Raw genomic sequence first — 113,325 nt, forward strand, 5'->3', positions numbered from 1 at the left:
CCCCCCAAATTTGTACGCGACGTTTACGATTTGGAACCATCCTGAATGTTACGCGAACCGAAGCGGACGAACCTGCGTCCGTATCGCACGGAGCAGTTTGGGTCAGGCTTTGAATATGAAGGTCGGTTGCCAATGGCGCTAAAGCAGATTGAGAAGGATCAGGTCCGCGCCGGCATGTGGATTCATGCCATCAAGGGCGTGTGGTTCTTCCACCCGTTCTGGCGTGGCAAGTTCCTTCTGGAGCATAGCGACGATGTGGACGCGCTGCGCTCTGCGCGGATTTCCGGCGTGATCATCGATACCGACAAGGGTCTCGACATCAAGGTCGACCCTCCCAAGGCCGCGAACCAGCCCGCTCCTCCGCCCGCCGCCGCACCCGCGCCCCAGCCTGCGCCGCCCCGCGCGACCTCGCGCAAAAGCGCCAAGCCACGGCTCGCCCCGATCGCACCGGCAGCGCGCCAGAAGCCCGCCGCGCCCGAAACCTGCTCCATGGCAGCCGAACTCGGCCGGGCGCGCAAGACCGTGAACCTTGCGCGTCGCCTGATGTCCCAGCTTCTGAAGCAGGTTCGCTCGGGCGATACCATCGATGCCGAAAAGCTCGGACCGCTGGTGGACGAAATCGCGGATTCGCTGTCGCGCAACAATTCCACGCTCACGTCGGTGCTGCGACTGAAGCGCAAGGACGAATACACCTACATGCATTCGGTGACCGTCTCGGCGCTGATGATCAACCTTGCCCGCGAACTGGATTTCTCCGAGGAAAAGGTGCGTGAGGCCGGCATGGCCGGCTTGCTGCACGATATCGGCAAGATGGCGATCGATGATTCGATCCTGAACAAGGCCGGACGCCTGACCGACGCCGAGTTCGCCTCGATGCGGGAGCATCCCGAACGCGGGCATTCCGTACGCAGTGTACTGCTGAGTGCATGGGAAAAAATGCTGTAAAATCAGTGCGCGAGATGCTGGGATTGCTCGGCGGCGGGTATGCCACTGAAGGCCATCCGGTCCCCGCAAATGACCGGATTTCCGCGACTTCTGACCCCAGTTTTGATATTGGCGATGGCCAGATGGTCCCCATGCAGCGAAAGCCCGGGCGCCGGGCACTGCTCGATGGCAACTTTGCGCGGCGCAAGCTGCCGCTGCGCGAGACGGAATACTGCATCTGGGATACCGAGTTGGCCGGCTTCGGCCTGCGCGTCAGGCCAAGCGGCAACTACTATTGGTTCGTGCGTCTCCGGCATCGTGGGAAGCATCGCCGGATCACTCTGGGCCGATCCGATGACCTGGCGGCCGAGCTTGCGCGGGCGCAGGCGCGGCGGCTGCTCGCCGAGGTGGCGCTGGATGGTTTGCCTAAGCGCACTGTGGTCAAGGCCACACCGATCATGTCAGACTTTGTCGACACCTATTGGGACGACCTATCTCGCGTGTGGAAAGCGTCGACGATCAGTCGCAACTTTCACGCTTGGAAAAACGTAATTGCGCCAGAGTTTGGACCAATGCGCGTTGCCGACATTATGCCCGCTGACGTTCACCGCTGGCGCGATAGTTTCGCGGGAAGTCGTGAGGGCCAGTTCAACCGCTCGGTGCCGGTATTGGCAGCCTTGCTCAAATACGCGGAGGCATTGCGACTCCGGCGCAGGGGCTCCAATCCCTGCCGGGGGATGCCGCGCTACAAGCGCGAACCCAAAGAGCGATACCTGTCGCCCGCTGAGTATCGCCGGATCGGTGCGGCTTTGCGTGAGGAGGAGGCATCCTATCCGGCGCAAGTGGCAATCGTGCGGTTGCTGCTGTTTACGGGCGCACGGCTTGGCGAGATATTGAACCTTCGCTGGGAATGGGTGCAGCCGCCGCGACTGTTGCTGCCGGACAGCAAGACAGGAGCCAAGACAATCTGGCTCAATTGCCAAGCGCTCGAAGTTCTGGAAGGCATCAACCGACGAGACGGCGTCGAACTTGTTTTCCCCAACAAGTCCGGCACGAAGCCAATCATTCTTGACAATTGGTGGCTTCCTTTCCGGCGTCGTTGCGCCTTGCCCGATGTCCGCATTCACGATCTGCGGCATAGCTTTGCATCCACCGCGATAATGGACAACGTGCCGCTTGCGACAATCGGCAAGCTGCTCGGGCACGTCCTGCCCGAAACGACCGCAAAATACGCGCACCTCTCCGATGACGTAATCGGCGATGCTGCTAATCGAATTGCGGGATCGCTGGCGCAGGCGATTGGCCTTCGCCCGTGACCGCTGCCAGCCTCAAGCGGATCGTCGAGGAGGCGCTCGCCGAGGTAGGAGCGAACGTCAATTTCCTTCTCGTGCCGAAGGGAAAGGCACGGTCCACGACCTGGCTCGGGATCGAGCACGGCTTCGGCATCCGTCATTACCCCAGCGGCCGCAATGTCTACATCGTGCAGACGAGGATGGCGGGGAGGCTGCGGACGGTCACCATTGGCCCGGCCTCGGTCCTGACCCGCCATCAGGCGCAGATGGTCGCGCGGCGCGTGATCGCTTACGCGCAAGTCGGCCGTGACCCGGCGACCGACCGCAAGCGTATCCGCTCCGCCCCACGGTTCGATGATTTTCTGGAGGAATACTGGTCCCGTTGGTCGCCGCAGTGGAAGGCATCGACCTTGGCTACGCACGACGGCTACCGCCGCCAGTATCTCGACAACGCCTTCAAGGGCGTGTTCATTGACGAACTGAACGAAGAGCATGTGACCAAATGGTTCGCCGACCTCAACAATCGTACTGGCCCCGGCGCGGCGAACCGCACGCTCGAAATCCTCAAGAACATGCTCAACAAGGCTGAGGTTTGGGGATACCGGCTCGAAAACACCAACCCCTGCCGGTCGGTCAGGCCGAACAAGCGCAGGCAATGCGAACGGTTTCTAACCGCGCAGGAACTGGCGCGGTTTGGCGACGTGCTTGCCGATTTACGGGCCAGCGACAATCTCACGATCCGCTCAGGATGCGCGGTTATCACGCTGCTCTTGCTGACTGGCTGCCGCTACCGTGAAATCCTCACCCTCCAATGGCAGGACGTGAAGGGTGGCCGTCTGCTCTTGCGCGACAGCAAGACCGGCCCGCGCACGGTCTGGCTCGGCTCGGCGGCGCGCGAAGTCATCGACAGCCTGCCTCGACATGCCAAGATTCCTTGGCTGTTCTGGAATTACCAATATCGCAGGCCGATGCGGTCCATCCAGCATTTGTGGGAGTCGATCCTGGGGCAGGCCGGGCTCGGTAAGCTGCGTATCCATGACCTGCGCCACACCTTTGCAAGCCATGCCGCGATGAGCAAGGAAACACTTCCCATGATCGGGCGGTTACTCGGTCATGCGAACCATCAATCGACCGCCCGCTATGCCCATCTCGATGACGAGCACTTGCTGGACGCAGCGCAGCAGGTCGGGGATGCGGTGGAGCGACTGATAGGGCGCTCCATTGAAATCTCCCATAACAAGTGATATCTCATAGGATATGCCAAGAGTCGTCCTCGATACAGACATCATCGTGACGGCGCTGAGGAGCGCGACTGGCGGTAGCAATGCAGTCCTACGCGAGGCCGCTCACGGGCGGCTTACTCCCCTGGTGACGCCTGCGCTGTTTCTCGAATACGAGGCGGTGCTGAAACGGCCCGAGCAGCGTCTCGCACATGGATTGGGGTTGCGTGACATCGACCACTTCCTTGCTGCACTGGCGAGCGGCTGTGAGGCGGTTGAGGTGAGTTTTCAATGGCGACCGCAGTTATCGGACCCAAATGACGAAATGGTTCTGGAAACGGCGGTCAATGGCCGTGCCGATGCTTTGATCACGCATAATGTGCGAGATTTCGCCAAAGGTGCAGCAAGGTTCGGATTGCGGGTTTTGCGACCCGGAGAATTGTTGAAGGAGTTACGATCATGAGCAAGGCATCCTACCCGCTCAAGCTCCCGGCATCGGTCAAGGAGGCCGCTGCCCGGCTTGCGAAGGAAGACGGCGTTTCGCTGAACCAGTGGATTGCGGTCGCTATCGCCCAGAAGATCGGCGTGGTAGAAACCGCGTCAGACTTCCTCAAGCGCCGTGCCGGCAAGGCGCGGCCCAACGACATGCTGGCGTTCCTTGATCGGGCGAAGCGGGAAACCCCACCGGTTGGAGATGAACTTTAATAGCTTGAAACTGTTCAATCATTGTCGTGCGGGATTCTGATGCGAGCGCCGCAGGCTTTGCAGTGGATCGCATCAGGATCGTGGCGCAGCAGCCCGCATTGCGGGCAAGGAAAACGAACCTTTGCGCCTCGCATGGTCACTTGCACGAGGCGGATGAACAGCGAAACACCGCCGATCATGATGATGATCGAGAGAACTTTCCCCCATGGCCCCGGCAGCACGACATCGCCGTAGCCCGTGGTCGATAGCGTGGTGACAGTGAAGTAGAGGGAATCCAGGTAGGAATTGATGTGGTTAGCACGCCCGGCGAAGCCGGCGTGCACCAGCGATGCGGCCACGAAAACAAAAATGACGAGGTTGGCCGCCGCACGGGCAGTGTCCTGAACATTGGTGTCAACCCAGCGTCCGCTTGCAACGACGCGCCAGAGGTTTTCACCTTGGACCAATGAGTAGATTCGCATGATCCTCAGAAAACCAAGATTGGCAGCGAAAACTGGAGCGACGAGTGATGCCAACACAGCAAAGTCGGCCCAGACAATTGGGCGGCGCAACCAACGTCTGACATCACCGAAAGCGAATGCCCGCAAGCCAAGGTCAATCGCGAGGATGGCCGCGATCGCATAGTCGAGAATAAAGAAAGCTGTGTCGCGTTCAATGAACGGCGCGACAATGAAGAACGCGATCAGTGCGACATCGAGGAGCAACATCCAGCTTTGGAATCGCAGCGCTGCCCCCGAGCCTCCAAAATACAGCTCATGCAGACGCGATTGCAAAGCCGGCTTCACAGTGGCTTGCCTTCGACGATGTCTGCCGCGGCATCGTTTGCAGAGGCATCTGACGCCGAAGCTTTGACGGCGTTCGCAGGCATCCCGCTTCGTCCCGTCGCCGCTTCGACTCCGGCTTGCCCTTCATGTCCGAAGTAGGAACGGATTCGCAGGTCGTGCTGAGGGAAGGGAATCTCGATGCCGTACTTGCGCAACGCATCGTCCAGTGCCCAGCAATAGGCTGCCATCATGCTGCCGGGACGCTTCACCGCCTCAAGCGATGGCCAGACCACAAGTTCGAACTCGAGCGCTGAGTGGCCAAATCCCGTAAGCCAAACCTGCGTCCTGCGATCATCGCTGTCCGGCAGAGTGAATGACACCGAACGCGCGGCCTCCAGGGCTGCCAGCTTCACGACATCCTTGTCGGTGCCATAAGCAACTCCAAAAGGAACATGAATGCGCCGGGACGCGCGGTCGCGTGTCCAGTTGGTCAGTTTGCCGCCCAGCAGTTCGGCGTTGGGCACAAGAACATCGACATGATCGGTGGTTCGCAGGGTCGTCGCCCTTGGGCCGATCGCGGCCACCGCGCCTGCGGTTCCATCATTCAGTTCGACGTAATCGCCCACCTCAATGCTACCATCGAACAGTAGGATCAGGCCGCAAACGAAATTCTTGACCACGTCCTGCAAGCCAAGGCCGATGCCGACGCCCAGGGCTCCGGCGAAAAGAGACAGAGCGGAAAGATCAACGCCGAGGGCCGAGATCGCAGCGGCAAGGGCAGCGAATACGATAATGTACCGAGCGACCTGCCCGGCTACGTAAAGCGTGGAGGCTCGCCCCTCTCCGAGCTTCCCCTGCGCGCGCACCGTCAATTGGCGGATGATCCAGATGGCGAAAGCAGCAACAGCCAGAATGGCTCCCGCGACGATGATCGACCGCAGGGAAATGCCCGTGTTGCCGAAATTCAGGATCGGCTCGGCGACCACTTTGTCCAATCCTTCCAAAATTCCGCCCTCCCGCCCAATACCCTTGGCACAGCGAATTCCGTGCAGCAACGAAAGCAAGGATCGGCAATCGCCAACGCATTAAAATTCCTGTCCCAAACTATGGCTATGCTTTGGCTGGTAACCTTGGGCAGACCCAACAGAAGCGCATTCCTGCCGGGTTCTCCTTGCCCGGAACGGCAAAGGCACTAAGCGTTGAAGTACCATGCCCGAATCCAGCAACGCCATCCTGATTTCCCTCATATTTCTGGGCGGCCTTGCCGGCTTCGCCAGCGATCGACTGCGACACGATCTTGTCGCGCTGTTAATGCTCGCAACCTGCTTGGTGCTGGGGTTGGTGCCGGCCACTCAGGCGTTCACCGGCTTCGCCGACCCGGTCGTCCTCACCGTGGCCGCAGTGATGATCGTAAGCGCGGCAATCTCGCGGTCCGGCATGCTTGCCCACGCGCTACGCCCGTTCCGTCGCTGGATGCGCGCGGAGATTGGCATCGCGATCGTCTATTCGGCTTTGTGCGGTATAGCGTCGGCATTCATGAACAACGTCGGCGCACTTGCCTTGCTGTTGCCCGCAGCCCTGGCGACCTGCCGGTCGGCACGAATATCGCCAAGCCGTATCCTCATGCCAATGGCCTTCGCTTCGTTGCTGGGCGGCCTGGTGACGCTGATCGGCACGCCGCCCAACGTCATTCTGGCCGAACTGCGTGGGGATTACGGTAAACCTGCATTCGGGATGTTCGATTTCGCCTACGTCGGATTGCCGCTCGCTCTTGCGGGCATGGTACTGACGATCCTGATGGTTCGGTTCCTACCGTCGCGCGCGTCCAGCGAAGGCGAGCCTCTCAAATTCAGGATAGCCGACTACCTTTTCGAACTCCGGGTACCCAAGAGTGCTTCCCGCTCGCTCACCGTCGAAAAGCTGGCCTCGATTGGTTCAGGGGAAGATCGCCTCGCAGTCCATGCAATTGATCGCGGAGGCATTCTGGTCACGGCCCCACGTCTGAGCCGTTCGCTGTTGCCGGGCGACATCATCCAAGTCGAAGGACGCGCGCCAGTCGTAGAGCAGGTGCTTGATCGTCTGGGGCTTGAACTCGCGTCCGACGCTGAAGACGATTTGCTTGAAGGCTCCTTCAGCGAATGTGTCGTGACCGACCACAGCAGTCTCATCCAATGCGACAACGCCGCTGCCTTACTCGCGCAAAACGGGGCCGCACTCGTCGCCGTTAGTCGCAGGGGGAAGAGTATCGCAGATGGCTTGTCCGCCTTGCGACTCCAGCCGGGCGACGTGGTGTTACTTCAGGTGCCGCTGGAGAGGGTTGCCGAACTTGTCCATGCCTTTGACCTGCTCCCGCTGGCCGAGCGGCAACTGAACCTGAGACTGGCGGCAAAGGACTGGTTGCCGGTGCTCGCATTGCTCGGCGCAATTGTTGCGGCATCGTCGGGCGTGTTCAATCTCGCCGTCGCGCTTATGCTGGCGGTGACGGTGCTTGGAGTCTTCGGGAGGCTGAAAGGGCAAGTCTATCACGACATTGATTGGCCAATCATAATCCTGCTCGCCGCCCTGATCCCGGTGGCTCAGGCGTTCTCGGAAAGCGGAGCGGGAAACACTATAGCCGGACTGATCAGCGCGTCCGGGCACGGACAGCCTGAATGGCTCATGGTCGCGGTAACTCTTGGCCTGACGATGGCCGTCACACCATTCCTGAACAACGCCGCTGCCGTGCTGATCATGGGGCCGATTGCGGCCCAGACGGGTATCGAGACCGGTGCCTCGGTCGATGCCATGCTCATGGCCGTTGCGATTGGCGCATCCTGCGATTTTCTGACACCTATCGGGCACCAGTCAAACACGCTTGTCTGGGGCCCAGGCGGCTATCGCTTTTCCGATTACGCCCGTGTTGGCACACCCCTTTCCGTGCTGGTGCTGGTGCTCGGCACGATCCTGATCACATCGGTATGGGGATAGCGGGCAATGCACCAATCGAACCTATCCCCATTCGACGTGGCAGCGGTGCTGATCCTTCTGGCAGCGGTGCTTGGCTATGCCAATCATCGGCTGCTGAGGCTTCCGTCAGCAGTGGGCATGACGCTCATGGGCGCTCTGGCCTCTCTCGCGATAATCGGCATCGGAGCGGCCTTTCCCTCTTGGGGGCTGGTGCCTCTGGTCGAGCGCTTCCTGACCGGGATCGACTTTCATGCAGCCTTGATGGAGGGCATGCTCTCGTTCCTGCTCTTCGCGGGGGCGCTCCATGTCGATTGGCTCGACATGCGCGCCAATCGCGCGCTGATCTTTGCCTTGGCGACATTCGGCGTCGTGCTTTCAACCGGCATTGTCGGGGTTGGGACATGGTGGATTGCCGGAGCCATGGGCTTGCAGGTTCCTCTGCCATGGGCGCTTGTCTTTGGAGCACTGATCAGTCCGACTGACCCGGTCGCGGTCATGGCTATCTTGAAGCGTGCAGCGGTCCCGCCATCCCTGCAAGCGACCGTCGCGGGCGAGAGCCTGTTCAACGACGGCGTGGGCGTCGTAATTTTCGCCATACTTCTAGCCGTAGCGACCGGGGCCGATGAATTCAGTTGGAGCCATGCTGCAAGCGATTTTGCCCGCGAGGCGTTGGGCGGGGTCGCCTTTGGCCTGGTGACAGGCTGGATTGCCTTCCGCTCGATGGAATCCATTGACGACTACAGTGTCGAGGTGATGATCAGCCTCGCGCTCGTCATGGCAGGATACAGCCTGGCCCATACCCTCCATGTCAGCGGACCGGTCGCCATGGCGGTTGCCGGGTTGTTCATCGGCAACGCTGGAGTGGCGCGCGCGATGAGCGACGTGACCCGCGACTATCTCATCAAGTTCTGGGAACTGATCGACGAGATTCTCAATGCCGTACTGTTCCTGCTGATTGGCCTGGAAGTGGTGCTGATCACCGGACAGCCGCGCCTGCTGCTGTTTGGCCTGGCGGCGATCCCTCTCGCGCTGTTTGCCCGTTGGCTGTCGGTTCGTATCCCACTCACCTTGCTGCGCAGCAGGATCGATTTAGGGGCGCTTGCCGTTCCTACGCTGGTCTGGGGCGGGCTTCGCGGCGGCATCTCGATCGCACTTGCGCTTTCTCTTCCCAATGGCCCCTACCGAACGTCGATTGTCGCGGCCACTTTCGTCATCGTGCTGTTCTCAGTGATCATCCAGGGTGGCAGTATCGGAGGCCTGATCGGACGGCTTGGGGAACGCAAGCAGAGCCGTGGGGAGGGTAATAAATGACACCACAACCTGTTGCGAATGGATCCCGTTGGGTAACATTCCGGGAAAATGCGGTGAGGTCTTTTGCCGCATTTCGCGCCCAGATCGACAAGACCGGTTTGTTCCCCGACCTCAAGGGGGATGCCGGCAAATCGCTCCGCCAGTCAGTGCGCGACGAAGGGCGCATTACCAAATCGTACATGCTGATGTGCGGGCTGTCAGCCGGCATTGCCGCACTCGGACTGCTGCAATCCTCAACGGCTGTCGTGATCGGGGCGATGCTGATTTCCCCGCTGATGGGGCCGATCGCCTCTATGGGATTTGGCTTTGCCTCGCTGGACGGGCACCAGATTCGGGATTCGGTCAAGGTTATCGCAATCGGTGCGGCTATCGGCATCCTTACCGGCGTTCTGCTCACTTGGCTCAGCCCAATCCGCAATGCGACACCCGAGATCATTGCCCGCACCGAGCCAACCTTGCTTGACCTTGCCGTAGCTGTCTTCTCCGGCATCGCCGGAGCCTATGCTACCGTCCAGCAGAAGGGAGCGACCGCGATCGGCGTCGCCATCGCAACCGCACTTATGCCGCCACTGGCGACCGTCGGTTATGGGCTTGGTGTGGCGAACATGAGTTTCGCTCTCGGTGCCTTCCTCCTGTTCCTGACCAACCTGGCGGCAATTGCCTTTTCGTTTGCCCTGATAGCCCGATTGAGCGGGGCTGCCCGACCTCTGGCCAACGTGGAGATCACACCGCGCTATGTCCTGGCAGGGATGGCAGCCTTTGCCGCCTTGGCCACACCACTTGGCGTGACGCTCTATCGTGTAACCGCCGAGGCAAAGGCGCAGTCTACAGTCCGGCGCCTGTTGACCGAGGAACTGAATCTCAAACCCGTAAACATTGCCCAGTTGCAGGTCAGGTGGCCCTTGCGCGGCGCACCCTCCGTGGACGCCGTTGTGATCGCGCCACAGTACACAAATGATGCAGAACGAAGGCTTCTGAGCAAGCTCGAAGCCGAGTGGGGGGAGCGGCCAAGCCTGAACCTGCAGCAGGTTGTTGCGGCAGACGTGCAAGCGCAAGCCCGCGCCATTGTCGACGCTGCCGTGGAAACATCTGCTGCCGGTATCGCCCGCGACGTGCCTCCTCTTGTTGCGATACGAGAAGCCGTCGGACTTCCAACCCAAGCACTCTGGGTCAACCGCTCCGAGCGAACCGTTCAACTGGTTCCATTTGCAGCCGAAGGCTGGCAACTCGGCGACTACCGAAAAGCCGAACAAGCAGCCGCCCAGGTGGCTGGGGGGTGGAATGTCCGGGTCATACCACCCGTTGAGCCAAGGCTTTTCGTCGCCATGCAATTAGAAGATGGCCGTCCTCAGCAAAGCCAGGGCTTGGATGACGCAGTTTGGGCAATCCAGCACTGGGGTGTGCAGGGGATTACGGTGGGTGGGTACTCGGATGGGAATGCGTCCGATAAGAACAAGGCAACTGCTCTCTCAATCGCCGAATTCGCCGTAGCGGAATTGGCGAAGGTTGGCATCCGAGCAAACGCGATGGTGTTGCCAACCGAGCAATCGCAGCGCGTTCGCGGGGAGAGCGCCGGGGTCGAATTCGAGGTCGTCAGAGCCCCACAACGGGAGGGGACAAAGCCATAAACGTGTCCAGCGTGGCGACATTCAATCCTGCCCCTACAGTGATGGCTATTTGGTCCCCAATCGAGAACATAAGGGCATCAATGGGGCAGCGGATGAGGGGGTCTGGTCAAAAATATTTCATGCTTGAATGCCGCATGAGGCGCCTTGTTCCGCAGAAAAGCTAGGCAAATCCTTTTGTCAATGAATGTCAGAGTCACCGGTCCACCCCGTGCAGTTGGAAACCGGCTTGACCGGCACACCGTACTGCGCAAGGACGATACGCTGTCGGCGCTGGTCATGGACGTGGCGCTGCATCATCACGAAAAGGTCGATGGTACCGGGTATCCCCACCGGCTGAGCGGCGACGAGATCACGCTGCTCTCGCGCATGGGCGCGGTGTGCGATGTCTATGACGCCGTCACGTCGGACCGCCCCTACAAGGCTCCTTGGACACCGGCCGAAGCGATCCACGAGATGCTGAGCTGGAACGGCCATTTCGACGAATATGTGCTGGCCGCGTTCGTGCGCTCGGTCGGCGTCTATCCAGTCGGCTCACTGGTGCGGATTCCCGGCGACCGGCTTGCGATCGTGATCGAAACGCACCGCAAGCACCCGGAACGCCCCACGGTGCGCGCTTTCGCCAGCACCACGCCCGGCGCGACAATCGAACCGGAAGACATCAACCTGGCCGAAACGCAGGACGACATTCTGAGCTTCGAACGGCCGGCCGACTGGGACCTTCACGATTGGGAAGAACGCTGGCCCGAACTTGCCGGCGCTTCGCTCAAGAACGTCAAGGGCGAGAGCCGGAAGCGATAAGGCGGCCCGCTGGCCGCTTCGCATCCGCACCGGTATCCTCGTTGAACGCCAGAGCGCCCACGTTATCCAGGGCGAAGCTGAAGTTTTCGACCACCTTGCGGAACACCGACGAATCAAGGCCGCCTCCGGTCACCACATCCCAAGACAGCACGACCGACTTGTCGGTGCCAATGGTCAGGGCGCCGAACCGATAGTCGCGCGCGAAGGCCGCCGCTTCCTGCGGCCCGAAAGGCTTGTCGGGCGTAAAACTGGCGCTGAACTGCAACGACTGGCAATTGTCGTGCATCTTCGCGTCGCAATCATAGAACAGCACGAACGTCTGCCATTTGCCGATGCGCGCGTTGATCAGCGGTTCGCCGGCGTCATCGGCGGTCAGATCGGCGCCATAGCCCAGCGAGCGCAGCGCGGCGACCACGCCATCCGGGCTGGTAGCCGTGACTTGCCGCGCAAGCGCGACGGGTTCGGTATCGAGATTCATGCTGGCATGGGCGGGCACCGAGGCCGCAAAGGCACTTCCCAAAGCCAGAAACGCGGCAATCCGGCGCGATTTCATTATGGCATCCTCTGATTTTTATATAATTTGAGAAGATGGTGACTGAAACCGCGCCTGACGGCAAGACCTTATCGGGGAGCAGACCCTACCAGCCGCAGTCCTTGCCGCGGTTCTGCTGCTCCAGCCAGCGCGAAAGCGGCGCGAAATAGCGCACCATCGAGGCGCCGCTCATCTCGCGGCTGCCGGTGAAGGCTTCCAGCGCATCGGGCCAGGGCTTGGATGCGCCCATCGTGAGCATCGCATTGAGCTTCTGGCCCACCGCCTTGTTGCCATAGAAGCTGCACCGGTGCAGCGGCCCCTTCCAGCCGGCCTGCTTGCACGCCGCCTCGAAGAACTGGAACTGCAACACCCGCGCCAGGAAATAGCGCGTATAGGGCACCACGGCGGGGATGTGATACTTCGCGCCCGGATCGAAGGCATCGGCGCTGCGCGGCGCGGGCGGCACGATGCCCTGATACTTCAGGCGCATGTCGTTCCAGGCCGTTTCATACTGCGCGGGCTTGATCGTGCCGTTGAACACGTTCCAGCGCCAGCGATCGATCAGCAGGCCGAAGGGCAGGAACGCCACCTTGTCCATCGCCTGGCGCAGCAGCAGGCCGGTGTCCTTTTCCGGCCCCGGCACCTTCGCGCGATCGAGCAGGCCGATCTGCACGAGATATTCGGGCGTGATCGAGAGCGCCACGAAATCGCCGATCGCTTCGTGGAAACCGTCGTTGGCGCCATTCAGGTAAAGCGGGTCCTGCCCGTTGTAGGCGCGCTGATAGTAGTTGTGACCAAGTTCATGGTGGATGACGCCGAAATCGTCGCCGTTCACCTTGATGCACATCTTGATGCGCAGATCGTCCTTGTTGTCCACGTCCCAGGCCGAAGCGTGGCACACCACCTCGCGATCACGCGGCTTCACGAACTGCGAACGCTGCCAGAAGGTTTCGGGCAATTGCGCCAGGCCCAGCGAGGAATAGAAGCCCTCGCCCGCCTTCACCATCTTGAGCGGATCGTAGCCCTTCGCTGCCAGCAGATCGGTGACGTCGTAGCCAAGATCCCCCGCCCCGGCGGGAGCGACGATATCATAGATGTTGCCCCATTCCTGCGCCCACATGTTGCCCAGCAGGTCGGCGCGGATCGGGCCGGTCCTGGGCTGCACGGCATCGCCGTACTTCTCGTTGAGCTTGGTGCGGACATAGCAGTGCAGCTGGCGGTAAAGCGGCTGGACCTCGCCCCAGATCTTCTCGGTCAGCGCCGCGAAGGCATCGGGGTCCATATCGTAGTTCGAGCGCCACAGCGCGCCGGTATCGGCAAAGCCAAGTTCGCGCGCGCCAGCGTTGGCGATATCGACCATGCGCACGTAGTCGGCCTTCATCGGCGTGCCGACCGTATCGTGCCAGCTTACCCACATTTCCTTGAGCTTCGCCGGATCGCGCGTGGTGCCCATCGCTTCCTCGATGTCGCTACCATTGACGGGCTCGCCATTCAGCGTGCCATGGCCCTTGCCGTAGATGCCCTGGACGCGGGCCTGCAGCGCGGCGAATTCCTCGGCCGCGCCGGGGGTGGTGGGCGCCGGCGTGGTGATCTGGGTGCGAATGACCAGCAGCTTGCGCGCAACGTCGGGCGCAAGGCCTGGCACCTTGGCGAGGATCGCCGCCTGCTTGGCCTGATCGACCTGAAGCTTCGTCAGCGCCGCGTTGCCAGCGGACGTAAGCTCGGCGGTATCGTAGGTTATGTTGGTCTGATAGACCCACTCGGTGCGGTTGGTGCGGATGGACTGGTCGAAATAGTCCTTTTCCGCCTGGGACAGCCACGTCTTCACCGTGGCGGGAGTGGCGGCAGCATCCTGCGCGCAAGCGGGCGCGGCAAGGCCCGTCACGGAAAGACCCGCGACGGCCAGCGCAAGAACGGAAGACAGCGATTTCATGGACGGGGACTCCCTGAGGACATTGCCAGCGCCGCGCGATGCGGGCGCTTGTCATGCCTCCGTGGTTAAGCCTCCGAACGCCGGGGTCAAGCCGGACTGGTAAGAAACGAAACGATCTCCGCCCCCATTTCGGGCACGGTCACACTGCTCATGTGCGTGCCGGGAATGGTCGCGCGGCGCGCGTCGGGCAGCGCGGCGGCCAGCCGGTCGGCCGAGCCGTTGTCGTTGTCCTTGTCGCCGCACAGCACCAGCACGGGCATGGTCACGCCGGCAAGATCCTCCGGCGCGGTATCCGCCATCGAGCCCAGCAGCAGCCGCGCGGCGACGCGATCGACGTTCATCGTCTTCATGAACTGCTGCGAGACATAGGCGGGATCGCCAGGCCGGATCGTGCCGAAGCGATCGATCACGTCGATAAAGAAATCGCGCCGGCCCTTCCATCCGGCAAGCCCTTCCAGCCCCATGCCCGCCAGCACCAGCCGGCGCGGGGAAAGTCCGCCCAGCACCGCCCGCGCCGAGGTTCGCGACCCCAGCGAGAACCCGCACAGGTCGAAATCGGTGAGCCCCAGATGCTCCACCAGCGCCATGGCATCGAGCGCGAGTACGTCCGCCGGATAGGAAGCCGGATCGTGGGGTGCGGCACTTTCACCATGCGCGCGCAGATCGGGCATCAGGCATTCGAACCCGGCGGCGACAAGCTGCGCGGCGGTGCCGAACTTGACCCAGTTGATCGCCGCCGAGGAGAACAGCCCGTGCAGCAGCACGACCGGCCTGCCCTTCCCCATCCGGTGCAGCGCGAGTTGCGCGCCGCCGTGGCCGGCAAAGAATTCGGTGGTCAGCTCGGTCATTCGGGAACCTCCAGTCCAGCGGCCTTCCAGCGGTCGGCCACGCTCGGCGTCTGGTCGCTGCGATGGCGGGGAAGCGCGCGCGTGTCCAGCCATGCCTCGTGCAGGCTTTCCGCGCCGGCGTGCGATACCGGCCGGAGGATCGAAGGATCGTCGAAACTGCCGACGGTGAGGTCCATCATGCCGGCGCCATCGAGGAAGGCAAAGCCCAGCGGCGTGCCGCAAGCCGAACAGAACGGGCGCCGCGCGATCGGGGACGAGGCATACCAGTCGGGCTCGCGCTCCCAGAGGATGGCATCGCGCGCAGCCTGCACGAAGGCCGCCGCCACCCCGCCGGTCGCCTTCTGGCACATGCGGCAATGGCAGAGATAAGCCTCGTCGCTACCGAGGCGCACGGCATAGCGGATGCGGCCGCACTGGCAGCCGCCGGTCATGGTGGTCAGCATGAGCGAGAGGATAGCGAAGGGGCAACGCTTAAACCAGAGTCACTCCCTACATTTAGCTATGGACGGGGGCGGCCTGCCTCGTGCCTTCCGCATCAAGGGGGGCTGGGAGATCGAGCGGCCTTTCGATGGAAATGACGCCCCGTGCCCAATCGGCAATCACGAACCTCGATTTGCCGTCCGGCTTCGCGAGTACCATCGATACGCCCACGCCCGCCACCGCCTGAGGCGCGTCCATTGCCGCAACGCCACGCGCAAGCGTGAAGAACTTAACATCCGAAAAGCGGCATCCCACCACATCGAACAACGGGCGCTCATCCGTTCCGCCATTGCGCGCAATTGCAATGTAGCCTTCCGCATCGGCGCCCTCCGCCTCAGACAGCAAGGTAAATCCGCTCAGGACGCGCTGATCGTCCTTGAATGGCCGGAAAACCTCGCCGGAGCGCATGTCCACCAGCCTCAACGCCCGGCGCCCTCCGCCTGGTACATCAAGATAATATAACGTGAGCGGCCTGTTTCCCGCATGCACCACCTCACCGATCAACCGCGTGTTGTCGACGGGCTGTGATATGGTGGATGACCCTGGAAGCTCCCTGCGTCGCACTAGGTCGGACGTCATCGGAACCAGCAGCAGCACGAGTCCCACGATCAGCAAAACGGCAATCGCTGCGAAGGCACTCGTTTTGAACGTCCTCAATTTGCGCATCAGCCGCCTTGAGAGCATCCACCGGGGTTTCTCGTCATCCACTAGGAACCAGCCCCTTCTGTTCCATGCGCCACACCGCAAGGTCGATGCGGTCCTGCCCGAAGAACGGTTCGCCGTCAAAGACCAGCGTTGGCACGCCCCAGTGCCCGGCGGCTTCCAGCGCTTCCTGGTTGGCGGCGAGTTCGGCGTCGAGCCGTTCCGCGTCGCTCGCGGCTTCGGCTTCGAGTTCGGCGAAGTCCAGCCCGGCGCGAGCGGCGGCGCCAGCAAGGTGATCGCCTTCGTGCCAGCCCTGCGTACCGCCCCAGATCAGGCGCGAGACTTCATCGGCGAAGGCCAGTGACTTGCCGCGCCGCGATGCCGCCTGCCCCATGCGAGTCAGGCGGAAGATATAGGGCTGCTCGTCCGCGATGCGCCGCGTGGCGATGTCCTGCACGATCGGATCGGGGCGCGGCGGAACGAAGGGAATGCCGTGGAACTGCGCCAGCCGCGCCACATCCACGAACAGATAGCGCAGCCAGCCGGGATGATTCCGTTCGAAGAAATCGGGCTGCCGGATCGCCAGCGGATAGACCGGGCGCAGATTGATGGCGAGATCGTACTCGTCCGTCAGCGCGCGATAGCGGCGCGTGGCCAGGTAGCTGTACGGGCTGCGGAAAGACCAGAAAACGTCGGCGGAAAGCGTCATGGCGCGGGTGCCCTCTCCCAAGGATCAGAGGCGATCCTAGGGAGAGGGTGGCTGTCGCGCAAATGTTATGACATCGAAAATGCCGAATCTTTCCCGCAATCGGGGAAGGATTGCCGGCTTACCCCTTCTTGAGGTGGCGGCGGCCCAGCAGTTCCGCGATCTGCACCGCGTTAAGCGCCGCGCCCTTGCGCAGGTTGTCCGACACGCACCACAGCGCCAGGCCGTTATCGACTGTGGAATCCTCGCGCACGCGCGACACGAACGTGGCGTAATCGCCCACGCATTCGATCGGCGTCACGTATCCGCCGTCCTCGCGCTTATCGACGAGCATGACGCCCGGCGCCTCACGCAGGATCGACTGGGCCTGTTCGGCGGAGATTTCTTCCTCGAACTCCAGGTGCACCGCTTCCGAGTGGCCGATGAACACCGGCACGCGGACGCAGGTGGCGACGACCTTGACCTTCGGATCGAGGATCTTCTTGGTTTCGGCGACCATCTTCCATTCTTCCTTGGTCGATCCATCGTCCAGGAACACGTCGATGTGCGGGATCACGTTGAACGCGATCTGCTTGGTGAACTTCTTCGGTTCCACGGGATCGCCGACGAAGATCGCGCGGCTCTGTTCGAACAGCTCGTCCATGCCTTCCTTGCCCGCGCCGGACACGGACTGGTAGGTCGAGACGACCACGCGCTTGATCTTCGCCGCATCATGCAGCGGCTTGAGCGCCACGACCATCTGCGCGGTCGAGCAATTGGGGTTCGCGATGATGTTGCGCCGGGTATAGCCGTCGATCGCATCGGGGTTCACTTCGGGCACGATCAGCGGCACGTCCGGGTCCATGCGGTAGAGCGACGAGTTGTCGATCACCACGCAGCCCTGCGAAGCGGCCTTGGGCGCATAGATCTTGGTCGGGCCGGAACCGGCGGCGAACAGCGCGATGTCCCAGCCGGTGAAATCGAAATGCTCGATGTTCTGGACCTTGAGCTTCTGCCCGGTCTCGCCGAACTCGATCTCGGTGCCCTGCGAACGCGGCGAGGCAACAGCGGCGATCTCGTCGATCGGAAACGCGCGCTCGGCAAGGATGTTGAGCATCTCGCGGCCCACGTTCCCCGTCGCGCCGACAACTACAACCCGGTAACCCATGTCACTTCCCTTCCAGTGCCGCGCATCGCATGACGCGGGCCGTCCATAGCGGCTGGTTCCGACCAGCCAAGCGAATTGGCCTTCCGGCCACCCAAATTCCTATTTCCCGGCCACGAGCGGCGCCGGTCCGACGCCGTTGCGATCGAGGAAACGGAAAACCGTCTCGTAGAGATGCTGGCTCACCTTCGGCCCGCTGATGCGGTGGGTATAACCGGGGTAGAGCATCATCTCGAAAGGCACCGCCTCCGCCTGCATCTTGGCGATGATCGCGGAGGAGTTCTCGAACACCACGTTGTCGTCCGCCATGCCGTGGATCAGCAGCAGCGGATCGCGGATGCGGCCGGTATCGGCCAGCGCGTTCGACGTGGCATAGACCTGCGGTTCGCGCTTCGGGTCGCCCAGGTAGCGTTCGGTATAGTGGGTGTCATAGAGTTCCCACTTGGTGACCGGAGCCACGGCGATGGCCGCCGCATAGGCGCCGGGGTCGGCCTGCAGCATCTTGATCGACATATAGCCGCCATAGGACCAGCCGAACGTGGCGATCCGCTTCGGGTCCACGAAATCCAGCGCCTTGAGGTAATTCGCCCCGGCAAGCTGGTCCTGCACCTCGACCGAGCCCATCGCGCGGTAGAGTGTGCTTTCGAACTTCACCCCGCGATTGGCCGAACCGCGGTTGTCGATCGCGAAATAGATATAGCCCTTGTCGACGATCGCCTGCGCCAGCGCGCCCTGCCAGCCCTTGTGCACCACCTGCGCGTGCGGGCCGCCATAATGGAAGGTGAAGACCGGATACTTGCGCCCAGGCTCCAACGGCGGCGTGATCATCATCCAGTGCAGCGGCGTACCATCGGCGGCCGGGATCGTGCCAAAGGTCGCCGGGCGATGGCTGGCGAGATAGGGCGCGTAAGGGTGCGATCCCTCCACGCGATTCTCCTCGATCCACGCGATCCGCTTGCCGGCGGCATCGGCCAGATAGGATTGCGGCGGCTGCGCGTCGGCATTGCGCGTGACCATCAGCGTCTGGCCGCGCTTGTCCATCGTCGCGGCGTTGTCGAAACCGGGATCGGTCAGGCGCACGATCTTCGACGGCGCCGCGAGATCGAGCGCATAGACCTGCTGCGCCAGCACGCCGTCCTTCGTACCGGTGAAGAACACGCGGCCGGCCTTCTGGTCCACGCCGACAAGGCCGGTCACCACCCAGTCGCCCTGCGTGAGCTGCTGCCACTGGCTGTCCGGATAATGGTCGGGCCGGAAGCGGTAGAGATGGCCGAAGCCATCGCGTTCGGACCACCAGATGAGGCTGCCGTCCGCCAGAAAGCGATAGCTGTCCGACAGGTTGATCCAGCTGCGTTCGGCGGCCTGTTCGCTGAACAGCACCCGCGCCTTGCCCGTGGCGGGATCGACCGCCAGCATGTCGAGCCGGGTCTGCGCGCGGTTTTCGCGCTGGACGTAGAGCGTCTTGCCGTCGGGTGCCCAGTCCACGCGAGCCAGGTAGATGTCCTTTTCAGCGCCCGGATCGCCCGCACCAAGGTCCACCGCGACGCGGCCGCTGCCGTCCGGCGCCATGATCCACAGCGAAACCTCGGCGTTGGGCGTGCCGGCGGCCGGATAGCGCTGGTCGAAGGTCTTGGTGCCCTCCGCGCCGATTGCCGCGCGGGTGACGACGCCCACCTTGGCCTCGTCGAACCGCTCGACCGCCAGGCGGCTTTCGTCGGGCGACCACCAGAAGCCCGCAAAGCGCGACATTTCTTCCTGCGCCACGAACTCAGCCTCGCCCCAGTGGACGGTCTCGGCGCTTTCCGTGGGCGTCACGGCCACCGGCGCACCCTGTCCCGCTACCGGACCGACCCACAGCCGGCGATCGCGCACATAGGCGATGCGATCGCCCTTCGGCCCCAGCTTGGGGTTGAGTTCGCCGCCCTGCGTTCCGGGAATGCGCTGGACGCTGCCGTCCAGTCCGGCCAGGAACAGATCGCCATCCAGCGGCACCAGCACGGCCTTGCCATCGGGCGCCCATTCGTAGCTGACGATGCCCTTCAGATCGCCGATCCGCTGCCGCTCGCGCTGCATCTTCTCGGCCTCGGACAGTTCCTTGCCTGACGACAGCTTGAGCGAATCCACCAGCATCCGCCACTTGCCCGTCTTCCGCTCGAAGCCCCACAGGTCATAGCGCTCACGATCGTCGGCACGGTTGCGCAGCAGCGTGAGGTACGCGCCATCGGGCGAGAGCTTGACCCCGCGCGGCGCCGGCCCGTTGAGCGAGGGGCTGGCGAAGACGCGCTCCAGCGTGAGCGCGGGCGCGGCCTGCGCGGTGGCGGTCACCGGCGGTTCTCCGGCGTGAGCAGAAGCGAGGGGCAGAAGGGCGCAGAGCGCCGAGGCGGCAAGGAGGTGTCGGAAGCGAAGCATGGCAAGGTCACGAACCTCTCTGGGAAAGGGCAGCGGATGAGGAGAACCGGCGGAACGGCGCGCAGACAGCAAAAAGGCGCCCTGGCGGTGGTGCCAGGACGCCTTTCTACACAATTTCCGTGTCTTGGGCGTTGGGCTTTCAGCCCTCCTGGCCGGTCTTGACGACCTTGCGCTCGGCAATACGCGCCGATTTGCCGGTGCGGCCACGAAGATAGTAGAGCTTCGCACGACGCACGACACCACGGCGCACCACGGTAATCGAATCAATGTTGGGCGAGTAGAGCGGGAACACGCGCTCCACGCCTTCGCCGAACGAAATCTTGCGCACGGTGAAGTTCGAGCCGAGGCCACGGTTCGAGCGCGCGATGCACACGCCTTCGTAAGCCTGGACGCGGGTGCGGTCGCCTTCAACGACTCGCACGCCCACGCGCACGGTATCGCCCGCGCGGAAATCCGGAATATCCTTCTTCGCCTTGAAATCGGCGATGGCTTCAGCTTCAAGCTGCTGAATCAGGTTCATTTTTCAATCGTCCTGCACTTCACGCTGCGCGCCAGAGGCAGACTGGACCCGAGCGCCGACGTGGCGCTCCCAAAGGTCCGGCCTGCGTGACCGGGTATCGTCTTCCGAACGGCGTTTCCGCCATTCCGCGATTTTCGCATGATCCCCCGATCGCAGCACTTCAGGGATCGTGCGCCCTTCCCATTCGACGGGTCGGGTATAGTGCGGGTATTCGAGGAGACCGTTCTCGAACGACTCCTCCTGCCCGCTTGAAGGCGCGCCCATTACGCCGGGAAGCAGCCGAATGCAAGCGTCGAGCAGCATAAGGGCGGCGCATTCGCCGCCGGACAGCACGATATCGCCCACCGAGACTTCCTCGACCTGCCGGCCCGCGAAGATGCGCTCGTCGAAACCCTCGAACCGGCCGCACAGCACGATCACGCCGGGACCGGCCGCCAGTTCTCGCACGCGCTCCTGCGTCAACGGCTTGCCGCGCGGTGTCATGGCAACGACCGGGCATCCGGGATGCGCCGCCAGCGCATGATCGACCGCCGCCGCCAACACGTCCACCCGCAGCACCATGCCGGCCCCGCCGCCAGCGGGCGTATCATCGACGGTCCGGTGCTTGTCGATCGCGAAATCGCGGATCTGCACGGCATCGAGCGCCCACGTCCCCTCGCGCAACGCCCGCCCCGCCAGACTGACGCCGAGCGGGCCGGGAAACATTTCAGGATAGAGCGTGAGGACAGTGGCGGCGAAGGTCATTCGGGCTTCTTGGCAGAGATCAGGGAACGGCACCCTCGAACGTGAACCGCAACGCCTGGATCGTTATCGGGCGCGTCGGCGCGAGGACGATCTGTCCGTTGACGCTCCCCTTGCCGCAAGTCCAGCGGAAAGTGCCGGTCATGCGGCCGGTCGGCGTAACCGGCGCGGCGGTGTCGCACGTGCCGGCCTGCGCTTTCAGTTCACCCAGCACTTTCGTCCAGTTTTCCGCGGTGCGGTCCATCGGGAAGTTCATCGCCACGCGCCCGTTCAGCGGCGCCACCGTGCCCGCCTGCCACACGGCTTGCGCCGCAGCGTAGAAGCTGGCGAGATCGGAAGAGACAGGCATTTCCGGGCGGTGGAGCAGGCCAGCCTTGTGCATCAGCATCGCCGCATCCCATGCCGGGCCGGTCGGGCCGGCGTAGGTGCGGTTGGTCAGCACGAAAATGCCGGTGCCGTATTCGGGCATCAGCATGACATGCGAGCCATAGCCCGGATAGCCGCCGCCATGGCTCATGGTGAGGCCCAGGTCGCAATCCTGCATCACGCGCCAGCCCATGCCATACGCGAGCGCCAGCGGGCAGGCGGTGGCACCGGTGCTGCCGGGGCGGGTGGCGATCGAGACGAAGTTCAGCCCCTGCGCCAGTTCGCGGATGGTCGCGCGGCGCACCGGCCCTGTTTCCGGCCCGTCGCGCGCCGGCCAGCCGGAGAGGAGGAAAGCGATCCACTTCGCATAGTCGTTGGAGCTGACCTGCAACCCGCCCATGGAATTGAACGCGCCGTCCTTCATCGTCGGCTCCTCGCTCCACGCGCCGTTTTCCCAGCGATAGCCGACAGCACGCCGCTCGATCGGCGAGGCGGGCGTGTCATAGCCGCTCGAAGTCATGCCCAGCGGGACAAGGAAAGTCTTCTCGACATAGCGGCGATAGGGCTGGTGCGTCACGTTGGCGACGATCCGGCGAGAATGGCATAGCCGAGGTTCGAATATTCGTGCCGCGCCTGCGGTTCGCGCGTGAAGGGCACGCCGGTTTTGAGCAGCGCGGTGAAATCCTCCTGGCTCAGCACCTGCTGGCGATCGCCCCAGGGATCGTCGGTGACGAAGCCAGCGACGTGCTGCAACAGATCGCGCACACGGATTTTCGGGGAATCGCTGGTGGGATAAGTCCAGCCGCGCATCTCGGGCACGTACTTTTCGGCCGGATCGTCCAGCGCGAGCAGGCCCTTGTCGCGCAGCGAGAGGATCGACAGCGCGGTGAAGGCCTTGGTCATCGAGGCGATGCGGAACAGGCTGTCGGGCGTGACGGGGCGGCGCGCGGCGAGATCCTGCACGCCTTCCCCCTTCACCAGTGCGAGATGGCCGCCCTGCACCACGCCATAGACGAGACCGGGCACATGGTTTTCCGCCATGAACGTGGTGAAGCCCGCTTCGATCTGCGGCGCGATGCTATCGAGCGTGGCGCTCTGGGGACTCGCGCTCTGGGCGTGAAGCGGTGACGCCGCGAGCACGACCGCCATCGCCGGAATCATCGTCATCGCCCGCATCGGAACCTCCCGCCCTGCCAATATTGCGCGCGGAACGTGCCTGATACGGGTGCGAATGCCCAGCGGGCGCATCAACCCTTTTGCGGATTGCGCGCGGGTGTTACCGGAAAGCCCGCGCCGGGCCGAGCACGGCCACGCGATAGCGGTACTTGCGAACGGCCAGATGCGCGGTCGCGGCGGCAAGGCCATAGGCCGCCAACCCCAGCAGGACGAGCGCGAGCGCCACGTCATCCTTACCCGCCATGAGCAGTACGATCGCCGCCAGCCAGATCACACCGGCAACCGGCAGGGCGGCATGGAGCGCGAGGCGCAGGTCGCCCCATTCAGGCCGGCGCACAACGAGCTTCTGCGCCAGCACCCGGCCGGCGATACCGAAAGGGATCAGGAACAGGATCAGCGCGAAGTCCATGGCGTCGATCATATACGGATCGCCACGGCGACGTTACCGAAACAACGGCCGGACCGGGCCGAAATCAGGCCTCGGCATAGGCGGAAGCGATCAGCATCCGCGTTTCGTTCCATTCCGGCACAGCTTCGGCGCGCATCGGCACCATGAAGCGCTTTCCATCGGGCCGGCGGATTTCCAGCACATCGCCCGCGCCGTAGTTTTCGACCGCGATGCATTCGCCCAGCGATTCGCCATCGGTGGAAACGGCTGCAAGGCCGATCAGGTCGGCGTGATAGTACTCGCCCTCCGCCAGCGACGGCAGGGCCGAGCGCGGCACGGTGAGCGCGGTGCCGCGCAGCCGTTCGGCGGCGGTCCGGTCGGTCACTTCGGCGAAGCGGGCGATCGCCCCGCCCTTGCCGTCATCGCGCAGCTTTTCCAGCGTCAGGCTGGAAGCGTTGAAGGCGCGGTAGCGCTTGAGCGCCACCACGCCTTCTCCGAACAGCTTGAGACGGACTTCGCCCGTCACTCCGTGCGCACCGGTCACGGCGGCCAGCGTAACGGGCTTGTCCGACAAGATCAGGCCTCGGTCGACTCTTCGGCAGCAGCCTCGGCAGCGGGCGCTTCTTCAGCCGGAGCTTCCTCGACGGGAGCCGGAGCAGCAGCTTCAGCGGCGGCGGCTTCAGCGGCCTCTGCGGCTTCACGCGCCTTCTCGGCCTTTTCCTCGGCGCGATCCTTGGCCTTCTGGCCCGGTTCACCCTTCTTGAGGTTGCTGGTCGCGGCGCGTTCCTTGATCCCGGCCTTGTCGAGCAGGCGGGCTACGCGATCGGTCGGCTGCGCGCCGACGCCCAGCCAGTAGCGCACGCGGTCTTCGACCAGACGGACGCGGTTGGCATCGTCCTTGGCCAGCAGCGGGTTATAGGTGCCGACCTGCTCGAGATAGGCGCCATCGCGCGGAGCGCGGCTGTTGGCGACGACGACCTTGTAATACGGGCGCTTCTTGGAACCACCACGCGACAGACGCAGAGAAACAGACATTACTTCAACCTTTCCTCGAAACTCTTTGAACGCAAATTTCCGAAATCATTTCTTCCGCAGCAGATCGCCGAGGTTGGCGGGCATGTTGCCCCAGCCCGGGCAGACCGCCGGCGCCCATCCCTCCGCCAAGACCGCCACCCAGGCCACCGAGCCCTCCCGGCCCGGCCTGCTGGTCCAGCCCAGGCATGGCGGCGCCAAGGCCACCCTTGCCGAACAGGGCGCCAAGCCCCTTGAGGCCGCCCATCTTCTTGATCTGCTTCATGGCCTTGGCCATTTCCATGTGCATCTTCAGGAGCTTGTTCACGTCCTGAACCTGTGTGCCCGAACCCTTGGCCACGCGGATCTTGCGCTTGGCGTTGAGCAGTTCGGGCCGCGTGCGCTCGGTCGGCGTCATCGAACCGATGATCGCGTCCATGCGCAGCAGCACCTTGTCGTCCATGCCCGATTGCGCCATCGCCTGCTTGGCCTTCTTCATGCCGGGCATCATGCCTGCCAGCGCGCCAAGCCCGCCCATGCGCTGCATCTGCTGCAGCTGGGTGCGCAGGTCGTTCATGTCGAACTGGCCCTTGGCCATGCGCGCGGCCAGCCGTTCGGCCTCGTCCGCCTGCACCGTCGCCGCCGCCTTTTCGACGATGGAGACGATATCGCCCATGCCCAGGATGCGGCCGGCAACGCGCTGCGGGTGGAACGGCTCGATCGCATCGAGCTTTTCGCCGGTGGCCGCGAACTTGATCGGCTTGCCGGTGACCGCGCGCATCGACAGCGCCGCGCCGCCGCGCGCATCACCGTCCATGCGGGTCAGCACCACGCCGGTCAGATCGACTTCGCCGGCAAAGCTCTGCGCCACGTTGACCGCGTCCTGCCCGGTCAGCGAGTCAACGACGAGCAGCGTTTCCTTCGGCGCGGAGACGGCGGCGACGGCCTTCATCTCGTCCATCAGCGCGGCATCGACGTGGAGGCGGCCGGCGGTATCGAGCAGGAGAACGTCCACCGCCTGCAGCTTCGCCGCGTGGAGCGCGCGCGTGGCGATGTCCACGGGCTGCTGGCCAACGATGATCGGCAGCGTGGCGACGCCGACCTGTTCGCCCAACACCTTGAGCTGTTCCTGGGCCGCCGGACGATTGACGTCGAGCGAGGCCATCAGGACCTTCTTGCCCTGCTTTTCCTTGAGCAGCTTGCCGATCTTGGCAGTGCTGGTGGTCTTGCCCGAACCCTGCAGGCCGACCATCATGATGACAACCGGCGGGGCCGCTACAAGATCGAGATCGGCGGTTTCCGATCCCAGCATCTCGACCAGCGCGTCGTTGACAATCTTGACGACCTGCTGGCCGGGCGTGACCGACTTCAGCACCGACTGGCCAACGGCCTCCTCGGTAACCTTGTCGACAAAACGGCGCACCACGGGCAGCGCAACGTCGGCTTCGAGCAGTGCGATGCGCACTTCGCGCATGGCCGCCCGGACATCGTCCTCCTTGAGCGCGCCGCGGCCACGCAGGCGATCGAACACGCCTCCAAGCCGGTCTGAAAGACTATCGAACACGCCGTATTCCCGTTGCCATGCCCCGCCGTCCGCCACATCGCCAACGCAAAACCGCGTAACGCGAAAAACGCCGGTGGGCGAAACCTCGCCGACCAGCGTGTGGCATCCTGTTGGAGCCGTTATTGAGCCGTACCAGCACCCTTCGAGGTGATGGGACGCGATGCCCTTAGCGCTGCCTGGACGAAAAGGCAAGCTGAACCGCCATCGCGGATGCCCTATGGCATTGCGCTAAGCCCGCGCGCGCCCTAGATCGCCCGCCATGCGCATACCCTTCCGCAAGATGCACGGCCTTGGCAACGATTTCGTGGTGATCGACGCGCGCGAGACTCCCCTCGCCATGTCGGACCGCCGCGCCGCCGCGCTGGCCGACCGGCGCACCGGCGTGGGCTGCGACCAGCTGATCGTGCTGGAACCCTCCGCCGTGGCCGACGTGCGGATGCGCATCTTCAACGCCGATGGCGGCGAAGTGGAAGCCTGCGGCAACGCCAGCCGCGCGGTGGGCCTGCTGCTCGGCGGCGAACGGCGGATCGAGACGCTGGCCGGCGTGATCCGCTCGGAAGCCGGCGCCGATGGCGTGGCGGTCGACATGGGCACGCCCCGCTTCGAGTGGAACCGCATCCCGCTCGCCTATGCCATGGACACCTTGACGATGCCGGTCGGCTGGGAAGACCTGACCGATCCCGTCGCGGTCAACGTCGGCAATCCCCACGTCATCTTCTTCGTGCCCGATGCCGATGCGGTGGACCTTGCCCGGCTTGGTCCGCTGATCGAGAACGACCCGCTGTTTCCCGAACGCGTCAACGTCAATGTCGCCAGCCTGATCGGCCCCGACAGCATCCGCCTGCGCGTGTGGGAACGCGGCGCCGGGCTGACCCGCGCCTGCGGCACCGGCGCCTGCGCCACCGCCGTCGCGGCGATCCGGCGGAAGCTGACAGGGCGGACGGTAGCGGTCGAGCTTCCCGGCGGCCCGCTGACGATCGCGTGGCCGGAGGGGGAACAGCCGGAAGGCGACTCGATCCTGATGACCGGCCCGGCCGCCACGAGCTTCGAAGGCAGCTTCGAGGATACGGACTTCCCCGCATGACCGAAACCGTCGCGTCGGCCGACGTGGTGACGCTGGGCTGCCGGCTCAATCTCGCCGAAAGCGAAAGCATCCGGGCGATGCTCGCGGATGCCGGAACGCCGACGGTCGTGGTCAACTCCTGTGCGGTGACGGCCGAAGCCGTGCGTCAGTCGCGCCGGGCGGTGCGCCGCCTGCGCCGCAGCCACCCGCAGGCACGGCTGGTGGTTACCGGCTGCGCCGCCACGATCCAGCCGGACAGCTTCTCCGCCATGCCCGAAGTGGATGCGGTGGTGCCCAACGCGGCCAAGGCCGATCCGCGTGTCTGGCACCCGAATGGGGAAGAAGCGCCCTCCCGGCAGCGGCAGAGCGAAGTCCATACCCGCGCCTTCGTGCCGGTGCAGACCGGCTGCGATCACGCCTGCACCTTCTGCATTATCCCGCAAGGGCGGGGCCCCAGCCTGTCCACCCCCGTTGACGATGTTCTGCGCGCGATCGAACGGCACCTGCTGCTGGGCGTCCACGAGATCGTGCTGACCGGGGTGGACGTGACCGGCTGGGGCGCGGAACTGCCCGATGCGCCGCGCCTGGGCGTGCTGGTGCGCGCGATCCTCGATGCCTTCCCCAGCCTGCCGCGCCTGCGCCTGTCCTCGCTCGACGGGGTGGAGATCGACGGCCTGCTGTTCGAGATCATCACCGGCGAAGCCCGCGTGATGCCGCACGTGCATCTCTCGCTGCAATCGGGCGATGACATGGTGCTCAAGCGGATGAAGCGCCGGCACAGCCGCGCACAGGCGGTCGCGCTGACGGACGCCCTGCGCGCTGCCCGTCCGGACATCGCCATCGGTGCGGATCTGATCGCCGGCTTTCCCACCGAGACCGAAGCGATGCACGCCGGCAACCTGGCCATCGTGCGCGATTGCGGCGTCGTCCACGGCCATGTCTTTCCCTACTCCCCCCGCCCCGATACGCCCGCCGCGCGGATGCCGCAGGTCGCCCCGGCCACGGTCCGGGCGCGGGCAGCCGAAATCCGCGCCGCCGTCGCGGCCGAACGCGCGCGCTGGCTCGCATCGCTGGTCGGCCTTCCGCGCGAAGTGCTTGCCGAACGCGACGGCACCGGGCATTCGCCCGAGTTCGCGCCCTATCGCCTGCCCGAAGGCACGGCCGCGGGCACCATCGTCACCCTGACGCCGACAAGGATCATCGAAGGAATGCTGGCATGAGCCCCGAGCCGGAGAACGGAAGCTGGAGCGACAGGCTTCTCGGCGGGTTTCGCAAGACTTCGGAACGCCTCACCGAGAACCTGACCGGCATTGTCGGCAAGACCCGGCTGGACGACGCGCAGCTCGACGAGATCGAGGATGCGCTGATCCTGTCCGACCTCGGCCCGCGCGCCGCCGCGCGCATCCGCGAACGGCTGGCGGACGAAAAGTTCGAACGCGGGATCGACGAAACCGCGCTGCGCGAAGCCGTGGCCGAGGAAATCGCCGCCATCCTGCGCCCGGTAGCGAAGCCGCTGGAGATCACCGCCTTCCCACGCCCACACGTCGTCCTCGTGATCGGCGTCAACGGATCGGGCAAGACCACCACGATCGCCAAGCTGGCGCATCTGTTCCAGGAACAGGACTATGGCGTGATGCTGGCGGCAGGCGACACGTTCCGCGCCGCCGCGATCGGCCAGCTCAAGGTCTGGGCGGACCGGCTGGGCGTGCCCGTGGTCACCGGCCCCGAGGGCGGCGATCCCGCCTCGATCGTGTTCGACGCGGTAAAGGCGGCGACCGATACGGGCATCGACGCGCTGATCGTCGACACCGCCGGACGGCTCCACAACAAGCGCGAACTGATGGACGAATTGGCCAAGGTCCGTCGCGTGCTCGGCCGCCTGAACCCCGCCGCGCCGCACGACGTGGTGCTGGTGCTCGATGCCACCAACGGCCAGAACGCGCTCCAGCAGATCGAGATCTTCAAGGAAGTGGCGGGCGTGACCGGCCTGATCATGACCAAGCTGGACGGCACCGCGCGCGGCGGCGTGCTGGTGGCGGCGGCGGAACAGTATGGCCTGCCGATCCATGCCATCGGCGTGGGCGAGAAGATCGACGATCTGCGCCCGTTCGACCCCGATCTGGTCGCCCGCGTCATCGCGGGCGTGTTCCGGTGAACGTCTTGCCTTTCCCCCTTCGTCATTGCGAGCGAAGCGAAGCAATCCAGAGTGCGGCACGAGAGGCCCTAGATTGCTTCGTCGCTACGCTCCTCGCAATGACGATCCAAAGCGTGATGCAGGTTTCCCATGTCTGACTCTCAACAGCCCGGCGCCAAGCCCAAGTCCTCGTGGATCAATCTGCTGGTCGATTACGGCCCGTTGCTGGTGTTCTTCCTCGCCTATCGGCATTTCAGCCCCAGGGAAGCCAACGCCGGGATCGGCACCGTTGTGGCCGTCACCAAGGGCACGGTCGCGTTTATGGTGGCGACGATCGTGGCGCTGATCGTGTCGAAGTGGCGGCTCGGCCGGATCTCGCCGATGCTGTGGCTGTCGACCGTGCTGATCCTGGGATTCGGCACGCTGACCGTGCTGCTGGGCGATCCGTTCTGGATTCAGATCAAGCCCACCGCGATCTACCTGCTGTTCGCGGGCGTGCTGTTCGCCGGCCTTATCCGGGGCAAGCCAATGCTGCGCACGCTGCTGCAAAGCGCGTTCGACGGGCTGGACGATGCCGGCTGGATGAAGCTTTCGCGCAACTGGGCGTTCTTCTTCCTGTTCCTGGCCGCGCTGAACGAAGTGTTGCGTCACACGCTCAGCTTCGATGGCTGGCTTCAGGCCAAGCTGTGGGGCGTGACCGCGCTGTCGTTCCTGTTCACCTTCGCGCAAATCCCCATGCTGCTGAAACACGGGTTGGGCGCGGAAGCGGCGGACGAGGTGGAACAGAACCCGCCACACGATTGAGCGCTTCAGTCCGTCAAGCCGCTTTGCCGCAAATGGCCGACGCCCTACCGCACGACAAAAACGTGTGACAAATTGCGCACACCCCCTAGAATGTTGTCAGCCCACCTCCGGCGATAACCGGGTAAACGGATCAAAGGGCGCAAACTGGGGGAAAGTTTCATGGCCAAGCTGTTTGGTAACCTGCATCTGGTGCTTGCGATCGGCCTTGTCGCGGCCATCGCCGTGATGCTGGGGTTCGGCGCGGAAGTGCCGGTCGATGTCAATTCCGTGTTCCGCTGGCTACACGTGTTCTTCGGCATTCTGTGGATCGGCCTGCTCTATTACCTGAACTTCGTGCAGGTGCCGACGATGCCGTCGATTCCGGCCGAACAGAAGGGCGCGATCACGGGCCACATCGCGCCGAAAGTGTTCTTCTTCTTCCGCTGGGCCGCGCTGCTGACGGTCGTTACCGGCCTGGTGATCGCCTACGTCACCGGCTACGTCCACCGCGCGCTGATCTTCCAGGGGCTCAACCTGCATGAAAACCTGATCGGCCTGGGCATGGACCTCGCGCTGATCATGGCGTTCAACGTGTGGTTCATCATCTGGCCCGCGCAAAAGAAGATCCTCGGCATCGTCGAAGCCAGCGCGGAGGAAAAGGCTGCCGCCGCACCGCGCGCCCTGATCGCCAGCCGCACGAACCTGCTGCTGTCGCTGCCGATGCTCTACTGCATGGTCAGCGCCAACCTCGGGTAACTCCGACGCTGACCGGAGCCATCCAGGCTTGCACGGGCGCGGCTTTCTCCGGAAAGTCGCGCCCGTTTCCGTTGGACGATACGTTCGTCAGGAACCCGAAGCGCCATCGCGCTTTGATGTGACGCGACAGAGAGGAGCTTTTTTGATGCGCAAACCCATCTTCACCACCCTGACCGCAGCGGCAGCCGCCATCGCGCTTTCCGCCTGCTCGGAAAAGACGCAGGACAACGCGCAGGAAGCCGCGACGTCAGCCGGGAACGATATCGCTGCTGCCGCCTCGGACATGAGTGCAACCGCCAGCGAGGGCGCGGAATCGGTCCGCAACGCGGCAGACGAAGCGATCAACAAGGCCGACGCCGCCGCCGACAAGGCCGGTGTCGAAGCGGACAAGGCTGGCGTGAAAGCAGCCGATGCGCTGAACAAGGCCGGCGACAAGGCCAAGGAAGAGGCCGCGAAGCTCAAAGCCAAGGCCGAAAACAGCAATTGATCGGTTTATCCTGACAAGCGTCTCCCGTCCGCGCGACGGGCGGGAGACCGTCAGATCTTGAGCTGGCTGCCCAGCTCCACCACGCGGTTTGTCGGCAGCCGGAAGAACTCCATCGCACTCGCCGCGTTGCGCAACATCCACGCGAACAGCTTTTCGCGCCAGATCGCCATGCCCGGCTTGTCCGACGCTATCAGCGTCTGGCGCGACAGGAAGAAGCTGGTCTTCATCATGTCGAACGGTTCGCCGCACATCGTCACGGTCTTGAGCGTGGCCGGCACGTCGGTTTCCTCCAGGAAGCCGAAGCGCAGGCTGACCCGGTAGAACCCGTTACCGAAATCCTTGCAGGCCGATCGCTCCACCTGATCCACGTAGGGCACGTCCTCGATCTGCACGGTCAGGATCACCACCCGCTCGTGCAGCACCTTGTTGTGCTTCATGTTGTGGAGCAGCGCCGAAGGCACGCCCGATGCGGTGGAGGCCATGAAGATCGCCGTGCCCGGCACCCGCGCCGCGCTGGCATGGGCAGACTTGGTGAACACTTCCAGCGGGATCGATCCCTCCGCCATGTTCTGCCGCATCAGCGCGCGCCCGCGTGACCAGGTGGTCAGCAGCGTGAAGATGGTGACGCCCATCAGCAGCGGCACCCAGCCGCCGTCGGGGATCTTGGTCAGGTTCGCGCCGAGGTAGCCCGCGTCGATCACGAAGAACAGCGCCAGCAGGCCGACCGCGAACACCGGCTTCCAGTTCCACAGCTTGAACAGCACCACGGCCAGCAGCACGTTATCGATCAGCATCGCGCCGGTTACGGCGATGCCATAGGCCGCCGTCAGGTTCGACGAACGCTGGAACACCAGCACCAGCAGGATCACCGCGACCATCAGCGCCCAGTTGATGACGGGGATATAGATCTGCCCCGCCGCTGTGCTGGTGTGCTTGATCGTCATGCGCGGGATGAAACCCAGCTGGATCGCCTGCTGCGTAACCGAGAACGCGCCCGAGATTACCGCCTGCGAGGCGATCACCGCCGCCAGCGAGGCGATCACCAGCAGCGGCCACTGGAACCATTCGGGCGCGAGGAAATAGAACGGGCTTTCCAGCGCGGACGGATCGCGCATCAGCAGCGAGGCCTGGCCCAGATAGTTCAGCACCAGCGCCGGCAGCACGAAGGTCAGCCACGACACCCGGATCGGGTTGCGGCCGAAATGCCCCATATCGGCATAGAGCGCTTCCGCGCCCGTCACGGCGAGCACCGCCGCACCCATCGCCAGGAAGCCCCGGAACGGGTCCGCCGCGAACATCATCACCGCATGATGCGGGCTGAGCGCGGTGATCACGTGCGGGAAGGCCATGATGCTGATCACGCCCAGCACCGAGATCGTGGTGAAATAGGCGAGCATGATCGGGCCGAAGAAGGTCGCGACGCGCTCGGTGCCCCGGCTCTGGATGAAAAACAGGAAGATCAGGATGGCCACGACCATCGGCACCACCAGCCGGTGCATTTCGGGCTGATAGACCGCGACACCCTCGATCGCACCCATCACCGAAACGGCTGGGGTAATCATAGAATCGCCATAGAACAGCGCGGTGGCGAACACCCCCATCAGGATGATGCCCTTGCCCCAGCGGTTGCCGCTGGTGTGCTGATTGATCAGCGCCAGCAGCGCCAGGCTTCCGCCCTCGCCCTTGTTGTCCGCGCGCATGATCACGCTGACGTACTTCAACGTCACGATGATCATCATCGACCAGAACATCAGGCTGATGATGCCATAGACGTGCAGCTGGTCGAGCGGCAGCTTGTGGTGGCCGGCGAAGGTATCGCGCAGCGCGTAGAGCGGGCTGGTGCCGATATCCCCGAACACCACACCGATCGCGCCCACCGCCATCTTGAGCAGGCTGCCCTGATGGTGAGTCTGGTGGCCGGAATCGCGAAGAGTGGATAAAGGAACTGCGCTTTCGTCCGAACCGTTCGCAAGCACGGAATCACTCATGGCAACGGTGCCCCCGGGCCTTGGCCCAAACCGCCGGTCCGCCATCGGACACCGGAACGGCGCGGCGCTTTAGCACCGGGCCTTGGCCCCGGCAATGGCTGCCTTCGTCACACCGGATACCACGAAATCATGCCCCGCATGGCATCGCAAATAGCTGATTTCAGGGCGCTTCAGAAGAGGCACCCGACGGTTCGGCGGCTGCGGCGGGCGGCTCGTCTGATGGAGATGCCGGCGCCGGCGCCTGTCCCGAGGCCGCCAGCATCGAATCGAGTCTCGCCAACCGGGCCTGAAGGTCTTCCCGATAGGGGGCATCGGCAGGCGCACGGCGAAGCAGTTCGGCCCAGATCGCCCGTGCTTCTACCAGCTTGCCGGACTGCGCCAGCGCCAGCCCCATGAAGAACGGCGGCCCCGGATGTTCGGGCGAAATCTTCGCCGCCTTCTGAAACGCGAACTGCGCGGCCGGGGTGATCAGCCCGTCGCTATGGCCGACCAGCGTGTTGCCGAGCGCCACCCACAGGTCCGCATCGTTGGGATCGGCCTTCACCGCCTTGCCCAGGATTGTCGCCGCCGCCCCGAACTGACCCTGCCGCGAAAGCCCGTCTGCCAGCACCATCCAGTTCTGGCCCTTGCCGAAGGCATCGCCCATCGCCTGCCGCTGCTTGATCAGCGCCTCGTCGGCCGCCTTCTGGTTCTCGACCGCGGCCTTGGGCGCGCCGGGAACGCCCGGATGTCCCTGCAAGGCATAGCCGGCGATGCCGAACAGCAGGGCCGCGCCGGTCAGTTCCCAGCCGGAGCGCGGCATCTTCAGCACGAATGCCAGCACCGCGAAGACCAGAATCGCGATCAGGAGGATCAGCACCCAGGTCATGCGTTATCCTCCAGCCCTTCGGCGTCCGGCTCGTCCACCCCGCCATCGCCATTCCCCCGGCGGAAGCGCTTGCGCAAAAGCAGCGCCGCCAGCACGAGAAACGCGGCCGGCGCGGCGAACAGCGGCCAGGTCATCGGTCGCAGTTGCGGGGTATAGCTCACATAGTCGCCATAGCGTTCGATCAGCCACTGGCGGATTTCCTCCGGGTCTTCCCCCGCCGCGATGCGCGTGCGCACCTGATGGCGCATGTCGCCCGCCATCGGCGCGTCCGAATCCGCGATCGACTGGCTCTGGCACTTGAGACAGCGCAGTGTCTCCATCAGCGCCTGCGCCCTCGCCTCCTGATCGGGGTTCGGAAGCTGCTTGTAGGCATAGGGCGCCGGCGGCAGCGAATCCTGCGCGGCGGCCGGAGAAGCCAGCAGAAGCGAGAAGACCGCGAAAACGGTGGCTCCACGCCTCGATGCGGCGCGCGCCATCACGATTCCGCCTCCTTCAGCTTGCGCAGGATCAGCGGCACGTCCTCGGCGCGGATGTCGCCGATATGCTGGTAGCGGATCACGCCCTTGCCATCGATCACGAACGTCTCGGGCACGCCCGACGATCCGATCGCGAGCTGGACCTTGCTCAGATCGTCCTTGCCGATCCGGCGGAACGGGTTGCCGTTCGCGGACAGGAACTGGGCCACGTCCTCGCGCCGGTCGCGGATCGCGACGCCGTCGATCTCCACGCCCTGCTGCGCCAGCGCCGCGAGCTGCGGCGATTCCACCGCGCAGGGCACGCACCAGCTGGCGAACACGTTGAGCAGGCGCGGCTTGCCATCCCGGAAGTTGGCGAGCGCCAGGCCGGGGCGGTCGTCCACCGCCGGGGGCAGGTCGAAGCCGGGCAACGGCTTGCCGATGAAGGCGCTCGCCACCTCGCGATCGGCCGGCCGCACCAGGCCGTAGATCACCAGCACGAAGAACCCGGCGAACAGCGCCAGCGGCAGCCACAGCGCCAGCCCCGGCTTCTTCGGCGTCGGATCACGCGGATCGTTCTGCTTGCTCATCGTCCCTGCCTCATGCGGCGATACGCGATCTTGCCTTCGGCCCGCAGCCGCTTCACGTCGGCAGCCACGCGGCCAAGCAGCGCCAATACCCCACCCAGCGCGATCAGCACGCCGCCGTACCAGATCATCGGCACGAACGGCTTCCACCAGAAGCGCATCTGCCAGCGGCCGTCCTCGCCCTCTTCGCCCAGCACCGAATAGAGCTGGCCGTTCCAGCGGGTCTTGAGCGCGCTTTCGGTGCGCGTCCCCGGAGGCGAGGCGAAGACGCGCGCCTGCGGTTCCAGCGTGATCGGCGCACCGCCGGCATAGCGCGCCGACAGCGTGGCCTGCAGCGCGGTCCAGTTCGGGCCGGCGACCGGATCGATGCTTTCGAGCTTCACCTGCCACGGCCCCACGTTCTGCGTATCGCCCACGGTCATCGCGGCAAGCTTCTCCGTGGAGAAAGCGCTATCGCTGGCCATGCCGAAGAGGGCGACAGCAATGCCAAGGTGCGCGATCACCATGCCCCACACCGGCAGCGGCGTGCGGCGCAAGTTGCGCCCCTTCAGCGGCAACAGGCTGGCGAAGAAGAGCCCGCTGGCGATGGCAAGGCCCAGCGCCGGCAGCAAGTGGATACCCGGCGCGACCATTTCGGCGATCAGGAACACCGCCGCCATAATCAGCGCGGCGATCGCAAAGGGCATGGTGATCCGCCCCGCCTTGTCATTGCGCCAGCGCAGCAGCGGGCCGACCGCCAGCACCAGCAGCATCGGGATCGCGAAGATCGAGGACACGGGATTGAAATAGGGCGGGCCAACCGAAACCTTGGTGCCAAACGCCTCGGTCAGCAGCGGATAGAGCGTGCCGACCAGCACGATGCCCAGGATGCCGCACAGCATCACGTTGTTGAACACAAGGCTCGCCTCGCGGCTGACGAAGCTGAACCGCGCGCCTTCGGTCACCGTCGCCGCGCGCACGCCGAACAGGGTCAGCGCGCCGCCGATGTAGATGGCCAGCAGTGCCAGGATGAAGCTGCCGCGCTCCGGATCGACCGCGAAGGCGTGGACCGAGGTGAGAATACCCGATCGCACCAGGAAGGTGCCGACCATCGACATCGAGAACGCGATCACGCCCAGCATCACGGTCCAGGCCCGCAACGCGTTGCGCGAAGCGAGGACCGAGCACGAATGGAGCAGCGCCGTCGCCGCCAGCCAGGGCATCAGCGAGGCGTTTTCCACCGGGTCCCAGAACCACCAGCCGCCCCAGCCCAGCGTGTAGTACGCCCAATAGGAGCCGGCGGTGATGCCCAGCGTCAGGAAGATCCACGCGCCCAGCACCCATGGCCGCATCGCGCGGGCGAAGGCCGGGCCGACATCGCGCGTCACCAGCGCACCGATGGCGAAGCTGAAGGCGATCGAAAGGCCGACATAGCCGACGTAAAGCGTGGGCGGGTGGAATGCGAGGCCGATGTCCTGCAGCAGCGGGTTGAGGCCGTTGCCGTCGGGTGCGGGTTCTGGCAGCCGCTCGAACGGATTCGAGGACAACAGCAGGAAGGCGTAGAACCCCAGACTGACGAAGGCCTGCCCTGCCAGCGTCGCCACCAGCGTATCCTCGCGCAGCCGCTTCTCGATCAGCGCCACGAAGCCGCCGGCCAGGCCCATGATCGTCACCCACAGCAGCATCGAGCCTTCGTGGTTGCCCCAGGTGCCCGCCAGCTTGAAAATGAACGGCTTGGCCGAATGGCTGTTTTCCGCCACCAGCTTTACCGACAGGTCGGTTTCCAGAAACAGCGTAACCAGCGCCAGGAACGCGAAGGCGACCAGCACGCCCTGCATCACCGCCAGCGGACGAACCACGCCGGCCAGATGCTCCCCCTTGGGACGCAGGGCGATGATACCCGCCGCCAATTGCAGCACCGCCAGCGCGGCGGCCATCCACAGGACGGCAAGGCCCAGTTCGGCTATCATGGGAGTTCCGCCATCATTTCGTTTCGGCCACCACCTGTTTCGCCTGCGCGTCGGTCATGTTCTTCATCTCGCGCGGGACGTATTTCTCGTCATGCTTGGCTAGCAGGTTGTCGGCCACAAACGTGCCGCCTTCCATCCGCCCTTCGGCGACAACGCCCGATCCCTCGACGAACAGGTCCGGCGTGATCCCGGTGAAGCGCACCGGCACGCGCGCCTTGCCATCGCCCACGATGAAATCGATGGTCACGCCATCGGGCCGGGTCTTGATCGATCCCTTCTCCACCATGCCGCCCAGGCGCACGGCGCGGCCCTGTTCGGGCGGATGGGCGACCAGATCGCTCGGCACGTAGAAATAGGCGGCCTGGTTGCGCAGCGCGTAAGCGGCGAGCAGGCCCGCGCCCACCAGCGCGACCAGCGCGATGGCCAGCAGGACCAGCCGCTGGTGCTTTGCCTTGATGCCGCTCACTTGCCCCTCGCCCTGTCACGTCGGCGTTCAGCGCGGACCATGGCCCACAGCGTCCAGCCCACCAGCAGCAACGTGCCGATCACCCCGATCGCCAGCGCCGCTGCCACATAGTCCCATTGATCCAGTCTCTCGTGCATCCTGCCCTCCCGCGCCGCGTCAGCCCAGCGCCTTGCGGCGCAGGCGCGCCTCGGTCTGGATGTCGGCCAGCAGCGTCCGCATCCGCGCCAGCACCACGCCGCCGAAGATGCACGAAAAGCCGATGGCCGCAATCAGCAGCGGCCACAGGAACGTGCCGTCGATCGCGGACTTGCCGATGGTGATCGACGGCGGCTGGTGCAGGCTGTTCCACCACACCACCGACCGGTTGATGATCGGGATGTTGATCGCGCCGACCAGACCGAAGATCGCGGTCACGCGGCTCGCGCCCTCACCCGCCTGCGCATCACGCTGCGCGGCGCCTGCCAGGGCGATATAGCCGAAATAGAGGAACAGCAGGACGAGGAAGCTCGTCAGCCGGCCGTCCCACACCCACCACGTGCCCCAGGTGGGACGCGCCCAGATCGATCCCGTGGCCAGGCAGATCGCGGTGAACGCCGCGCCTGGCACCGCCGCCGCGCGCGCGCCGATGGCGGCGAGCGGATGGCGCCAGACCAGCTCGACCAGGCTCGCCACGGCAATCGTGCTCCAGCCCGCCATGCCCAGCCAGGCCGAAGGCACATGGATGAACAGGATGCGCACGGTATCGCCCATCAGCCGATCGGGCGGCACCACCAGCAGACCCCAGGCCAGCGCGCCGAAGGCAAGCACCAGCCCCAGCCCCAGCAGCAAAGGCATCAACCAGCGCGCAAGGCGCAGAAAACGGGCGGGATTGGCAAAACCGTGCATGGACGCGGGAAACACATATCCTCGTCCGGCGGCGCGCGCCGCCGGTTCGCGCCACGCTCTGCCACCTGCGCCGTTCCGGGGCAAGCGCTTAGCGTCCCTCGAAAGGCCGGGATGCGCAGAGAATCTGAGGAAAGATGGGGCGATCGAAGGGGTTCGAACCCTCGACCTCCGGTACCACAAACCGGCGCTCTAACCAACTGAGCTACGATCGCCACAAGATCGGCGCACCCATCGTAACACGATGCAGGGCGCGGGCGAGCCCCTTTGCAGAAAGGAGCGGCCTTGAAAAGCGAAAACTTGCGCGACCGCGACGCGCCCGCGCGATTCCTACACCCTACCGGCTTTCGCGATCACCCCAGCTGCGGAACGCCACGCGCGCGGGCGTCACCCCGGTATCGATCAGCGCTTCCTCCTCCAACCGCACCGAATCGATAGAGACCACCTGATCCAGCAGGAACCAGCGGCTGCGCACCTGCAACTGATCGAGCGGAAGCGCGCCGGTTGCCCCGGCCGTGCCTCCCAGCCGCGCGGTCGCTTCCGCCGCGCTGGCATAGCCGGCAGGCGGCCGACCCAGCACAAGCGCACGGGCGCGTTCGGGCGGAATCGTGGCGGGAGAAAGCATGGTCAACAGGCGGATCTGGTCCAGCCGCAGCGTGTTGACGTTGACCGGTGAAAGCTCCGCCGCCGGCAGCGCACAGAGCCAGGGCCGTAAACGCTGGTAGAGCACCGGCGTCATTCCCCGCACCGCGCGCAGTTCGCTGACATCGCCGATCAGCCGGTTGGGCGGGCGATAGGGCACCGGCCCGGCGCGATAGGCATCGTCCTCCGCGCCGTTCGGCGCGGGCCGCTCGTCGCTGTCGATCCAGTCCGCCATGGCATCGCTCAGGCGGACCGCCTCGTTCGCCGGCACTGCCAGCCCCGCCATCAGCGCCCGCAACTGCGTGAGCGCCACGGGCCGCAGCGTGAACGTGCCGTCCACGCCCTGCTGGACCAGCGAATTGACGTTGAAGCAATTGCCCGCGTCGTCGATCCGCACGCGCGCCGCCCCGCGCGGCAGCGGCAACGGGAACTCTCGGCCCAGCAGTCCGATGCGGTCGACCGTGCGGCGATCGTCCGCATCGACCAGAGCCTTGAGCCGGGCCATTGCCACCGTTTCCGCGCTGGTGGCGGCAAGGCGCGCCTGAGTCATCGCCTGCCCGTTGCCGGCCAGCCGCGTCGCCAGGTTGAGCCGGTCGAGCATGACCGCCGCGATCACCGCCATTACCGCCACCAGCAGCAGCACCGACAGCAGTGCCGCGCCACGTTCGTGGGGAGGACGATCCCGTCTCACTGGTAGTTCACCCCGACCAGCGAGACGATGCGCAACGGCTCGCCCCCCGGCTGTGGTAGCAGCACTTCGATCGCCACCGGCAATTCGCCCATGCGCTGCGGCTCCCACCGGCTCTGCCATTGCCCGTCACGGCCGCGGAAGCGCAAGGCCGGCGGCCCCGCCAGCGACAGGACGGCGGCGCCGGGCTCGGGCGCGGCGCCATCGGGGAACGGATAGCCGGCGCGCACCAGCGCCTTGCCGTCCCAGCGGTATTCCACCTTCTGCAGGCTGGGCCGCGCCGCGCCATCCGCGTTGGACCAGCCGCTGCGGGTGAAGCGCAGCACCATGCCGCCCGCTCCACCAGCTTCCAGCGCGGGATGAACCGCGCCGCTTTCGTCGCGCGCCAGACGCGGCGTGATCTGCGCCAGATCAGCGGTCCAGACCGACAGGAAGCGCCGGCTGGCGGCGACACGGTCGGTCCCGGCGCGGCTTGCCAGTTCAGCATCGACGCTGAAGCGCAGCAACGCCAGCGCGCCGCCGGCAATCATCGCGAAGATCAGCAACGCCACCAGCATTTCCACCAGCGTGAAGCCGTTTGCCGGATACGAAGGTTCGCGATGGCCGTGCAATGACGTCATGACACTGGCAACCGGGCAAAGTCGAGCGTGATCGCCTGGCTGGCGCGGCCCGGCGTTACCTCGCGCACGGTCAGCGTGATGGCCAGCACGCCGAAGTCCGCCTGCGGCGCGACGTGCCGCGTCCATGCGAACTGGCGGCCGGCATTGCGGATCGTGCCGCTGGCGTCGCCGATCGCGGGGGGAGCGGGATCGGTCAGGATTTCCGCCGCCATGTTCTGCGCCACGATCTCGCGCAACAGGCGCTGGTCCAGATCGGCGGTGCGCGTGATGCTGGCGCCCTCCATCCTGAGCAAGGCCAGCGCCGCCAGCGCGAAGACAGCCAGCGCGATCATCAGTTCGAGCAGGGTGAAGCCCGCTTCCGCGCCGTTGCCGTCACGCCGCATCGAGCGTGACCTTTCCATCGCGCGCGATGCGCAGGATCAGATGCCGGTCCCCGCGTTCCAGCCGGACCGCGCCATCGCCGCTGGCAAGCCCCAGCGTATCGAACACGATGCGGCCCCGTCCGCCCGGCTGGGCGACCGTGGCCTGCGTGCCCTGCTTCCACGCCGCCAGATCGAAACCCTTGCCGGGAAGCGCCAGCCACGCGCCATCAACGCGGCGTTGGAAGTAATACCCGGCCGGCCCCACCACCAGCGCCACCGGCGCGCCGCCAACGATCGCTTCGTCCCGCGCCGCGATGGTGCGCGCGGCGAAGCGTTCCGCCTCGTTGCGCAGGATGCGCTCGTCGCCGGGCATCGACAGGACCACCACTGCCGCCAGCAGGCCGATCACGAACAGCACAACCAGCATCTCGACCAGCGAGAAGCCGTTGGCACGCCCGATGGACGGCGCGGAGCGGGACGACGACGGAGCCATGCCGAAGGAATAGCAGGCCGGACGGCCACATCCTATGGCTGGCGGCACATCGCGCACAGGCGATGTTGGCGTTCGGCCTGGGACCGGCTAGCACACGATCATGGACGCACCCGTCAACGAAGCCTCGCTCGATCGGCTGCTCGCAACGCCGGGCCTCGTTCGCGTTCCCACTCCCCGCGCCGACATGGTGATCCTGCGCGATTTCCTGACCGCTGCGGAATGCGGGGCGCTGATCGCCCGGATCGAGGCGGACCGCCGGCCCTCGACCATCGCCGACCCCAACGGCGATCACTATTTCCGCACCAGCGAGACCTGCGACCTGCCGATGGCCGCTCCCGACGTGTTGGCGCTCGACGAACGTTTTTCCGCGCTGTGTGGCATCGACCGGCCGTTCGGCGAACCGATCCAGGGCCAGCGCTATGCCCCGGGACAGGAATTCAAGGCACACACCGACTATTTCGACGAACACGGCGCCGATTTCGACCGCTATTGCGCCGTTTCCGGGCAGCGCACCTGGACCTTCATGGTCTATCTCAACGCGGTGGAAGCCGGTGGCGCCACGCGGTTCAAGGTTCTCGACAAGCTGATCCATCCCGAACCGGGCAAGCTGGTGGGCTGGAACAACCGCCGGCGCGATGGCAGCGTCAACCCGGCGACGATCCATCACGCCATGAAAGTGCGCAAGGGGCTGAAATACGTGGTGACGAAATGGTATCGCGAACGCCCCTGGCAATAAGCTGGCCCGGGCTCAGCCCTCGGGTTCGGTACCAGTGCCGCGAATCGTCGGCAGGCATCGCAACAGCGTTTCCACTTCGCCCGCGGCAAGCTGGGTGACGAAGCGCGCTTCATGCGCCGCAATGCGCTGATTGGCTTCGTCCGCCATTTTGCGCCCCTGATCGGTCAGGGTGAGCGCGTGCGAGCGGCCGTCCGCCCGGGTGCGCGCAACAAAGCCCCGGTCCATCAGGCGCGCGATGATCGGCACCATGTTGGCGCGCTTGATGGCCAGCGCATGCCCCACCTCGGTCTGCGAGCAATCGGGGTTTTCGCCGATCACCAATAGCGTGGTCACTTCCGCAGGCCGCAGGTCAAGGTCCGCCAACTCGCGCGCGAGGTCGGCCATCATCACCGCGGAAGCGCGGCGCAACTGATAACCCAGGCGGCTTTCCAGCGCGTTGGTCAGGGTGGTCATGGCGATACTCTAGAACGGCTATCGCAGATAGCAATGCCACGCACCGATACGAACGGATCGCTGCGAAACGCTTTAACGAAAGGGCGGAAACGAAAAGGGCGGCCGAAGCCGCCCTGCCCGTCTGGCTTTTCGCGCGCGATCAACGCTTGAGCGAAAGACCGCCGAACCGCTTGTTGAACTGCGCAACGCGGCCGCCCTGATCCATCTGACGCGTGCCGCCGGTCCAGGCCGGGTGCGAGGTGGGATCGATGTCGAGCGCCAGCGTGTCGCCTTCCTTGCCCCAGGTGGAGCGGGTTTCGAACACGGTGCCGTCAGTCATCTGCACTTTGATCATGTGGTAGTCCGGGTGGATATTGGCCTTCATCGGTCTTGCTCCGCTTGGCGACCGGTTCCGACCGGTCTTCGGGAAACTGGAAAGCGGCGCCCCTAATGGATACCGCGCGATTTGTCGAGTCCCTGGTCGGACGCCCCCGGCATCCGTCGGGAGCCTGCTCAGCTGTCCGCGATCATCGCGGTGAAGCTGACCTCGCAGGTCACCTTGCCATCGACCATGGCCTTGCCCGCGAACTTGCAGACGCGCGCGCGCTTCTGCGTGAATTCGACGTGCAGGTGCAACAGGCAGCCAGGCTCCACCGGATTGCGGAACTTGGCGCCCTCGATCGCCATGAAATAGACGAGCTTGCCGGTGCCGGCGAGCCCAAGCGTTTCCACAGCGAGCACGCCGGCGGCCTGCGCCAGCGCCTCGATCTGGAGAACGCCGGGCATGATCGGCCGGCCGGGGAAGTGCCCCTGGAAGAACTGCTCGTTCATCGAGACAGCCTTGACCGCGTGGATCGATTCATCGGGCACAAGGCCCAGAACGCGATCGACCAGCAACAGGGGATAGCGGTGCGGAAGCGCCGCCATCACCTTGGTCACGTCATAGTCGAACGGTGCGGCACCCGCGCCGTCCGTCTGATCTTCCGCCATGGTGCCCCCGTTTGACGCTGTTCGACGCAGACGGCCTTAGCGGCCGACCGGCGCCTTCTTGTTGTCCGGCTGGGCGGCAGCGGCCTGCGCCGCCTGCTGCTGGGCCTGCTGTTCACGCTGCGCGCGCGGCAGCCAGCCGGCCGGGGGCACGAGCTGCGCCGAAGGGATCAGCGCGTTGAGTTCGGTCAGGATGTCCTGGTTCAGATTGTACGCCTGATCCGCCTTGATCACCGACTGCGAATCGAGAACCAGCGAGATCTTGCGCTTGGTCATCGCGCTCTGCGTGGCATCGTCCAGCTTGTCGCCGATCTGTTCCAGAACGTACTGTTCCGACAGCTGCAGCGGCTCCAGGATCTGCTGGATTTCGCGCTGGCCGGCCTGCTCGATCTGCTGGATCTGCGCGTACTGCTGGCGCAGCGCGGCCTGATCGGGCTTGGGCGCCTTCGAATCCGCTTCCAGCTTGGCGTACAGCGGCTGAAGCTGCGCGGTGATCTGGTTCTTGCGCGTGTTGGCCTGGTCGATCTGCGCCTTGTAGGTCACCGGGCGCTGCTGCTGCGCGGTCTGGTAGGCCGAGGACGAAGCGACGATCGCCGGGGGGTTGGCCACCGCGACGCCGGCGGCGACAACGCCACCGGTAGCGGCCGGAGCGGCTGGCGCGGCGGCCATGGCCTGCGGAGCAACCGAAACGAGAAGGCCCGCGACAAGGGCCGATGCAATGCGCGTGATCATCAGAACTGGGTTCCTACGTTGAAAGTGAATGCCTTGGGGTCGTCGCCTTCGACCTTGCTGAGGACTTTGGCGAAATCGATGCGGAAGGGACCGAACGGCGAGTTCCAGTTGACGCCGATACCAACCGAGATGCGCGGTTTGGGACTATCGCCCACGAAGACCTCGTCGTACTTCTGCGCAACTTGGTTAACCGCCCCGCTGGAATCCTTGCTGGAAGTCGTCAACTTCTGGGTCAGGTTATCGAGATACAGCAACGTTCCTGCCCCCGTTGTCTGGGGATGCGCCACACCAAACACGGCGCCCGCATCAACGAAGATCGAAGGCCGCAGCCCCATCTCACGCGCGCCCGAGCCCAGCGGAATCTCGACTTCGGCGTGGGCAAGGTAGTAATATTTGCCGCCCAGCGCGTCATCGACCCACTGGTTGCGATCGGTCGAAACCGTGCCACCCGCGCCGGTCTGCTGATCATACCCGGAATACTGCTTGCGCAGCACGCGGGGGCCGACGCCGCGAATGTCGAAGCCGCGGATCTGGGGTTCGCCCAGGAAGAAGCGGTCGGTCAGGCGCACGTCGTCGATCGACGGATCGTTGGAGCGGCTGCCCAGCGCCTTGATCGCGCCGCCTTCACCGCGCAGCGAGAAGATGAAGCCATGGCCCAGCGGTACATACTTCGAGGCGTTGGCCGTGAGGCGGGCATACTTCACCGAACCGCCAAGCCCGGCGATGTCGCCACCCAGCACCAGCGAGGAGCCGCGCGTCGGCCGCAGGCGGTTGTCGCGCGTGTCATAGACTAGCGACACACCGAGGATCGAGCTGGTGCGCTTGCCGATGGCGTCGCACAGATACCGACCGGCCAGCAGCGGGCTGCACTGGCCGTTGAGGTAGTAGGTGTCCTTGTCGAGCGTCACGTTGTCGAAGTTGAGCGTGTAGCGCCCGATCAGCGAGGTATATTCGGTCAACGCCACGCCGATGCGGGCCTGGAAGCCGGTGGTGGCCTGCCGGTAGGTCGTGTTGCGGTTGCTGTTGAAGTAGTTGAAGCTGTTGTAGTCGCGCCGATAGACGTCCATGCCGAACGACACGTTCCGGTCGAACAGGTAAGGCTCGGTAAAGCTCACCTGCACCGCGCGCGAATAGCGCGAATAGTCGACGCTGAGGCCAACGGTCTGGCCACGGCCACGGAAGTTGTTCTGCTGGATCGAGGCCTGGAAGATGAAGCTTTCAAGGCTGGAGAAGCCGGCGGAAAGCTGGAGCTGGCCGGTCGGCTTTTCCTCGACGTTGGCCTCCAGCACGATGCGGTCGGCCGCGCTGCCGGGCTTCTGCTCGACCTCGAACTTTTCCTGGAAATAGCCCAGCGACTTGATGCGGTTGGTAGAGCGCTTGATCTGCAGGCTGTTGAAGGCGTCGCCTTCGCCCAGGCGGAACTCGCGGCGGACCACCTTGTCCTGCGTCAGCGTGTTGCCGTTGACGTCCACGCGCTCGACATAGACGCGCGGTGCTTCCGCCATGCGGAAGGTCACGCTCATCGTCAGGTCGTCCTTGTCGCGCTGGAAGTCGGGACGGACGTCGGCGAAGGCATAACCGAAGCTGCCGGCGGTTTCGGTGAGGCTGTCGACCGTGTCTTCAACAGCCTTGGCGTTGTACCACTGGCCCTTCTTGATGCTCAGCCGCTCGGCCAGCTTGTCGCCATCGAAGTCGCGCAGCTGGCTGTCCACCTTGACGTCGCCGAACTTGTAGCGCTTCCCCTCTTCCACCACGTAGGTGATGATGAAATCGCGCTTGTCGGGCGTCAGTTCGGCCACGGCCGAAACCACGCGGAAATCGGCATAGCCGTTGGTCAGGTAATACTGGCGCAGCTTCTGCTGGTCGAAGGCGAGGCGATCCGGATCGTAGCTGGTGCCCGAGCTGAACAGGCGGAAGAAGCGCGACTGCTTGGTCACCATCTGGCCGCGCAGTTCCCCGTCGGAGAACTTCTCGTTGCCGATGATGTTGATCTGGCGGACCTTGGACTTCGGCCCCTCGCTGATCTCGAACACGATATCGACGCGGTTCTGTTCGAGCATGACCATCTTCGGTTCGACCGAAGCGGCGAAGCGGCCCTGCCGCTTGTACAGCTCGATGATCCGGGCCACGTCCGCGCGCACCTTGGAACGGGTGAAGATCTGGCGCGCCGAAAGCTTGATTTCGGGCAGGATCTTGTCTTCCTTGAGGCGCTTGTTGCCCTCCAGGATGATACGGTTGACGACCGGGTTCTCCTTGACCTGGATCACCACGTCGCCGTTGTTGTTGCGCAGTTGCACGTCCGAGAACAGCTCGGTCGCGAACAGGTCCTTCAGCACCTGGTCGGCGGCGGCCTGGGTATAGCGATCACCTTCGCGCAGGCGGATGTAGGAGCGGATGGTATCCGGCTCCAGCCGTTGCGCGCCATCGATCGTGATCGTCTTGACAGTGACTTCCGCAACCACCGGTGGCGCGGCGGGCGCCGGCGCAGGGGTGGCGGGGACCGGAACCGCACTGGCCGGCGCGGTTTGCCGGGCATGTTTGCCGAACAGGGCCGAAGGCTTGCGCGCGGGCTTCTGATCCGCCTGGCTCTGCTGCGCCGCCGCCATTTCGGGCACGCCGGCCATGCAGGTGGTGACCATCAGGGCAATAGCCACCGACGACGCCCGTGGCGAGGCAGGAACGGTCCGGCCCGAGTTACGTCCAATCATCACCAAGCGCCATCCCGTGTGTTCTTGCGGCAAACCCTTTTCAAGGACCGGCCGCACCAGCAATCGCCGCCATCTGCCCGAAGCAGCCCCGCCAATCAAGCAAGCAGGCTGTCCAAGCGTTCGATCGCCCCGCAAATTGTGGAAAATCCGGCCCCCGCGACCGGATTGTATCCCCTACCCCCCGAACACTTTCAGCGACGCAACGTCATTGATCGTAACAAAGAGCATCAAACCGACAACAAACGCCAACCCGGTCCGGAACGCCCATTCCTGGCCGCGCCGGCTGACCGGCTTCCTGCGCACCGCCTCGGCGGCGTAGAAAGCGAGATGACCTCCGTCCAGCACCGGAATTGGCAGCAGGTTAATGAACCCCAAGTTAATCGAGATCAGCGCGACGAACCATGCGTAGTTGCGCCAGCCCGATACCAGCTGCTCGCCGGAATACTTGGCGATCTTGATCGGCCCACCAAGCTCCTTCACCTCGCGCCGGCCGGTCACGATCTGGCCGATGCCGGTCACCATCATCCCGATGATGTCGCGCGTCTGCCCCACCGCGTCGGCCACGGCATCCACCGGCCCGGCGCGCACCACGTCGAAACGGGCCGGGCCGATGCCCAGATAGCCGATACGCTGTTCGTTTCCGAAAGCATCGGACATCACCTTGGCTTCGGGCGTGACCTGCATGGGCAATTGCTTGCCATCGCGCTCGATTACCAGATCCAGCGGCTCGGCGGGGTGCTGCGACACTTCCATGCGGATTTGCAGGAAATCGTCGATGCGCGCACCTTGCAGCGACACCACGCGGTCGCCCGCGCGCAGGCCGGCCTTGTCGGCCACCGAGGTCGGCTGGACCACGCCCACCACCGGCGAGGCAACAACACGCCCATCGATCATGTTGAACGCCGCCAGGATCAGCACCGCGAAAACCAGATTGGTCACCGGCCCGGCCAGCACGATCAGCGCGCGTTGCCACAGCGGCTTGGCCTGGAACGTCCGCTCGCGTTCGGCGGCGGGCAGCGAAAGCCAGGCGGGATCGGGCTGGCTCGCCGGGTTCATGTCGCCCGCGAACTGGACGTAACCGCCCAGCGGCAGCATGGACAGCTTCCAGCGCGTGCCGCGCTTGTCGGTCCACCCCGCCAGTTCCTTGCCGAACCCGATCGAAAAGCTTTCCGCCTTCACGCCGAACAGGCGGCCGACGAGATAGTGCCCCAGTTCGTGGATGAACACGAGCGGCCCGAGCACGAGAACGAAGGCGAGCAGGGTCACCAGGATCCCCGGATCGTGCAGCGGTGGTGTGGGCATCAGTGCGCAAGCTCCATCGTTTCACGCGTTCTGGCCCGCGCGGCGCGGTCCACCAGAATAACATCATCCAGCGAGCCCGGGGCGGAAAAGTCGTTCATCGAATCGAGCACGCGCGCCGCATTCTCCGCAATATCGGTGAACGCGATCTGACCGGCCAGGAACGCGGCCACGGCGATCTCGTTGGCGGCATTGAGCACGGCCGGCGCGGAACCGCCCGCCGTCACCGCCTCGCGCGCCAGGCGGGTGGCGGGAAAGCGCGTTTCATCGGGCGCGCGGAACGTCAGTTCACCGATCGCGGCAAGATCGAGCGGCGCGCAGGGCGTGTCCATCCGCGCGGGCCAGGCGAGCGCGGAGGCGATCGGCACGCGCATATCCGAAGGGCCAAGCTGCGCCAGCGTGGACCCATCGCGGTATTCGACCATGGAATGCACGATCGACTGCGGGTGAACGATGATGCGCAGCCGCTCCACGCCCACGGGGAACAGGTGGAACGCCTCGATGAATTCCAGCCCCTTGTTCATCATCGTGGCCGAATCGACGCTGATCTTGGCGCCCATCGACCAGTTGGGGTGCTTCACTGCTTCGGCAGGGGTGGCGCGGGCCAGGCGTTCGGCGGGCCAATCGCGGAACGGGCCGCCACTGGCCGTCAGCGTGATCCAGCGGACGTTGGCGGCATCGTTGCCCTGCAGGCACTGGAAGATCGCGTTGTGTTCGGAATCGACCGGCAGCAACGTGGCCCCCGTCCGGGCGACCGCCGCGGTCATCACCTCACCAGCGGAAACCAGTGCTTCCTTGTTGGCCAGCGCGATCACCTTGCCCTGTTCGATCGCCGCCATGGTGGGGGCAAGACCCGCGCACCCAACGATCGCGGCCACGGTGATATCCGCGCCGCGCGCGGCCGCCTCGACCAGCGCCGCCGGGCCGCCCGCGGCTTCCACGCCCGATCCGGCCAGATGTTCGCGCAGCTCGGGCAGCCGCGCCTCGTCGGCCACGACCGCCACTTCCGCGCGGAATTCGCGCGCCAGCGCCGCCAGTTCCGCCGCCTGTGCGTTGGCCGTCAGCGCTACCACGCGGAAGGCATCGGGATTGCGGCGGATGAGATCAAGGGTGGAGGCGCCGATCGAACCCGTCGCGCCCAGAACCGAAATCGTGCGTTGTCCGGTCATCTCAGGCTCCTCCGCCAAGTCCCATGGCCCAGGCCGTGCCCGCGACAATCGCCACCGGCAACAGGCCGTCCACGCGGTCGAACACGCCGCCGTGGCCGGGGATCAGGCGCGAACTGTCTTTCACGCCGGCCCGGCGCTTGAGCCAGCTTTCATAGAAATCGCCGGCCTGCGCCACCACCGCCAGCCCGGCGCCGGCCAGCGCCGCCATGCCGACGTTGGTGATCGCCAGCGCCTGCTTCAGGCTTGGCCCGGTCGGCCCCAGCGCCGACAGCATGTATCCGCCCGAAAGCGTGACCAGCGCCAGCCAGATGCCCGCCGCGGCCATGCCGCCGGCAAGGCCGGCCCAGGTCTTGGAGGGGCTGATTTTCGGCGCGATCTTGGGCCCACCCAGCGCGCGCCCGGTGAAATAGGCTCCGGTATCGGTGCAGATCACCAACCCGATCACCGCGATCAACAGCGGCGTGGGCATGACGATCAGCGCGAGCGCTGCCCAGCCGATGTAGAACGCGCCGGTAATCGCCGCCGCTCCCAGACGTGCCGGGTCCGTCGCGATCCGGCTCGCCAGCATCACGTACTCGCCATAGGCGGCGAAGGCGACCAGCGCGATGAAGCAATCGAGTACCACCCCATCGCGCCATATGGCGAAGCCCGCGATGGCGAGCATGACCACGGCCGAGGCGACACGCACCGGCAGGTCGCTCCGCCGGGCCGGCGTGGCAGCGCCTTCGGCGGACGGATCAGCGACCGCCAAAGCGCCGCTCGCGAGTCGAGAACTGGTCCAGCGCCTGCCGCAGGTGCTCGGGCGTGAAATCGGGCCACAGCACGTCGGTGAACCACATTTCGGCGTAGGCGGCCTGCCACAGCAGAAAATTGGAAAGCCGCACCTCACCCGAGGTACGGATCAGCAGATCGAGCGGGGGCAGATCGGCGGTATAGAGCTCGGCCTCGATCGCCTCCGGGGTGATCGCGCCCTTGGCGGCAGCCCGCGCCGCCGCGCGGGCGATCTCCTGCTGCGATCCATAGTTCAGCGCGATCGCCAGCGTGGTGCCGGTATTCGCCGCCGTGCGCGCCATGGCATCTTCGACCAGCTCCACGATATCGGGGGCAAGCCCATGATAATCGCCGATAATCCGGAGCCGTGCGTTGTTGTCGATCAATTCCTGCAGATCGCTGCGGATGAAAGCCTTGAGCAGCCCCATGAGGTCGGCGATCTCGTCCGCCGGGCGCTTCCAGTTCTCGGACGAGAAGGCATAGAGCGTCAGCGCTTCAAGCCCCATGTCGCGCGCGGCGCGCGCCACTTCGCGCACCGCGTCGACCCCGCGCTTGTGCCCGACGACGCGCGGCAGCAGGCGCTTCTTCGCCCAGCGCCCGTTGCCATCCATGATGATGGCGACGTGCCGCGCGACGCAACCGGTATCTCCCGACCCGTTTTTCGGGGCGACCGCCGCGCTCACTTGCCCAGGATTTCCTTTTCCTTCTGGGCGGCGGCTTCATCGGCCGCCTTGATGTAATCGTCGGTCAGCTTCTGGACGTCGGTTTCGGCGCGCTTGCGCTCGTCTTCCGAGATTTCCTTCTTGTTCTCGTCGGCCTTGAGCGCTTCCATGCCATCGCGACGGACGTTGCGGATCGCGATCCGCGCCTTTTCGGCATACTGGCTGGCCAGCTTGGCCAGTTCCTTGCGGCGCTCCTCGGTCAGATCGGGGATCGGCAGGCGCAGGTTGTTGCCGTCATTGATCGGATTGAGGCCGAGCCCCGCCGAACGGATCGCTTTTTCGACCGGCCCGATGTTCGACTTGTCCCAGACCTGCACCGACAGCAGGCGCGGTTCGGGCGCGGAAACGGTGGCGATCTGGTTTAGCGGCGTGTGCGCGCCATAGACTTCTACCGTGATCGGATCGAGCAGCGCGGTGTTGGCCCGGCCGGTGCGCAGGCCCGAAAGATCGCTCTTGAACGATTCAACCGCGCCCTTCATCCGGCGTTCGAGATCGGCCTTGTCATACTTGGCCATGGTCAGGCTTCCTTCTGCACGATGGTCTGCGTCCCCTCACCCGCCAGCACGCGGGCAAGATTGCCCTGCTCGCGGATCGAGAACACGACGATGGGAATGTGGTTGTCGCGGCAAAGCGCCACCGCGCTGGCGTCCATCACCTGCAGGTTGGTTGCCAGGACGGTGTCGTAATCCACGGTTTCATAACGCTTTGCCGAAGGATTCTTCTTCGGATCGGCATTGTACACGCCGTCAACGCTGGTGCCCTTGAGCAGTGCGTCGCACTGCATTTCGGCCGCGCGCAACGCCGCGCCGCTGTCGGTGGTGAAATAGGGCGCGCCCACCCCCGCGGCGAAGATCACCACGCGGCCCTTTTCCAGGTGGCGTTCGGCGCGACGGCGGATCACCGGCTCGCACACCGCGTCCATCTGTATGGCGGACTGCACGCGCGTGTGGACGCCCAGCTTTTCGAGCGAGGACTGCATCGCCAGCGCGTTCATCACCGTGGCCAGCATGCCCATGTAATCGGCCTGCGCCCGGTCCATGCCCTTGGCGGCCCCCGCCATGCCGCGAAAGATGTTGCCCCCGCCGATCACGAGGCACAGTTCGACGCCGGTATCCTTTACCGCCTTCACCTCGGCGGCCAGGCGATCGACGAAATCGGTATCGATGCCAAACTGCTGGTTCCCCATCAGCACCTCGCCCGAAAGCTTGAGCAGGATGCGCTTGAACTTGGGGAGGCTCATGGGAACGGGGTACTCGCAAACGGGGGTAAACGCGGCCCTTATACGCGGATGGACCGCGCTGCCAAGGGTGGCGTGGCCGGCCATGGTGGCGGCCGCATACAGCGATCCCCGCGCCGGCGGGGAGAACGAGCCGGAGCAATACCGGCAACGCTTCCCCCGCCCGCGCGGGGACGTGCTGTTCAGAACTTACTTGATGCCGGCAGCGGCGGCGACTTCGGCGGCGAAATCGCTTTCTTCCTTCTCGATGCCTTCACCAAGCTGGAAGCGGACATAGTCCACCAGCGCGATCTTGGCGCCGGCGGCCTTGCCCGCCTGCTCCACCACCTGCGCGATCGGAGTCTTGTTGTCCATCACGAACAGCTGCGAAAGCAGCGCGTTTTCCTTGGCGTACTTCGAGACCGCGCCGTCGACCATCTTGGCCTGCACTTCGGCGGGCTTGCCGCTTTCAGCGGCCTTTTCGGCCGCGATCTTGCGTTCGCGGGCGATCAGTTCGGCGTCGAGATCGTCGGCGGTCAGCGCCAGCGGGAACGCGGCGGCGATGTGCATCGCGATCTGCTTGCCCAGCGGCTCCAGCACATCGGCGCCGGCTTCGGATTCGAGCGCGACGAGCACGCCGATCTTGCCAAGGTTCGGCGCGGCGGCGTTGTGCATGTAGGGCACGACCACGCCGTTCGCCACGGCGACGTGCTTGATGCGGCGCAGCTGCTGGTTCTCACCGATGGTGGCGACGTTGTTGGTCAGCTTGTCGGCAACCGTGCCGCCATCGGGATAGGCGGCGGCCTTCAGCGCCTCGACATCGGCAGCGGCGGTGTTCAGCGCCACTTCGGTGGCCTTGCGCACGAAGTCCTGGAACTGTTCGTTCTTGGCGACGAAATCAGTTTCCGAGTTGACTTCGACGGCCACGCCCTTGGTGCCGGCAACGGCCACGCCAACGAGACCTTCGGCGGCGGTGCGGCTGGACTTCTTGGCGGCGGCAGCCAGACCCTTGGCGCGCAGCGCGTCGACCGCGGCTTCGAAATCGCCGCCGGATTCGTCCAGCGCCTTCTTGCAGTCCATCATGCCGGCGCCAGTGCGCTCGCGCAGGTTCTTCACGTCAGCGGCGGTATAAGCCATCGCGTTGATCCTTCTGTTCTTCAAACGGGTGAGGCCGCAGCAATCCGCTGCGGCCCGTAAGTCTTGTCCGGGTCAATTCGGTGACGGCCCGGGCGGGCCGCCCCAATCATCGACCGGCGCCGCCGGGGCTCAGGCCTCGACAGCTTCCTCGGCCAGCGGCTCGGCCAGCGCGCCGAAATCCGCACCCGAAGCAATGGCGGCATCACGGCCACCCTTGGTGGCGGCGGCGGCCACCGCTTCGCAGTAGAGGCGGATCGCGCGGCTGGCGTCGTCGTTCGCCGGGATCGGGAAGGCGATGCCTTCGGGCGAGACATTCGAATCGAGAATGGCAACGACCGGAATGCCCAGCACGTTGGCTTCCTTGATCGCCAGTTCTTCCTTGTTGGCGTCGATCACGAACATCACGTCCGGAATGCCGCCCATGTCGCGGATGCCGCCCAGCGACAGTTCGAACTTGTCGCGTTCGCGGGTCAGCTGAAGGACTTCCTTCTTGGTCAGACCGGCGGTGTCGCCCGCAAGCTGTTCTTCCAGCGCCTTGAAACGCTTGATCGACTGGCTGATCGTCTTCCAGTTGGTGAGCATGCCGCCCAGCCAGCGGTGGGTTGACGAAGTGCTGGCCCGAAGCGCGCGCGGCCTGCGCGATCTGCTCCTGCGCCTGGCGCTTGGTGCCGACGAACAGCACCTTGCCGCCGGCCTGCACGGTGGCCGAGATGAAATCGAGCGCGCGCGCGAACAGCGGCACGGTCTGCGACAGGTCAAGGATGTGAATGCCGTTGCGGGCGCCGAAGATGTACGGCTTCATCCGCGGATTCCAGCGGTGGGTCTGGTGGCCGAAGTGCGCACCGGCCTCGATAAGTTGCTGCATCGTGACGACAGGAGCCGCCATAGGTATTTCCTTTCCGGTTCAAGCCTCCGGGAAACTGGAACCAGGCGGAGATCCCGCCACGGCACCGGTATGTGCGTTTCCCGTGTGGATTACCGTCTCTCATGCAAGGGGCACCTGCCCCTGCACCGTCCAGCGCTGGCGCCCTTAGAGCAAGTGCGCAAAGAAATCCACCTCGAATTTGCTGGCGCGCGACCGGCCGGTTCCGACGGCGAGGACAGCGTCACGCCGACGATCTCGACTTCCGTCTGTCGCACGCAAAAAACGCCGTACGGCATTTTCCGCTTGACGATACAGAACAAAAAGAGAACATAAGGGTATTACGGCATCCGGTAAGGAACCGTTAACCATATTCCGAGTTATCCACATGATGTCCACAGGCTGTCAAGGCGAACCTTGGCCGGGGACACAGGGTCGAAAGGCTGGTTGTCATGCTTGGTGTTCTTGTCTCGCTGCTTTTTGCCGGTGCCGGCCTTCTGGCCATCGGTGCGATCGGGGCGACCGTAACCGCGCAAGCCGGTGCGGTGCGCGGCCTGTTGCGCCAATCGCGTGCCGGCGTGGCAAACCGGGAATACTGCGTGAGCATCGTGTCGGACATGCCGGCAGTCGCGCCTGCGGCGGGATGCGGTCCGCGCCGCGCCCCAGTCCGCTCGATCAGGCGGACGGCGGAACGGCGGATCGCCCCTGCCCGCCGCGCAGCCGCCTGACGCGCGCATAGCGCACCACGCCCACCGGCACGAGCGCGAGATAGATCCCGCAGATACCCACCAGCGTCAACCACGGTTCTGTCAGCAGCGCGGCAATCACCAGCCCGAACAGCGCGATCACTTCCAGGCGGATGGCGCGGCGCGGGCGCAACGCGGTCCAACCCAGAGTGGCCATGTTGGATATCATCAGGAACGCGATCAGCGCCGCCCATACTCCGACGAACATCGGGTAGCGGAATTCCTCGCGCCCGCTGGCAATCCACAGGTACAGCGGCAGCATGGCCAGCCCCGCACCTACGGGCGCCGGCACGCCCGTCAGGAAACCGGCTGATTTATGCGGTTGGTCCGCCATGTCGATCCGGGCGTTGAAGCGGGCCAGCCGCAACGCGCAGCACACCGCCAGCGCCAGAGCGGCGAACCAGCCGAAGCGCGGTTCGGTCTGCAACGACCACAGATAGAGGATCAGGGCAGGCGCGACGCCGAACGAAATCGCGTCCGACAGGCTGTCCAGTTCGGCGCCGAAGCGCGACTGCGCCTTCATCATCCGCGCCACGCGCCCATCGATGCCATCGAGAATGCCGGCGATGATCACCGCCATCACCGCGCGTTCGAAATCGCCGTTGATGGCAAAGCGGATGCCGGTCAGCCCCGAACAGAGCGCGGCGGAGGTGATCGCGTTGGGCACCAGCGCGCGCAGGGTCAATCCGCGCGGAAGGCGGGTGCGGCCGAAGTCCTCGCCGTCCGGCAGAGCTTCGCCATTCACGTCAAACGTCTCTTCGGGCTCCGCCGACAGCGCAGGCCCGGAGGTCACTGGCTGACGCCCTCGATCATCGGCGCCTGCCCGATCTCGGCCAGCACGGTTTCGCCGGCGATCACCCGCTGCCCCATCAGCACCTTGGGTTCGGTGCCTTCGGGCAGATAGACATCGACGCGGCTGCCGAAGCGAATCAGACCCACGCGCTGGCCGGCGGCGACAATGTCCCCGCCCTTCACGAACGGCACGATGCGCCGGGCGATCAGCCCCGCGATCTGTGTGAACCCGATCTGCACCCCGTCGCTGCGCTCGACCAGGAAATGCTGACGCTCGTTCTCCTCGCTGGCCTTGTCGAGATCGGCGTTGAGGAACTTGCCGGGGATATAGACCACACGGCGGATCGTGCCGCCAATCGGCGACCGGTTGATGTGGACGTCGAACACGCTCATGAAAATGGACACGCGGGTCACCGGCGTTTCCGCCATGCCCTTCGCACCCGATCCGTCATCGGCGGTCAATTCGCGCGGCGGCGGCACCTTCTGGATCAGCGTGATCAAGCCATCGGCGGGCGACACCACGAATCGGTCATCGCGCGGCGTAACGCGCAGCGGATCGCGAAAGAAGGCGAGGATGCCGACGGTGAGGAACGCCAGCGGCCAGGCCAGCGTCTCCCAGGCCATGACCGCGCTGCCTAGGCTCAGCGCAGCGGAAACAAGCGCGAACTTGCGTCCTTCGGGGTGAATGGCTGGCCAGCTCCAGCCGGCGCTGCCGCGACCGCGGTTGTCAAGAATATCTCCGGGCATGGGGCTCATCTACGGGTTGGCGCGCAAGGCGGCAAGGGCAGGTTCCGGACCGGCGTCGCAACGGGGGCCTGCCTCGTGGAAAAAGCCCGACCTATCGCCAACCGAACGGACAATCGAAAGACCGGTCGCGCGGACCGGCCACCGGCCTTCACGGCCAATGCGGCGAGAAGAAGCAGCGGTGGTGGACAGGGCTAGATTCGAACTAGCGTACGCTTGCGCGGGCAGATTTACAGTCTGCTGCCTTTAACCACTCGGCCACCTGTCCACACCAGTGCTGCCGGTGCGAGGGTTCCCCGGAAACGGGTCCGCCTCTGATTTGAGACCCCCGCGAAGGGGCCGTCCGGCCGAGAGGCGGCCCCTTTGGCGAAGCATCGCTTGCCTGTCAATGGGGCGACTGGCAGGAGGCGCACGATATTTTCGCATTCCAGCATAAAGGTACTCTCCATGGCCGCTCCCCACGATCATCGCGAAGCCCGGCAAGACGGACAGCGCAAGGGCCGCGCCCTACGCGGCCGCGCGGGGCGGATGCAGGGCGGACGGGGTAGCGGACGCGGCAGCCAGGGCACCGTGCGCCTGTGGGGCCGCCATGCTGTGGAAGCCGCACTGACGAATCCCGATCGCGTGGCGAAAAAGCTGTGGGGCACGCGCGAAGCGATCCAGGCGATGCTCGACGATCACGACGCCGAACTGCCCGCGTCGCTGCCGGTGGAATACGCGCAGGCCGCCGATCTCGGCCGGCTGGTGGCGCGCGATGCGCCGCACCAGGGCCTTGTGCTCGAATGCCTGCCGCTGGACGACGTGGCGCTCGACGACGTGCTGGACGAAGCCGACGGCAAGACGCTGGTGCTGCTCGATCAGGTCACCGATCCGCACAACGTGGGCGCCATCCTGCGCAGTTGCGCGGCGTTCGGCGTGGCGGCGATCGTCACGCAGGATCGCCATGCCCCGCCCGAATCGGGCACGCTGGCGAAATCGGCCTCGGGCGCACTCGAAACGGTGCCATGGGTGCGCGTGGTAAACCTCGCCCGAGCGCTGGAGGACATCGCCGAGGCCGGATACTGGCGGATCGGCCTGGACGGCGATGGCAAGGATGCCTTCCCGCAGGCGGTGCCCTCCGGGCCGGTCGCGCTCGTGCTGGGGGCCGAGGGCGAAGGGCTTCGGCACAACGTGGCGCAGCATTGCGATTCGATCGCCCGCCTGCCGATCTCCTCGGCGATCGAAAGTCTCAACGTGTCCAACGCCGCCGCGATCGCGCTCTATGCGATCGCCACGCGTACGACCGACTGAACCGGAAGGAGCACATCGTGAGCACAAAGCGCCTGTTCACCGGTACGCTGCTGGTGCTGGCATCGCTGGTACTGGCCGCCTGCATGTTGCTGCCCGGCAAGTTCGGATCGGATCTCACCCTGCACCGCGACGGCACGTTCAGCTTCACCTACAAGGGCGAGATTTTCCTGCTTCCGCTGTCGAAGCTGGCGCAGGACAAGCCGGCCGGCACGGGCGAGAAGAAGCCGTTCACCCCTTCTCCCTGCCGGGATGAAGGCAGTCAGGCCATCCGGCCCTGCACCAAGGCCGAAGTCGACGCGCAGCGTGCCGCGTGGGACGTCGCGCAGCCCGGGGCATCGCAGCGCGACGCGGAGAACGAACGCATGGCCAAGGCCTGGCTCGGCGGGCTGGACCCGTCCGATCCGAAGGCTGCCGATGCGTTCGCGGAACGCCTGTCACGCCAGGCGGGCTGGAAATCGGTGATCAATCGCGGCGACGGGCGGTTCGAAGTGGAATATGCCGCCAGCGGACGGCTCGACCACGATTTCAGCTTCCCGATGATCGAACGGATGCCGGCGGTAGTACCCTTCGTGACGATGATCCGCCGCGCCGACGGCAGCGTGCGGATCGATGCCCCCGCCTTCGCCAGCAGCGCTTCCGCATCGCCGCTCATGGCGATGCTGGCGGAAGTGGCCAAGGACAAGGCCAAAGGAGGGACCAGCCCCCTGCCGCAGATGGACGGCACGTTCACGCTGCATACCGACGGCGCGATCCTGGCGAACAACACCGACGAAGGCGCCAAGCCCGATCCGGCCGGACAAAGGCTGGACTGGAAGGTCGATGTCCGGACGGCCGCGATGCCAACGGCACTGATCCGGCTCGATCGATAAGCTTCACCCCAAAAAGAAAAACCGCGCCGATCGCATGACCGGAGCGGTTTTTCTGTGCTCGGACTTCCAGCAACGGCCGGGCTTCTGCCGGCGCGACCCGTTCGCGCCAGGCGACCCGGCTCGCTATCAGTTCACCGCGTCCTTCAGGCCCTTGCCGGCCTTGAACTTCGGCTGCGACGAGGCCTTGATCGACATCGGCTCACCCGTGCGCGGGTTACGGCCGGTCGAAGCCTTGCGCTTGGCGACCGAGAACGTGCCAAAACCGACCAGACGCACTTCGTCGCCCTTCGAGAGCGCCCCAGAGATGGAATCGAAAACGGCTTCCACCGCCTTCGTGGCATCACCTTTCGAGAGGCCGCTGGCATCGGCGACAGCGCTGATCAAATCGTTTTTGTTCATTGCGGAACCCCCTACCTTTTCTTGGGAAAACTGCGGTTTCGGAATCGCCTTTCGGGTGCGCGGGAATTGAGCGGAGAAAGAATCCGCTGTCAAAGACAAAAGCAACGAGAAACGTTGAATTTGTCTCAAAAACCAACGCATTTCCCGCAAACGGAAAGGCGCACCCCCATGCGGAGATGCGCCCCCTGGTTATTGCGGCTTCGCGGACGTCCCGCGCTGGAGACCGTCAGTGCGCGGTGGTGGAGGCCGGTTGGCCTCCCACAGCGGCTCCCGGCTGGCTCGCCAGATCGTCCGCTTCGGTCCACTCGATCGGCTCCAGCGGCCCCGCCAGCGCCAGCGCTAGCACCTCGTCCACGTGCTTTACCGGAACGATCTCAAGCCCTTCACGGATGTTGGCCGGAATCTCGGCCAGATCCTTGCGGTTCTCTTCCGGGATCAGCACGGTCTTGATGCCACCGCGCAGCGCGGCGAGCAGCTTTTCCTTCAGGCCACCGATGGCCAGCACGCGGCCACGCAATGTCACCTCGCCGGTCATCGCCACGTCCGCACGGACGGGGATCCCGGCCAGGGTCGAAACCATTGCCGTGACCATGCCGATGCCCGCGCTCGGCCCGTCCTTGGGCACCGCGCCTTCGGGCAAGTGGATGTGCAGGTCCTTGCGCGCGAAAATCGAAGGCTTGATGCCATAGGCCGGGCTGCGCGCCTTGACGAAGCTGAACGCCATCTGGACGCTTTCGCTCATGACCTCGCCCAGCTTGCCGGTCGTGCGCACGCCGCCCTTGCCGGGCACCGTCACGCTTTCGATCGTCAGCAGTTCGCCGCCCACTTCGGTCCATGCCAGCCCGGTTACCGCGCCAACCTGGTTTTCCTCGTCCGACACGCCATGGCGGAACTTGCGCACACCGGCATAGTCGGCGAGGTTTTCGGGCGTCACGGAGACGGCCTTGGCCTTGCCTTCCAGAATCTGGCGCAGCGATTTGCGCGCCAGCCGGGCGATCTCGCGCTCCAGCGTGCGCACGCCGGCCTCGCGGGTGTAATAGCGGATCAGGTCGCGCAGCCCGGATTCGGTCAGCTCGAACTCGCCCTTCTTCAATCCGTGCGCCTCGACCTGCTTGCCCACCAGATGGCGTTGCGCGATCTCGACCTTCTCGTCTTCGGTATACCCTTCGAGCCGGATAATCTCCATGCGATCGAGCAGCGGCTGCGGCAGGTTGAGGCTGTTCGCCGTGCAGACGAACATCACGTCCGACAGGTCCACGTCGAGTTCCAGGTAGTGATCCTGGAACTTGGCGTTCTGTTCGGGATCGAGCACTTCGAGCAGCGCGGACGCCGGATCGCCGCGGAAGTCCTGCCCCAGCTTGTCGATCTCGTCGAGCAGGAACAGCGGGTTCGAGGTGCCCGCCTTGCGCAGGTTGGTCACGATCTTGCCCGGCAGCGAGCCGATGTAGGTGCGCCGGTGGCCGCGAATTTCCGCCTCGTCGCGCACGCCGCCCAACGACTGGCGCACGAACTGGCGCCCGGTGGCCTTGGCGATCGACTTGCCCAGCGAGGTCTTGCCCACGCCCGGAGGGCCGACGAGGCACAGGATCGGCCCCTTCAACTTGTTGGTGCGCGCCTGCACGGCCAGATACTCGACGATGCGGTCCTTGACCTTGTCGAGCGCGTAGTGGTCCGCATCGAGGACCGACTGCGCCGCCGCGATATCCTTCTTCAGCTTGCTGCGCTTGCCCCACGGCAGGCCCAGCAGCACGTCGAGGTAATTGCGGATGACCGTGGCCTCGGCGCTCATCGGCTGCATGGTCTTGAGCTTCTTCAGCTCCGCCTGCGCCTTGGCGCGCGCTTCCTTGGGAAGCTTGAGCCGGTCGATCTTGTCCTGCAGTTCCTGAATCTCGTTGGCTTCACCATCGTCGCTGCCGCCGAGTTCGGACTGGATAGCCTTCAACTGTTCGTTGAGGTAATATTCGCGCTGCGTCTTCTCCATCTGCCGCTTCACGCGGCCACGGATCTTCCTTTCGACCTGGAGCACGCCGAGTTCGCCTTCCATGAAGGAAAGCACCATCTCGAGCCGCTTGAGCGGATCGTTCTCGGACAGCAGCGCCTGCTTGTCGGACACCTTGGCCGCGATCTGACCGGCAACGGCGTCGGCAAGCGGGCCCGCTTCGGTGATCTCGCCAAGCTGACCGGCGGCATCGGGCGAAAGCTTCTTCGACAGCTTGGCATATTCGCCAAACTGCTCGACGACCTGGCGCATCATCGCCTCGATCTCGGTGCTTTCGGCCTCGATCGCGTCGATCGTTTCCACCTGCGCCATCAGCACTTCGCCGTTGGCGCCGGTTTCGGGGGTCAGCGCTTCCAGCCGCGCGCGGCTTGTGCCTTCGACCAGCACGCGCACGGTGCCATCGGGCAGCTTCAGCAGCTGCAGCACCTTGGCGATGACGCCGGTATCGTACAGGTCATCCCGATCGGGATCGTCGCAGCCGGGATCGAGCTGGGCGAGCAGGAAAATATCGCGTTCGCCCGCCATCGCGGCTTCCAGCGCCGCGACCGACTTCGCGCGACCGACGAACAGGGGCACGACCATGCCCGGAAAGACAACAATGTCGCGCAGGGGAAGCAAGGGGTACAGATTCATCAGCAACTTTTCCGTCTGTCCCGGATCAGGGCGCCGGGCTTGAGCAGGATATGGGAGGGCATTCCCGCGCCCGCAATGGCAAAACGCATAACGGCTGTGGATCGGTGCTTTTCAGCCACTCCGCGCATTCCGTCCGCGCCAGCCCGCAATGACAAGGTCAAGGCGCTTCATCCCTCGGGCAGCAGCACCGCCGCGCCCTGCAGCGCGCCCGAACGCAGCCGGGCCAAAGCCTCATCGGCCTGCGCCAGCGGGAAGCTCTCGGTCACGGAACGGATGCCGGCTTGCTCGGCAACCGCGAAGAACGAAACGCCATCCTCGCGCGTCAGGTTGGCGACGGACAGGATCTGCCGCTCCTCCCACAGGTCGGCATAGGGAAAGGCGGGAATGTCGCTCATGTGGATGCCAGCGCAGACCACGTGCCCGCCCTTTCGCACCGCCTTGAGCGCCTGCGGCACCAGATCACCCACCGGCGCGAAGATCAGCGCGGCGTCGAGCGGTTCGGGCGGCATCTCGTCCGATCCGCCGGCCCAGACGCAGCCAAGCGAGCGGGCAAAGGCCTGCCCCGCCGCATCGTCGGGTTTGGTGAAGCCGTGGACCGTCCGCCCCTGCCAGACCGCCACTTGCGCCAAGATATGCGCCGCCGCGCCGAAGCCGTAGAGGCCGATCACCTTGCCCTCGCCCGCCAGCCGCAACGCGCGCCAGCCGATCAGACCGGCGCACAGCAGCGGCGCGGCCTCGACGTCGGAAAAGCAATCGGGCAGCGCGAAGCAGAAATGCGCGTCCGCCACGGTATGCGTGGCGTAGCCTCCGTCGCGCGTGGCTCCGGTGAACGCGGGCGCATCGCACAGGTTCTCGCGCCCGCCGGCGCAATAGGGGCACGTTCCACAGGTATGGCCAAGCCAGGGCACGCCCACGCGCTGGCCCACGGCAAAACCTGTCACGCCTTCGCCCAGCGCCATAACCCGCCCAACGATCTCGTGCCCCGGGATGACCGGATAGCGCGCCTTCACCTCGCCATCGAGGACGTGAAGGTCCGTGCGACACACGCCACAGGCGCTTACCGCGATCAGCAGTTCGTTCGGGCCGGGCGCGGGAACCGCCCGTTCGATGCGCCTGAGCGGACGCCCCGGCGCCTCGATCTCCATCGCGACCATGATCTCAGACTTGTCCACGGCCCCATCCACAGGGTTATTCACAGGCGGACGGCTCGCAAGGCAAAACCGGCGAGCAGCAGCATGAAGCCCTGCAGGAACAGGTCCACCGCCAATACCAGCCCCAGCACCCAGATCGTATTCCACGGCCAGCCAAGTGCCAGCACCAGCGCCACGCCGATGCTGACGAGGCCGGAGAGGAGCAGCCAGCCCCACCCCCGCTCGCGCATGGCGAAGGCAACATAGGCGCGGACGAGTCCCGATGCGGCAAGGCTCGCCGCCAGCAGCAGGGTCAGCACGCCGGCCGCGAACAGCGGGTCGGCCAGCGTGACGAGCGCCGCGCCCATGTAGAGCAGGCCCGACAGCGCCCACCACCATGTCCGTCCCTGGCGCCGCACGCCGAAGGCGTGGACAAGCTGGAACACGCCGCCCGCAAACATCATGACGCCCACGGTGATGGTCGCGGCCAGCGTCGCGAACATAAGATTGGCCGACGCGAGCGCGCCAAGCATGGCCAGCACCACGCCCACACCCACAAACCATCCCCAGGCCCGGCCAGGGCGGTCATCGACAATCAGACTGCTGCCTATGATCTGTGTCATCCAAAGCGGCTCCCGATGCGGTGATACGGCGAATCCGAAGGCCCCACCCTAGCATCTTTTGCCCCGGTGGCGTTGGCATCGATCAAAAGGGCGGCGGCCATGCCGCGAGCGCCTGCGCGGAAACGAAAGCGGCGGGTTGTCTGGCCTGCCCGCCGGTGGCATCGTTGCCCCGCCATGCAGCGCATCACCATATCCGTCGACGAAACCCTTGCCACCTCGCTGGACAGCATGGCGCGCGAGAAAGGCTATTCCAGCCGTTCGGAAGCGGTGCGCGATCTGGTGCGCGGCGGCCTGGAACAATGGCACAGCGAAGCGCACGCGGGCGAGCATTGCGTTGCCAACCTGTCCTATGTGGTCGAGCATCGCGTCCGCGCGCTGCCACAGCGGCTGGCGGAGATGCAGCACGCCCACCACGATATCGTCGCCGCGCGCACGGCGGTGGTCCTCGATCACTACCACAGCCTGGAAAGCGTGATCCTGAAAGGCCCGACGCACGCGGTGCGGGCCTTCGCCGATGCCGTTCGGTCGGAACGCGGCGTGCGGTTCGGCGCGATCAACCTGCTGCGCGTGCAGCCCGACGATAGCCATGACCATGCGGACGATCACGTCCACCATGGCCACAACCACCTGTCGCCCACGCTTTAGCACCCCGACCGCGCCGACAAATCCGGCGCTCGACCACGCAGCCGCTCAACGCCGCGCGCGCCCTTTGCGCAGCGCGGCCAGAACATCGCGCCAGGATACCAGCTTGAAGTTCTGCGGCGCCGGCTGGTTGTGCCCGTCCTGCGCCACGAACAGCCCGGCGGGGTAGTCCTTGCCGAAGCTGCCCGGCATCACGGCGATGCCATCGGTTTCCTCGGTGCCGCCGAACCGCCCCGCCACCACGCGGAAACGCCCCGCCGGCTTCATCGATGGCAGCGCGAACAGGGCATAGGCATTGTCGCCTTGGCTCGACGCGATCAGCCAGCCGCCGTCGCGGCCCACCGGCATCAGCGCAAGGCCCTCCACATCGTCGAACAGGTGCGCGCGGTCGACCGTGGCGACAAGCGTGGCTTCGGCGGGGCGATCCTCGCGCGCATCGAACGCCCAGACGCCCCGGTCTTCCTCCCCCACATAGAGCGTGCCCGTGCGCGGATCGGCAACGCAGCCCTCAGTCTGGGTCGGCAACTGCATGGTCCGCACGATCCGCCCCGACGGCGTCGCACCTTCGAGCACGATCCGCACCTGCACGATCGCCCCGTGCTTGAGCACGGAGAACGCGGTCAGCCCGGCCGCATCGCGCAGCAGGCATACGCCATAAGCCTCGCCCGCGCCGCCCGTCACCGCGCCCAGCGGCTGCAGCTTCGCCGCCGCGGTATCGAGCCGCCAGACCTGCAGCTTCGCCTGCGCCTCGTCGTTGCGATCGCTGGCGACAACGATCACGCCCGCCGCGCCCATATCGATCAGATCGACGTTGTTGAGCCGCCCGACAGCCGCGAAATCGCGCACCTTGCCGTCCAGCCCATAGACGTAGAGCCCGGCCTTCTTGTCGGTGCCGACGATCAGGCTTTCGCCCGGCCGCGCCGGGTTGCGCCAGATCGCCGGATCATCGGCCGCATCGCCCTGCGCCGTCGCCACCGGCGCGGTTTCCCCGCGCGCGGTGACTTCGACGGTGGGGACCGACGGCGGCGCGGCTGCTGCCAGCGCGGCCGCGCTCCAGATCGTCAGCAGCATCAGAACGTCACCCGGATACCGCCGCTGTAACGACGGCCGAAGCGTTCCCATTCGATCGTGTAGTTCTCGATCGCGCCATTGGTCTTGATCCCCTTGGCGTTGAGAATGCCCGAAGGATCGACGAACCGGCGGCCCGGCTGGTTGAGCAGGTTCTGCGCGTCGAAATAAATCTCGACATGCTTGTTCACGGCATAGCGCGCCGAGAAATCCATCTCGTCGTCCGCCGCCCAATAGGCATCGCCCGCGTCGGTCAGGGTATCGGCGATGCCATCCAGCCACTTGCTGCGCCGCTGGTACTGCAGCCGCAGCGAGAAGCCGTACTTTTCGTAGTAACCGCCAATGTTGTACACGAGGTCCGAGGTGTTCGGCAGGCGCACCTTGCGGCTCGCCACCTGCAGCGCGCCGGCCGTGTCATAGACCGCCGGTTTGCTGACCTTGCTGTTGTTCACGGTGACGTTGGCGCTGATGCCGAAGCCGCCCATCCACGAAGGGATGCCGAGCTGTTCCGCCCAGGGTTCGAGCTGGAACTGCGCTGCCGCTTCCATGCCATAAATCCGGCCGCTGCCGCCGTTGGTGATGCCCGAGAAGATATAGCCCGAACGGTCGAACGCAGCGGTATTCAGCGCGTTGGAGCCGAACGTGCGCCGCTGGGTGTACAGCACGTCGGTCACATGCTTGTAGAACACGCCGACCATCAGGTAGCCCTGCGGCTTCACGTACCATTCGAAATAGCCGTCCAGACCCCAGGCGCGCTCCGGCTTCACCGCCGGGTTGCCGCCGGAAATCGTCTCGTTGGTATCGTTGATGACCACGTTCGGACGCAGCAGATCGTAGTCGGCGCGGGCAGCGCCGGTATTGAGCGACAGGCGCACCTTCTTGGTATCGTCGAGGTTGTAATTGACGTGCAGGCTCGGGAACACCAGCGTCTGCTCAGCCTCCGCCGTGATGCCAGTGGCGATGCCGCGGTTCTTGACGTGCTCCACCCGCGCGCCGCCGACGATCGAACCCCAGTCGTAGCGCAGCGTGCCCATCAGGTAGCCCGCGAATACCTGCTCGCGCACGTTGTAGATATTGGCGATCTGCGGCACGAACGTGCCGACCTTGCGCGCCGCCGCCGAAGCCGCGCGCATCTTCGCGGTATCGAAATAGCGGAACGTGTAGCCCGGCTGGATCTTGCCCATGAACGCCGTGTCGAGCGAGAACTGATTATAGTCCGTGGGAATGCCGGCGGCGGAGAACTGCGCCGCCGTGTCCAGCGTCAGCAGGTTCTCGTCCACCACCTTGGTCCGCTGGTCGAACTGGAAGCCCGCCTTGAACGTGGCGTCGGCGCCCAGAAACTGCGTCTCGCGCGACAGCACCAGCCGGCCGGTATAGGCCTTGGTGGTGTCCACCGCGTCCAGCACCGTGAACGTGGCCAGTGGCTTGGTGAAAGTATCGATCGCCGTCACCTGCGTTCCCGCCGTATAGCGCGTCGGGCCGGAAAGCTGGGTGGTGGTGTACAGCGTCAGCGGCGAAAGGTTCGGGTCGGTGAAATCGTAGGCCACGGTGGGGCGCAGGTTGCGCGTGTTGGGGCTGTTCCAAGAAGCTTCGCCCACCACCGAACGGTCGTCCTTGGATTCGGTGTAGTTGCCCAGCCAGTCCAGCGTCCAGCCATCGCCGAACTTGTGCGTGCCCTGCAGCGTGTTGGTGAAGATCGACTGCTTGAACGCGCGCAGCGTCGACCGCTGGCGGATGTCGATGCCATAGATCGTGCCCTTCAGCGGCGCGTTGCCGATGCACACGTCGGCATAACCGGAGGTCGTCGGCGCCGTGTTCACAGTGGCATTGCACGCCGCGCTGCTGGCGACCAGATCGCCCTGCCGGTCATCCATGTCGAAGCGATAATTGTCGCGCGCCTCGTCGTCGGTGAAAATCGTGTAGATCGACCGCAGCGAAATGGTGTTGTTGTCATCCGGCTTCCAGTCGAGCCGGCCGGAGACCGACCAGTTCTTGCGCGTCAGGCGGTAGAGCTTGTTTTCGGTCTCGTGCGTCCAGAAGCGGGTTTCGTAGCCCGGCCGCACGTCCTGGCTCACCTGCTCCCAGTCGTGCTCGAAATTGTCGGTGATCATCCGGCGCTCGTAGTACGAGCCGGACACCAGCACGCCGATTTCGCCGCCGCCCACGTTGAAGCGGTCGGAAAGCACCAGCGATCCTTCGTACTGCGGACGGCTGCCGTATTCGGCCACGCCCGCGCCGGCCTTGCCCGCGATGTGGAAGCCGGAATAATCGAACGCCGAACGGGTGATGATGTTGACGTTGCCCGCCACGGTCTCGCCGGGCATGTCGGGCGTCACCGCCTTCGACACGATGATCTTGCCGGCGATGGCGGACGGGATCGAGTCAAAGCGGGCGTTACGCCCTTCGGGGCTGACCACGTTGATCCCGTCGAACGACAGCGTGGTCCAGTTCTTCGGCGCGCCGCGCAGGCTGATATAGCGCGCCTGCCCCTGATCGCGCTCCACCGCGATGCCCGGAAGGCGGCTGGCCGCCTGGGCGATGTTCTGGTCGGGCAAGCGGCCCACGCTGTCGGATGCGGCCACGGCCACCAGCGAATCCGACATCTTCTGCACCTGCAGCGCGGCTTCTTCGGATTCGACGATCGGGCGCGATCCGTTGACGACGATCTGCTCGCCCGCTTCCTCCTCGCCCGGAACGGCCGGTGCTTCCTGCGCGTAAGCCGGCGTCAAGGTCAGGCCACCACAGGCGCTGGTCATCAGGATGGCACGATAGAACGCCCGGCGCGCCGCGCCGGGTTGCGTGATCGAAAGCATGAACGGTCCCCACTTCTTTGACGGTCGGGGCCGCGCCTAGGGCGTTGATTTGACGGATTCGCGACGAAGATTACCGATCCGTAATGATCCTTTCACAAATCAGTCATCCATTCGCTGAAAGGTAAAGTTTGTCATTGCAAAGTCAGGCTTCTAAAGGCGCGCGAATGACCCAGACCGCCCCGCATTCATCATTTCCCCTGGCTGAAACCCTCTCGCCGGAAGCTCTGCGCACCTGGACGCTGGAAGCGGTGCGGCGGATCGATGCCGATTTCACCCGCTCGGCCGAAACCCATCTGGTGCGCGTGGAACTGCCCCGCTTTCCCGGCATCACGCTCTATCTCAAGGATGAATCGAGCCACCCGACCGGCAGCCTCAAGCACCGCCTCGCCCGTTCGCTAATCCTCTATGCGCTGTGCAACCAGCAGATCGGCCCCGGCACCCCGCTGATCGACGCCACGAGCGGATCGACCGCCGTTTCCGAAGCCTATTTCGCCCGGCTTATCGGCCTGCCGTTCATCGCGGTGGTGCCGCACGGCACTTCTCCCGCCAAGATCGAGGCGATCCGCTTCCATGGCGGGGACGTCCATTTCGTCCAGAACGCCGGCGAAGTGACCGATGCCGCCCGCGTACTGGCGCTGGAGACCGGCGGCCATTTCCTAGACCAGTTCACCAACGCCGAACGCGCGACCGACTGGCGCGGCAACAACAACATCGCCGACACCATCTTCCGCCAGATGCGCAACGAGGAACATCCGGTGCCCACGTGGATCGTCTGCGGCGCGGGCACCGGCGGCACCTCCGCCACGATCGGCCGCTACATCCGCTATGCGCGGCACGGCACGCGGTTGTGCGTGGCGGACCCCCAAGGATCGGTGTTCCATCGCCATTTCGCCGACCGCTCGATCCGCGACCTCGGCTGCGGCAAGTGCTCGTGCATCGAAGGCATCGGCCGCCCGAGGGTAGAGCCGTCTTTCATGCCGCAGGTGGTCGACCGGATGATGGCCATTCCCGATGCCGGATCGATCGGCGCCATGCGCGCGCTCTCGCGCCGGCTCGGCCGCCGGGTCGGCGGATCAACTGGAACCAATATCCACGCCTGCGCGGCGCTGATCGGGGAAATGGCGGCCGCCGGAGAAGCCGGATCGATCGTGTCCATCCTGTGCGATTCCGGCGAGCGCTACGCCGGAACGTATTACGACGACGCCTGGCTCGACGCGAACGGCATCGCCTGGCAGGCCGAGGACGAGCGCATCTACGCGCTGTTGAGCTAACGCCCCAGCCGTTCGATCAGCACGTCCGCCGCCGCGCTCACGTCGGCCCAGGCGCGCTCGAAGTCCTCGGCGTCCCCGTAATAGGGATCGACCACCGCCGTCCCTTCGCGCCCGGGCACGAGGTCCATCAGCAGTTCCAGCCGGGCCAAATGCCGGCGCGGGGCGATGGCCTGCAAATCGCGCAGATTCTGCGGATCGAGCGCGAAGATATGGCTGAAGCGCAGGAAATCCTCCGCCTTCGCCTGCCGCGCGCGATAGCCGGATATGTCGATACCATGGTGCCCCGCCTCGATGATCGCGCGGCGATCGGGCGGGCGGCCGACATGCCAGTCCCCGGTGCCGGCGGAATCGACCGTTACCGCGATCCCGGCTTCCACGGCCCGCGCGCGCAGCGCAGCTTCCGCCATCGGTGAACGGCAGATGTTCCCGAGGCACACGAACAGCACGGATGGCTGGATCACAAGACTGTTTTCATCAGACGACGTACTCCCGCTGGCCGGGTCTCCCCATGCCGATCAGGGTCGCATCCTCTCCTTGGCGCGATGAAAACGCATCCTTGCTGCCGATGTCCAGCCAATTCAGCGCGACGAGCACTTGCCCGATCGCGCCGCCCAGCGTTTCGCCCGGCCCCAGCAGGACGATACGGTCCGGCGCGAACTCGCGAATGGCCACCGTCATCGCGGTGGTGAAATCATAGGGTGCGAGGATCTGGTGGCCGAAGGTGTAGTCCCACAGGCTTTCCGCATCGCTTTCGAACCGCCGCCATATCTTGCCGCGCCCGTCGATCAGCGGCACCTCGGGCCGGCCGAACCAGGTGGCCGGCAGGCTGGCCCGCGCCGCGTTGGCGCTTTCCGCCATCAGCGGCGTGTGGAACGGGCCGTGGCCAGCAAGGCGCAGGGGCGGACGCGACAGGCCGGGCAGGTCCTTTTCCAGCGCATCCAGCGCGGCCTTGCTTCCCGCCACCACCAGCATCCCGCCGAGATGGATCGAGGGCAGCACGCCATGGCGCGCCATCGCCGCGTCGACTGCCCGGCGCAGCGCGGGATCGACGCGCCAGTCCTCGCCCGCCAGCACCAGCACCGCCTGCCCGCCGGGCGCGTGCTTCTGCGAATTGACGCCCATGGCATCGGCGATGGCAAAGCCATGCTCGCCCGAAACCGCGCCTGCGCACGCCAGCGCGGTGTACCAGCCCATCGAATTGCCGGTCACCGCCACCACCTCGAACCGGTCGCGGTCGATGCTCAGGAAATCGAGATAGGACGCGGCGTAAATCAGCGGCGCCGCGATATCGCCGCGCGTGTGGAGCGCTGGGCTGAACTTAGCCGCCCCGTCCAGTTCGCTCAGCGTCGGCGCACCACGCCCCGCGCGCAGGGCATCGAACGCAGCGAGTTCCGTCCGTCCACCATGGTGCCGCGCCAGATAGCCCAGTTCCGGCGCGTTGTAGGTGCCCCGCCCCGGACAGACGACAAGGATGGACTGCTTAGCCACGCACCATCTCCCGCGCCTTCGCCGCGATCATGTCGCGGCTGGGCAGGGTATAGGTCGCGGCGCGGGCGAGCGGGATGAAGCTGTCGGTCGCGGCGATCCGTGCCGTGGACTTGCCGCCCGCACGTTCGGCGAACAGCGCCATCAACGCCTCGCTCTGCGATCCGGTCTCGCGGCATTCGTCGACGATCAGCACCTTGCCGCACGGCGCGATCGCTTCGAGCAGCGCATCCTCCGCCAGCGGCGCGATCCAGCGCAGATCGATCACCCGCACGGCAATGCCCTGTTCCGCCAGCAGCTTCTGCGCCTGAAGCGAGAGATAGACCCCGTTGCCATAGGTCACCACGGCCAGATCGGCGCCATCGCCGTGCACACCGATCTCGCCCAGCCGCACCGCGCCTTCGCCCGGTGCCTGATAGACGCTGGTCCACAGGCCATCGCCCTCGGCATGAAGATCGCGCGTCATGTAGAGCGCGATCGGCTCCACGAACACCACCACGCGCTGTTCCTCGTGCGCCAGTCGTACGCATTCGCGCAGCATCGCCACCGCATCGCGCCCATTCGAGGGCACCGCCAGCACCACGCCCGGGATGTCCCGGAACACGGCCAGCGAATTGTCGTTGTGGAAATGGCCGCCAAAGCCCTTCTGGTAGGGCAGCCCCGCGATCCGCACGACCATGGGATTGGTGTATTGCCCGTTCGAGAAGAACGAGAGCGTCGCCGCCTCACCCCGGATCTGGTCCTCGGCATTGTGGACATAGGCCAGGAACTGGATTTCCGGCATCGGCAGCAGGCCGTTGTGCGCCGCGCCGATGGCAAGACCCAGGATCGCCTGTTCGTCCAGCAGCGTGTTGATCACGCGCGCCGAACCGAAACGCTGATGCAGCTTGGCCGTGCAGTTATAGACGCCGCCCTTCGGCCCCACGTCCTCGCCGCAGACGATGGCGTTGGGATATTGCAGCAGCAGGTCCGCCATCGCCCACGAGAGCAGGCGCGCCATGTGCTGCGGCTTTTCCATCTGCGCGGCATCGTCGGCAAACAACGCCGCGCGGGCCTCCGCCGCTGGAACTGGACGCTCCACGCCCTCGCGCTTCGGCGGCACGATGCTGGCCATCACTTCGGCCGCGTCCTTCAGCTTCGGCCGCCGGATCGCCAGTTCCACCTGCCGCAGCAGCGATGCCTCGATCGCTTCGTATTCGCGACGGACGTCGGCGGCAGTCATCACGCCTTCCTCGATCAGCAGCGCCGCGCTCGCCAGCAGCGGATCGCGCTCCTCATCGCGGCGGATGTCGTCCTTGGACAGATAGACAAGCTGCACGTCGTTGCCGGCATGGCCATAGAGCCGCACCGTGCGCATGTGCAGGAACACCGGCTTGCGATGACGGCGGGCATAATCGACCGCTTCACGCGCGCCGCGCCAGGCGTCCACCAGATCGCTGCCGTCGCACTGGATATAGTGCAGCCCGGCGCGCCCGGAAAAGTTCGCCTCGATCCACCCCTGCGGCGTGCGCGTGGAAATGCCGATGCCGTTGTCCTCGCACAGGAACACCAGCGGCAGTGGCGTGCCCTGGAACGCGGCCCAGGCGGCGGTGTTGATCGCCCCTTGCGCGGTCGAATGGTTGGCCGATGCATCGCCGAAGCTGCACAGCACCACGCCATCCGGCGCCAGTGGCGTATCCTCCAGCCCGATCCGGCGGGCGATGCCGATCGAAAAGGCCGCGCCCACCGCCTTGGGCAGGTGGCTGGCGATCGTGCTGGTCTGCGGCGGAATGGCCAGCCGCTTCGATCCCAGCACCTTGTGCCGCCCGCCCGAGATCGGGTCTTCGGCCGAGGCGGTAAACGACAGCAGCATGTCCCACGCCGGATTTTCACCCGGCACGCGCCCTGCGCGGTGAATCTGGAACGCAGCGTCGCGGTAGTGGAGGAAGGCGATGTCGTCCGTGCGCAGCGCCTCGGCGAGCGTGGCATTGCCTTCGTGACCGGACGATCCGATGGTGTAGAACCCCTCGCCCCGCGCTTGCAGCTTGCGCGAAAGCCGGTCCAGCTGGCGGCTGAGCATCTGGCTGTGGAGCAGCGCGGCGGCGCGTTCGGGCGCCAGCCCCACGTCGGCCAGCCCCAGGTTGGAACGCCGGCGCAGCCCGCCGCCATCGAGCGCGGCAAGGAACTGCTGGTGGACCTGCTCGGCGGCGTCCATCAGCGCCACCTGGTTTCAAATGCGATCATTTCCCTTGCGTAGCGCAAGGAAAATCGGGCGTCACCCCCCTATCGCGACACATGCAATGCGCGATAGCCAAGCGCGGGATCATCGGTGAAGAACCCGTCCAGACCGGTTTGCAGATAGCGCCGGATCTCGCGCACGCTGCCCTCCGGATTGCGCGCCTTCGCATCGCCGCTATCACGGAAATCGCCCGCGAGGAACGTGTTCTCCGGCCGGAACGTCCACGTGCCGACGAGCAGGCCCGCCTTGTGCGCGTCCGCCACCAGCGACGTCGGTGCCCCCAGCCTGCCATCGGCGCCGAGCGGAATGATCCGGCGCGTGGCCGGAGCGACCCAGTCGGCATAGAGGGCGATGTCGGCCAGCCCCGCCGGCGTCAGCATCGCGCCATAGGTCAGCGCGCCACCCACCGCCGCGACATCGGCCGGACGCTGCGCATCGTCATCGATCAGCTGCATCAGCTGGACGTTGGCCATGCCTGCCAGCATCGTGCGCAGCCGCTTGAGATTGGCGATCTCGAACGACTGGACGATCATCGGCATCGTGGCCAGCACCCGGCTGGCTTTCACCCGCGCCAGGAACATATCCTCCACCGGCAGGCCGATGCCGTTGAAATAGGTCGAATGCTTGATCTCGGGAATGATCCCGATCGTTCGCCCGCGCGCCGCCGCTTCGGCCGCGACGAAATCGATCACCTCCTCGAAGGTGACGATCTGGAACTGTCCGTCATAGCCCATGCTTTCCGGCCGCAGCGCGCCGAGCCGCTCCTTCGCGCGCAGCGTCTTCAATTCGGCCAGCGTAAAATCCTCGGTGAACCAGCCTTCCAGCTTTTCGCCGTCGATCACCTTCACCGCTTTGCGCACAGCAAATGCGGGATGCGCGGCAACGTCGGTCGTTTCGGCGATGTTGTTCTCGTGCCGCGCCACCAGCACGCCATCCTTCGTGGCCACGAGGTCCGGCTCGATGAAGTCGGCGCCGTCGGCGATCGCCTTGGCGTAGGAGGCCAGCGTGTGTTCCGGCCGCAGCGCCGAACAGCCGCGATGCGCCAGGAGCAGCGGCTTCGCCGGGCGCGGCCGCGCGGCCGCAAGCGCAGAACCGCCGGCCAGCACCGCCATACCCAGACCCGCTCCCATCGCCATCATGCCCCGCCGTGAAAATCCCGCCGTCATGGCCGTCTCCTTATTCCGAAGACCGCGCTAGGATCGCGACACGACAGCAATGTGACAAGCGCCTACACCAGCGAGACGAGCTCAACCGCCGGCAAGGCCGCCCGCGCACCCGGCTGCTCGGTCCAGTGCCGCGCGTTCAGCACGCCGCCGTCCGCGCGCAGGTCCGCCACGCACGCCGTATCAATCTCGGCGAAGACCCAGCCGGCCGCGTTCTCGCTGCCGATGGCCAGCACGCCGTCGGCGGGCATTCCCCGGTCGGGCGGGCCATAGACCGCCGCCGCGCCACGGTTGACGTCCACCGCCGGGGACCACGCCGCCTCGCCCACCGTTGGCGATTGCACGGTGTAGCACTGCCCTTCCAGCGCCCGCGCCTGCGCGCCGATCCGCACGCGCCAGTAGCCGTGCAGCGAATCCGTGCAGGAAGGCACGAGGATCACCTCCGCCCCCGCTTCCACCACCGCCCGCGCCAACAGCGGAAATTCGCTGTCATAGCAGATGTTTACCGCAATTCTGCCAAGCGCGGTCTCGAACAGCTTGAGCCCCGCGCCCGCCGCGATGCCCCACTGCTCGCGCTCGAAGCGGGTCATCACCAGCTTGTCCTGCACGCCCATCCGCCCGTTCGGCGCGAACAGCCGCGCGGTGTTGCGGAAGCGCCCGTCGGCATCCTTGCGCGGTGCGCTGGCGGCCAGGATATGCATCCCGTGCCGCGCGGCCAGTTCGGCGTGAAGCGCATCGACGCGCGGCAGCAGCGCCGAAACCGTCTCGATCGATCCCGCCAGATCGCCCATCGTCGCCGGAGCGAGCGAAGCGAGCTCCATCGCGCCATATTCGGGAAACACCGCCAGCGCCGCGCCCCCGTCCGACGCCTGCGCCACCCATTGCGCCACCTTGGTGGCATAGGCGTCCCAGTCCGCCAGCTGGTCGATCGGATATTGTGCCGCCGCGACGCGCCAGCTCACCATTGCCGCAACCAGTATTGCATGGGCTTCACGCTTTCCCCGTCCTCGCCATGTTCCTTCCAGCCGAGTTCGGTCACCAGCCCCGCGATCGGCGCGTAGCCGCGCTTGGTCCAGAACGCATCGAGCGGGGTATAGCCCGCCGGCCGCGCCGGATGGTCGCCGGGGCGGATCACCGCCGCGAAGCAGGCGGCATCCGCGCCGCAGCGCCGCGCCTGCGCCTCGCGATGGTCGAAGAAGGCGTGGCCAATGCCGTGGCCCCGGTATTCAGGCAGCAGGACGCTTTCGCCGAAGTAGAACAGCCGCGCCACGTCCAGCCCGCGCGCCTCGAACGGGGCGCGAAACTCCGCCTTCTGGTGCAGCATCGGCGCTGCCGTGGCCGCGCCGACCACGCGATCCCCGTCGAACGCCGCAACCAGCACCGCATCGGGCGCCGCGGCATATTCGCGCAGGTATTCCGCCTCGTAGGCCGCGTCCCCATCGTAGAGATAGGGATACGCCGCAAAGACACGGATGCGCAGGTCGGCCAGATCGCCCAGCCCGGCAGCGATCTCCTCCCCGGTCAGCGGGCGGATGGCGATCCCGCTCTGTGGGCGGTCAGCGCTGGCCATCAGCCGACCACTTGCGCCGTCCAATCGGCCAGATTGTAATACATCGTCAGCCGCGTGATCCGGCCATCGGCGATGGTGAGGAAAGCGCCCGCCGGCAGCACATAAGTCTGGCCATTCGCTTCGGGCAGCCCCTCGTCCGTGGCGAGGTATTCGCCATGCACCACGAATTCCGCCGCAGCGCGCGTACCGTCCTCGTTGGCCATCAGCACGATGTCGTCCAGCCGCTCGCGATAGCAGCGTTCCATGTGCGCGATGAAGGCGCGGAAGGTGTCCTTGCCTACCTGCCGCTCGCCCTGGTTGATGTCGTGCGCCACGTCGTCCGACAGGCAGGCCAGCATCCCTTCCCAGTTCCCGGCGTTGAACGCGCCGTAGTAGGTTTCGAGAAGGGCAAGCGTTGCGGCACGGCTCATCAGCGGGTCTCCTTTGCGTCCCTGCCTAGCCAATCCGCCGTTGCGGGACCAGAGCCGCGCCGGGAAAGCTGTGCTGCACCGGTGCAACAATCCGCCGCCGTGCCCGGCCAAAAGGACGTTGCGGACCGCGCCGCGCACGGCCACAACCGGCGTCCTACGCAACGCCCTGTTCCGGACCGGAGAACCCGATGCGCGCTCGTCTTCTCACCCTGACCGCCACCGTAGCCATGGTCGCAGCCATCGCTCCTGCCCCGCTGCTGGCGCAGGACGCGCCAAAGCCCGCCACCATCGCCGTCGACGGCGCGCCGCCGGTGCCGATGGCGGTGGTCGATGCCACACGGCCCTATATGGAATACCGCACCGCCGCCTTCCTCGACTGGAACCCGGCCACGCGCGGCATGCTGATTTCCACGCGCTTCGCCAGCGTGCCGCAGCTTCACACCGTAGCCGGCCCCGGCATGGCGCGCCAGCAGATCAGCTTCGAAGCGGAGCCGCTGGCCGGCTGGTACGCGCCTAACGATGGCACGCTGGTGGTGCGCAAGGACAAGGGCGGAGACGAATTCTTCCAGCTCTACACGCTGAAGAACGGGCGCCTGACGCTGCTGACCGATGGCAAGAGCCGCAACGAATTCAACGCTTTCAGCCATGACGGCCAATGGATCGCCTATAGCTCCACGCGCCGCAACGGCGTCGATTCCGATCTTTACGTGGTGAACCCGCGCGATCCGGCGTCCAACCGCCTTGCCGCGCAGGTCAAGGGCGGTGGCTGGTCGGTCGCCGGCTTCACGCCCGACGGCAAGAGCGCGGTGGTGCGTGAATATGTCTCGATCCAGAAGAGCAACCTGTGGTGGCTGGATATCGCCAGCGGCAAGCTCACGCCGATCGGCGATCACGCCAAGCCGATCGCTTATGCCGCCGCCGATATCGCGTCGGACGGCACGCTGTGGGTCACCAGCGACGAAGGATCGGACTACCAGCGGCTCGGCACGCTCGATCCGCGGACGGGCAAGTTCACACCCCGCGCGCCCGAAGCCAGGGGCGATGTCGAGGAATTCTCGATCGCCGTTGACGGCAGCTTCATCGCCTATGCCGTCAACGAAACCGGCATCTCGAAGCTGCGCCTGCTCGACCCGAAGACCGGCGCGGTTCGCGATGTCACCGCGCTGCCGGCCGGCGTGATCTCCACGCTCAAGGTCGCGCCATGGGGCACGATCGGGCTTACCCTGTCTTCGGCCAAGGTGCCGGCGGACGCCTTCGCCGTCGATCCGAAGACGCTGGCGGCCACGCGCTGGACCACCAGCGAGACCGGCGGCCTCGATCCTGCCGCCAACGTCGATCCCGAACTGGTGCAGGTAAAAAGCTTCGATGGCGAAACCGTCACCGGCTTCCTCTACCGCCCCGATCCCGCCAAGTTCCCCGGCAAGCGGCCGCTGATCGTCAACATCCACGGCGGGCCGGAAGGGCAGACCACGCCCGGTTTCAAGGGGCGCGCCAACTACCTTATCAACGAGCTGGGCATCGCGGTATTCTATCCCAACGTGCGCGGATCGTCGGGCTTCGGCAAGCGCTTCGTCGGGTTGGACAACGGCCCGTTCCGGCGCGAGGATTCGGTGAAGGACATCGGCCCGCTGCTCGACCGGCTCCAGTCCGATCCGGCGATCGATCCGGCGCGGATGGCGGTCACCGGCGGCTCCTATGGCGGCTACATGTGCTATGCCTCCGCGATCCGCTATGGCGACCGGCTGAAGGCGGCGGACTGCATCGTCGCGATCAGCAATTTCGTCACGTTCCTCGAAAACACGCAAGGCTATCGCCGCGACCTGCGCCGCGCCGAATATGGCGACGAGCGCGATCCGAAGCAGCGCGCGCAACTGACCGCGATCTCCCCGCTGACCAGCGTGGACCGCCTGACCATTCCGCTGATGGTGGTGACCGGCGCCAACGATCCGCGCGTGCCCAAGAGCGAGGCCGACCAGATGGTGGCCGCCGTGCGCGCCAAGGGCCGCCCGGCCTGGCACATCGTGGGGCTCAACGAAGGCCACGGCTTCGCCAAGAAGGAAAACGCCGACTACCAGTTCTGGTCCGAGATCGGCTTCTGGAAGGCCAATCTGCTGGGCGGGAAGTAGAAGATCGTTGTCCGGCGGAGACAACTGACTAGACGAAAATGCACTCAGGCTGCTTGCAAGCGCGGCGCGCTGAAAGCCCACCCCGCTGCGACTAACGCCACCTGCGGCGACGCAAGTCTCGCTCCCCTCCCGCAAGCGGGAGGGGCTGGGGGTGGGAAACACCCCACCGTCCAAAAAACAAAAAGGCCGCAGACACGAAGTCTGCGGCCTCTTCAGGGTCAGATCGGCCCGCTGTATGCCCGCGCATAAGAGGGGGGGCTGGCGCGGGCGCGGACCGATCCTTGAGGGGGAACGGGCTTTAGCCGAACAGCTTGTTGGCGGTTTCGGCTACGCGCTTTCCGAGATAACGCGCTCCATCCAGTTCGGTTCCACTCGGCTGACGGCTTCCGTCGCCGCCGGCGATCGTAGTCGCGCCATAGGGGGCGCCGCCGGTGACTTCGTCATGGCCGAGCTGGCCCTGGAAACCATAGTCGAGTCCGACGATGGTCAGGCCGAAGTGCAGCAGATTGGTGATGATCGAGAACAGCGTCGTTTCCTGACCGCCGTGCTGGCTGCCGGTGGACGTGAACGCCGCGCCGACCTTGCCGTTCAGCGCGCCGCGCGCCCACAGGCCGCCGGCCTGGTCGAGGAACGCCGCCAGCTGCGAGCTGATGCGGCCGAAGCGGGTGCCGGTGCCGACGATAATCGCGTCGTAGTTTTCGAGTTCGGCCACCGTCGCCACGGGCGCGGCCTGATCGAGCTTGAAATGCGCGCCCTGCGCGATTTCCAGCGGAACGGTTTCGGGAACGCGCTTCACGTCCACTTCCGCGCCGGTCGCACGGGCGCCTTCGGCAATGGCGTTGGCCAGCGTTTCGAGGTGGCCATAGCTGGAATAGTAGAGAACCAGGACCTTGCTCATCGTTTTCATCCTTGCTGGTGGCGGGAGCGGCCCCGCTTGAACACCCAACCCTTATGCCGCGATTCCCGCAATCAGGTCATCCGGATAAACTGGCAGAAACCGTTCCAAAATCTTGAACAACGCGCACACCGCCCGAACCACAGTCCGTACAGGGCACGGGCAATCCGGCGTGGAATTGCGCACCTTGCGATTTTCCATTATGGGCGCTGCGACGCCCCGGCTTCCGCGATAGGGTCGCTAATCGCGACTCACCTCGCCACGCCGGGGTTTTTGATTTCCCGCGAAGACCAGAAAACTTCGCACGCTTGAGGAAGACCCGCCCATGTCCCGTCGCCGCCAGATTTACGAAGGCAAGGCCAAGATTCTCTACGAAGGCCCGGAACCCGGCACGCTGATCCAGTATTTCAAGGACGATGCCACCGCGTTCAACGCGCAGAAGCGCGGCACGATCAACGGCAAGGGCGTGATCAACAACCGTATCAGCGAATACGTGTTCACGCGCCTTTCGCACATCGGCATTCCCACGCACTTCATCCGCCGCCTCAACATGCGCGAACAGCTGGTGCGGCAAGTGGAAATCATCCCGATCGAAGTGGTCGTGCGCAATGTCGCCGCCGGTTCGATCAGCAAGCGCCTGGGCCTGCCCGAAGGCGAACCGCTGCCCCACACCCTGCTCGAATACTACTACAAGGACGATGCGCTGGGCGATCCGCTGATCGCCGAAGAGCATATCGCCTGCTTCGGCTGGGCCTCGAACGAGGAAATGCAGGACATTTCCTCGATGGCGATCCGCGTGAACGATTTCCTCGTCGGCATGTTCGCGGCGATCAACATCCGCCTTGTCGATTTCAAGCTGGAATTCGGCCGCATCTGGGATGGCGACTATAGCCGCGTAATCCTGGCGGATGAAATCAGCCCCGACGGCTGCCGCCTGTGGGACATGACCACCGGCGAAAAGCTCGACAAGGACCGTTTCCGCCGCGATCTGGGTGGCGAAGAGGAAGCCTACCAGGAAGTCGCCCGCCGGCTGGGCCTGCTCGAAAACGACGGCGGTCCGAGCGAGGTGTTCGACCTCGGCGCGCACCGCAGCAAGCTGCGCAACAAGAAGTAAGGTTGCTTCCCCCTTCCCGCTGCTGCGGGAGGGGGGAATGCCTGCCCCCGCCATTCCGGCGCACATCCCTCATTGCCCGTTAAGCCGACTCGCGGCAGGATCGGCGCCGAGATGATGCCGCGCCGTTCCCTGTTCCTGCTGGCCGCCGGCCTGTTGCTTGGCGCAACGCCCGCGCTGGCCCATCCTTCGAGACCCGGCGCCACCAAGCCCGATTGGGCCTTCCAGCAAAGCGATCTCGCGCCCGAAGCCGGCTATCGCTTCGGCAAGCTGCCCAACGGCATGCGCTATGTGATCCGGCGCAACGCCACGCCCGCCGGCACCGCGCTGGTGCGGATGGACGTGGCTACCGGATCGCTGGACGAAGGCCCGCAGGAACGCGGGTTTGCCCATTTCGTCGAACACATGGCCTTCAACGGCAGCACCCACGTTCCCGAAGGCGAGATGATCCGCCTGCTCGAACGCAACGGCCTGTCGTTCGGCGCGGACACCAACGCGCAGACCGGGTTCGAACAGACGCTCTACATGCTCGATCTGCCACGCGCCGATCCCGCCCTGCTCGACACCGCGCTGATGCTCATGCGCGAGACCGCGAGTGAGCTGACCTTCACGCCAGAAGCCGTGGCGCGCGAACGCGGGGTCGTCCTGTCGGAACTGCGCGACGGGCAAGGTTACCAGCGGGCCAATCTCGAAGACCAGCTTGCCTTCCTCTACCCCCACGCCACCTATCCCGCCCGGCTGCCGATCGGCACCGTGGCCACGCTCGATGCCGCCACGGCCGATGCGCTGCGCTCGTTCTGGGCGCGGCACTACGTTCCCGCCAACGCCACGCTGATCGTGATCGGCGATTTCGATGCCGATGCCGTCGAAGCCGCGATCCAGGCCCGCTTCGCCAGTTGGCAGCCCGCGCCCGTCCCTCCCCGGCCTGACCAGGGCAAGGTAGATCGCGTGCAGAAGGGCAAGACGGAAGTCTGGCTCGATCCCGCGCTGTCCGAACGCGTCACCGCCTCGCGCCACGGCCCCTGGCTCGACGAACCGGACACGATCGCCAGCCGCCGCACGAATCTGCTGCGCCAGATCGGCTATGGCGTGATCAACCGGCGCTTCCAGCGGATGAGCCGCAAGGTCGATCCGCCGTTCCGGGGCGCGGGCTTCGGCACCAGCGACGTATTCCGCATCGGGCGCACCACCAATCTGGTGGTCGATACGGTGGACGGTGGCTGGCAGCGCGGCCTCGCCGCCGCGACCACGGCCCTGCGGCAGGCACTCGACACGGGCTTCACGCCGGCGGAGATCGACGAACAGGTCGCCAACATTCGCACCGGCATCGAAAACGCGGCGGCCAGCGCCGATACACGTGGCAACGGCACACTGGTGCAGGCCGCGCTGGGCCTTGTCCGCGACGACACGGTGCCCACCGATCCCGCCGGTGCGTTGGCCCGTTTCAACGCCTTCGCGCCGCGGATCACGCCCCGGGCGGTGCTGGCGGCGCTTAAGCGCGAAGCGCTGCCGCTCGACGATCCGCTGATCCGCTTCCAGGGCCGCACCACGCCATCGGGCGGCGACAAGGCGATACGGCAGGCTTGGAACACCGCGATCCGAGCGCCAGCCGGCCTGCCCGAAACTGGCCCCTCCGGCGCCTTCGCCTATACCGATTTCGGCGCGCCGGGCGCGGTAGTGTCCGACAGCACGGAGCCCGCCTTCGGCATCCGCGAGATCCGCTTCGCCAACGGCGTGCGCCTCAACCTCAAGCGCACCTCGCTGGAGACCGACCGCATCCAGGTGCGCCTGTCGATCGACGGGGGCGAGATGCTCGACACCCGCGACAATCCGCTGGCGACCGAGATGATGGCGATGTTCTCCGCCGGTGGCCTCGGCAAGCACAGCCAGGACGATCTCCAGACACTGCTGGCCGGCCGCTCGGTCGGCGGCGGCATCGCCACCGGGGGCGATACGTTCTATTCGGGCGTCACCACCACCCGGCGCGATCTGGAAGCGCAGCTCCAGTACCTTGCCGCCCAAGTCACAGATCCAGGATACCGCCCCGAAGGCGAGGTGCTCTACCGGCAGAACATCGCCAATTTCTTTGCGCGCTACCGCGCCACGCCGTCGGCCGCGCTGGCCAACACGCTAGGCGGGCTGCTTTCGGATGACGATCCGCGCTTCACCCTGCAAGCTCCCGCCGCCTACCAGAAACTCAGCTTCGCCGACTTGCGCCGCACCGTGTCCGACCGGCTGGCGAACGGCGCGATGGAAATCGCGCTGGTCGGCGATTTCGACGAAGCGCAGGCGATCGCGCTCGTCGCCCGGACCTTCGGTGCTCTGCCGGCGCGCGAAGCCGAATTCCGTGGGTGGGATGTGCAACGCCAGCGCCCCTTCACCACCACGCGCGGGCTGCGCGTAATCCGGCACCAAGGGCAGGCGAACCAGGCGATCGTGCGTTATGTGTGGCCCACGCGCGACGACCGCGATCCCGACGAGGCCATGGCTATCGATCTGCTGGACGAGGTGACTGGTATCGAGGTGCTCGACACCGTGCGCGAAAAGCTGGGCAAGTCGTATTCGCCCGGCGCGCAATCCAGCCTTTCTCACGTGTGGCGTGGCTATGGCACCTTCGCGATCCAGGCGTCGGTCGATGTGGCCGACATCGCCGCCACCCGTGCGGCGCTGGCTGACACCGTCCGCCAGCTCACCTCCACGCCAGTCGATGCCGACGTGCTCCGCCGCGCCCGCGCTCCGATGCTGGAGCGCATCGACAACGCGCTCAAGACCAACGGCGGCTGGATGGCGCTGGCCGAGCGCGCGCAAAGCGAGCCGGAGCGCTTCGACCGCTTCCGCAAAGCCAAAGCCCGTCTGGAAGCGCTGACCCCGGCCGACCTGCTGGCCGTGGCGCGCCGCTATCTGGCGCTGGACAAGGCAGTGCAGGTGCTGGTCCTGCCCGAAGGCGTGGACGCCCCGCCCGCCTAAGCCCCCTCCTGTCACCGACCGGTCATGCGCCGCGCCTAACGCGCGCGCATCAGGATGCCGCAACAGGAATGACCGCCATGATCCGTTTCCGCACGCTCTGGAGCCTCACCGCGCTGGCCGCCATGGCCCTGGCCGCCCCCGCGCTGGCGCAGACCGGCCAGCGCGTCGAGGTCATCCGTACAGCTCCGACCACGGTGGATGTGCGCTGGTCCGGGATCAAGGCGGCCGACGTGTTCCGCGCGGATACGCCCGATGCCACCGTCGCCACCGCCACGCCGGTTTCCGCCAACGATCGCGACGGCCATGAAACCGTCACCGTGCCCGCCGGCGCGCGCGGCTGGTTCCTGGTGCGCGATCGCGCCACCGGCACCGTAACCCGCGCGGTCGAACGCGTCGTGCCGCTCGAACAGGGTTCCAATTTCCGCGACATCGGCGGCTATCCGGCCGCCGGCGGCAAAATGGTGCGCTGGGGCATGATCTACCGCGCGGGCGCGACCCCGCTTCTGAGCGACGCCGACCTCGCCACGGTCGGCACGCTGCGCCTGAACGCCATGGTGGACCTGCGCTCGGACGAGGAACGCCAGCTTGCCCCCACCCGGATCGACGGCGTGCGCTACACCGCCGTCGGCTACAGCATGAAGCGGCTGATGGCGGCTTCCGGCGCCACCCCCACCAACGGCAGCGCAGTCTATCGGGGGATGCCGGTGCTGCTGACCCCGCAGTTGCGGCTGGTGTTCGACCTGCTCAAGCGCAACGAAGGCCCGATCGAATACAACTGCTCGGCCGGACAGGACCGCACCGGCTTCGTTACCGCGATCGTGCTGTCCGCGCTCGGCACCCCGCGCGACGTGATCGTGAAGGACTATCTCGCGTCCACCGCGCTGCGCCGCCCGGAATACGAAATGCCCCGTTTCGATCCGGCCGCTTTCCCGGATAACTACGCGGCAAAACTGTTCTCCTATTACCAGTCGAAGCCCGAACTGGCGAAGCCGCAGCCGCTGATGGAAGCGGACGGCACCCCGTTCCTCCTGGCCGCGCTCGATGAAGTGGAGAAGCGCTGGGGTTCGGTCGATGGCTATCTGAAGCAGGAAATCGGCCTTACCGACGCCGACATTACCGCGCTACGCGCCAACTACACAGAATAAATGTAATATTATGAGTTAGATGAAAGGCGACACCCCGGCAGGCGACCCCGGTCTGCCGGGGCGCCGCGCGTTCCTGATCGCCGCGATCGGTGCGGCAGATTGGCCACACCTTTTCCGTAGTTTGTCTGGCCGCCATACAAAACAATTGGCACGCCTACCTCGCACTTGTATGTCTTCCATACAAACCAGCTGCCACGAGACAGCGCGCAAGGGATTGAAGGATGCCAGGCAGATCCGCCGCCAAAACGGAAGCCATTCCTGATGCCAACCCCGGGACCGGGCTCTTCGGCGATATCGGCGCGCGCCTTGGCTACCAGTTGCACGCGACCGACGTTCTCGCGATGGACTTGATCCGGGGCATGCTGGCCGAACTGGGCCTGACTGCCACGCGCGCCACGGCGCTGGCTTACATTCGCACCCATCCTGGATGCCGGCAGGCCGAACTGGGCCGCGCGCTCAGCATCAACCGTGCCAGCGCGATGGAAGTTGTCAACGCCCTCACCGCGCTGGGCGCGGTTGCGCCGCGCCAGCAAGGTGTTTCTCGGCGCGGCGGCATCCACCTGACGCTGCGCGGCGAGACGCTCTATGAGGAATTCCGCATGGCATCGCTGCGCGCCGATGCGGTCTCGTTCGGCGGCCTTAGCGAAACCGAGCGGGAAACGCTGCGCGTCCTGCTCGCCCGGGTGCGGGCCAGCACGCTTGATTTCACTACCAACTCCAACACCAAAGAGGGGATCTGACAATGCGCAAGGTCGCATGGAAACTGATGACGGGCGCGGCGCTTCTCGCCACCCCGTTCACCGTACAGGCACAAACTGCCCAGGCATCGGGTGAAGGCCAGTCGGCCGAAGCCGGCGCCAGCGATGCCGGCACCAACGACATCATCGTCACCGCCCGCCGCACCAACGAACGCCTGCAGGACGTGCCCGTCGCCGTGACGGCGTTCGGCAGCGATGCGCTCGCCGCCCGCAACGTCGACACGCTGGACCAGGTCGCGCGCTTCACGCCGAACATCCGTTTCGATGGCGCCGCCGCGCTTTCGGGCGGCAACTACAACGCCACTGTCTTCATCCGCGGCGTGGGCCAGAACGACTTCGCGATCTTCTCCGATCCGGGCGTCGGCTTCTATGTCGATGACGTGTACTACGCCCGCTCGATCGGCGGCGTTATGGATGCGGTGGACATCGCCTCGGTGCAGGTGCTGCGCGGCCCGCAGGGAACGCTGTTCGGCAAGAACACCATCGGCGGCGCCATGGTCATCACCACCGCACGCCCCAAGCTCGACGTGTTCGAAGGCAAGCTCGAAGCGACCTATGGCAGCTTCGACCGCATCGACGTGAAGGGCGCGGTCAACATCCCGCTGGTCGAAGGCAAGGTGGCGCTGCGCCTTTCGGGCGCGACGCTCAACCGCGATGGTTATGTGAAGCGGCTCTATGATGGCGGCACGCAGGGCAACCGCAACGCCCAGATGGTGCGCGGCACGCTGCGTCTCGCGCCCACCGACACGCTGACGATCGACATCGGCGGAGACTATACCCGCGCGCGCGAAAACTCGGCACCTTCGGATCTGCTGGCGGTGGCCAACGTCCCCGGCATCACCGGCACGCCGTTCCTCACCAACTACAACCGCTTCGTTGCGCCCACGCTGGGCATCACCGCGCCGAACGGGCAGAAGACGCTGAACGCCAGCTACATCACCGCCAGCCCGTTCGAAACCTGGGCCGGTGGCCCGAACCGCAACGATCTGGACCTGTGGGGCACGCAGGGCACCGTGGCGCTCGAACTCGGCCAGGTCACGCTGAAGTCGATCACCGCCTACCGCGACATGAAGGCCTACTTCACGCGCGATGGTGACAACACGCCGTTCACCTTCCGCCAGACCACCAACCGCGACAAGCAGTGGCAGTTCAGCCAGGAGCTTCAGGCCAGCGGCAAGGTGCTGGACGACAAGCTGAGCTTCGTCGTCGGCGGCTATTACTTCAAGGAAAAGGGCAGCGACATCGCCACGGCGGACCTCGCCATCGGCCTGTGGCCGCCGCTTGCCGCGACCCCGCCCTATTCGCCGGCGGTGTTCATCCAGAACTACACCAACAACCGCAGCATCGCGTTCTACGGTCAGGCCGATTTCGAGATCGTCCCCCGTCTGTCGGTCACGGTCGGCGCGCGCTACACCTCGGACAAGAAGGTCTTCACCTCGATCAACGTGCGTCAGCGCGACAACGTGAAGTTCGTGGACGTGACCAAGGAAGCCACGTTCAACAAGTTCACGCCGCGCTTCGGCCTGAACTTCAAGGCCACCGACGACATCCTGCTCTACGCCTCGTTCTCGCGCGGGTTCAAGCAGGGCGGGTTCAACGGCCGTCCGCTCGACAGCGCGGCGGAAGTGACCCAGTATGCGCCGGAAACGCTCGACACCTATGAAGGCGGCGTGAAGGCCAAGTGGCTGGACGGCGCGCTGACCACCAATCTCGCGGTGTTCCATTCGCTGTACAAGAACATCCAGCTGACCGTGAACCAGACGCCGCAGAACTTCGTGGCGAACGCGGCTTCGGGCAAAATCGACGGCTTCGAGCTGGAAACCGTGATGCGCCCGGCCAACTGGTTCAGCGCCAACCTGGCGGTGGGCTACACCCACGCCCGCTACACCAGCGTCGGCCAGGGCCTTGGCCCGACGCAGGTCCTGCCGATCACGGTCAACAGCAAGTTCGTGAAGACGCCCGAATGGACCGTTTCGGCCGGCGCCGAAGTCAGCCATGGCTTCAACGACGGATCGGACGCGCGCCTGCGCGTGGACTACACGATGTACAGCCGCATCTACAACGACGTGGCCAACACGCCGATCATCACGCAGGGGGGCTATGGCCTGCTGAACGCGCGCTTCAGCTATACCTTCGCCAACGATGCGCTGACGTTCTCGGCGTTCGGCACGAACCTCACCAACACGCTCTATCTGCTGTCGGGCAACGCCTCGTCCGGTTTCGGCCTGGCCGAAGGCGCCTATGGCCGCCCGCGCGAATGGGGCATCTCGGCCGGATACAAGTTCTGATGGCCTGACGGCTGTCCCCCGGGACAACGCCAAGAAAACGGGTGTCGGCAAGATTGCCGGCACCCGTTTTCTTTGCCCGGACCGCGCACCGCCTGTTTCCGTCCCCACGCACCGCCATCCGGACCTTGCCCTTCGCGCCGTGCGGGGGCATAGGCGCGGACGAGTCCCAATCCCTCCGTTTGATGCGAAAGGCCCGCCGCCGATGAAGGTCCGCGTTTATGTCAGCCTGAAGAACGGCGTGCTCGATCCGCAGGGCCGCGCGATCCATCATGCGCTGGAAGGCCTCGGCTTCTCGGGCGTCAACGATGTCCGCGCCGGCCGCATGATCGAACTCGATGTCGACGCAACCGTCACCGACGAAGCGCTCGACGACATGGCGCGCAAGCTGCTCGCCAACATGGTGATCGAGAACTACCGGATCGAAAGGGTCGCGTGATGTCCTTTACGGCCGCCGTCATCACCTTCCCCGGATCGAACTGCGATCGCGACATGGCGGTCGCCATCGAGGAGATCAGCGGCGGCACCGTCCACCGCGTGTGGCACGGCGATGCCGATCTGCCCGATGGTCTTGACTTCATCGCCCTGCCCGGCGGTTTTTCCTATGGCGACTATCTGCGCTCCGGTGCGATGGCCGCGCGGTCGCCGGTGATGCAGGCAGTGGTCCGCGCCGCCGAACGCGGCGTGGCGGTGCTGGGCGTGTGCAACGGCTTCCAGGTGCTGACCGAAGCCGGCCTGCTGCCCGGCGCGCTGATGCGCAATGCCGGCATCCGCTTCGTCTGCCGCGAAGTGGCGCTGAAAGTCGAAACCAGCCAGTCGCTGTTCACCTCCGGCTACGATGCAGGCGAGCGGATTCATATCCCGGTCGCGCATCATGACGGCAACTATTACGCCGATGCCGAAACGCTTGACCGGCTGGAAGGCGAAGGCCGCGTGGCGTTCCGTTATGCCGAACCGGTCAACGGTTCGCAGCGCGATATCGCCGGCGTGCTCAACGATCGCGGCAACGTGCTGGGCATGATGCCCCACCCCGAACGCATGATCGAAGCGGCGCAGGGTGGCACGGATGGCCGCGTGCTGTTCGAAAGCGTGGTGCGGGGGCTGGTCACCGCCTGACGGCTGCTCTGGCAGGCTGGTTCAAGTCGCCTGGCTCAAGTAGGCTGGCTCAGGCGGCCGCGCCACCGCTGTGCTGCTGGTATGCGGGCGCGAACAGAGCGCGCGCATCTTCCGCCGGCATCGGGCGGCCGAAATAATACCCCTGGATTTTCTTGCAGCCAAGCGCGCGGATTACCGCCAGTTGCTCCTCGGTCTCCACGCCTTCGGCCGTGGTCGACATTTCCAGGCTGTCCGCCATGGCCACCACGGCGCGCACGATCGCCAGGCTTTCCGCGTTCTTCCGCGCTGCGCCCTGCACGAAGATGCGATCGACCTTGATTGTCGAGAACCGCATCTGCCGCAGGTACCCCAGCGAGGAATAGCCGGTACCGAAGTCATCCAGCGCCACGCCGCAGCCCAGCGCCATGATGCGCTGCAGGGTCGCCTGCGCGGTCGTGCCATCGCGCACGAAGATGCTTTCGGTGACTTCGATCTCCAGCCGGTGCGGCGGCAGCCCGCTGGCGGAAAGCGCGCTGACCACCGTGTCCGCAAAGGCCGGATCGAGCAGCTGTTCGCCCGACACGTTCACCGCGATCTTGATCGGATCGGGCCAGCGCGCCGCTTCGAGGCAGGCCATGCGCAGCACCCATTCGCCGATCGGCACGATCAGCCGCGTGTCCTCGGCCAGCGGAATGAACTTGGCCGGGCTGATCATGCCGTGTTCGGCACTGTTCCACCGCAGCAGCGCCTCGAAGCTCACCAGCTGTTCGCTCGTGGCATCAACCACGGGCTGATAGGTCAGGTGCAGTTCGTTCCGTTCCAGCGCGCGGCGCAGCGCGAATTCCAGCTGCCGGCGTTCCTCGGCATGGGCATGAAGCGCGGGTTCGTAGTTGCAATGCGTCCCCCCGCCGCTGTCCTTCGCCCGGTAAAGCGCCAGATCGGCGTTGCGCATCAGCGTTTCCACGGTCGCGCCGTCGCGCGGTCCGATGGCGGAACCTACGCTCGCCCCCACATAGAGGGTGTGGCTGTCTACCTGATACGGCTGCGACAGCGCATGAATCACCGCCTGGGCGACATGGGCGATGCGATCCGTATCCGAAGCATCGCGAAGGACGATGGCGAATTCGTCGCCGCCCAGCCGGCCGCACAGTTCGTTGTCGGTCATCAGCTTGCGCAACCGTTCGGAAACGAGCGCGAGCAACTGGTCGCCCACAAGATGCCCCAGCGTATCGTTGACAGCCTTGAAACGATCGAGGTCGATCATCAGGAACGCGCAACGCGTGCGCCACTTGTCGGCGTCCGCCATCGCTTCGCCCAGCGTGTCGGTCACCATCATCCGGTTGGGCAGGCCGGTCAGCGTATCGTAGCTGGCGAGATAGGCGATCTTCTCGGAGCTTTCGCGCTGTTCGGTCACGTCCGAACCCACGCCGCGGAAGCCGGCGAAGCCACCATTCTCGTCGACCTTGGGAGATGCCGACAGCTCCCACCACCGGTGGCCACCATCGATGGTGACACGGACTATGAGGTTGGAGAAGCTTTCGCGCCGCTTCAGGCGTTCCGCCAGATCGTGCAGGCTGGAATGGAATTGCCCGCTATCCCACGAAGGTCCGGCGATCAGCTGGATCAGAGGCTTGCCATCTGCCTCGTCCGGCTCGCAGCCGAGCGCGAAGGCAAAACGCGGCGATGCGGCGCGGACCCGGCGGGCCGTATCGATCTGCCACAGCCAGTCCGCCCCGCCTTCCTCGAATTCGCGCAGCAGAAGCGAAACCACCTCGCCCTTTTCGGCCATGCCGGCTTCGGCCACGCGCGCGTTCAGGAACGCACGTGCCGCCTCGATCCTGCCGGCGGAAACGATCGTCACGAACGCCAGCGCCAGCCCGCCATTCACGACCTGACCGGACCACACGAACATGACCGCGCCGGTAATGCCCACGATGCCGCCAAAAAGCAGCGGCGCCAGCGGCACCGCGGCCAGCGCATAGGCCATGCCGGCAATGATCACCGTCATCACCATCCACAGCGCCAGCCGGTCCACATGTCCGAACAGGGGAAACACAACCAGCGGCAGCGTCCAGATCAAGGCCAGCGCCACGATCCATAGCGCGTGGCGGACGATTTCCGGCCTGGTCAAACGGCGGCGGTCGGCGTCGGCCAGCCCCCGATCCAGGCGCATGCCCTGAAGCAGCACAGCGGCCAGGAGAACCATCCAGCCAAGGATGAAGAGAGGAGGCGTTGCCCCGAAACTCACGAAGGCAAGGAATAGCGCCGCCAGCACATTCATGCCGACTTTCAGATACATACGACGGAATGCGCTGAAATACTGATAGCCGCGCAGCCTTGCCCAATCGCCTTCGACCGGTTCGTCAAGGCCAAGAACGGCCATGACCGGCAGACTGCGTGGCAGTGTCTGAATCGAGAGCGACGGCGGCATTTGCACGCCTTCGCCTTACCGCGCAAACCTTGAACAATGGTAAGCGGGTGTTGAGCGACAATCGGGATTTTCGGACGTCTCGCAGAGACACGAGGAAACGGCTCTGCGATGAGACGACAGACGTCCTTGAACCGCGCCGGGTCTGCGGCTGCCATCGCGCGTGTGGTGGCGGCAGTATAACATTGATCTTCGGCTTCGGCAGGCGCGATGTTGCCGAGCCTGCGGCAAACCCGGCGCGGTTCAGCCTGCCCTAATTCGTTTCGGTGAAGTCGAAGGAGCCGCGACCGACAGCGATCAAGGCCTCCATGTCGGCCATGTGACTCGTCGCCGGGGCCGCGCTCGGCAGAGCCCCGTCCATGGTGACTACCTGCGCTCCGCGCATGAGCGTGCGATGGACGGGGCAGTGATCGGCAATCTCCAGGAGCCGGGCTTTCCTGGCCGGATCAATGTCGGCATCGAACTCGATCCTGCGCGTGAAAATATCCGGTGGGTTCGACGCCTCATCGCGGCGATGGCCGACAGCGGTGCACCTTACTTTGACATCCCAGCCTTTGCGCTCAGAATAGAGCTGTAGCGTCATCGTTGTGCAGGCCGCGAGCGCCGACGCCAGCAGTTGGTAGGGGCTTGGCCCGGATCCCAGGCCGCCAACCTCCACCGGCTCATCTGCCATGAAATGCGCGCCGCCGGCCGTGATCGCCAGCTGAAACCGCCCGCTGCCTGTCTTCTCCGCAATGGCTTCGTCGCGCTTCTCGTCAATCCTCATCACTCACCCTTTCGAACTCCAGGTTCCTGCGTGCTCTGCATCGAGAATCTCGCCAACCATTGTCATCGCGTTGCTACTCCGAGCTCGCCTTGGCTTGCTTCCCGTCCACATCATGAAACGGGTCCCCGGGTAGCACGCCTCCCATGCATGCTGACCACCCAGCTTCTTACAGACAGCCTGGATGATGTGCGAACCCAGTCCGCACTCTCCGCCATTGAGGTGACCAATGCCAACACCATCGTCCTCGACCGCCAGACGCCAGTCTCCGGATGGCGTTGCGTCGAAAAGGATGCGTACCTCGCCGGGATCGTCCACGCGGTAGGCGTGCTTGCAGGCATTTCCCACCAGCTCGCTCACCATGATCGCGAAAGCGGCGGCATGTTCGTTGGGAAGGTCAAAGTCGTCGGCTTTGACCGTGATTGTCCGGCGGTCCCGGCCATCGGACACCAGGGCGCGGAGGGAATCGCCCAGTTCATCGAGGAAAACGCCGAGATTGACGGTCTCCGCCAGGGGTTCGCGGTACAGCGCCCGATGGACGCTGGCCACGGCGTGAATCCTGCGCTGCGTTGCCGCCAACACGATCGCTGCCTGCGGGTCGGAGACGGTGCGCCCATCGAGTTCGACGATCGCGGCGATGAGCGCGAGATTGTTCGCGATCCGATGGTTCATCTCGGAATCCGCCAGGACCTCCCCCGAAGGATGCAGCATGCTCGGGTTCATTGTGCGTTCCTCCACTCTCACCCGCACCACGGGTCGAGGACCTGGCGAGGACGGTTTGCCTCCGGCGATCCGAAAACTTCGTGTCGCTGGCGCTACCTTTCCCGTGCGGGTGGTGCTCACTGCAAGCAATGTAGCCGCGAAGGGGAAGCGATGGGACCGCCCTACCGGATCAGGGCGCTCATACATTGGTATTGCGAACTTCGCGTCCTGACTCTAGCGACCGAGGCTCGGATTGAGAAAGTCCCAGACCTGGGAGATCACCACCGATCCCTCGCCCACCGAAGACGCGACACGTTTGACCGAGCGGGCCCGCACGTCGCCTACGGCAAAGATGCCCGGACAGGAGGTCGCGTAGGACGATGCGGCGCCAGCGGCATCGCCCGTGACGACGAAACCTTTGTCATCGAGTGACACCAGCCCCGACAGCCAGTCCGTGTTGGGCGCAGCTCCGACCATCACGAAGAGTGAGCAAGCATCCACCACCCTTTCATCCCCGCTGACGACATCCCGTATAGAAATTCTCTCCAGACGCTCGTCCCCTTCGAGGGAGACGACCTCGGCGCCGTAATCGATCGTGATCGCCGGATCCGCCTCCAGCCTGCTCGACAGATAGCTGGACATGGACGCCGCAAGCGAGCTTCCGCGGACCAGCACCCTCACGCTGCGCGCCGAACGGCTGAGATACATGGCGGCCTGCCCGGCGGAATTTCCCCCACCGATCACAACGACGTCACCGCCATGGCAGCTGCGCGCCTCGTTCTCCGTCGCCGCATAGTAGACGCCGGCTCCCTCGAGTTGGGCGAGACCGCGGATTGGGAGGCGTCGATACTGTACGCCGGTCGCGACCACTACCGCCCTCGCGCGGACAGCTTGCCCGCTGTCGAACGTGGCGCAGAAGTCGCCGTCGTCGAGACGCTCGAGAAGGGATACGCGCCTTGGAACAACGAAGCGGGTTCCGAACTTCATCGCCTGGACTTCGCCACGCCAGACAAGGTCTGCGCCCGAAATCCCGGTCGGGAACCCCATGTAGTTCTCGATGCGGCTAGAGGTGCCGGCCTGCCCCCCGACAGCGGTGTCCTCGACCACCAGGGCGCTCAAACCCTCCGCGCCAGCATAGACACCCGCCGCGACGCCGGCAGGACCACCCCCGATGATGACGACGTCGAACACCTCGTCATCGACCAGTTCACGGCCGATACCGAGCAGGCGAGCGACACGTTCTGGCGTCGGATCCTCGATGACTGTCCGCCCGAATATCACCATCGGCTCCGTTGAGGTACTCGAACAGCTGCGTGCCGCCAGGACCGCTTCGTCGCTGCCGGGCACGAGCGAAGTGAAAGGGATGCGATTCCGGCTCGCGAAGTCCGCGATCCTGCGGATCGCCCGGTCCCTGTCTTCCCCGATGAGAATGAGAGCGCCATCCCGGGTGTCGAGCTGACGGCGGCGTCGCGCGGCGAAAACCGTGATGATGATGTCCGACATCTCCGGGATGTGCGCCATCAGGCCCAGCATCGTCTGCCGATCGACTTCGATGACCCGTGTCGGCTGCGCGGTCCTCAACAGCATCGACCAGTTGCCGCCGTCCAGAAACGCGATCTCGCCCATGAACTGTGTCGGGCCGAGTGTGGATGGAAGGTGGCGCTCATCGGTGAGCGGGTTGACCACCTCGATCTCGCCCTCAAGGACATAGATGAAACGGTCCGCGGGTTCACCGGGCCGCGCGACGAAGACACCCGTCGGATACTCCCTCACCACTCCCGATTTGCGGAGCGCCTCTACATGAGCAGCCAGAAGCGGCGTCCGCTGCATCTCCTGCAGATCTCTTCCGATTGTCTCCATGATGATTCAATTCCACGTTGAGAAAGGGACACCCAATGGCGATTACCCTACAAGTCGCCTGCCAGGATACGCTCGATGCAGTCGATCAACTCGTCTGGGTCGAATGGCTTTCGCATGAAGCAACGGACGCCTTGCGCGATCGCTTGCTGCTTCACCTCCGGGCTCGGAAACGCCGTGATCAGTATCAGCGGCACGGCCTCTTTACGAAGTATTTTCGCCAGCTCCAGACCGCTTGTCCCCGGCATCTGTACATCACTGATAACGAGATCGAACCGCCGATCTCGGTCAGCAAGAAAGATATCCGCAGAGCCGAAGGTCATGGCGTGGATGCCCATGCTCTCGATGAGACTTCCGAGCGCCGACGAAACGTCCTCGTCATCATCGACGACCGCTATCAACCGCGGCGACCCATTGGGCGGTGACGATTCAACCAAAAGACGGTCTCCCTTTATACTCGACCATCTCATGCCGGATCGAATCGACAAGAAGCACTGCGCCGGCGTTAGCCGTCGTCATCGGAGCATCGTACAACGCCTGGCCCGTTCAGTTGAACCATACCGTGGTATTGGCGCCACGGTGGCACCGGTCAGGGGATCCCCGTTCAGCCTTGCTTTCACGACTTATGCGCGTGGCGAAATTCCGATGGTGTCATTCCAACTTCGCGTCTGAAGCTCGTCGAGAAATGCTGTGCGTGGCTGAATCCGCAGGCGAGCGCCACCTCTGTTATCGAAACGTGCTCGTGGGCGAGCATCTCCTTCGCGCGGGATATGCGGCGCTCCTGAACGAAGCGAGCCGGCGTCTTTCCGGTTGAGGTTTGAAAGGCACGGGCGAAGTGCCGAATACTCAGCCCGACGATGCCAGCGAGTTCGTTGAGACTGATGATCTCATGAAGCCGGCTGTGGACGTATTCCTCGACTCGCCGGAGCGCTGGCGCCGGGATACCGCCCTTGACGATTGTCGGCTTGTGGACACCGTCCATTATGCGACGAATGCGAGCGACAGCCTGCAGCGCCCACCCCTCCGCCATCAGGCTGTAGGTTGCATCGTCACGCCAACCAAACAGTTCCTTCACGCTCCTCTCCAAGGGTTGGTCCGTGAAGCTGGCAAGCGGTTGAGAGAGCGTGAAGCGGCCTCTGTCCTCGAACAGGGACAAGTCGATGAAGGCAGCGCGGTACTGCGTCGTCGGGTGGCAATAGAATTCGCCGGAAGCCTTCAGTTCCGGGGGGATGAGAGTGAGACTCCCGGAAGCTCGCTCGGTCTCGACCCGCGAGCCTCCGATATCGAGCGCGTAACGCTGAAAGCCCGCATCCCAACAATAGAGAGCGACACGGGGTTGCCGGAGCAGCCAGCTTATCGGTTCCCGGGAATGGCGTGTCAGTGATTCGATGCGAACCGATGGCGAATCCTTGGGCACCAGAGACACGGTTCCGCTGACATCGCGATAGTAGTCGCTTCCCCCGGCGTTGTGGATGCTGTCCTCAGAAGACCTTGATGAGCCCGCGCTGTCAGTCACCGCAGACAACCTGTTGGCGATCGCCACTCGGCCCGCTGCGCGCTTTCTGTCCGTTTCGCGTATGTCGTGTCCTTGTTCTGCAATTCGCTCGCCAAGGGGGATGCTATCCAGACAGTCGAAACAAGGAGACCACGACGATGGAAATGATAGCCCTGCCGCCGATCTCCGAAGCGAACCTGAACTTCGATCTCGAGACGGCGAACGGGATGGACCGGCTGATCGCAGTGTCCCATCACGTCCAGCAGAAGGTTTGCGCCACGGTGCTCCAGTCCTCTCTGATCGAGCAGCTTCTCGATCGGCCCGAACTGGATGTTGCAAGTGTACGGCATCTTTTGAAACGCATCATGGACGTAAGCTACACCGCCTCGTCCGCCGTGAGCGAACTGCAGGAATTGGTGCTCGAGCACCTCGGTGGCCAAGATCGCGGAGCGACCTTTCCGTTGTGCGACGCCCGCGCGGCATGATCTGGAGGTACCGCCGGGGCCGCTAGACTTGCTGCTGGATCGGCGCCTCCGATGCCAGAATGCTCTGGTGGGATAGAACGCATCGCCGCGCGCACCGGCTGGGATAGCTGCCGCCATCTAACCGCCACTCAACTCATGCTGTGAAGCGCCTTCGGGAAAGGCGCTTTTTGAAGTCCAAGCCAATCTTCGATGCGGTCGTGTCGCAGCATGTTCCACCCCCGACCATGCTTTCGCATCGCGCGCTGAGCCGAACATCCCATAACATGGTATGGGTCCCCCCCCAAGAACTCCTGAGGAAGACGCGCGCCTGTCGCAATGGGAAGGCGGTCAGACCGCGTCGCATCGCCCCCCATTCGCCTGCCGGAATTCTGTCGGCGTCATACCGGTTGAACGCTGGAAGCTGTTGGAGAAGTGCTGGGCGTGGGAGAAGCCGCAGGCGTACGCGACATCCGTCATCGAGAACCCCGGCATGGCCAACATCTCGCGAGCCCGCCCCAATCGCCGGTCGTGGATGTAGCGCGCGGGTGTCTTGCCCTTGCTCGCCTGGAAACTGCGCGCGAACTGACGGATGCTCAGGCCCGCGATGGCGGCAAGCTCGTGGAGCGTGATGCTCTCCTGGATGCGGTGTTCGATATAATCGGTGACCATTTTAAGCCGAGCCGGGGCCAGCCCGCCACTTCGTGCTCCCCCCGGTTTCCTATCTCCCAGTTTCGCACGCAACCGCGCCACGCACTGCAGGGCCCACCCTTCGGCCATCAGCGGGAAAGTCGGGTCATGACTCCATCCCCCAAGCTCCGACATCCCCCACTGCAGGGTGGTATCCTCGAACCCTACCAGCGGGCGGTCGAACAGCGCACGGTCACTTGCGCTGAGAAAGTCGATTTCGATGTACGCAATGCTGTAGCGGAAGCGGTCCCCGACGGCGTGGAACTCTCCACGCACCTCCTCAGCAGCGGGAAGCAAGGCGAAGACGCTACGCTGCGGCCTTGACACGTTGCTGACCTCGCCGGCCACGTCGACGCTGAAGTGCCGATATCCGGCATCGAACATGAAGAGCGAAAGGCAGGGCTGACGGTAGCGGGCCACGACGGGTTCGTCGCTGACGCGATCGACCTTTTCAAGCCGTAGCGAAGGCGACGCTCGAGTGGACACATGCGCCTTGCCATTCACATGCCTGTAGAACTCAGGATTTTCCGGTTCCCGCGAAATCACCATCGACGGAACCTGTCAGCCACATTTTGTAAGGTCGACCTATACCCTGGTAGTGGCGCGGCGCGATCGAGATGATCGAGCGAACACGACCGAACCGGCACGCCGTCACCCTGGGTATGCGCGATACTTCTCCGGGGTCATGTCAAAGATCCGGACGAATGCGCGCGAGAATGCTTCCAGTGATCCATAACCGAAGCGCGAGGCGACCTGCTCGATGGAAAGGCTTCTGTCGTTCAGAAGCGCGGCCGCCGCCTCCATCCGCATTTTCACGGCATACTCGAACGGTGTCTGCTTCGTTTTCTGCCAGACCGACTGCATGAACTCCGTGCGCGACATCTCGGCCACCTGCGCCATGTCCCCCAGGGTCGGGACGACATGGCCGTATCGCAGGAACTCGATGAGCCGATCGGGCTTGAGCTCGGGCACGGTATCCGGTGATTGAGCTGTCCTTAGGCTCCGCAGCCGGAGGCGTGCTGCGGTTTGAAGCGTCCAACCCTCCGCCATGATGGAAAACCCGGGATCATCGCTCCAGTTGGTGAGGTCGGCCAAGCCATGGCGTATCGCCGGATCGTCGAACCCGATCACCGGATCGCTCGCTGCGTTCTCCGCCAGCTCGGCAGGAAAGAACACCGCGATGTAGCTGCAGGTGTTTCCGACGGTGTAGTCCCCCTGGGCATCCGCACCGGGAGGCAGGTAGAACAACCTGTGCCGTCTCGGCGAGTAGCTCCTTTCGGCCGAGCCGCCGACGCTGAGATTGTATCCGGAGAAGCCACTCCGCAGGCACATCATCGTGGCGACGGGTTGCCGGTACAGCCACTCAAGAACCGGCTGCGGCGCGGTTCTCCTATTAAATTCGATGTGCACGGCCGAGCTCGTCAACGTGCTCTGCCGTGCCACCTGCCCTGAACCCGAAATCGCGCGATAGGCGACGTCACGGCCGGAGACGTCACCCTCAATGTCGAGTTTCGTGAATTCAGACAAACTTCAGTCCCAATACCGGAAATCGGCAGCTCATTTTAGGGTCTGACTCAAATTCCGTGCAGATTTGACATTTCTGCGCTGTGTGCGGCCAACTGGATTGGGGGTCAGCAAGGAGCACACGTCGATGGCCTCGAAAGCATGGGACAGTAGCCTGCAGTTACCGGGATTAATCGTGGAAAGCCGGACTGTGATCGACGGAATCGTCGAGATGTCGGGCCGATTGGCGGCCGTGGGAGCGGATTGCCCGGATTGCGCGATGCCATCGACGTCTCTCCACAGTCGATATGACCGCATGCTTTCGGATTTGCCGGTCAGCGGCAGCATCGTCAGGCTGAGACTGTCGGTTCGACGGTTTCGGTGCACGCATACCCTTTGTCCAAGGCGCACGTTCAGCGAGCCGCTGGCGCCGCCGGTTGGCCGGCGATATGGCCGCAGGGTGGGTCGTTGCGACGCGCTAGTGCGCGCGGTGGCGGTCGCGCTGGGTGGTAGGCCGGGCTCGCGCATGATGGCGCGTCTGTCGGCGCCTTGGTCGCGCGACACGATGCTTCGAGTTCTGAGACGCAGCGATCCTGCCTCCGTGCCGCCGCCACCTGCGCGGGTGGTTGGCATCGACGACTTCGCTTGGCGCCGCGGCCACAGCTACGGGAGCATCGTGGTCGATCTCGAACGACGCGAGGTGATCGACCTGCTTCCCGATCGTCAGCGCGACACGGTCATCGCCTGGCTGCGCCAGAACCCGCAAGTCGAAATCATCTGTCGCGACCGTGGTCCGGGTTATGGTGCGGCCGCAAGCGAGGCGGCGCCGCAGGCACAGCAGGTGGCCGACCGCTGGCACCTGTTCGAGAACGCCTCGGCAGCATTTCTGGCGGCAGTGCGTTCGGAAATGCCATGTTTGCGGCGCGCGCTGGCGCCGACGGGGCCGGTCGATCCGGCGACCCTGACCCGTGCCGAGCGCATCCAGTGGGATGGCTACCAATTGCGCGAGGCCCTCAACCGCCAGATTATCGATCTGGCCGGGCAAGGCGTGCCGATCAGGGTCATGGCACGCACGACCGGCGTGTCGCGCAAGACCATCCGCAAGGTCCTGCGCGGCCAGCGTCACGACACCTTCCGCACGCGCCAGAGTTCGCTCGATGTCTGGTCGCTGACCCTCGAGGCGGAGTGGAATGCAGGCTGCCGGATTGGGGCTGAACTGTGGCGGCGGCTGAAGGCTTCCGGTTTTGGCGGTTCGCTGCGCGTAGTCAGCGAATGGGCGACCCGTCGTCGTCGCGACGAAAAACTTGGCCACACCGGCGGTGCGGGGCTGAGTGCACGGACCATCGCGCGCAGCATGACCACCGAGCGCGACACCGGATCAGCGCAGACCGCCCTGATAAACGCGGTGATCGAAAAGGCCGTGCCAGCGCTAATCAGCGCACGCGAGGCTCTCGATTGCTTCCACGCCATGATGCGCTCAAAGGACAAGGCCCGGCTCGATCCTTGGATCGCCATGGCGGCCGAGACCAAGCTTGCTGGGTTCGCTGCCGGCGTCGAAGCCGACAAGGACGCCGTTGCCGCCGCGATCTCGACGCCGTGGTCCAGCGGTCAAGTCGAGGGCAAAGTCAACCGCCTCAAGGCCATCAAGCGCCAGATGTACGGGCGCGCCAAAATCGACCTTCTCAAAGCCAGAGTTATGGCGCCAGCGTGACCTGGATTGCACGGAATTTGAGTCAGACCCCATTTTACGCGCCGACAATGGTCCACCCTCCCCGAGCTGGCCATACATACCAAGGTATCGGCACCGCGGACCGAATGGCGATCTGTACGGAGTACTAGGTCGTAAACTTATAATCAGCAGGATCGAGGCGTCCAAATGGCGAACATATCGGGCCGAAAGGCGCGCCGCGAAGGCTGGTTGCCTTTGCAAGCGCCTTTCGGTTCGAGATGGAAGCCATTTGGACGTCCCGTAGGGATTTGGCCAAAATGGCCCAGCGCGGCGTCGGAGTGGTTTGAAATATCGACATATTCCTGCACCCCTCCTTCTTGCGCCGGGCCATTTTGCTCCAAACCTCGAGCCTGCTGATTATAAGTTTACGACCTAGAGACGGTAGCTCGCCCGCAAACCGAAGGTTCGAGGCATCCCGGTGAAGCGCACGTTGACGTCAGGCGAGACCGTGCTGGTGAACGTCCCATACTTCTGGTCGGCGACGTTCGTGACATAGGCCTGGACGGTCCAACCCCCATTCACAGTCACGCCCGCCCGCAGATCGACGATCGCATACGGGTTGAGGCAAAGGGCAGCGATTTCTCCGAGGTCCGCATTCGTCCCCGACTGGTATTTGATACTCGCGCCGGCGAACACCTCCGAGCCACCGCTGCCAACGGTTCGGCGATAGCCCATATTGCCGAACAGCTGCCACTTCGGCGTCAGGGGGAACGGCTCCCCGCCAAGATCGCGGCGCCGGCCATAGGCGTCATAGGCGAGAAATGGACCCAGGATGGAACTGCTTGTCAGATTCATGCCGGCCGCGAGGTCGACCCCCTTGAGCGGCTCGGCGTCCACCGTGACCTCACCTCCCCAAACGCTTGATCGGGTGATGTTCACGAGTGCTCCGACCGGTCCAATGTTGGGATCGATCGTCTTTCCGCGCACCTGCTTGTCGCGGTAGTCGTAGTGGAAGGCAGCCGCAGATATGCGCACGCGCCCTCCCAAGCCCGTGGCCTTCGCACCGACTTCATAAGCAATGACGGTTTCCGGCTTCGCAGGCGCGAACTGGCTTGCAACCGTTCCGGCGACGGTGGGAAATGCCGCGCTCTTCTGACCTCTGCTCACGTTGGCGTAGAGCATGATCGCTGGGCGCAGCGACCACTTGAGGCCGGCGCGCCAGGACCAGTTCCGATCAGAGAATTCCGTGTGGGTGACCGCGGGCAGGAGACGCTCTGAAAGCGACACGCATCCGCCAGCGGGAATGTTCACCGTCGTTCCCGAAAGCGTCGTTGCCACGCGGCCTACATAAGCCGCAAGGCTGCCATCGCCACTATCGTAGCTACACCCCTGAAACCTTCGGCGTTCATCGGTATAGCGTCCGCCGCCCTCAAGAGTCAGCCTGTCCGTGACGTCGACCTCCAGATTGGCAAAGACCGCCCAACTACGGTTGCGATGTCTCGTCTTGGTTTGAATGGCGTCGAACGGAAAACTGCTGTCCTTTATGGTGAGAGCCAGTTCATCCTTGACCCGTTCCCGTTGAAAGTTTCCTCCCACCATCCACTTGACCGGTCCCTGCTCGAGCCGCGCGCGCAATTCCTGGGAGAATATGGAGACCCGCCCCGGGGTCCGGGACTGGAGAAGCTGAAAGTTCGTGCCGTCTGAATCCGACGTATCGTCACGCGACAGGTCCTGCCACGATGTGATCGAGGTGATGGCTAGGTTCTCGAGCCGATAGAACACCCGGAGGTAAGCCTGATAGTAATCGGCATCACGAGCAAACGCGCCATCATCCGACCAATCGGCCAACCGGTTGTTGCGCACGCCCGCAGGATGGCCTTGGACGCCCTGAGGTAGAGGCGGGCTCGCGCCCCTTAGCGTCACCAGCTGTCCGGCCTGGGTATCGGACCGATCCCGCCACCCGTTGATGTTCAGCAGGATATCCAGATTGTGGGCTGGGTTCCATTGGGTCAAGAGGCGGGCGATCAGCAAGTCCTTGCCTCCCCTTTTCTCTCCTGTCCTATCGCTCTCCTGCCAGTCGCCACCGCGTTCATATCTGGCCGAAAGCCGCACCTTGAGATTCGCGGCGATGGGGCCACTTACGAAGCCCTCGTTGGTGAACTGCCCAAAGCTGTCGATGTCCGACGATAGGCCCACACTCAGGCGGTCCGTCGGCTTGGCGGACACGAAGTTTATCGCCCCCCCTGTGGAATTCTGTCCGAACAGCGTTCCCTGCGGCCCCTTTGCCACCTCGACGGTAGCGAGATCCAGCGCGGCTCCGGTTGACAGTGCCGAGTACGGAAGCGGCGCCTCGTCGATGTAGATTGCCACCGCTGGCGGAGCGGCCAGGCTGTTGTCGAAGTAACCGATCCCTCGAATGGAATAGACGGGCACCCCATAGGTCGATCGGGTGAATGTCAGGCCTGGGACCACCTTGGCCAGCCCGGCCACGTCCTGAATCCCCCGCGATGCAAGATCTTCCGAGCTCAGTATCTGCAGCGACCGCGCTTGGCGTTGAGGATCGCTCCCGAGCTTGCTCCCGGTCACGACAATCGCGGGTGTCTCTTCGTCCCCACCGGCCGGAATGGCATCCTGGGCGAGCGCGCCTCCGGACGAGCCGCACGCCGCAACGCCGACGCCAACGAAAAGAATCCGCCCTAGCACCCGATACCCCACCTTCCTCCGCGTGTGCTGCGGCGGACAGACGGGAGTGTCACTACATGCGATCGTATGGGTCGCTAGGGTACTGGCCTCGGGATATTGGCTAAATAGGCGAATACTAGGGAGAACCACCCTTGTCCTCTCGGGGAGAATCCAAGAGCGTTGCGAAGTCCATCTCCGGTGCCCTTGGCTTGCCCCGGAAAGATCAGGTGCCTTCCCTCCCCTCGACACCGGTGCGCAAAGCTCCCGCGCTGATCGACGGGGCAGGCTGGCTCTCCGACGCTGGCTGCATGTCCAGCCCGGACACGGTGCCTTGGAACAACAGGACGATCTCCGGGAAGAGCAGGCGGAATTCGGAGGACGACGATTGCGCGCCGCGCCATCGCGAACCGTTCGAGAAGCCCGGATGGAGTTGGTATGAGATCTTCATGCAGATCTCCACCATCGCGTTCGTCGTCGTTGACGCCCGCGAGCGTTCGCGCAAGGCGGACGAACTGCGCAAGAACGGCGTCGAAGATTTCAAGGCCTACCTGTCCGAACGTCCGGCGGACCTGGCTGCGCTCACCAGCGCCGTCCTCCTGGATCTGAACGACGCGGCCGTCGAGATGTTCGGAGGAACGGATAAAAGCGAGTTCATCGGGTCGCCCACCCACCGGTTCTTCGATCCGCTGTGTCCGGTTCTCAAGAACGTCTCCGCGGCCTATTTCGATGGAAAGCACGAATACCACGAGCAGGCTCGCTCCATTCGTCTTGATGGGTCGGGCTTCGACACGATCTTTGCCGCGGTGATGCGGGTTCCGAATGGACCACATGGGGTCTGGCTTGCCGCGTTCATCGACATAACCGAGGAACTCAAGAGGCGTGCAGCCCTTGACGGCCTGAAGGAAGAGCTCGCGCACTTCTCACGCATCTCCATGCTTGGCGAGATGTCGGCATCTGTCGCCCACGAGCTGGGCCAGCCACTCAGTTCCATCTCGATCTCGGCGATGGCGGCGACCCGGTTCCTTGAACGCGAAGTTCCCGATGTGGCAGCAGCTCTCGACGCCATAACCCGCATCTCCTCGCAAGCCGGCCGGGCACGCGACGTGATGGATCGCATCCGCGGGATGGCGGCACGTCGGGTAACGAACGCCGTCACCGTTCCGGTAGTCGACCTCGTCAGGGAATCGATGCAATTCATCAGGCACGAACTGGAGAGGGGAAAGATCACCTGGTCCGTCGATATTCCAGACCTGCAGAAGCACATTCAGGTGGACCCGATCCAGATCCAGCAGGTCCTGGTGAACCTGCTTCTCAACGCGGTCCAGATACTTAAGGACAGTCAGACGCGCCGGCCTGCGATCCAGGTTGCCGGCCATCACCACAGCGACTGCTACGTGCTGGAGATAAAGGACAACGGCCCTGGGCTACCCGCCGAGAGCATCTCCCGGATATTCGACAGCTTTTACACCTCCCGCCCAGAGGGGCTCGGACTGGGCTTAAGCATCTGCAAGACCCTCGTCGAAGCCCATGGCGGGACGATCGTCGGACTGAACCGGACGGATCAGCCAGGCGCGATCTTCCGGGTCACTCTCCCGGTTCTCCCTACGGCGCATCACCGGTCGGAAGACCTAACGGCGTGATGACGATCGATCCCATTGACCGCGGCCGGGAAGGGATTTCCATGGACCTCACCTGCGTGATGCCCACGTTCTCCATGATCCATGGAGGGGAAAACGAGCCCGATGATGCAGTAAGCCTTGCCGACGCGAGACGGTGAGATCAATGGTCCAATCGAACGATTGAAGGAAATGAGTTGCTCGGGTCTCCACTGATTGGCGTCATCGAGGACGACGAGGATGTTCGCCTTTCGTTAGAGGACCTTCTGCACAGCCTCGGCTATCGGACCAAGTCGTTCGCGAACGCCGACGCCTACGTACGCGACGAGGAATGCCGGCCCGACTGCGTTTTGAGCGATGTCCAGATGCCTGGCATGAGCGGGATCGAACTCACCAAGCATATTCGCCGGACCCAGCCCGATGTACCCGTCGTCCTCATCACGGCTTTTCCAAGCAAGGACATCGCACGGCAAGCCACCGACGCTGGAGCTAGCAGCTTCCTTAGAAAGCCATTCGATCCAGCCGACCTGCTCGCCTGTCTGGAACGCGCCTTGCGACGTCCGGATGATTAGCTCCTGGTTTTACAGACGCCTTGCTTTCAAAATCTGCTGCCGTTCCTGACCTGCTTGTGTACAGGGTTGGAGCAAATCTCGCCGCAAACGAACACGCCCTGCCGGCCCCGCGATTTCCTGCAGGGGGTTTTGAACAGCCCGCGAACTTGCGCCGGGATGCGTGCGAAGTTCCGCGTCGAAGCTTCCGGTCAGAACGAGGTGATGACCGAGCGGGCAATCGCGCCGTGCTTCAGGTCTTCGTATGCCTCGTTGATCTCGGAGATGTTCACCTCACGCGAGATGAGATCATCAAGATTGAACCGACCCTGCAGGTAGAGATCCGCATACATCGGGATGTCATGCTTGATGTTGCTTGATCCCATGAAGACGCCCTTCACCTCGACCTGGCGCACGATCACGTCAAGACCGGCGACGGGGAAGGTCTGTCCGGGACGGTGAAGGCCGACGAGATATGCCGTCCCGCCCGGTCGGACCAGTTGAACCGCAAGTTCCGTGGTCACGGGCAGTCCGATCACCTCGAAGGCGTGGTCCGCACCGCGCGGCAGAATTTCCTTCACCACGGCGACGGCGTCCCGTTCACCCGAGTTGACGAAGTCGGTCGCGCCGAACTTTCGGGCGAGTTCTTCCTTCGCGGGCTGGTTGTCGATCGCGATGATATGCGAAGCACCGGCAAGCTTCGCTCCTGCGATGGCGTTCAGGCCAACACCCCCGACCCCGATCACGACGACGGTGTCCCCGGTCTTGAGGTCCGCCGAGTTGATCGCCGCTCCCGCGCCCGTGATCACGCCACAACCCAAAATCGAGGCCTGCGGGAAGGGCACAGCCTCGGGAATCTTCACGAGCTGGTTCTCGTGGACAAGCGCCTGCTCGGCGAAGGCGGCGGTTCCCCAGCCGGTGTACACCGGCTTGTCGTCCGACATCCTCGTAAGCCGCTGACCGTCGCTCGTCGCGCGCATCGTCTCCTCGGGATGCTCGCACTGGTACGTGCGACCGGACAAGCAGGAGACGCAATGACCACAGAACTGCACGAGCGATCCGACCACATGGTCGCCGACCTTTAGCTCGCGGACGTCCGGTCCGACTTCGCGAACGACGCCCGCCAACTCATGACCGAGCACGGCCGGCAGGGGCACACCATAGTTCGCCTCGGCGAGATGAAGGTCGGAATGGCAGAGCCCGCACGCCTTGACGTCGACCAGTACCTCCCTGCCCTTGGGTATATCGATCCGGACATCCTCGACGTCGAAGCGGCCCTCGTTGGCGTTCAGAACAGCTGCCTTCATACCCCATTCACCCTTCTCGCCGATCCGCCACCAGAGGGGGACCTTCCCGCTTAAGGAAGGGGTTTGAGAGCGAAGCAGCCAGCCCTACCCCGGTATGGCCCCGCCCGAACTCCGTATGCGAGCGGCTCGCAGAAATCGCGCCCCCATACCGAAGTATCCTCGCGCCTCCGCCACTTAGATGGCATTCCGTGCTGCGAACCGACATCCTCGGGCACGTTCAGACGGGAGGCCGCATTGTTGAATGAAGCAGGAACGGCCGCCACCAGCAGCGCCTCTCAGGAGCCCATGATCCTGATCGTGGACGACGATCAGGATATCAGGGACAGCCTGACGGATTTGTTCGGGTCGGTCGGCATGCAGACGACTGCATACGGCAGCACCAACGAGATGTTGGGCGACACGCTGCCCGACGGCCCGACCTGCCTTGTCCTCGACCTCCGACTGCCGGGCTCCAGTGGTCTCGAACTGCAGGCGCAGCTGGCGAGCCAGGGCGTCGACATCCCGATCATCTTCATCACGGGCCATGCCGATGTTCCCACGTCGGTTCGCGCCATGAAGGCAGGCGCGCTGGACTTCCTGTCAAAGCCGTTCCGCGAGCAGGAGCTTCTTGATGCGGTCACGGATGCGCTTCGCCGTGACGGCGAGCGCCGCAGCGCGCAGCGTGAGCGTGACTCGGTCCGCCAGCTCGCGCAAGAACTCACAACGCGAGAAATCGACGTGCTGAAGGGCGTCGCGCGAGGCCTCCTGAACAAGCAGATCGCCTATGAGCTCGGGATAACCGAGGTCACCGTTAAAATGCATCGATCGAGCGCCGGCAAGAAACTCAAGTCGATCTCCGTCGCGGACATGGTGCGGAAAATCGATCTCCTCGGTCTCTGAGTGCTCGCAGGCAACGGGACGCGCTCTATGCGTTCATTGCCGAGCATCGCGATCGCTTTGGCGCGCGGGCAGCGACAAGGTCCATGGCTACCGCAAGCGGACGATGTCCTGCTGCATCATGGCACAACCTGATGACCGAGCGGCGGGGGAGCTCGATCCTACTCGACGGTAACGCTCTTCGCGAGATTGCGCGGCTGGTCGACATCGGTGCCCTTGGCCACCGCGACATGATAGGCCAGCAACTGCACCGGCACCGCATAGACAAGCGGCGCGATCAGCGGATGGACACGCGGCATCTCGATCGTGGCGAGGCAGCCCTCGCCCGCTTCGGCCAGTCCATCGGCATCGGATATCAGCACGATCTTGCCGCCCCGCGCCCGCACTTCCTGCATGTTGCTGACGGTCTTCTCGAACAGCGGCCCGCTGGGGGCGAGGACGATCACCGGCACCGCTTCGTCGATCAGCGCGATCGGGCCGTGCTTCATCTCGCCCGAAGCATAGCCTTCGGCGTGGATATAGCTGATTTCCTTGAGTTTCAGCGCGCCTTCCATCGCCAGTGGATAGTCCGGGCCGCGCCCCAGATAGAGCACGTCGCGCGCCGGCGCGATCAGCGGCGCCATCGCCGCGATTTCCTCGTCGTGGCTCAGCGCGGCGTTGAGCGCGGCCGGCGCTTCGGCCAACTGGTTGACGATATCGGCTTCCTCGGCCCGGTCGATCATCCCGCGCTTGGCCGCAAGATGCGCCGCCAGCGCCGCCAGCACGGCAAGCTGGCACGAGAACGCCTTGGTCGAGGCGACGCCGATCTCCGGACCGGCGTGGGTCGGCAGCAGCAGGTCCGCCTCGCGCGCCATCGAACTCGTCGGCACGTTGACCACCACGGCGATGGTCTGCCCGGCCGCCTTGCAGTGGCGCAGCGCAGCCAGCGTATCGGCCGTCTCGCCCGATTGCGAAATGAACAGCGCCAGGCCGCCCGGCTCCAGCACCGGATCGCGATAGCGGAATTCCGAAGCGACATCGATGTCCACGGGCAGGCGCGCGAAGCGTTCGAACCAGTATTTCGCCACCATGCCGGCGTAGTAGCTGGTGCCGCAGGCGACGATCGTGACGCGGTTGATCTTCGACAGGTCGAAATCGATCTGCGGCAGCGCGACGGTCTGGTCCACGCGGCGCAGGTAGCTGCGCAACGTCTGGGCGACGACGATCGGCTGCTCGAAGATCTCCTTCTGCATGAAGTGGCGGTAGTTGCCCTTCTCGATCGCGGCCGCCGTCGCTCCGGAGGCGACGACCGCGCGCTTCACCGGGTTGTTGTCGACGTCGAACACCTGCGCACCATCGCGCGTGATGATGACCCAATCGCCTTCTTCGAGGTAGGATACCTTCTGCGTCAGCGGCGCAAGCGCCAGCGCATCGGAACCCAGATAGGTTTCGCCATCGCCGTAGCCCACCACCAGCGGCGAGCCGAGCCGCGCGCCGATCAGCATTTCCGGGTGCTGGCGGAAGGCGATGGCCAGCGCGAACGCGCCGCGCAGTTGGGGCAACACCGCCCGGACCGCGTCCTGCGGCGAAGCCCCCGCCTCGACCTGTTCGGACACCAGATGCGCGACCACTTCGGTGTCGGTCTCGCTTTCGAACCGGCGCCCACGCGCGATCAGCGCCTCGCGCAACGGGCGGAAGTTCTCGATGATGCCGTTGTGGACCAGCGCCACTTCCCCGGTGGCGTGGGGGTGCGCGTTGCTGGTGGTCGGCGCGCCATGCGTGGCCCAGCGGGTGTGCGCGATCCCGATCAAGCCCGGAGCCGGATTGCGCTCCAGTTCGACCACCAGGTTGTTGAGCTTGCCTTCCGCGCGGCGGCGGACGAGCTGCCCATCGTGCACCGTGCAGACACCCGCGCTGTCATAGCCGCGATACTCCATCCGCCGCAGGCCATCGACAAGCCGGTCCGCAACTTCATCCTTCCCGACGATTCCGATAATTCCGCACATGGGACGCGACTTTCAACAGAGGGTGTAAGGAACGCGGATGCCCGGCATGTTGGCCGGGAAATCCTTGGTATTTCGTGTCACGAGAATAGCGCCATTGACTTGCGCGGTCGCAAGGATGAGCGCGTCGAGCAACTTCATGCGGCTGCGATGGCGGATATCCGCCGCCGTGGCGGCGATGCGCGCGTCGATCTCCACCACTTCGAACGGGGCGATGATCTGCTGCACGGTATCGCGCTGTTCGAGCGGTTCGCCGGCGAGAATTTCGGCCCAGACGATTCGGCTGATCCGGTGCCGCTTGTAACGCGAAAGCTCGGCCACGGCTTGCGGACGGTCCTTCAGCCAGTCGACCAGAATGTTGGTATCGAAAAACGGATCGGCCACGGATCACACCTGGTCGTAGGGCGTGCGATCGTCGCGGATCGCGCGCTGGTATTCCACAGCATCACCGATATCGGCACGATCCTTCCAGTACCCCGCGCCCCGTGCGATCCAGTCGCTACGGCGCGATGCGCGGTTCTGCGCCTTGAAGCTCGCCACCGCCTCGCGCAGCACCGAGGCGCGCGACTTGCCCTCTTCGGCCGCGCGGGCATCGAGCCACTGGATGTCCTCATCGGGAAGATCGGCGAGAATGCGAGTCATCGTGATATACCGATATCATATCATGATATCATGGCAACCCGATTTCCTGCCATTCCCGACGCAATCCGTCCTGGAAGCACCGCTCAGCCCCTCTTCTCCGCCTTTTTCTTCTTCATCGCATCGTGGAAGCGATCGGCCCAACCGGGCTTGATCAGCTGTTCCGCGCGCACCATGCGCAGTTCCCCGGCGGCAACATCGCGGCTGACCGCGCTGCCGGCGGCTACGATCGCATCCGCGCCGATCTTGACCGGCGCGATCAGCGCCGAATTGGAGCCAATGAAGGCGCGTTCGCCGATCACCGTGCGATACTTGAAATAGCCATCGTAATTGCAGGTGATCGTGCCCGCGCCGATGTTGGCCCCCGCCCCCACGTCGGCATCGCCCAGGTAGGTCAGATGATTGGCCTTGGCCCCTTCGGCCAGATTGGCGTTCTTCACCTCGACGAAATTGCCAACCTTGACCTTCCGGGCGAGATTCGCGCCGGGGCGCAGGCGCGCGAATGGACCGATCTGCGCCCCTTCACCCACGGTCGTGCCTTCGAGATGGCTGAAGCCATGGATTACCACCTTGTCCGCCACCGTCACACCGGGGCCGAACCACACGTTCGGCTCGATCGTCACGTCGCGGCCGATCGCGGTGTCCCACGCGAACCATACCGTTTCCGGCGCGACCAGCGTGGCGCCATCGGCCATCGCCCGCGCGCGGCGGCGCTGCTGCCAGCGCGCCTCGGCCTCGGCCAGTTCACCCCGGCTATTGATGCCGGCCACCTCGTCCGCATCGGCGGTCACCACCACCGAACAGGCGCGGCCATCGGCGATGGCGATGTTGACGATATCGGGCAGGTAGTATTCGCCCTGCGCGTTATCATTGCCCACGCGCGCCAGCAGGCCGAACAGGTCCGCCGCGCGCACCGCCATCAGGCCCGAATTGCACACGCGGCAGGCGCGCTCCGCCTCGCTCGCATCCTTGTGCTCGACCATCTTCACGATGCGCCCATCCTCCGCGATCACGCGTCCGTACTGAAGCGTGTCGGCCGGCTCGAAGCCCAGCACGACCACGGCCGGCGCATCGCCCCCATGCAGTCGGTCGATCATCGCACGCATGGTTTCCGCGCTGACGAAAGGCACGTCGCCGTAAAGAATCAGCACGTCACCGGAAAAGCCGGAGAGCGCCGCTTCCGCCTGCTGCACGGCGTGGGCAGTGCCAAGCTGCGGGTCCTGCACGGCGATGGCCGCGCGCTCGCCCAGCGCCTGCTCCAGCTGCTCGCGCCCATGCCCTGCCACGACGACGCAACGTTCCGGCGCCAGCGCATCGGCACTGGCAAGCAGGTGCAGTAGCATCGGCCGGCCGGCGATGGGGTGCAGCACCTTGTGCAGATCGCTTTTCATGCGGGTGCCCTTGCCGGCGGCAAGGACAATGATGGCAAGGGGAGAGGAAGCGGCGGCGGCAGGATTCGGTTCGGTCATACCGGGTCATTGCCAGCAAATGCTTGCGCTTTCCAGAACGGTCCGCCACGTGCCCTGCCCATGGCACCATTTCCCTTCGACATCGTCGGCTTCGATCTGGACGGCACGCTGCTGGATACGCTGGGCGATCTCGGCCAAGCGCTCAACCATACGCTTGCCATCGCGGGGCGGCCGACCATTCAGGTGGAAGAGGTGCGCCGCTTCGTCGGTGGCGGCGCGGGCCAGATGCTGCGCGGCGCGCTCGCCGCCAGCGGCGGGGTGGACGAAGCGGCCCTGCCCGCCTTGCAGGACCAGCTCTATGCCTTCTACGCCGAGAATATCGCCCGCCATTCGCGCCTATTCCCCGGCGGCGCGGCGATGCTGGACGCGCTGGATGCGCGCGGCGTCCGGATCGCCGTGGCCACCAACAAGAAGGAATCGATGGCGGTCCGGCTCTTCGAGGAACTCGGGCTCCTCGATCGCTTCGCCACGGTGATCGGCGGTGACACGCTCGGCCCCGGAAGCGCCAAGCCCGCGCCCGACATGCTGCTCGCCATGGTCGAACGCTGCGGCGGCGGCCGCGCCGCTTTCGTGGGGGATACCACCTTCGACATCGGTGCGGCGCGCGCCGCGGGAATCCCGGTGGTCGCGGTCGGCTTCGGTTACCACGACCTGCCGCCGCACGAACTCGGTGCCGATGCGGTGATCGGGCATTTCGACGAGCTGGTGCCCGCGCTCGAACGTCTCTGAAAGTTCTCGTTTCAGTGCGACAACCACAAACATCGGACTTTCGGGTCTGGTGTGGCCGCGCCGCGCCGCCATATTCAACGGCAACCTGAACGCCCTCCGTGCATCCGCGCTTGCGGACGGGGCTGGCGCAGGGCAAATGGTAGCAAGCCTAACAATATCCGCGAAGGAGCCGGTGATGTCTGAAGAATACGTTCCGCCGAAAGTCTGGGCCTGGGACAAGGAGAACGGCGGCGCCTTCGCCAGCGTGAACCGACCGATCGCCGGCCCGACGCATGACAAGGATCTCCCGGTCGGCAAGCATCCCTTCCAGCTCTATTCGCTGGGCACGCCCAATGGCCAGAAGGCCGCGATCATGCTGGAGGAACTGCTGGCGCTGGGCTTCAGCGAAGCCGAATACGATGCCTGGCTGATCAAGATCTTCGAAAGCGACCAGTTCTCCTCCGGCTTCGTCGATATCAACCCCAACTCCAAGATTCCCGCGCTTGTCGACCGCAGCGGCCCGGAGCCGTTTCGCGTATTCGAATCCGGCGCGATCCTGATGCACCTGGCCGAAAAGTTCGGCGTGCTGCTGCCCACGTCGGGCAAGGAACGCGCCGAAACGCTTTCCTGGCTGTTCTGGCAGGTCGGTTCCGCCCCGTTCATCGGCGGCGGCTTCGGCCACTTCTACAACTACGCGCCGTTCAAGATCGAATACGCGATCAACCGCTACGCGATGGAAACCAAGCGCCTGTTCGACGTGGCGAACCGCCAGCTCGCCAAGACACGCTTCCTGGCGGGTGACGACTACACCATCGCCGACATCGCCACCTATACATGGTTCGGCAACCTCTATCGCGGCGAAGCCTATGGCGAGGCGGCGACGTTCCTGTCGATGCACGAATACGAGCACGTCGGCCGCTGGGTGGGCGAGATCGACGCGCGCCCCGGCGTGCTGCGCGGCCGTCTGGTCAATTCGGCCAAGGGGCTGGCCGAACGGCACGACGCCAGCGATTTCGACACGCTGCCGCCCGAAAAACTGCAGGGTATCGTCAAGGGTTTCTGACCCGACGATCGCCTGGACGAGGGGCGCGCGAAGAAGTTCACGCGCCCCCTTCCCTTACGCAAACGCCCCGCTATAAGCGCGCGACCCGCTGGGGCGTCGCCAAGTGGTAAGGCACCGGTTTTTGGTACCGGCATTCGCAGGTTCGAATCCTGCCGCCCCAGCCAGTCGCGCTCTCATGATTCGGCTTGGTTCCAGTGGGTCCCGGCACATCGGGCCAATCGCCTCGCAGCCGAGTTGAAAGTGTTTTTCGGATTGACAGCTTCCTTGCGCGGCCTCGAGGTCGACCTTGAAAGCGATCCTTCCCGCCGGCTTGGCGATCTGCAATTTCCAGAAACAGCGCGGACTAAACCGACGTTTCAACGAGCTCGACGATTTCGAAGGCAAATTCCCTCCAGCCTCGCATTTTCGCCGCTTCCGCGAGAGCAAGGCGTTTGCGGCGCGCTTCTGTGAGCGAACGGGTGTGCCCCCAGAAGACTTCCGTCTTGCCGTTCGCCAGTGTCGCCACAATCCGCCAGTAATGCGTCAAACTGTCGGTCGTCGGCCCGATGGTCTTCACATAGCCGTCAGGCATGGTGGCA

At 64.9% G+C, this 113,325-nt stretch carries 108 protein-coding genes, 3 tRNA genes and 2 pseudogenes (1 of these 113 cut by a window edge); 37 read left to right on the top strand and 76 right to left on the bottom strand.

Annotation, left to right across the window (positions count from 1 at the left end; translation table 11 throughout):
- The first annotated feature begins 132 nt into the window (after positions 1-132).
- From F1640_RS01125 to F1640_RS01145, 5 genes are read left to right on the top strand one after another with little or no spacing between them, the layout of a single operon-like run.
- A complete protein-coding gene (locus F1640_RS01125) occupies positions 133-945 on the top strand; it encodes an HD-GYP domain-containing protein (protein WP_194917328.1) in 813 nt (270 codons plus the stop codon).
- Between the two features lie 14 nt (positions 946-959).
- A complete protein-coding gene (locus F1640_RS01130; protein WP_255530425.1) occupies positions 960-2,240 on the top strand; it encodes a site-specific integrase in 1,281 nt (426 codons plus the stop codon).
- Positions 2,237-3,460, top strand: a complete 1,224-nt coding sequence (locus F1640_RS25750; protein ID WP_194917330.1) for a tyrosine-type recombinase/integrase — start codon at positions 2,237-2,239, stop codon at positions 3,458-3,460. Before F1640_RS01130 ends, F1640_RS25750 begins: the two co-directional genes overlap by 4 nt.
- 13 nt (positions 3,461-3,473) lie before the next feature.
- Positions 3,474-3,899: a putative toxin-antitoxin system toxin component, PIN family gene (locus F1640_RS01140; protein WP_126027350.1), complete on the top strand. Its 426-nt coding sequence runs from the start codon at positions 3,474-3,476 to the stop codon at positions 3,897-3,899.
- Positions 3,896-4,141: a toxin-antitoxin system HicB family antitoxin gene (locus tag F1640_RS01145; RefSeq protein ID WP_126027352.1), complete on the top strand. Its 246-nt coding sequence runs from the start codon at positions 3,896-3,898 to the stop codon at positions 4,139-4,141. Before F1640_RS01140 ends, F1640_RS01145 begins: the two co-directional genes overlap by 4 nt.
- 14 nt (positions 4,142-4,155) lie before the next feature.
- Here the strand turns inward: F1640_RS01145 and F1640_RS01150 are convergent, their stop codons facing one another.
- Entirely contained in the window at positions 4,156-4,926 is a 771-nt protein-coding gene (locus F1640_RS01150) for an ion channel (protein ID WP_206694603.1), read from the bottom strand.
- Positions 4,923-5,969 carry a mechanosensitive ion channel family protein gene (locus F1640_RS01155; protein WP_194917331.1) on the bottom strand — a complete coding sequence of 349 codons (1,047 nt, stop codon included), beginning with the start codon at positions 5,967-5,969 and terminating at the stop codon, positions 4,923-4,925. The genes F1640_RS01150 and F1640_RS01155 overlap by 4 nt, the downstream gene beginning before the upstream one ends.
- 145 nt (positions 5,970-6,114) lie before the next feature.
- On the opposite strand from F1640_RS01155, the gene F1640_RS01160 reads away from it, so the two are divergent.
- The 4 genes from F1640_RS01160 to F1640_RS01175 all read left to right on the top strand — a co-directional run bounded on the left by F1640_RS01160 (position 6,115) and on the right by F1640_RS01175 (position 11,588).
- A complete protein-coding gene (locus F1640_RS01160; protein WP_194917333.1) occupies positions 6,115-7,872 on the top strand; it encodes an SLC13 family permease in 1,758 nt (585 codons plus the stop codon).
- Positions 7,873-7,878: 6 nt separating this feature from the next.
- A complete protein-coding gene (locus F1640_RS01165) occupies positions 7,879-9,162 on the top strand; it encodes a sodium:proton antiporter (RefSeq protein WP_126027360.1) in 1,284 nt (427 codons plus the stop codon).
- Positions 9,159-10,790: a DUF389 domain-containing protein gene (locus F1640_RS01170; protein WP_126027362.1), complete on the top strand. Its 1,632-nt coding sequence runs from the start codon at positions 9,159-9,161 to the stop codon at positions 10,788-10,790. The genes F1640_RS01165 and F1640_RS01170 overlap by 4 nt, the downstream gene beginning before the upstream one ends.
- A 180-nt stretch (positions 10,791-10,970) precedes the next feature.
- Positions 10,971-11,588 carry an HD-GYP domain-containing protein gene (locus F1640_RS01175; protein ID WP_194917335.1) on the top strand — a complete coding sequence of 206 codons (618 nt, stop codon included), beginning with the start codon at positions 10,971-10,973 and terminating at the stop codon, positions 11,586-11,588.
- Here the strand turns inward: F1640_RS01175 and F1640_RS01180 are convergent.
- From F1640_RS01180 to ffh, 15 genes and pseudogenes are all read right to left on the bottom strand, one after another.
- A complete protein-coding gene (locus F1640_RS01180; protein WP_255530150.1) occupies positions 11,563-12,141 on the bottom strand; it encodes a YbjN domain-containing protein in 579 nt (192 codons plus the stop codon). The genes F1640_RS01175 and F1640_RS01180 overlap by 26 nt on opposite strands.
- Before the next feature lie 85 nt (positions 12,142-12,226).
- The gene (locus F1640_RS01185) at positions 12,227-14,053 is read right to left on the bottom strand and encodes a M2 family metallopeptidase (RefSeq protein ID WP_124808703.1); all 1,827 of its coding nucleotides are present in this window, start codon (positions 14,051-14,053) and stop codon (positions 12,227-12,229) included.
- 86 nt (positions 14,054-14,139) lie between these two features.
- Entirely contained in the window at positions 14,140-14,901 is a 762-nt protein-coding gene (locus tag F1640_RS01190; RefSeq protein ID WP_194917337.1) for an alpha/beta fold hydrolase, read from the bottom strand.
- The gene (locus F1640_RS01195) at positions 14,898-15,344 is read right to left on the bottom strand and encodes a GFA family protein (protein WP_194917338.1); all 447 of its coding nucleotides are present in this window, start codon (positions 15,342-15,344) and stop codon (positions 14,898-14,900) included. The genes F1640_RS01190 and F1640_RS01195 overlap by 4 nt, the downstream gene beginning before the upstream one ends.
- 52 nt (positions 15,345-15,396) lie before the next feature.
- Positions 15,397-16,047: a hypothetical protein gene (locus tag F1640_RS01200; RefSeq protein ID WP_194917339.1), complete on the bottom strand. Its 651-nt coding sequence runs from the start codon at positions 16,045-16,047 to the stop codon at positions 15,397-15,399.
- Positions 16,048-16,081: 34 nt separating this feature from the next.
- Positions 16,082-16,732 carry a 2-hydroxychromene-2-carboxylate isomerase gene (locus F1640_RS01205; RefSeq protein ID WP_194917340.1) on the bottom strand — a complete coding sequence of 217 codons (651 nt, stop codon included), beginning with the start codon at positions 16,730-16,732 and terminating at the stop codon, positions 16,082-16,084.
- A gap of 118 nt (positions 16,733-16,850) precedes the next feature.
- Entirely contained in the window at positions 16,851-17,876 is a 1,026-nt protein-coding gene (locus F1640_RS01210; protein WP_124808708.1) for an aspartate-semialdehyde dehydrogenase, read from the bottom strand.
- Between the two features lie 99 nt (positions 17,877-17,975).
- On the bottom strand, positions 17,976-20,282 hold the full coding sequence (locus tag F1640_RS01215; protein ID WP_194917341.1) for a S9 family peptidase: 2,307 nt from the start codon (positions 20,280-20,282) through the stop codon (positions 17,976-17,978).
- Between the two features lie 139 nt (positions 20,283-20,421).
- Positions 20,422-20,802, bottom strand: a complete 381-nt coding sequence (rplS, locus tag F1640_RS01220) for a 50S ribosomal protein L19 (protein ID WP_124808710.1) — start codon at positions 20,800-20,802, stop codon at positions 20,422-20,424.
- Between the two features lie 3 nt (positions 20,803-20,805).
- The gene (gene trmD, locus F1640_RS01225; RefSeq protein WP_124808711.1) at positions 20,806-21,546 is read right to left on the bottom strand and encodes a tRNA (guanosine(37)-N1)-methyltransferase TrmD; all 741 of its coding nucleotides are present in this window, start codon (positions 21,544-21,546) and stop codon (positions 20,806-20,808) included.
- A gap of 19 nt (positions 21,547-21,565) precedes the next feature.
- A pseudogene (locus F1640_RS01230) lies at positions 21,566-23,274 on the bottom strand (serine hydrolase domain-containing protein).
- On the bottom strand, positions 23,186-23,506 hold the full coding sequence (locus tag F1640_RS01235) for a hypothetical protein (protein ID WP_194917342.1): 321 nt from the start codon (positions 23,504-23,506) through the stop codon (positions 23,186-23,188). Before F1640_RS01235 ends, F1640_RS01230 begins: the two are co-directional and overlap by 89 nt.
- A gap of 52 nt (positions 23,507-23,558) precedes the next feature.
- The gene (rimM, locus tag F1640_RS01240; protein WP_370385485.1) at positions 23,559-24,047 is read right to left on the bottom strand and encodes a ribosome maturation factor RimM; all 489 of its coding nucleotides are present in this window, start codon (positions 24,045-24,047) and stop codon (positions 23,559-23,561) included.
- A gap of 2 nt (positions 24,048-24,049) precedes the next feature.
- Entirely contained in the window at positions 24,050-24,508 is a 459-nt protein-coding gene (gene rpsP / locus F1640_RS01245) for a 30S ribosomal protein S16 (RefSeq protein ID WP_124808714.1), read from the bottom strand.
- A 4-nt stretch (positions 24,509-24,512) separates the two neighbouring features.
- Entirely contained in the window at positions 24,513-26,048 is a 1,536-nt protein-coding gene (gene ffh / locus F1640_RS01250; RefSeq protein ID WP_194917343.1) for a signal recognition particle protein, read from the bottom strand.
- 259 nt (positions 26,049-26,307) lie between these two features.
- Here ffh and dapF point away from each other — a divergent pair, with 259 nt between their 5' ends.
- The 6 genes from dapF to F1640_RS01280 all read left to right on the top strand — a co-directional run bounded on the left by dapF (position 26,308) and on the right by F1640_RS01280 (position 31,271).
- Positions 26,308-27,132, top strand: coding sequence for a diaminopimelate epimerase (gene dapF / locus F1640_RS01255; RefSeq protein ID WP_194917344.1), 825 nt, complete (start codon positions 26,308-26,310; stop codon positions 27,130-27,132).
- A complete protein-coding gene (locus F1640_RS01260; RefSeq protein WP_194917345.1) occupies positions 27,129-28,331 on the top strand; it encodes a MiaB/RimO family radical SAM methylthiotransferase in 1,203 nt (400 codons plus the stop codon). Before dapF ends, F1640_RS01260 begins: the two co-directional genes overlap by 4 nt.
- A complete protein-coding gene (ftsY, locus tag F1640_RS01265) occupies positions 28,328-29,266 on the top strand; it encodes a signal recognition particle-docking protein FtsY (RefSeq protein WP_124808718.1) in 939 nt (312 codons plus the stop codon). Before F1640_RS01260 ends, ftsY begins: the two co-directional genes overlap by 4 nt.
- Before the next feature lie 129 nt (positions 29,267-29,395).
- Positions 29,396-30,049 carry an inner membrane-spanning protein YciB gene (locus F1640_RS01270; protein WP_194917347.1) on the top strand — a complete coding sequence of 218 codons (654 nt, stop codon included), beginning with the start codon at positions 29,396-29,398 and terminating at the stop codon, positions 30,047-30,049.
- A 159-nt stretch (positions 30,050-30,208) separates the two neighbouring features.
- Entirely contained in the window at positions 30,209-30,784 is a 576-nt protein-coding gene (locus tag F1640_RS01275; protein ID WP_124808720.1) for a urate hydroxylase PuuD, read from the top strand.
- 145 nt (positions 30,785-30,929) lie between these two features.
- A complete protein-coding gene (locus F1640_RS01280) occupies positions 30,930-31,271 on the top strand; it encodes an entericidin EcnAB (protein ID WP_124808721.1) in 342 nt (113 codons plus the stop codon).
- Between the two features lie 50 nt (positions 31,272-31,321).
- Here F1640_RS01280 and F1640_RS01285 read toward each other — a convergent pair whose 3' ends face one another.
- From F1640_RS01285 to F1640_RS01345, 13 genes are all read right to left on the bottom strand, one after another.
- Positions 31,322-33,259 carry a potassium transporter Kup gene (locus F1640_RS01285; protein ID WP_125955943.1) on the bottom strand — a complete coding sequence of 646 codons (1,938 nt, stop codon included), beginning with the start codon at positions 33,257-33,259 and terminating at the stop codon, positions 31,322-31,324.
- Positions 33,260-33,419: 160 nt separating this feature from the next.
- The gene (locus F1640_RS01290; RefSeq protein WP_125955945.1) at positions 33,420-34,127 is read right to left on the bottom strand and encodes a tetratricopeptide repeat protein; all 708 of its coding nucleotides are present in this window, start codon (positions 34,125-34,127) and stop codon (positions 33,420-33,422) included.
- Positions 34,124-34,603 carry a cytochrome c-type biogenesis protein gene (locus F1640_RS01295; protein ID WP_194921028.1) on the bottom strand — a complete coding sequence of 160 codons (480 nt, stop codon included), beginning with the start codon at positions 34,601-34,603 and terminating at the stop codon, positions 34,124-34,126. The genes F1640_RS01290 and F1640_RS01295 overlap by 4 nt, the downstream gene beginning before the upstream one ends.
- Positions 34,603-35,172: a DsbE family thiol:disulfide interchange protein gene (locus F1640_RS01300; RefSeq protein WP_124808725.1), complete on the bottom strand. Its 570-nt coding sequence runs from the start codon at positions 35,170-35,172 to the stop codon at positions 34,603-34,605. The genes F1640_RS01295 and F1640_RS01300 overlap by 1 nt, the downstream gene beginning before the upstream one ends.
- Positions 35,169-37,118, bottom strand: coding sequence for a heme lyase CcmF/NrfE family subunit (locus F1640_RS01305; RefSeq protein ID WP_194917349.1), 1,950 nt, complete (start codon positions 37,116-37,118; stop codon positions 35,169-35,171). Before F1640_RS01305 ends, F1640_RS01300 begins: the two co-directional genes overlap by 4 nt.
- Before the next feature lie 13 nt (positions 37,119-37,131).
- Complete coding sequence (gene ccmE / locus F1640_RS01310) at positions 37,132-37,575, bottom strand: cytochrome c maturation protein CcmE (RefSeq protein WP_125956074.1); 444 nt, start codon at positions 37,573-37,575, stop codon at positions 37,132-37,134.
- 5 nt (positions 37,576-37,580) lie between these two features.
- Positions 37,581-37,721 (bottom strand): hypothetical protein, encoded by a 141-nt coding sequence (locus F1640_RS01315; protein WP_168195962.1) that lies wholly within the window; start codon positions 37,719-37,721, stop codon positions 37,581-37,583.
- Between the two features lie 19 nt (positions 37,722-37,740).
- Positions 37,741-38,469: a heme ABC transporter permease CcmC gene (ccmC, locus tag F1640_RS01320; protein WP_124808748.1), complete on the bottom strand. Its 729-nt coding sequence runs from the start codon at positions 38,467-38,469 to the stop codon at positions 37,741-37,743.
- A gap of 135 nt (positions 38,470-38,604) precedes the next feature.
- Positions 38,605-38,681 (bottom strand) — tRNA-His (locus F1640_RS01325).
- A gap of 122 nt (positions 38,682-38,803) precedes the next feature.
- On the bottom strand, positions 38,804-39,799 hold the full coding sequence (gene gspK / locus F1640_RS01330; protein WP_194917351.1) for a type II secretion system minor pseudopilin GspK: 996 nt from the start codon (positions 39,797-39,799) through the stop codon (positions 38,804-38,806).
- Positions 39,796-40,416 (bottom strand): type II secretion system minor pseudopilin GspJ, encoded by a 621-nt coding sequence (gspJ, locus tag F1640_RS01335; RefSeq protein ID WP_194917352.1) that lies wholly within the window; start codon positions 40,414-40,416, stop codon positions 39,796-39,798. Before gspJ ends, gspK begins: the two co-directional genes overlap by 4 nt.
- On the bottom strand, positions 40,413-40,799 hold the full coding sequence (gspI, locus tag F1640_RS01340; RefSeq protein WP_255530151.1) for a type II secretion system minor pseudopilin GspI: 387 nt from the start codon (positions 40,797-40,799) through the stop codon (positions 40,413-40,415). Before gspI ends, gspJ begins: the two co-directional genes overlap by 4 nt.
- Positions 40,789-41,271, bottom strand: a complete 483-nt coding sequence (locus tag F1640_RS01345) for a GspH/FimT family pseudopilin (protein WP_194921030.1) — start codon at positions 41,269-41,271, stop codon at positions 40,789-40,791. The genes gspI and F1640_RS01345 overlap by 11 nt, the downstream gene beginning before the upstream one ends.
- Positions 41,272-41,371: 100 nt before the next feature.
- Between F1640_RS01345 and F1640_RS01350 the strand changes: the two genes are divergently transcribed.
- On the top strand, positions 41,372-42,007 hold the full coding sequence (locus tag F1640_RS01350) for a 2OG-Fe(II) oxygenase (protein WP_125955958.1): 636 nt from the start codon (positions 41,372-41,374) through the stop codon (positions 42,005-42,007).
- A 12-nt stretch (positions 42,008-42,019) separates the two neighbouring features.
- On the opposite strand, the gene F1640_RS01355 is transcribed toward F1640_RS01350, so the two are convergent.
- From F1640_RS01355 to F1640_RS01430, 16 genes and pseudogenes are all read right to left on the bottom strand, one after another.
- On the bottom strand, positions 42,020-42,460 hold the full coding sequence (locus tag F1640_RS01355) for a MarR family winged helix-turn-helix transcriptional regulator (RefSeq protein ID WP_124810318.1): 441 nt from the start codon (positions 42,458-42,460) through the stop codon (positions 42,020-42,022).
- Between the two features lie 139 nt (positions 42,461-42,599).
- Positions 42,600-42,824 (bottom strand): 50S ribosomal protein L31, encoded by a 225-nt coding sequence (gene rpmE, locus F1640_RS01360; RefSeq protein ID WP_124810317.1) that lies wholly within the window; start codon positions 42,822-42,824, stop codon positions 42,600-42,602.
- A gap of 128 nt (positions 42,825-42,952) precedes the next feature.
- A complete protein-coding gene (gene fabZ / locus F1640_RS01365) occupies positions 42,953-43,429 on the bottom strand; it encodes a 3-hydroxyacyl-ACP dehydratase FabZ (RefSeq protein ID WP_124810316.1) in 477 nt (158 codons plus the stop codon).
- Between the two features lie 36 nt (positions 43,430-43,465).
- Entirely contained in the window at positions 43,466-44,158 is a 693-nt protein-coding gene (locus F1640_RS01370) for an OmpH family outer membrane protein (RefSeq protein ID WP_190287303.1), read from the bottom strand.
- On the bottom strand, positions 44,158-46,866 hold the full coding sequence (gene bamA, locus F1640_RS01375) for an outer membrane protein assembly factor BamA (protein WP_255530428.1): 2,709 nt from the start codon (positions 46,864-46,866) through the stop codon (positions 44,158-44,160). Before bamA ends, F1640_RS01370 begins: the two co-directional genes overlap by 1 nt.
- Positions 46,867-47,040: 174 nt before the next feature.
- Positions 47,041-48,168, bottom strand: a complete 1,128-nt coding sequence (gene rseP, locus F1640_RS01380; RefSeq protein WP_125955966.1) for an RIP metalloprotease RseP — start codon at positions 48,166-48,168, stop codon at positions 47,041-47,043.
- Positions 48,168-49,334 (bottom strand): 1-deoxy-D-xylulose-5-phosphate reductoisomerase, encoded by a 1,167-nt coding sequence (locus F1640_RS01385; protein WP_194917354.1) that lies wholly within the window; start codon positions 49,332-49,334, stop codon positions 48,168-48,170. The genes rseP and F1640_RS01385 overlap by 1 nt, the downstream gene beginning before the upstream one ends.
- A 1-nt stretch (position 49,335) precedes the next feature.
- On the bottom strand, positions 49,336-50,085 hold the full coding sequence (locus F1640_RS01390) for a phosphatidate cytidylyltransferase (RefSeq protein WP_255530154.1): 750 nt from the start codon (positions 50,083-50,085) through the stop codon (positions 49,336-49,338).
- Positions 50,072-50,716 (bottom strand): polyprenyl diphosphate synthase, encoded by a 645-nt coding sequence (gene uppS, locus F1640_RS01395; protein WP_194921039.1) that lies wholly within the window; start codon positions 50,714-50,716, stop codon positions 50,072-50,074. Before uppS ends, F1640_RS01390 begins: the two co-directional genes overlap by 14 nt.
- A gap of 68 nt (positions 50,717-50,784) precedes the next feature.
- Positions 50,785-51,342, bottom strand: a complete 558-nt coding sequence (frr, locus tag F1640_RS01400; protein ID WP_124810313.1) for a ribosome recycling factor — start codon at positions 51,340-51,342, stop codon at positions 50,785-50,787.
- A 2-nt stretch (positions 51,343-51,344) separates the two neighbouring features.
- The gene (pyrH, locus tag F1640_RS01405; RefSeq protein ID WP_194917355.1) at positions 51,345-52,067 is read right to left on the bottom strand and encodes a UMP kinase; all 723 of its coding nucleotides are present in this window, start codon (positions 52,065-52,067) and stop codon (positions 51,345-51,347) included.
- Positions 52,068-52,253: 186 nt separating this feature from the next.
- Entirely contained in the window at positions 52,254-53,180 is a 927-nt protein-coding gene (gene tsf, locus F1640_RS01410; RefSeq protein ID WP_194917356.1) for a translation elongation factor Ts, read from the bottom strand.
- A gap of 129 nt (positions 53,181-53,309) precedes the next feature.
- Positions 53,310-54,066, bottom strand: a pseudogene (rpsB, locus tag F1640_RS01415) (30S ribosomal protein S2).
- A 651-nt stretch (positions 54,067-54,717) separates the two neighbouring features.
- Positions 54,718-55,533 carry a phosphatidylcholine/phosphatidylserine synthase gene (locus F1640_RS01420; protein WP_194917357.1) on the bottom strand — a complete coding sequence of 272 codons (816 nt, stop codon included), beginning with the start codon at positions 55,531-55,533 and terminating at the stop codon, positions 54,718-54,720.
- A gap of 44 nt (positions 55,534-55,577) precedes the next feature.
- Positions 55,578-56,327, bottom strand: a complete 750-nt coding sequence (locus F1640_RS01425) for a phosphatidylserine decarboxylase (RefSeq protein ID WP_124810308.1) — start codon at positions 56,325-56,327, stop codon at positions 55,578-55,580.
- A 179-nt stretch (positions 56,328-56,506) separates the two neighbouring features.
- Positions 56,507-56,592, bottom strand: a tRNA-Tyr gene (locus F1640_RS01430).
- 179 nt (positions 56,593-56,771) lie between these two features.
- Between F1640_RS01430 and rlmB the strand changes: the two genes are divergently transcribed.
- Entirely contained in the window at positions 56,772-57,614 is an 843-nt protein-coding gene (gene rlmB / locus F1640_RS01435) for a 23S rRNA (guanosine(2251)-2'-O)-methyltransferase RlmB (protein ID WP_124810307.1), read from the top strand.
- A 17-nt stretch (positions 57,615-57,631) separates the two neighbouring features.
- Positions 57,632-58,483, top strand: a complete 852-nt coding sequence (locus F1640_RS01440; RefSeq protein ID WP_194917358.1) for a hypothetical protein — start codon at positions 57,632-57,634, stop codon at positions 58,481-58,483.
- 126 nt (positions 58,484-58,609) lie between these two features.
- Here F1640_RS01440 and F1640_RS01445 read toward each other — a convergent pair whose 3' ends face one another.
- From F1640_RS01445 to F1640_RS01460, 4 genes are all read right to left on the bottom strand, one after another.
- Positions 58,610-59,023 carry an HU family DNA-binding protein gene (locus F1640_RS01445; RefSeq protein WP_255352115.1) on the bottom strand — a complete coding sequence of 138 codons (414 nt, stop codon included), beginning with the start codon at positions 59,021-59,023 and terminating at the stop codon, positions 58,610-58,612.
- Between the two features lie 85 nt (positions 59,024-59,108).
- Positions 59,109-61,514, bottom strand: a complete 2,406-nt coding sequence (gene lon, locus F1640_RS01450) for an endopeptidase La (protein WP_124810305.1) — start codon at positions 61,512-61,514, stop codon at positions 59,109-59,111.
- A 167-nt stretch (positions 61,515-61,681) separates the two neighbouring features.
- The gene (locus F1640_RS01455) at positions 61,682-62,686 is read right to left on the bottom strand and encodes a zinc-dependent alcohol dehydrogenase family protein (RefSeq protein WP_375336172.1); all 1,005 of its coding nucleotides are present in this window, start codon (positions 62,684-62,686) and stop codon (positions 61,682-61,684) included.
- 20 nt (positions 62,687-62,706) lie between these two features.
- Positions 62,707-63,267 carry an HdeD family acid-resistance protein gene (locus F1640_RS01460; protein WP_125955981.1) on the bottom strand — a complete coding sequence of 187 codons (561 nt, stop codon included), beginning with the start codon at positions 63,265-63,267 and terminating at the stop codon, positions 62,707-62,709.
- A 174-nt stretch (positions 63,268-63,441) separates the two neighbouring features.
- Between F1640_RS01460 and nikR the strand changes: the two genes are divergently transcribed.
- Positions 63,442-63,912 carry a nickel-responsive transcriptional regulator NikR gene (nikR, locus tag F1640_RS01465; protein ID WP_194917359.1) on the top strand — a complete coding sequence of 157 codons (471 nt, stop codon included), beginning with the start codon at positions 63,442-63,444 and terminating at the stop codon, positions 63,910-63,912.
- Between the two features lie 45 nt (positions 63,913-63,957).
- Here the strand turns inward: nikR and F1640_RS01470 are convergent, their stop codons facing one another.
- Positions 63,958-64,980 (bottom strand): phytase, encoded by a 1,023-nt coding sequence (locus tag F1640_RS01470; RefSeq protein WP_255530155.1) that lies wholly within the window; start codon positions 64,978-64,980, stop codon positions 63,958-63,960.
- Positions 64,980-67,790: a TonB-dependent receptor gene (locus tag F1640_RS01475; RefSeq protein WP_255530156.1), complete on the bottom strand. Its 2,811-nt coding sequence runs from the start codon at positions 67,788-67,790 to the stop codon at positions 64,980-64,982. The genes F1640_RS01470 and F1640_RS01475 overlap by 1 nt, the downstream gene beginning before the upstream one ends.
- A 164-nt stretch (positions 67,791-67,954) precedes the next feature.
- Between F1640_RS01475 and F1640_RS01480 the strand changes: the two genes are divergently transcribed.
- The gene (locus F1640_RS01480; protein WP_194917362.1) at positions 67,955-69,061 is read left to right on the top strand and encodes a PLP-dependent cysteine synthase family protein; all 1,107 of its coding nucleotides are present in this window, start codon (positions 67,955-67,957) and stop codon (positions 69,059-69,061) included.
- Here the strand turns inward: F1640_RS01480 and F1640_RS01485 are convergent.
- The 7 genes from F1640_RS01485 to F1640_RS01515 all read right to left on the bottom strand — a co-directional run bounded on the left by F1640_RS01485 (position 69,058) and on the right by F1640_RS01515 (position 75,907).
- Entirely contained in the window at positions 69,058-69,522 is a 465-nt protein-coding gene (locus F1640_RS01485; RefSeq protein WP_309229171.1) for a low molecular weight protein-tyrosine-phosphatase, read from the bottom strand. The two genes, F1640_RS01480 and F1640_RS01485, sit on opposite strands and share 4 nt — an antisense overlap.
- A gap of 13 nt (positions 69,523-69,535) precedes the next feature.
- Positions 69,536-70,549: an ACP S-malonyltransferase gene (locus F1640_RS01490; protein ID WP_194917364.1), complete on the bottom strand. Its 1,014-nt coding sequence runs from the start codon at positions 70,547-70,549 to the stop codon at positions 69,536-69,538.
- On the bottom strand, positions 70,542-72,740 hold the full coding sequence (locus F1640_RS01495; RefSeq protein ID WP_194917366.1) for an alpha-ketoacid dehydrogenase subunit alpha/beta: 2,199 nt from the start codon (positions 72,738-72,740) through the stop codon (positions 70,542-70,544). Before F1640_RS01495 ends, F1640_RS01490 begins: the two co-directional genes overlap by 8 nt.
- Before the next feature lie 68 nt (positions 72,741-72,808).
- Positions 72,809-73,930, bottom strand: coding sequence for a glycerophosphodiester phosphodiesterase (locus F1640_RS01500; protein WP_194917368.1), 1,122 nt, complete (start codon positions 73,928-73,930; stop codon positions 72,809-72,811).
- Positions 73,931-73,992: 62 nt separating this feature from the next.
- Entirely contained in the window at positions 73,993-74,892 is a 900-nt protein-coding gene (locus tag F1640_RS01505) for a carbon-nitrogen hydrolase family protein (RefSeq protein WP_194917370.1), read from the bottom strand.
- Positions 74,886-75,497 (bottom strand): GNAT family N-acetyltransferase, encoded by a 612-nt coding sequence (locus F1640_RS01510; RefSeq protein WP_194917372.1) that lies wholly within the window; start codon positions 75,495-75,497, stop codon positions 74,886-74,888. The genes F1640_RS01505 and F1640_RS01510 overlap by 7 nt, the downstream gene beginning before the upstream one ends.
- Positions 75,497-75,907, bottom strand: a complete 411-nt coding sequence (locus F1640_RS01515; RefSeq protein WP_124810294.1) for a ketosteroid isomerase-related protein — start codon at positions 75,905-75,907, stop codon at positions 75,497-75,499. Before F1640_RS01515 ends, F1640_RS01510 begins: the two co-directional genes overlap by 1 nt.
- A gap of 188 nt (positions 75,908-76,095) precedes the next feature.
- On the opposite strand from F1640_RS01515, the gene F1640_RS01520 reads away from it, so the two are divergent.
- Positions 76,096-78,033 carry a prolyl oligopeptidase family serine peptidase gene (locus tag F1640_RS01520; RefSeq protein WP_194917374.1) on the top strand — a complete coding sequence of 646 codons (1,938 nt, stop codon included), beginning with the start codon at positions 76,096-76,098 and terminating at the stop codon, positions 78,031-78,033.
- 298 nt (positions 78,034-78,331) lie between these two features.
- Here F1640_RS01520 and wrbA read toward each other — a convergent pair whose 3' ends face one another.
- Complete coding sequence (gene wrbA, locus F1640_RS01525; protein WP_124810292.1) at positions 78,332-78,931, bottom strand: NAD(P)H:quinone oxidoreductase; 600 nt, start codon at positions 78,929-78,931, stop codon at positions 78,332-78,334.
- 322 nt (positions 78,932-79,253) lie between these two features.
- Here wrbA and purC point away from each other — a divergent pair, with 322 nt between their 5' ends.
- The 7 genes from purC to purQ all read left to right on the top strand — a co-directional run bounded on the left by purC (position 79,254) and on the right by purQ (position 88,310).
- Complete coding sequence (gene purC, locus F1640_RS01530) at positions 79,254-80,042, top strand: phosphoribosylaminoimidazolesuccinocarboxamide synthase (protein ID WP_124810291.1); 789 nt, start codon at positions 79,254-79,256, stop codon at positions 80,040-80,042.
- 111 nt (positions 80,043-80,153) lie between these two features.
- Positions 80,154-83,006 carry a pitrilysin family protein gene (locus tag F1640_RS01535; protein ID WP_194917376.1) on the top strand — a complete coding sequence of 951 codons (2,853 nt, stop codon included), beginning with the start codon at positions 80,154-80,156 and terminating at the stop codon, positions 83,004-83,006.
- Between the two features lie 77 nt (positions 83,007-83,083).
- Positions 83,084-84,151 (top strand): tyrosine-protein phosphatase, encoded by a 1,068-nt coding sequence (locus tag F1640_RS01540; protein WP_255530157.1) that lies wholly within the window; start codon positions 83,084-83,086, stop codon positions 84,149-84,151.
- Positions 84,152-84,372: 221 nt separating this feature from the next.
- Positions 84,373-84,891, top strand: a complete 519-nt coding sequence (locus F1640_RS01545; RefSeq protein WP_255530158.1) for a MarR family winged helix-turn-helix transcriptional regulator — start codon at positions 84,373-84,375, stop codon at positions 84,889-84,891.
- Between the two features lie 2 nt (positions 84,892-84,893).
- Positions 84,894-87,197: a TonB-dependent receptor gene (locus F1640_RS01550; RefSeq protein WP_194917379.1), complete on the top strand. Its 2,304-nt coding sequence runs from the start codon at positions 84,894-84,896 to the stop codon at positions 87,195-87,197.
- Between the two features lie 202 nt (positions 87,198-87,399).
- A complete protein-coding gene (gene purS, locus F1640_RS01555; RefSeq protein ID WP_124810287.1) occupies positions 87,400-87,633 on the top strand; it encodes a phosphoribosylformylglycinamidine synthase subunit PurS in 234 nt (77 codons plus the stop codon).
- Positions 87,633-88,310: a phosphoribosylformylglycinamidine synthase subunit PurQ gene (gene purQ / locus F1640_RS01560; RefSeq protein ID WP_124810286.1), complete on the top strand. Its 678-nt coding sequence runs from the start codon at positions 87,633-87,635 to the stop codon at positions 88,308-88,310. Before purS ends, purQ begins: the two co-directional genes overlap by 1 nt.
- A 49-nt stretch (positions 88,311-88,359) precedes the next feature.
- Here purQ and F1640_RS01565 read toward each other — a convergent pair whose 3' ends face one another.
- The 6 genes from F1640_RS01565 to F1640_RS25755 all read right to left on the bottom strand — a co-directional run bounded on the left by F1640_RS01565 (position 88,360) and on the right by F1640_RS25755 (position 95,582).
- Positions 88,360-90,720 carry a bifunctional diguanylate cyclase/phosphodiesterase gene (locus F1640_RS01565; protein ID WP_223806720.1) on the bottom strand — a complete coding sequence of 787 codons (2,361 nt, stop codon included), beginning with the start codon at positions 90,718-90,720 and terminating at the stop codon, positions 88,360-88,362.
- Between the two features lie 250 nt (positions 90,721-90,970).
- Complete coding sequence (locus F1640_RS01570) at positions 90,971-91,483, bottom strand: OsmC family protein (RefSeq protein ID WP_194917381.1); 513 nt, start codon at positions 91,481-91,483, stop codon at positions 90,971-90,973.
- 3 nt (positions 91,484-91,486) lie between these two features.
- On the bottom strand, positions 91,487-92,203 hold the full coding sequence (locus F1640_RS01575; RefSeq protein WP_194917384.1) for a sensor histidine kinase: 717 nt from the start codon (positions 92,201-92,203) through the stop codon (positions 91,487-91,489).
- 213 nt (positions 92,204-92,416) lie between these two features.
- Entirely contained in the window at positions 92,417-94,042 is a 1,626-nt protein-coding gene (locus F1640_RS01580; RefSeq protein WP_194917385.1) for an FAD-dependent oxidoreductase, read from the bottom strand.
- Between the two features lie 47 nt (positions 94,043-94,089).
- Positions 94,090-94,476, bottom strand: a complete 387-nt coding sequence (locus F1640_RS01585) for a response regulator (RefSeq protein ID WP_206694604.1) — start codon at positions 94,474-94,476, stop codon at positions 94,090-94,092.
- 179 nt (positions 94,477-94,655) lie between these two features.
- Positions 94,656-95,582 carry a helix-turn-helix domain-containing protein gene (locus tag F1640_RS25755; protein WP_125956016.1) on the bottom strand — a complete coding sequence of 309 codons (927 nt, stop codon included), beginning with the start codon at positions 95,580-95,582 and terminating at the stop codon, positions 94,656-94,658.
- A gap of 110 nt (positions 95,583-95,692) precedes the next feature.
- Here F1640_RS25755 and F1640_RS01595 point away from each other — a divergent pair, with 110 nt between their 5' ends.
- Positions 95,693-96,019: a hypothetical protein gene (locus F1640_RS01595; protein WP_125956018.1), complete on the top strand. Its 327-nt coding sequence runs from the start codon at positions 95,693-95,695 to the stop codon at positions 96,017-96,019.
- Between the two features lie 327 nt (positions 96,020-96,346).
- Here the strand turns inward: F1640_RS01595 and F1640_RS01600 are convergent, their stop codons facing one another.
- Positions 96,347-97,234, bottom strand: a complete 888-nt coding sequence (locus tag F1640_RS01600) for a helix-turn-helix domain-containing protein (protein WP_194917387.1) — start codon at positions 97,232-97,234, stop codon at positions 96,347-96,349.
- Positions 97,235-97,336: 102 nt separating this feature from the next.
- A complete protein-coding gene (locus F1640_RS01605; RefSeq protein WP_194917389.1) occupies positions 97,337-98,212 on the bottom strand; it encodes an AraC family transcriptional regulator in 876 nt (291 codons plus the stop codon).
- A 124-nt stretch (positions 98,213-98,336) separates the two neighbouring features.
- On the opposite strand from F1640_RS01605, the gene F1640_RS01610 reads away from it, so the two are divergent.
- Entirely contained in the window at positions 98,337-99,899 is a 1,563-nt protein-coding gene (locus tag F1640_RS01610) for an ISL3 family transposase (RefSeq protein WP_194917272.1), read from the top strand.
- Between the two features lie 390 nt (positions 99,900-100,289).
- Here the strand turns inward: F1640_RS01610 and F1640_RS01615 are convergent, their stop codons facing one another.
- Positions 100,290-102,572, bottom strand: coding sequence for a TonB-dependent receptor domain-containing protein (locus F1640_RS01615; RefSeq protein ID WP_194917391.1), 2,283 nt, complete (start codon positions 102,570-102,572; stop codon positions 100,290-100,292).
- Positions 102,573-102,762: 190 nt separating this feature from the next.
- Positions 102,763-102,987 carry a hypothetical protein gene (locus F1640_RS01620; protein ID WP_194917392.1) on the bottom strand — a complete coding sequence of 75 codons (225 nt, stop codon included), beginning with the start codon at positions 102,985-102,987 and terminating at the stop codon, positions 102,763-102,765.
- On the opposite strand from F1640_RS01620, the gene F1640_RS01625 reads away from it, so the two are divergent.
- The 3 genes from F1640_RS01625 to F1640_RS01635 are packed head-to-tail and all read left to right on the top strand — an operon-like array spanning position 102,986 to position 104,727.
- Entirely contained in the window at positions 102,986-104,179 is a 1,194-nt protein-coding gene (locus tag F1640_RS01625; protein ID WP_194917394.1) for a sensor histidine kinase, read from the top strand. The two genes, F1640_RS01620 and F1640_RS01625, sit on opposite strands and share 2 nt — an antisense overlap.
- Positions 104,179-104,316, top strand: coding sequence for a hypothetical protein (locus F1640_RS01630; protein ID WP_206694605.1), 138 nt, complete (start codon positions 104,179-104,181; stop codon positions 104,314-104,316). Before F1640_RS01625 ends, F1640_RS01630 begins: the two co-directional genes overlap by 1 nt.
- Positions 104,317-104,352: 36 nt before the next feature.
- Positions 104,353-104,727 carry a response regulator gene (locus F1640_RS01635; RefSeq protein WP_194917397.1) on the top strand — a complete coding sequence of 125 codons (375 nt, stop codon included), beginning with the start codon at positions 104,353-104,355 and terminating at the stop codon, positions 104,725-104,727.
- Between the two features lie 188 nt (positions 104,728-104,915).
- Here F1640_RS01635 and F1640_RS01640 read toward each other — a convergent pair whose 3' ends face one another.
- On the bottom strand, positions 104,916-106,010 hold the full coding sequence (locus tag F1640_RS01640) for a Zn-dependent alcohol dehydrogenase (protein WP_194917399.1): 1,095 nt from the start codon (positions 106,008-106,010) through the stop codon (positions 104,916-104,918).
- Positions 106,011-106,295: 285 nt separating this feature from the next.
- Between F1640_RS01640 and F1640_RS01645 the strand changes: the two genes are divergently transcribed.
- Complete coding sequence (locus F1640_RS01645) at positions 106,296-106,889, top strand: response regulator transcription factor (protein ID WP_194917401.1); 594 nt, start codon at positions 106,296-106,298, stop codon at positions 106,887-106,889.
- Positions 106,890-107,047: 158 nt separating this feature from the next.
- Here the strand turns inward: F1640_RS01645 and glmS are convergent, their stop codons facing one another.
- The 4 genes from glmS to glmU form a co-directional block, all read right to left on the bottom strand.
- Positions 107,048-108,871 carry a glutamine--fructose-6-phosphate transaminase (isomerizing) gene (gene glmS / locus F1640_RS01650; RefSeq protein WP_194917402.1) on the bottom strand — a complete coding sequence of 608 codons (1,824 nt, stop codon included), beginning with the start codon at positions 108,869-108,871 and terminating at the stop codon, positions 107,048-107,050.
- Positions 108,872-108,883: 12 nt separating this feature from the next.
- A complete protein-coding gene (locus F1640_RS01655) occupies positions 108,884-109,252 on the bottom strand; it encodes a type II toxin-antitoxin system VapC family toxin (protein WP_124810549.1) in 369 nt (122 codons plus the stop codon).
- A gap of 3 nt (positions 109,253-109,255) precedes the next feature.
- Positions 109,256-109,510 (bottom strand): CopG family transcriptional regulator, encoded by a 255-nt coding sequence (locus tag F1640_RS01660; protein ID WP_125956034.1) that lies wholly within the window; start codon positions 109,508-109,510, stop codon positions 109,256-109,258.
- Positions 109,511-109,593: 83 nt separating this feature from the next.
- On the bottom strand, positions 109,594-110,976 hold the full coding sequence (gene glmU, locus F1640_RS01665) for a bifunctional UDP-N-acetylglucosamine diphosphorylase/glucosamine-1-phosphate N-acetyltransferase GlmU (protein ID WP_194917404.1): 1,383 nt from the start codon (positions 110,974-110,976) through the stop codon (positions 109,594-109,596).
- A 60-nt stretch (positions 110,977-111,036) separates the two neighbouring features.
- On the opposite strand from glmU, the gene F1640_RS01670 reads away from it, so the two are divergent.
- The 3 genes from F1640_RS01670 (at position 111,037) to F1640_RS01680 (ending at position 112,911) form a co-directional block, all read left to right on the top strand.
- Positions 111,037-111,705 (top strand): HAD-IA family hydrolase, encoded by a 669-nt coding sequence (locus F1640_RS01670; protein ID WP_194917406.1) that lies wholly within the window; start codon positions 111,037-111,039, stop codon positions 111,703-111,705.
- Between the two features lie 175 nt (positions 111,706-111,880).
- On the top strand, positions 111,881-112,747 hold the full coding sequence (gene yghU / locus F1640_RS01675) for a glutathione-dependent disulfide-bond oxidoreductase (RefSeq protein ID WP_124810545.1): 867 nt from the start codon (positions 111,881-111,883) through the stop codon (positions 112,745-112,747).
- A gap of 89 nt (positions 112,748-112,836) precedes the next feature.
- Positions 112,837-112,911 (top strand) — tRNA-Gln (locus tag F1640_RS01680).
- Between the two features lie 179 nt (positions 112,912-113,090).
- Here F1640_RS01680 and F1640_RS01685 read toward each other — a convergent pair.
- Positions 113,091-113,325, bottom strand: partial view of a hypothetical protein gene (locus F1640_RS01685; RefSeq protein ID WP_125956041.1) — the 3' portion only. Its footprint extends 26 nt past the window's final position; the window shows 235 of its 261 coding nt (coding positions 27-261); the start codon falls outside the window, past its right edge; its stop codon occupies positions 113,091-113,093.

The sequence above is a fragment of the Novosphingobium sp. NBM11 genome (assembly GCF_015390225.1).
GTDB lineage: Bacteria > Pseudomonadota > Alphaproteobacteria > Sphingomonadales > Sphingomonadaceae > Novosphingobium.

Excerpts from the sequence above, each read along its gene's own strand:
- F1640_RS01195 (WP_194917338.1), bottom strand. The coding sequence starts at position 15,344 with ATGCTGACCACCATGACCGGCGGCTGCCAGTGCGGCCGCATCCGCTAT.
- F1640_RS01640 (WP_194917399.1), bottom strand. The coding sequence starts at position 106,010 with ATGAAGGCAGCTGTTCTGAACGCCAACGAGGGCCGCTTCGACGTCGAG.
- F1640_RS01295 (WP_194921028.1), bottom strand. The coding sequence starts at position 34,603 with ATGGCGCGCGCCGCATCGAGGCGTGGAGCCACCGTTTTCGCGGTCTTC.
- F1640_RS01510 (WP_194917372.1), bottom strand. The coding sequence starts at position 75,497 with ATGGCCAGCGCTGACCGCCCACAGAGCGGGATCGCCATCCGCCCGCTG.
- rpmE (WP_124810317.1), bottom strand. The coding sequence starts at position 42,824 with ATGAAGGCCAATATCCACCCGGACTACCACATGATCAAAGTGCAGATG.
- purC (WP_124810291.1), top strand. The coding sequence starts at position 79,254 with ATGTCCCGTCGCCGCCAGATTTACGAAGGCAAGGCCAAGATTCTCTAC.
- F1640_RS01610 (WP_194917272.1), top strand. The coding sequence starts at position 98,337 with ATGGCCTCGAAAGCATGGGACAGTAGCCTGCAGTTACCGGGATTAATC.
- F1640_RS01290 (WP_125955945.1), bottom strand. The coding sequence starts at position 34,127 with ATGACCTGGGTGCTGATCCTCCTGATCGCGATTCTGGTCTTCGCGGTG.
- F1640_RS01470 (WP_255530155.1), bottom strand. The coding sequence starts at position 64,980 with ATGCTGCTGACGATCTGGAGCGCGGCCGCGCTGGCAGCAGCCGCGCCG.
- gspI (WP_255530151.1), bottom strand. The coding sequence starts at position 40,799 with ATGCGGCGTGACGGCAACGGCGCGGAAGCGGGCTTCACCCTGCTCGAA.
- F1640_RS01200 (WP_194917339.1), bottom strand. The coding sequence starts at position 16,047 with ATGCGCAAATTGAGGACGTTCAAAACGAGTGCCTTCGCAGCGATTGCC.
- F1640_RS01630 (WP_206694605.1), top strand. The coding sequence starts at position 104,179 with ATGACGATCGATCCCATTGACCGCGGCCGGGAAGGGATTTCCATGGAC.
- F1640_RS01600 (WP_194917387.1), bottom strand. The coding sequence starts at position 97,234 with ATGGTGATTTCGCGGGAACCGGAAAATCCTGAGTTCTACAGGCATGTG.
- trmD (WP_124808711.1), bottom strand. The coding sequence starts at position 21,546 with ATGACCTTCGCCGCCACTGTCCTCACGCTCTATCCTGAAATGTTTCCC.
- F1640_RS01370 (WP_190287303.1), bottom strand. The coding sequence starts at position 44,158 with ATGATCACGCGCATTGCATCGGCCCTTGTCGCGGGCCTTCTCGTTTCG.
- F1640_RS01165 (WP_126027360.1), top strand. The coding sequence starts at position 7,879 with ATGCACCAATCGAACCTATCCCCATTCGACGTGGCAGCGGTGCTGATC.
- F1640_RS01275 (WP_124808720.1), top strand. The coding sequence starts at position 30,209 with ATGGCCAAGCTGTTTGGTAACCTGCATCTGGTGCTTGCGATCGGCCTT.
- F1640_RS01385 (WP_194917354.1), bottom strand. The coding sequence starts at position 49,334 with ATGACCGGACAACGCACGATTTCGGTTCTGGGCGCGACGGGTTCGATC.
- F1640_RS01515 (WP_124810294.1), bottom strand. The coding sequence starts at position 75,907 with ATGAGCCGTGCCGCAACGCTTGCCCTTCTCGAAACCTACTACGGCGCG.
- ftsY (WP_124808718.1), top strand. The coding sequence starts at position 28,328 with ATGAGCCCCGAGCCGGAGAACGGAAGCTGGAGCGACAGGCTTCTCGGC.
- F1640_RS01300 (WP_124808725.1), bottom strand. The coding sequence starts at position 35,172 with ATGAGCAAGCAGAACGATCCGCGTGATCCGACGCCGAAGAAGCCGGGG.
- nikR (WP_194917359.1), top strand. The coding sequence starts at position 63,442 with ATGCAGCGCATCACCATATCCGTCGACGAAACCCTTGCCACCTCGCTG.
- F1640_RS01345 (WP_194921030.1), bottom strand. The coding sequence starts at position 41,271 with ATGGCTCCGTCGTCGTCCCGCTCCGCGCCGTCCATCGGGCGTGCCAAC.
- rplS (WP_124808710.1), bottom strand. The coding sequence starts at position 20,802 with ATGAACCTGATTCAGCAGCTTGAAGCTGAAGCCATCGCCGATTTCAAG.
- F1640_RS01180 (WP_255530150.1), bottom strand. The coding sequence starts at position 12,141 with ATGAAATCGCGCCGGATTGCCGCGTTTCTGGCTTTGGGAAGTGCCTTT.
- frr (WP_124810313.1), bottom strand. The coding sequence starts at position 51,342 with ATGGCCAAGTATGACAAGGCCGATCTCGAACGCCGGATGAAGGGCGCG.
- F1640_RS01305 (WP_194917349.1), bottom strand. The coding sequence starts at position 37,118 with ATGATAGCCGAACTGGGCCTTGCCGTCCTGTGGATGGCCGCCGCGCTG.
- F1640_RS01540 (WP_255530157.1), top strand. The coding sequence starts at position 83,084 with ATGATCCGTTTCCGCACGCTCTGGAGCCTCACCGCGCTGGCCGCCATG.
- F1640_RS01285 (WP_125955943.1), bottom strand. The coding sequence starts at position 33,259 with ATGAGTGATTCCGTGCTTGCGAACGGTTCGGACGAAAGCGCAGTTCCT.
- F1640_RS01495 (WP_194917366.1), bottom strand. The coding sequence starts at position 72,740 with ATGGACGCCGCCGAGCAGGTCCACCAGCAGTTCCTTGCCGCGCTCGAT.
- F1640_RS01565 (WP_223806720.1), bottom strand. The coding sequence starts at position 90,720 with ATGCCGCCGTCGCTCTCGATTCAGACACTGCCACGCAGTCTGCCGGTC.
- F1640_RS01210 (WP_124808708.1), bottom strand. The coding sequence starts at position 17,876 with ATGGGTTACCGGGTTGTAGTTGTCGGCGCGACGGGGAACGTGGGCCGC.
- F1640_RS01520 (WP_194917374.1), top strand. The coding sequence starts at position 76,096 with ATGCGCGCTCGTCTTCTCACCCTGACCGCCACCGTAGCCATGGTCGCA.
- ccmC (WP_124808748.1), bottom strand. The coding sequence starts at position 38,469 with ATGCACGGTTTTGCCAATCCCGCCCGTTTTCTGCGCCTTGCGCGCTGG.
- F1640_RS01125 (WP_194917328.1), top strand. The coding sequence starts at position 133 with ATGGCGCTAAAGCAGATTGAGAAGGATCAGGTCCGCGCCGGCATGTGG.
- F1640_RS01160 (WP_194917333.1), top strand. The coding sequence starts at position 6,115 with ATGCCCGAATCCAGCAACGCCATCCTGATTTCCCTCATATTTCTGGGC.
- F1640_RS01315 (WP_168195962.1), bottom strand. The coding sequence starts at position 37,721 with ATGCACGAGAGACTGGATCAATGGGACTATGTGGCAGCGGCGCTGGCG.
- F1640_RS01645 (WP_194917401.1), top strand. The coding sequence starts at position 106,296 with ATGATCCTGATCGTGGACGACGATCAGGATATCAGGGACAGCCTGACG.
- F1640_RS01185 (WP_124808703.1), bottom strand. The coding sequence starts at position 14,053 with ATGAAATCGCTGTCTTCCGTTCTTGCGCTGGCCGTCGCGGGTCTTTCC.
- fabZ (WP_124810316.1), bottom strand. The coding sequence starts at position 43,429 with ATGGCGGAAGATCAGACGGACGGCGCGGGTGCCGCACCGTTCGACTAT.
- F1640_RS01145 (WP_126027352.1), top strand. The coding sequence starts at position 3,896 with ATGAGCAAGGCATCCTACCCGCTCAAGCTCCCGGCATCGGTCAAGGAG.
- F1640_RS01140 (WP_126027350.1), top strand. The coding sequence starts at position 3,474 with ATGCCAAGAGTCGTCCTCGATACAGACATCATCGTGACGGCGCTGAGG.
- tsf (WP_194917356.1), bottom strand. The coding sequence starts at position 53,180 with ATGGCTTATACCGCCGCTGACGTGAAGAACCTGCGCGAGCGCACTGGC.
- uppS (WP_194921039.1), bottom strand. The coding sequence starts at position 50,716 with ATGGATGGCAACGGGCGCTGGGCGAAGAAGCGCCTGCTGCCGCGCGTC.
- rlmB (WP_124810307.1), top strand. The coding sequence starts at position 56,772 with ATGGCCGCTCCCCACGATCATCGCGAAGCCCGGCAAGACGGACAGCGC.
- F1640_RS01500 (WP_194917368.1), bottom strand. The coding sequence starts at position 73,930 with ATGACGGCGGGATTTTCACGGCGGGGCATGATGGCGATGGGAGCGGGT.
- gspJ (WP_194917352.1), bottom strand. The coding sequence starts at position 40,416 with ATGACGTCATTGCACGGCCATCGCGAACCTTCGTATCCGGCAAACGGC.
- yghU (WP_124810545.1), top strand. The coding sequence starts at position 111,881 with ATGTCTGAAGAATACGTTCCGCCGAAAGTCTGGGCCTGGGACAAGGAG.
- F1640_RS01620 (WP_194917392.1), bottom strand. The coding sequence starts at position 102,987 with ATGAAGATCTCATACCAACTCCATCCGGGCTTCTCGAACGGTTCGCGA.
- bamA (WP_255530428.1), bottom strand. The coding sequence starts at position 46,866 with ATGATTGGACGTAACTCGGGCCGGACCGTTCCTGCCTCGCCACGGGCG.
- pyrH (WP_194917355.1), bottom strand. The coding sequence starts at position 52,067 with ATGAGCCTCCCCAAGTTCAAGCGCATCCTGCTCAAGCTTTCGGGCGAG.
- F1640_RS01205 (WP_194917340.1), bottom strand. The coding sequence starts at position 16,732 with ATGACGCTTTCCGCCGACGTTTTCTGGTCTTTCCGCAGCCCGTACAGC.
- F1640_RS01235 (WP_194917342.1), bottom strand. The coding sequence starts at position 23,506 with ATGATCGACGCCATGGACTTCGCGCTGATCCTGTTCCTGATCCCTTTC.
- F1640_RS01190 (WP_194917337.1), bottom strand. The coding sequence starts at position 14,901 with ATGACCGAGCTGACCACCGAATTCTTTGCCGGCCACGGCGGCGCGCAA.
- F1640_RS01595 (WP_125956018.1), top strand. The coding sequence starts at position 95,693 with ATGGAAATGATAGCCCTGCCGCCGATCTCCGAAGCGAACCTGAACTTC.
- F1640_RS01550 (WP_194917379.1), top strand. The coding sequence starts at position 84,894 with ATGCGCAAGGTCGCATGGAAACTGATGACGGGCGCGGCGCTTCTCGCC.
- F1640_RS01130 (WP_255530425.1), top strand. The coding sequence starts at position 960 with ATGCTGGGATTGCTCGGCGGCGGGTATGCCACTGAAGGCCATCCGGTC.
- dapF (WP_194917344.1), top strand. The coding sequence starts at position 26,308 with ATGCGCATACCCTTCCGCAAGATGCACGGCCTTGGCAACGATTTCGTG.
- F1640_RS01215 (WP_194917341.1), bottom strand. The coding sequence starts at position 20,282 with ATGCTTCGCTTCCGACACCTCCTTGCCGCCTCGGCGCTCTGCGCCCTT.
- F1640_RS01445 (WP_255352115.1), bottom strand. The coding sequence starts at position 59,023 with ATGCGTTGGTTTTTGAGACAAATTCAACGTTTCTCGTTGCTTTTGTCT.
- F1640_RS01545 (WP_255530158.1), top strand. The coding sequence starts at position 84,373 with ATGCCAGGCAGATCCGCCGCCAAAACGGAAGCCATTCCTGATGCCAAC.
- F1640_RS01625 (WP_194917394.1), top strand. The coding sequence starts at position 102,986 with ATGCAGATCTCCACCATCGCGTTCGTCGTCGTTGACGCCCGCGAGCGT.
- F1640_RS01260 (WP_194917345.1), top strand. The coding sequence starts at position 27,129 with ATGACCGAAACCGTCGCGTCGGCCGACGTGGTGACGCTGGGCTGCCGG.
- F1640_RS01535 (WP_194917376.1), top strand. The coding sequence starts at position 80,154 with ATGATGCCGCGCCGTTCCCTGTTCCTGCTGGCCGCCGGCCTGTTGCTT.
- rseP (WP_125955966.1), bottom strand. The coding sequence starts at position 48,168 with ATGCCCACACCACCGCTGCACGATCCGGGGATCCTGGTGACCCTGCTC.
- F1640_RS01670 (WP_194917406.1), top strand. The coding sequence starts at position 111,037 with ATGGCACCATTTCCCTTCGACATCGTCGGCTTCGATCTGGACGGCACG.
- F1640_RS01175 (WP_194917335.1), top strand. The coding sequence starts at position 10,971 with ATGAATGTCAGAGTCACCGGTCCACCCCGTGCAGTTGGAAACCGGCTT.
- F1640_RS01570 (WP_194917381.1), bottom strand. The coding sequence starts at position 91,483 with ATGAGGATTGACGAGAAGCGCGACGAAGCCATTGCGGAGAAGACAGGC.
- F1640_RS01280 (WP_124808721.1), top strand. The coding sequence starts at position 30,930 with ATGCGCAAACCCATCTTCACCACCCTGACCGCAGCGGCAGCCGCCATC.
- F1640_RS01355 (WP_124810318.1), bottom strand. The coding sequence starts at position 42,460 with ATGACCACCCTGACCAACGCGCTGGAAAGCCGCCTGGGTTATCAGTTG.
- purS (WP_124810287.1), top strand. The coding sequence starts at position 87,400 with ATGAAGGTCCGCGTTTATGTCAGCCTGAAGAACGGCGTGCTCGATCCG.
- lon (WP_124810305.1), bottom strand. The coding sequence starts at position 61,514 with ATGAATCTGTACCCCTTGCTTCCCCTGCGCGACATTGTTGTCTTTCCG.
- rpsP (WP_124808714.1), bottom strand. The coding sequence starts at position 24,508 with ATGTCTGTTTCTCTGCGTCTGTCGCGTGGTGGTTCCAAGAAGCGCCCG.
- F1640_RS01505 (WP_194917370.1), bottom strand. The coding sequence starts at position 74,892 with ATGGTGAGCTGGCGCGTCGCGGCGGCACAATATCCGATCGACCAGCTG.
- glmU (WP_194917404.1), bottom strand. The coding sequence starts at position 110,976 with ATGACCGAACCGAATCCTGCCGCCGCCGCTTCCTCTCCCCTTGCCATC.
- F1640_RS01270 (WP_194917347.1), top strand. The coding sequence starts at position 29,396 with ATGTCTGACTCTCAACAGCCCGGCGCCAAGCCCAAGTCCTCGTGGATC.
- F1640_RS01460 (WP_125955981.1), bottom strand. The coding sequence starts at position 63,267 with ATGACACAGATCATAGGCAGCAGTCTGATTGTCGATGACCGCCCTGGC.
- F1640_RS01575 (WP_194917384.1), bottom strand. The coding sequence starts at position 92,203 with ATGAACCCGAGCATGCTGCATCCTTCGGGGGAGGTCCTGGCGGATTCC.
- F1640_RS01580 (WP_194917385.1), bottom strand. The coding sequence starts at position 94,042 with ATGGAGACAATCGGAAGAGATCTGCAGGAGATGCAGCGGACGCCGCTT.
- purQ (WP_124810286.1), top strand. The coding sequence starts at position 87,633 with ATGTCCTTTACGGCCGCCGTCATCACCTTCCCCGGATCGAACTGCGAT.
- F1640_RS01350 (WP_125955958.1), top strand. The coding sequence starts at position 41,372 with ATGGACGCACCCGTCAACGAAGCCTCGCTCGATCGGCTGCTCGCAACG.
- F1640_RS01170 (WP_126027362.1), top strand. The coding sequence starts at position 9,159 with ATGACACCACAACCTGTTGCGAATGGATCCCGTTGGGTAACATTCCGG.
- wrbA (WP_124810292.1), bottom strand. The coding sequence starts at position 78,931 with ATGAGCAAGGTCCTGGTTCTCTACTATTCCAGCTATGGCCACCTCGAA.
- F1640_RS01475 (WP_255530156.1), bottom strand. The coding sequence starts at position 67,790 with ATGCTTTCGATCACGCAACCCGGCGCGGCGCGCCGGGCGTTCTATCGT.
- F1640_RS01660 (WP_125956034.1), bottom strand. The coding sequence starts at position 109,510 with ATGACTCGCATTCTCGCCGATCTTCCCGATGAGGACATCCAGTGGCTC.
- F1640_RS01480 (WP_194917362.1), top strand. The coding sequence starts at position 67,955 with ATGACCCAGACCGCCCCGCATTCATCATTTCCCCTGGCTGAAACCCTC.
- F1640_RS01425 (WP_124810308.1), bottom strand. The coding sequence starts at position 56,327 with ATGCCCGGAGATATTCTTGACAACCGCGGTCGCGGCAGCGCCGGCTGG.
- glmS (WP_194917402.1), bottom strand. The coding sequence starts at position 108,871 with ATGTGCGGAATTATCGGAATCGTCGGGAAGGATGAAGTTGCGGACCGG.